90 protein-coding genes and 2 pseudogenes (1 of these 92 cut by a window edge) are annotated in these 115,343 nt (G+C 48.6%); 39 read left to right on the forward strand and 53 right to left on the reverse strand.

Features of this window, described 5'->3' with window-relative positions; translation table 11 throughout:
- Positions 1-199 precede the first annotated feature (199 nt).
- From EL628_RS22660 to EL628_RS22675, 4 genes are all read right to left on the reverse strand, one after another.
- Positions 200-841: a histidine phosphatase family protein gene (locus EL628_RS22660; protein ID WP_126582291.1), complete on the reverse strand. Its 642-nt coding sequence runs from the start codon at positions 839-841 to the stop codon at positions 200-202.
- Positions 832-1,956, reverse strand: coding sequence for a mannosyl-3-phosphoglycerate synthase (locus EL628_RS22665; RefSeq protein ID WP_161975684.1), 1,125 nt, complete (start codon positions 1,954-1,956; stop codon positions 832-834). Before EL628_RS22665 ends, EL628_RS22660 begins: the two co-directional genes overlap by 10 nt.
- Before the next feature lie 495 nt (positions 1,957-2,451).
- Positions 2,452-3,310 (reverse strand): IS5 family transposase gene (locus EL628_RS31055; RefSeq protein ID WP_371859653.1). Its coding sequence is split into 2 segments (ribosomal slippage): positions 2,452-2,922 and positions 2,924-3,310, totalling 858 coding nucleotides; the frame shifts between segments, so codons are not numbered across the junction.
- Between the two features lie 76 nt (positions 3,311-3,386).
- Positions 3,387-3,701: a hypothetical protein gene (locus EL628_RS22675; RefSeq protein ID WP_126582293.1), complete on the reverse strand. Its 315-nt coding sequence runs from the start codon at positions 3,699-3,701 to the stop codon at positions 3,387-3,389.
- 280 nt (positions 3,702-3,981) lie between these two features.
- Between EL628_RS22675 and EL628_RS22680 the strand changes: the two genes are divergently transcribed.
- The 5 genes from EL628_RS22680 to EL628_RS22700 all read left to right on the forward strand — a co-directional run bounded on the left by EL628_RS22680 (position 3,982) and on the right by EL628_RS22700 (position 10,416).
- Positions 3,982-4,692 carry a response regulator transcription factor gene (locus EL628_RS22680; RefSeq protein ID WP_126582294.1) on the forward strand — a complete coding sequence of 237 codons (711 nt, stop codon included), beginning with the start codon at positions 3,982-3,984 and terminating at the stop codon, positions 4,690-4,692.
- A gap of 2 nt (positions 4,693-4,694) precedes the next feature.
- Positions 4,695-6,362 carry a sensor histidine kinase gene (locus tag EL628_RS22685; RefSeq protein ID WP_126582295.1) on the forward strand — a complete coding sequence of 556 codons (1,668 nt, stop codon included), beginning with the start codon at positions 4,695-4,697 and terminating at the stop codon, positions 6,360-6,362.
- 142 nt (positions 6,363-6,504) lie between these two features.
- Positions 6,505-8,181, forward strand: coding sequence for a hypothetical protein (locus EL628_RS22690; RefSeq protein ID WP_126582296.1), 1,677 nt, complete (start codon positions 6,505-6,507; stop codon positions 8,179-8,181).
- Positions 8,182-8,365: 184 nt separating this feature from the next.
- A complete protein-coding gene (locus EL628_RS22695; protein ID WP_161975685.1) occupies positions 8,366-9,550 on the forward strand; it encodes a TQO small subunit DoxD in 1,185 nt (394 codons plus the stop codon).
- A 44-nt stretch (positions 9,551-9,594) separates the two neighbouring features.
- The gene (locus EL628_RS22700) at positions 9,595-10,416 is read left to right on the forward strand and encodes a PIG-L deacetylase family protein (protein ID WP_126582298.1); all 822 of its coding nucleotides are present in this window, start codon (positions 9,595-9,597) and stop codon (positions 10,414-10,416) included.
- Between the two features lie 88 nt (positions 10,417-10,504).
- On the opposite strand, the gene EL628_RS22705 is transcribed toward EL628_RS22700, so the two are convergent.
- From EL628_RS22705 to EL628_RS22725, 5 genes are all read right to left on the reverse strand, one after another.
- A complete protein-coding gene (locus EL628_RS22705; RefSeq protein ID WP_126582299.1) occupies positions 10,505-11,101 on the reverse strand; it encodes a DJ-1/PfpI family protein in 597 nt (198 codons plus the stop codon).
- A gap of 372 nt (positions 11,102-11,473) precedes the next feature.
- Positions 11,474-13,849: a carbohydrate-binding protein gene (locus tag EL628_RS22710; protein ID WP_126582300.1), complete on the reverse strand. Its 2,376-nt coding sequence runs from the start codon at positions 13,847-13,849 to the stop codon at positions 11,474-11,476.
- Positions 13,850-14,111: 262 nt separating this feature from the next.
- A complete protein-coding gene (locus tag EL628_RS22715; RefSeq protein ID WP_126582301.1) occupies positions 14,112-16,133 on the reverse strand; it encodes a hypothetical protein in 2,022 nt (673 codons plus the stop codon).
- 255 nt (positions 16,134-16,388) lie between these two features.
- Entirely contained in the window at positions 16,389-17,513 is a 1,125-nt protein-coding gene (locus EL628_RS22720) for a GntR family transcriptional regulator (protein ID WP_161975686.1), read from the reverse strand.
- Between the two features lie 152 nt (positions 17,514-17,665).
- Positions 17,666-18,721: an LLM class flavin-dependent oxidoreductase gene (locus tag EL628_RS22725; protein ID WP_126583586.1), complete on the reverse strand. Its 1,056-nt coding sequence runs from the start codon at positions 18,719-18,721 to the stop codon at positions 17,666-17,668.
- A gap of 374 nt (positions 18,722-19,095) precedes the next feature.
- Here EL628_RS22725 and EL628_RS22730 point away from each other — a divergent pair, with 374 nt between their 5' ends.
- From EL628_RS22730 to EL628_RS22750, 5 genes and pseudogenes are all read left to right on the forward strand, one after another.
- Positions 19,096-19,929 (forward strand): CHRD domain-containing protein, encoded by an 834-nt coding sequence (locus tag EL628_RS22730; protein WP_126582303.1) that lies wholly within the window; start codon positions 19,096-19,098, stop codon positions 19,927-19,929.
- A 487-nt stretch (positions 19,930-20,416) separates the two neighbouring features.
- On the forward strand, positions 20,417-21,292 hold the full coding sequence (locus EL628_RS22735; protein WP_126582304.1) for a hypothetical protein: 876 nt from the start codon (positions 20,417-20,419) through the stop codon (positions 21,290-21,292).
- A gap of 469 nt (positions 21,293-21,761) precedes the next feature.
- Positions 21,762-23,624: a reverse transcriptase/maturase family protein gene (locus EL628_RS22740; protein WP_126582305.1), complete on the forward strand. Its 1,863-nt coding sequence runs from the start codon at positions 21,762-21,764 to the stop codon at positions 23,622-23,624.
- A 112-nt stretch (positions 23,625-23,736) separates the two neighbouring features.
- Positions 23,737-24,450 (forward strand): annotated as a pseudogene (locus EL628_RS22745) (zinc ribbon domain-containing protein); the annotation flags it as partial.
- A gap of 40 nt (positions 24,451-24,490) precedes the next feature.
- Positions 24,491-27,586: a glycoside hydrolase family 44 protein gene (locus tag EL628_RS22750; protein WP_126582307.1), complete on the forward strand. Its 3,096-nt coding sequence runs from the start codon at positions 24,491-24,493 to the stop codon at positions 27,584-27,586.
- 74 nt (positions 27,587-27,660) lie between these two features.
- Here EL628_RS22750 and EL628_RS22755 read toward each other — a convergent pair whose 3' ends face one another.
- From EL628_RS22755 to EL628_RS22780, 6 genes are all read right to left on the reverse strand, one after another.
- Complete coding sequence (locus EL628_RS22755; RefSeq protein WP_126582308.1) at positions 27,661-28,077, reverse strand: GNAT family N-acetyltransferase; 417 nt, start codon at positions 28,075-28,077, stop codon at positions 27,661-27,663.
- A gap of 50 nt (positions 28,078-28,127) precedes the next feature.
- The gene (locus EL628_RS22760; protein ID WP_126582309.1) at positions 28,128-28,694 is read right to left on the reverse strand and encodes a TetR/AcrR family transcriptional regulator; all 567 of its coding nucleotides are present in this window, start codon (positions 28,692-28,694) and stop codon (positions 28,128-28,130) included.
- A 1-nt stretch (position 28,695) separates the two neighbouring features.
- Positions 28,696-29,412 (reverse strand): MBL fold metallo-hydrolase, encoded by a 717-nt coding sequence (locus EL628_RS22765; protein ID WP_126582310.1) that lies wholly within the window; start codon positions 29,410-29,412, stop codon positions 28,696-28,698.
- Between the two features lie 108 nt (positions 29,413-29,520).
- Complete coding sequence (locus EL628_RS22770; protein WP_126582311.1) at positions 29,521-30,780, reverse strand: MFS transporter; 1,260 nt, start codon at positions 30,778-30,780, stop codon at positions 29,521-29,523.
- Positions 30,780-31,982 carry an RNA polymerase sigma factor gene (locus EL628_RS22775; protein WP_161975688.1) on the reverse strand — a complete coding sequence of 401 codons (1,203 nt, stop codon included), beginning with the start codon at positions 31,980-31,982 and terminating at the stop codon, positions 30,780-30,782. Before EL628_RS22775 ends, EL628_RS22770 begins: the two co-directional genes overlap by 1 nt.
- Positions 31,983-32,204: 222 nt before the next feature.
- On the reverse strand, positions 32,205-34,763 hold the full coding sequence (locus EL628_RS22780) for an alpha-L-rhamnosidase-related protein (RefSeq protein ID WP_126582313.1): 2,559 nt from the start codon (positions 34,761-34,763) through the stop codon (positions 32,205-32,207).
- A gap of 194 nt (positions 34,764-34,957) precedes the next feature.
- Between EL628_RS22780 and EL628_RS22785 the strand changes: the two genes are divergently transcribed.
- Positions 34,958-35,155 (forward strand): hypothetical protein, encoded by a 198-nt coding sequence (locus EL628_RS22785; protein WP_126582314.1) that lies wholly within the window; start codon positions 34,958-34,960, stop codon positions 35,153-35,155.
- An 80-nt stretch (positions 35,156-35,235) separates the two neighbouring features.
- On the opposite strand, the gene EL628_RS22790 is transcribed toward EL628_RS22785, so the two are convergent.
- Positions 35,236-35,817: a DUF1003 domain-containing protein gene (locus tag EL628_RS22790; RefSeq protein WP_126582315.1), complete on the reverse strand. Its 582-nt coding sequence runs from the start codon at positions 35,815-35,817 to the stop codon at positions 35,236-35,238.
- A gap of 344 nt (positions 35,818-36,161) precedes the next feature.
- Here EL628_RS22790 and EL628_RS22795 point away from each other — a divergent pair, with 344 nt between their 5' ends.
- On the forward strand, positions 36,162-37,016 hold the full coding sequence (locus EL628_RS22795; protein ID WP_126582316.1) for a class I SAM-dependent methyltransferase: 855 nt from the start codon (positions 36,162-36,164) through the stop codon (positions 37,014-37,016).
- A gap of 57 nt (positions 37,017-37,073) precedes the next feature.
- On the opposite strand, the gene EL628_RS22800 is transcribed toward EL628_RS22795, so the two are convergent.
- From EL628_RS22800 to EL628_RS22820, 5 genes are all read right to left on the reverse strand, one after another.
- On the reverse strand, positions 37,074-37,766 hold the full coding sequence (locus tag EL628_RS22800) for a hypothetical protein (protein WP_126582317.1): 693 nt from the start codon (positions 37,764-37,766) through the stop codon (positions 37,074-37,076).
- Positions 37,767-37,798: 32 nt separating this feature from the next.
- Positions 37,799-38,812 (reverse strand): carbohydrate ABC transporter permease, encoded by a 1,014-nt coding sequence (locus EL628_RS22805; RefSeq protein WP_126582318.1) that lies wholly within the window; start codon positions 38,810-38,812, stop codon positions 37,799-37,801.
- A gap of 64 nt (positions 38,813-38,876) precedes the next feature.
- On the reverse strand, positions 38,877-39,797 hold the full coding sequence (locus EL628_RS22810) for a carbohydrate ABC transporter permease (protein ID WP_161975689.1): 921 nt from the start codon (positions 39,795-39,797) through the stop codon (positions 38,877-38,879).
- A gap of 144 nt (positions 39,798-39,941) precedes the next feature.
- Positions 39,942-41,651 carry an ABC transporter substrate-binding protein gene (locus tag EL628_RS22815; RefSeq protein ID WP_126582320.1) on the reverse strand — a complete coding sequence of 570 codons (1,710 nt, stop codon included), beginning with the start codon at positions 41,649-41,651 and terminating at the stop codon, positions 39,942-39,944.
- Positions 41,652-41,852: 201 nt separating this feature from the next.
- On the reverse strand, positions 41,853-43,028 hold the full coding sequence (locus EL628_RS22820; RefSeq protein WP_126582321.1) for a GntR family transcriptional regulator: 1,176 nt from the start codon (positions 43,026-43,028) through the stop codon (positions 41,853-41,855).
- A 701-nt stretch (positions 43,029-43,729) separates the two neighbouring features.
- Here EL628_RS22820 and EL628_RS22825 point away from each other — a divergent pair.
- On the forward strand, positions 43,730-44,494 hold the full coding sequence (locus tag EL628_RS22825) for a ChbG/HpnK family deacetylase (RefSeq protein ID WP_161975690.1): 765 nt from the start codon (positions 43,730-43,732) through the stop codon (positions 44,492-44,494).
- A 27-nt stretch (positions 44,495-44,521) separates the two neighbouring features.
- Here EL628_RS22825 and EL628_RS22830 read toward each other — a convergent pair whose 3' ends face one another.
- The gene (locus EL628_RS22830; RefSeq protein ID WP_161975691.1) at positions 44,522-45,400 is read right to left on the reverse strand and encodes a G1 family glutamic endopeptidase; all 879 of its coding nucleotides are present in this window, start codon (positions 45,398-45,400) and stop codon (positions 44,522-44,524) included.
- A gap of 361 nt (positions 45,401-45,761) precedes the next feature.
- Here EL628_RS22830 and EL628_RS22835 point away from each other — a divergent pair, with 361 nt between their 5' ends.
- Together EL628_RS22835 and EL628_RS22840 are read left to right on the forward strand one after the other, a co-directional pair.
- Positions 45,762-46,190, forward strand: coding sequence for a hypothetical protein (locus tag EL628_RS22835; RefSeq protein WP_126582324.1), 429 nt, complete (start codon positions 45,762-45,764; stop codon positions 46,188-46,190).
- A gap of 84 nt (positions 46,191-46,274) precedes the next feature.
- Positions 46,275-46,709 (forward strand): hypothetical protein, encoded by a 435-nt coding sequence (locus EL628_RS22840; RefSeq protein WP_126582325.1) that lies wholly within the window; start codon positions 46,275-46,277, stop codon positions 46,707-46,709.
- A gap of 130 nt (positions 46,710-46,839) precedes the next feature.
- Here the strand turns inward: EL628_RS22840 and EL628_RS22845 are convergent, their stop codons facing one another.
- A complete protein-coding gene (locus EL628_RS22845) occupies positions 46,840-47,745 on the reverse strand; it encodes an LLM class flavin-dependent oxidoreductase (protein WP_161975692.1) in 906 nt (301 codons plus the stop codon).
- Positions 47,746-48,089: 344 nt separating this feature from the next.
- Here EL628_RS22845 and EL628_RS22850 point away from each other — a divergent pair, with 344 nt between their 5' ends.
- Together EL628_RS22850 and EL628_RS22855 are read left to right on the forward strand one after the other, a co-directional pair.
- Positions 48,090-49,037 (forward strand): ring-cleaving dioxygenase, encoded by a 948-nt coding sequence (locus EL628_RS22850; protein WP_174719974.1) that lies wholly within the window; start codon positions 48,090-48,092, stop codon positions 49,035-49,037.
- A 15-nt stretch (positions 49,038-49,052) separates the two neighbouring features.
- The gene (locus EL628_RS22855; protein ID WP_126582327.1) at positions 49,053-49,973 is read left to right on the forward strand and encodes a DUF5996 family protein; all 921 of its coding nucleotides are present in this window, start codon (positions 49,053-49,055) and stop codon (positions 49,971-49,973) included.
- Between the two features lie 71 nt (positions 49,974-50,044).
- On the opposite strand, the gene EL628_RS22860 is transcribed toward EL628_RS22855, so the two are convergent.
- The 3 genes from EL628_RS22860 to EL628_RS22870 all read right to left on the reverse strand — a co-directional run bounded on the left by EL628_RS22860 (position 50,045) and on the right by EL628_RS22870 (position 53,233).
- Positions 50,045-51,505 carry a hypothetical protein gene (locus EL628_RS22860; RefSeq protein WP_126582328.1) on the reverse strand — a complete coding sequence of 487 codons (1,461 nt, stop codon included), beginning with the start codon at positions 51,503-51,505 and terminating at the stop codon, positions 50,045-50,047.
- Between the two features lie 177 nt (positions 51,506-51,682).
- Positions 51,683-52,267 carry an LOG family protein gene (locus tag EL628_RS22865; RefSeq protein WP_126582329.1) on the reverse strand — a complete coding sequence of 195 codons (585 nt, stop codon included), beginning with the start codon at positions 52,265-52,267 and terminating at the stop codon, positions 51,683-51,685.
- Between the two features lie 132 nt (positions 52,268-52,399).
- Positions 52,400-53,233, reverse strand: a complete 834-nt coding sequence (locus EL628_RS22870; RefSeq protein ID WP_126582330.1) for an alpha/beta fold hydrolase — start codon at positions 53,231-53,233, stop codon at positions 52,400-52,402.
- 191 nt (positions 53,234-53,424) lie between these two features.
- On the opposite strand from EL628_RS22870, the gene EL628_RS22875 reads away from it, so the two are divergent.
- A complete protein-coding gene (locus EL628_RS22875; RefSeq protein WP_126582331.1) occupies positions 53,425-54,345 on the forward strand; it encodes an MBL fold metallo-hydrolase in 921 nt (306 codons plus the stop codon).
- A 1,079-nt stretch (positions 54,346-55,424) separates the two neighbouring features.
- Complete coding sequence (locus EL628_RS22880) at positions 55,425-56,627, forward strand: cytochrome P450 family protein (RefSeq protein WP_245994381.1); 1,203 nt, start codon at positions 55,425-55,427, stop codon at positions 56,625-56,627.
- 276 nt (positions 56,628-56,903) lie between these two features.
- On the opposite strand, the gene EL628_RS22885 is transcribed toward EL628_RS22880, so the two are convergent.
- The 3 genes from EL628_RS22885 to EL628_RS22895 all read right to left on the reverse strand — a co-directional run bounded on the left by EL628_RS22885 (position 56,904) and on the right by EL628_RS22895 (position 59,093).
- Complete coding sequence (locus tag EL628_RS22885; RefSeq protein ID WP_126582333.1) at positions 56,904-57,407, reverse strand: acyl-CoA thioesterase; 504 nt, start codon at positions 57,405-57,407, stop codon at positions 56,904-56,906.
- Between the two features lie 25 nt (positions 57,408-57,432).
- Complete coding sequence (locus tag EL628_RS22890; protein WP_371859701.1) at positions 57,433-58,176, reverse strand: COG4705 family protein; 744 nt, start codon at positions 58,174-58,176, stop codon at positions 57,433-57,435.
- A 257-nt stretch (positions 58,177-58,433) separates the two neighbouring features.
- On the reverse strand, positions 58,434-59,093 hold the full coding sequence (locus EL628_RS22895; RefSeq protein WP_126582335.1) for a TrmH family RNA methyltransferase: 660 nt from the start codon (positions 59,091-59,093) through the stop codon (positions 58,434-58,436).
- A gap of 155 nt (positions 59,094-59,248) precedes the next feature.
- Here EL628_RS22895 and EL628_RS22900 point away from each other — a divergent pair, with 155 nt between their 5' ends.
- Positions 59,249-60,058 carry an alpha/beta hydrolase gene (locus tag EL628_RS22900; RefSeq protein WP_126582336.1) on the forward strand — a complete coding sequence of 270 codons (810 nt, stop codon included), beginning with the start codon at positions 59,249-59,251 and terminating at the stop codon, positions 60,056-60,058.
- A 173-nt stretch (positions 60,059-60,231) separates the two neighbouring features.
- Positions 60,232-61,059 carry an alpha/beta hydrolase family protein gene (locus EL628_RS22905; RefSeq protein WP_126582337.1) on the forward strand — a complete coding sequence of 276 codons (828 nt, stop codon included), beginning with the start codon at positions 60,232-60,234 and terminating at the stop codon, positions 61,057-61,059.
- A 197-nt stretch (positions 61,060-61,256) separates the two neighbouring features.
- Here the strand turns inward: EL628_RS22905 and EL628_RS22910 are convergent, their stop codons facing one another.
- The gene (locus EL628_RS22910) at positions 61,257-61,637 is read right to left on the reverse strand and encodes a hypothetical protein (protein ID WP_126582338.1); all 381 of its coding nucleotides are present in this window, start codon (positions 61,635-61,637) and stop codon (positions 61,257-61,259) included.
- Positions 61,638-62,514: 877 nt separating this feature from the next.
- Between EL628_RS22910 and EL628_RS22915 the strand changes: the two genes are divergently transcribed.
- The gene (locus EL628_RS22915; protein WP_161975693.1) at positions 62,515-63,747 is read left to right on the forward strand and encodes a leucine-rich repeat domain-containing protein; all 1,233 of its coding nucleotides are present in this window, start codon (positions 62,515-62,517) and stop codon (positions 63,745-63,747) included.
- A 168-nt stretch (positions 63,748-63,915) separates the two neighbouring features.
- Positions 63,916-64,815, forward strand: coding sequence for a DMT family transporter (locus EL628_RS22920; RefSeq protein WP_161975694.1), 900 nt, complete (start codon positions 63,916-63,918; stop codon positions 64,813-64,815).
- An 82-nt stretch (positions 64,816-64,897) separates the two neighbouring features.
- Here the strand turns inward: EL628_RS22920 and EL628_RS22925 are convergent, their stop codons facing one another.
- Complete coding sequence (locus EL628_RS22925) at positions 64,898-65,500, reverse strand: P-loop NTPase family protein (protein ID WP_126582341.1); 603 nt, start codon at positions 65,498-65,500, stop codon at positions 64,898-64,900.
- A gap of 607 nt (positions 65,501-66,107) precedes the next feature.
- Here EL628_RS22925 and EL628_RS22930 point away from each other — a divergent pair.
- Positions 66,108-67,022 (forward strand): alpha/beta hydrolase family protein, encoded by a 915-nt coding sequence (locus EL628_RS22930; protein ID WP_126582342.1) that lies wholly within the window; start codon positions 66,108-66,110, stop codon positions 67,020-67,022.
- Between the two features lie 183 nt (positions 67,023-67,205).
- Here the strand turns inward: EL628_RS22930 and EL628_RS22935 are convergent, their stop codons facing one another.
- On the reverse strand, positions 67,206-68,045 hold the full coding sequence (locus tag EL628_RS22935; RefSeq protein WP_126582343.1) for an acyl-CoA desaturase: 840 nt from the start codon (positions 68,043-68,045) through the stop codon (positions 67,206-67,208).
- A 297-nt stretch (positions 68,046-68,342) separates the two neighbouring features.
- On the opposite strand from EL628_RS22935, the gene EL628_RS22940 reads away from it, so the two are divergent.
- Complete coding sequence (locus tag EL628_RS22940) at positions 68,343-69,188, forward strand: MBL fold metallo-hydrolase (protein ID WP_126582344.1); 846 nt, start codon at positions 68,343-68,345, stop codon at positions 69,186-69,188.
- 6 nt (positions 69,189-69,194) lie between these two features.
- Here the strand turns inward: EL628_RS22940 and EL628_RS22945 are convergent, their stop codons facing one another.
- Both EL628_RS22945 and EL628_RS22950 read right to left on the reverse strand, forming a co-directional pair.
- The gene (locus EL628_RS22945; protein ID WP_126582345.1) at positions 69,195-70,865 is read right to left on the reverse strand and encodes an NADP-dependent oxidoreductase; all 1,671 of its coding nucleotides are present in this window, start codon (positions 70,863-70,865) and stop codon (positions 69,195-69,197) included.
- Positions 70,866-70,882: 17 nt separating this feature from the next.
- The gene (locus EL628_RS22950; RefSeq protein WP_126582346.1) at positions 70,883-71,524 is read right to left on the reverse strand and encodes an NAD(P)-dependent oxidoreductase; all 642 of its coding nucleotides are present in this window, start codon (positions 71,522-71,524) and stop codon (positions 70,883-70,885) included.
- Between the two features lie 138 nt (positions 71,525-71,662).
- Here EL628_RS22950 and EL628_RS22955 point away from each other — a divergent pair, with 138 nt between their 5' ends.
- Entirely contained in the window at positions 71,663-72,265 is a 603-nt protein-coding gene (locus EL628_RS22955) for a TetR/AcrR family transcriptional regulator (RefSeq protein WP_126582347.1), read from the forward strand.
- Between the two features lie 54 nt (positions 72,266-72,319).
- Here EL628_RS22955 and EL628_RS22960 read toward each other — a convergent pair whose 3' ends face one another.
- Positions 72,320-72,589 (reverse strand): hypothetical protein, encoded by a 270-nt coding sequence (locus tag EL628_RS22960; RefSeq protein ID WP_126582348.1) that lies wholly within the window; start codon positions 72,587-72,589, stop codon positions 72,320-72,322.
- Between the two features lie 1,087 nt (positions 72,590-73,676).
- Here EL628_RS22960 and EL628_RS22965 point away from each other — a divergent pair.
- Positions 73,677-74,081, forward strand: coding sequence for a pentapeptide repeat-containing protein (locus EL628_RS22965; RefSeq protein ID WP_126582349.1), 405 nt, complete (start codon positions 73,677-73,679; stop codon positions 74,079-74,081).
- A 115-nt stretch (positions 74,082-74,196) separates the two neighbouring features.
- Here the strand turns inward: EL628_RS22965 and EL628_RS22970 are convergent, their stop codons facing one another.
- From EL628_RS22970 to EL628_RS22980, 3 genes are all read right to left on the reverse strand, one after another.
- Positions 74,197-75,027 (reverse strand): LLM class flavin-dependent oxidoreductase, encoded by an 831-nt coding sequence (locus EL628_RS22970; RefSeq protein WP_126582350.1) that lies wholly within the window; start codon positions 75,025-75,027, stop codon positions 74,197-74,199.
- Between the two features lie 117 nt (positions 75,028-75,144).
- Entirely contained in the window at positions 75,145-75,510 is a 366-nt protein-coding gene (locus EL628_RS22975; RefSeq protein ID WP_126582351.1) for a VOC family protein, read from the reverse strand.
- Between the two features lie 93 nt (positions 75,511-75,603).
- Entirely contained in the window at positions 75,604-76,533 is a 930-nt protein-coding gene (locus tag EL628_RS22980) for a helix-turn-helix transcriptional regulator (RefSeq protein ID WP_126582352.1), read from the reverse strand.
- Between the two features lie 182 nt (positions 76,534-76,715).
- Here EL628_RS22980 and EL628_RS22985 point away from each other — a divergent pair, with 182 nt between their 5' ends.
- Entirely contained in the window at positions 76,716-78,776 is a 2,061-nt protein-coding gene (locus tag EL628_RS22985; RefSeq protein WP_126582353.1) for a serine/threonine-protein kinase, read from the forward strand.
- A gap of 426 nt (positions 78,777-79,202) precedes the next feature.
- Positions 79,203-79,901 (forward strand): DUF2306 domain-containing protein, encoded by a 699-nt coding sequence (locus EL628_RS22990; protein WP_126582354.1) that lies wholly within the window; start codon positions 79,203-79,205, stop codon positions 79,899-79,901.
- A 197-nt stretch (positions 79,902-80,098) separates the two neighbouring features.
- On the opposite strand, the gene EL628_RS22995 is transcribed toward EL628_RS22990, so the two are convergent.
- The 4 genes from EL628_RS22995 to EL628_RS23010 form a co-directional block, all read right to left on the reverse strand.
- Positions 80,099-80,911, reverse strand: coding sequence for a glycosyltransferase family 2 protein (locus tag EL628_RS22995; RefSeq protein WP_126582355.1), 813 nt, complete (start codon positions 80,909-80,911; stop codon positions 80,099-80,101).
- Between the two features lie 4 nt (positions 80,912-80,915).
- The gene (locus EL628_RS23000; RefSeq protein ID WP_126582356.1) at positions 80,916-84,416 is read right to left on the reverse strand and encodes a glycosyltransferase family 2 protein; all 3,501 of its coding nucleotides are present in this window, start codon (positions 84,414-84,416) and stop codon (positions 80,916-80,918) included.
- A 388-nt stretch (positions 84,417-84,804) separates the two neighbouring features.
- Positions 84,805-85,596 (reverse strand): Nif3-like dinuclear metal center hexameric protein, encoded by a 792-nt coding sequence (locus EL628_RS23005; protein ID WP_126582357.1) that lies wholly within the window; start codon positions 85,594-85,596, stop codon positions 84,805-84,807.
- Positions 85,597-85,769: 173 nt separating this feature from the next.
- A complete protein-coding gene (locus EL628_RS23010; protein WP_245994383.1) occupies positions 85,770-86,816 on the reverse strand; it encodes an LLM class flavin-dependent oxidoreductase in 1,047 nt (348 codons plus the stop codon).
- 304 nt (positions 86,817-87,120) lie between these two features.
- On the opposite strand from EL628_RS23010, the gene EL628_RS23015 reads away from it, so the two are divergent.
- Both EL628_RS23015 and EL628_RS23020 read left to right on the forward strand, forming a co-directional pair.
- Complete coding sequence (locus EL628_RS23015) at positions 87,121-87,546, forward strand: DUF6640 family protein (protein ID WP_126582358.1); 426 nt, start codon at positions 87,121-87,123, stop codon at positions 87,544-87,546.
- A 495-nt stretch (positions 87,547-88,041) separates the two neighbouring features.
- Complete coding sequence (locus tag EL628_RS23020; protein WP_161975695.1) at positions 88,042-89,340, forward strand: cyanophycinase; 1,299 nt, start codon at positions 88,042-88,044, stop codon at positions 89,338-89,340.
- Positions 89,341-89,454: 114 nt separating this feature from the next.
- Here EL628_RS23020 and EL628_RS23025 read toward each other — a convergent pair whose 3' ends face one another.
- Both EL628_RS23025 and EL628_RS23030 read right to left on the reverse strand, forming a co-directional pair.
- Positions 89,455-90,525, reverse strand: a complete 1,071-nt coding sequence (locus EL628_RS23025) for a hypothetical protein (RefSeq protein WP_126582360.1) — start codon at positions 90,523-90,525, stop codon at positions 89,455-89,457.
- 177 nt (positions 90,526-90,702) lie between these two features.
- Positions 90,703-91,503: a class I SAM-dependent methyltransferase gene (locus EL628_RS23030; RefSeq protein WP_126582361.1), complete on the reverse strand. Its 801-nt coding sequence runs from the start codon at positions 91,501-91,503 to the stop codon at positions 90,703-90,705.
- 789 nt (positions 91,504-92,292) lie between these two features.
- On the opposite strand from EL628_RS23030, the gene EL628_RS23035 reads away from it, so the two are divergent.
- From EL628_RS23035 to EL628_RS23050, 4 genes are all read left to right on the forward strand, one after another.
- A complete protein-coding gene (locus EL628_RS23035; RefSeq protein WP_126582362.1) occupies positions 92,293-94,044 on the forward strand; it encodes an ABC transporter ATP-binding protein in 1,752 nt (583 codons plus the stop codon).
- Positions 94,041-95,834 carry an ABC transporter transmembrane domain-containing protein gene (locus EL628_RS23040; RefSeq protein ID WP_126582363.1) on the forward strand — a complete coding sequence of 598 codons (1,794 nt, stop codon included), beginning with the start codon at positions 94,041-94,043 and terminating at the stop codon, positions 95,832-95,834. The genes EL628_RS23035 and EL628_RS23040 overlap by 4 nt, the downstream gene beginning before the upstream one ends.
- Positions 95,835-96,141: 307 nt before the next feature.
- Positions 96,142-96,792 (forward strand): TetR/AcrR family transcriptional regulator, encoded by a 651-nt coding sequence (locus tag EL628_RS23045; protein WP_126582364.1) that lies wholly within the window; start codon positions 96,142-96,144, stop codon positions 96,790-96,792.
- Between the two features lie 2 nt (positions 96,793-96,794).
- Positions 96,795-98,405, forward strand: a complete 1,611-nt coding sequence (locus EL628_RS23050; RefSeq protein ID WP_126582365.1) for an FAD-dependent monooxygenase — start codon at positions 96,795-96,797, stop codon at positions 98,403-98,405.
- Positions 98,406-98,505: 100 nt separating this feature from the next.
- Here the strand turns inward: EL628_RS23050 and EL628_RS23055 are convergent, their stop codons facing one another.
- Positions 98,506-99,012 (reverse strand): nitroreductase family protein, encoded by a 507-nt coding sequence (locus EL628_RS23055; protein WP_126582366.1) that lies wholly within the window; start codon positions 99,010-99,012, stop codon positions 98,506-98,508.
- Positions 99,013-99,378: 366 nt separating this feature from the next.
- Here EL628_RS23055 and EL628_RS23060 point away from each other — a divergent pair, with 366 nt between their 5' ends.
- Positions 99,379-100,431, forward strand: a complete 1,053-nt coding sequence (locus EL628_RS23060) for an NAD(P)-dependent alcohol dehydrogenase (protein ID WP_126582367.1) — start codon at positions 99,379-99,381, stop codon at positions 100,429-100,431.
- A gap of 59 nt (positions 100,432-100,490) precedes the next feature.
- On the opposite strand, the gene EL628_RS23065 is transcribed toward EL628_RS23060, so the two are convergent.
- From EL628_RS23065 to EL628_RS23080, 4 genes are all read right to left on the reverse strand, one after another.
- Positions 100,491-101,426 (reverse strand): universal stress protein, encoded by a 936-nt coding sequence (locus tag EL628_RS23065; protein ID WP_126582368.1) that lies wholly within the window; start codon positions 101,424-101,426, stop codon positions 100,491-100,493.
- Between the two features lie 38 nt (positions 101,427-101,464).
- Complete coding sequence (locus EL628_RS23070; RefSeq protein WP_161975696.1) at positions 101,465-102,409, reverse strand: universal stress protein; 945 nt, start codon at positions 102,407-102,409, stop codon at positions 101,465-101,467.
- A 228-nt stretch (positions 102,410-102,637) separates the two neighbouring features.
- On the reverse strand, positions 102,638-103,336 hold the full coding sequence (locus EL628_RS30160) for a DUF5679 domain-containing protein (protein WP_126582370.1): 699 nt from the start codon (positions 103,334-103,336) through the stop codon (positions 102,638-102,640).
- 17 nt (positions 103,337-103,353) lie between these two features.
- The gene (locus EL628_RS23080; protein ID WP_126582371.1) at positions 103,354-103,992 is read right to left on the reverse strand and encodes a hypothetical protein; all 639 of its coding nucleotides are present in this window, start codon (positions 103,990-103,992) and stop codon (positions 103,354-103,356) included.
- A gap of 373 nt (positions 103,993-104,365) precedes the next feature.
- Here EL628_RS23080 and EL628_RS23085 point away from each other — a divergent pair, with 373 nt between their 5' ends.
- The 3 genes from EL628_RS23085 to EL628_RS23095 all read left to right on the forward strand — a co-directional run bounded on the left by EL628_RS23085 (position 104,366) and on the right by EL628_RS23095 (position 107,324).
- Positions 104,366-105,562, forward strand: coding sequence for a type IV pili methyl-accepting chemotaxis transducer N-terminal domain-containing protein (locus EL628_RS23085; RefSeq protein ID WP_161975697.1), 1,197 nt, complete (start codon positions 104,366-104,368; stop codon positions 105,560-105,562).
- Between the two features lie 270 nt (positions 105,563-105,832).
- Complete coding sequence (locus tag EL628_RS23090) at positions 105,833-106,468, forward strand: TetR/AcrR family transcriptional regulator (RefSeq protein WP_126582373.1); 636 nt, start codon at positions 105,833-105,835, stop codon at positions 106,466-106,468.
- Positions 106,469-106,484: 16 nt separating this feature from the next.
- Positions 106,485-107,324, forward strand: a complete 840-nt coding sequence (locus EL628_RS23095) for an alpha/beta fold hydrolase (RefSeq protein ID WP_161975698.1) — start codon at positions 106,485-106,487, stop codon at positions 107,322-107,324.
- A 701-nt stretch (positions 107,325-108,025) separates the two neighbouring features.
- Here EL628_RS23095 and EL628_RS31060 read toward each other — a convergent pair.
- The 4 genes and pseudogenes from EL628_RS31060 to EL628_RS23115 all read right to left on the reverse strand — a co-directional run.
- Positions 108,026-108,910, reverse strand: a pseudogene (locus tag EL628_RS31060) (alkaline phosphatase family protein); the annotation flags it as partial.
- A 298-nt stretch (positions 108,911-109,208) separates the two neighbouring features.
- The gene (locus EL628_RS23105; protein ID WP_126582376.1) at positions 109,209-111,638 is read right to left on the reverse strand and encodes a glycoside hydrolase family 9 protein; all 2,430 of its coding nucleotides are present in this window, start codon (positions 111,636-111,638) and stop codon (positions 109,209-109,211) included.
- A gap of 69 nt (positions 111,639-111,707) precedes the next feature.
- Entirely contained in the window at positions 111,708-114,614 is a 2,907-nt protein-coding gene (locus EL628_RS23110; protein WP_126582377.1) for a glycoside hydrolase family 48 protein, read from the reverse strand.
- Between the two features lie 298 nt (positions 114,615-114,912).
- Positions 114,913-115,343 carry the 3' portion of a helix-turn-helix domain-containing protein gene (locus EL628_RS23115; protein ID WP_126582378.1) on the reverse strand. 955 nt of this gene lie beyond the right edge of the window, so only the last 431 of its 1,386 coding nucleotides appear in the window; its start codon lies beyond the right edge, outside the window — the gene reads right to left on this strand; its stop codon occupies positions 114,913-114,915.

The raw sequence follows: 115,343 nt of genomic DNA on the forward strand, positions 1-115,343 counted from the left end.
TTGTTTCCTCACCATCTTGACACCCCTTAACACGTTGAAGATTGCATGACAGTCTCACTTATTTTTAGGCTTTAGATAAAGAAGATATGTGTGGGACGTTTTCGACGCAGCTTCGCAGATCGCCTTGTAGCTCAGATGGATACGTTATTGCGAGCGCCCGATGCGGATCTGAGCACCCATTTCTATGGGTGCTCAACTATTAGAGCAACTCTTTGTATTGGAGCTGAATATTGATATTCTCTTTGAGAAAGGCCGTCTCATTGAGGCGAACCAGGCTATAGCGAGGAGGGAGAATGCGGAGCTCGGTAAGTGAGGCATTATCATGATGAAATTGGCCGCGCCGATTGAGATCAATCGCCAGGATATGACAGATCAAAACGCCAATTAAGCCAGCGTGGGCGACCCAGATAACGGTTCCTTCAGGATAGCGAGCATACCACTCATCGAGAGACGCAACAACGCGATCACGAAATTGGAGCAGAGTCTCGCCCCCCATCGGAGCATTGGTGGACGGATCTTCGCGCCAGAGCTGGTATTGCTCAGGTTCCTCCCTCTGCACATCATGAAAAGTGCTCCCTTCCCAGCGTCCAAGAGAGAGTTCGCGGAGCCGCGGATCGACCTCGACCGGTAATTCATGATAACGAGCGATAGCCGCAGCCGTTAAGCGAGCGCGTTGTAGATCGGATGAGACAATGGCATCTGGTTGGTCGTTTGCTAAATAGGCCCCTACCGTGAGAGCTTGCTGCTCGCCCAGAGGGGTCAGCGGAATATCCCGCTGGCCCGTCAAGCGTTCAGTAGCATTATAGATCGTCTCACCATGGCGAATGATAATCAGCCGCACAGTTCCTCCTGTTCATTGCCGGCGTAGAAAGCAATTGGTTCACGTAAGCGATAGTGTTGAGCAGAGAGCTCGTGTGCATTGATACAGAGCGTCTGCAATGCTGGATACACGATTGGCTCACGAGGTGTGAGCTCCATCTCAGTATACAGCGTCTCAAGCTGCTGCTCAAGAGTTGGCGTGAGCAATTGCGGAAAAAGGGCGAAGCAGCCGAGGCTCTCGGCAATCATGCGGCGGATATGCTCTTCGTCGCCTTTTTCATGAAAATGAGGACTCTGGGCCTGATACTGCTGGAAAACCACGCGTCCGCTCTGGTAATTGTGAGCAGAGAGCGCATGTGAGAACAGATCCAATTGTTGAAAGGTTTCGACCGAGTAACCAGAAGAGAACTGAAGTCGTTGAATTGTCTCCATCGTAAAGCCCTGTTCGCCAGCATTCGAAGAGATAATGGGCTGATGATGCGAACCAAACCACGTCTGCACCAGACTATCCATCAGAGGCGAGACCATGCGTGTGCAGCGCCCGACCAGGCCAGCCGTAAGTTCTTTACTGCCAAGAGAGGGTTTAGAGGACCAGCAGATGCGAACATTGTGCAGATACAAAGAGTCAGCCCGCTCTGGCAAGCGTGAGGACTGTTCCTGTAAGAACAACTTACTCATCGCCAGCGTATACTCGAGTAGGGCATTGGGGACAAAGTTATCAGCATCATAAAAGACCAGCCAGCGGGGAGTTGTCAGCAGCGCTGCAAACAGAGCTCCGATATACATTCCTTCGCCTTTGCCATTCCGTACTTTTCCATCACAGCCAAGGATAGCCTGGACTCCCTGACGATCGAAGAAACGAGCAACCAGCTCATCTTTTTGATGAATAAGATAGACCTGGCGATGAGTCAAGCGTAGCGTAAGTTCACGGGTAAGCGCCTCTTTCTCAATCTCTGAGCAGTTGGTCACGATGAGGATGGGGCTATTGATGGGGAGATACCAGATGACTCCCAGAAGTGTCTCTAAGCGCTCGCTCTTATGAGAGATCACAAACGCTGTATGGGCAAAGAAATCGTTGAGATCATACAGCTGATCGGCTTCGAGAATGTGGGAGAAACGTACAGTGTCGATATTCACGCGGCATCCTTTACGCAAACTAATTTGAACATACCATCATTGGGCAAGGTGCGGTTCCTGAAGCGCCAGAAAGGCTGTGGAGGGGCATTCAGGCCTTAATGTGATTGAGAGTGCAGGACCTCCTCCGACCGAAGAGGCTGTGTGTGGAACCATCATGGTTGGTAACACAGATAATCGTTTAGGGGTGAATGAATGGTACTTACCGCAATGTAAATAAGCGCTCTGGATCAGGCACCGACATTGTAGCTCTAGTAGAAGGCTGTACTGGCAAAGTGCGCACAGAGAAGGGGGGCCAGTTCGCCTATTCATGAAGCTTACGTCTACGTTAACGTTTTGTCGAAGCACAAGCCAAGTATAACGCATCAGTTGTTAAATTGTCAATTGCTGTATCATTGTGTTTTTTCTGTTGGCAATGCAGCTATGGTTGTTTTAACTATGTATCTGTCTATAATTCGCTATTCCTTAGAGAGTGTGTCTTAAGATAAACGCAAAGGCCTAGAAAGGAGCCAAACGCGTCAAAAAGAGACGGATCGCAGCGATCTGGATAAGAGCCTCACTGCTCGAAGGGAGACCCTCATAATCGCGCGCCAAGCGACGAAACCGCGTGAGCCAGGCAAAGGTGCGTTCAACAACCCATCGTTTTCGTTGAACCTGAAAACCGCCTTTTGGTTTGGCAATCTTGACCGGTTCCCCATTGACGAGCACCCAATCGCTCTGGGAGTCGTTGTGTTCATGAGGGACAATCTCCGGTTCCCAGCCAAGGTGCTCTTTGATCCAATCAAGAAGCGGCCCAGTGTATCCCCGATCAGCGAACAGATACGAAACTCGTGGGAAGTATTCTTTTTGCCCGGCCAACAGCAGAGGAGCGCTCTTGCGGTCGGTCAAGCCCGCGGTATGCACTTTGACCGCCAGAACGAAGCCTTGCGTGTCAACGAGAAGATGTCGTTTACGACCCCAGATTTTTTTTTCCCGCATCGAACCCACGCTCGATGCCTCGGACGGGACTGGTTTTGATCGATTGGCTGTCGATGATGACCGCACTGGGTTCCTCTTCTCGGCCAATGGCCTGACGGGTTTGTTTGCGTAAGCTGGTCATGGCGGTCTCCCAAACCCCGCTGTGTTTCCACTGACGCAAATAATGGTGCAGCGTCTTGCCGTTGGGCAAATCGTGGGGTGTCAGTCTCCACGAACAGCCTGTTCGCAACACGTAGAGGATGCCGTTGACGATCTCGCGCCTGGGAATGGTCTCTTGGGTCGCATTGGGCGAGACATCTGGGATGAAGGGAGCCAGCAACTCCCATTGGGCATCCGTCAGATCGGTGGCGTACGGCTTTCGCGTGATGCTTCTTTCCATTGGCTGTGATCCTTTCTGATCGCTTGTTTGACTCCTTTCTTTTTTCTATCGGCCACTTACTGGTTTTAGGACACACTCAGAGATAGCGGCATAGCAAACAGGAGAGAAGCAGCCCAACCAGAACTGCGATCAGGAGAACTGGCAGAGGCGCGAGTGCAGGAAAGAGACCATAGGTGCAGAGCCCGTAATACAGGAGCAGGCATGAGAGAATTTCGAGCCCAAAAAGGTGTATCCAACGTACGATAAGCGCATGGACCAGAGCGGATTGATCCTCTCCATTGTCAACGCGGCCAACAAGGCGAGGGGCAAACAGAAGCAGAAACATTCCACAAATACATGCAACCATGGCCAAAATGGTGACGATAATTGATGGAAGATGCAGGTGCAACATAGGTCTTCTCCTCTGGCTTTTTGCTACTATCTGCACAATAGGTAAATGCACTATTTATAGGCAACTCATTGTGATGAATGTATGTGATCGTTTCTGACTGGTGTAGCGTATTCTGTGTTGTACTCTCTTTTCAATGGATACTATAAGGGTATTTTGTCACGCTCTTATCGTAGAAATGTCGCAATCTTGTCTCAGTGGTTGCGAACGGTTTTCTTCTCTAGTAGGAAGAGGTTATAATAGCGTTAATGAAAGAGTATGAAATAAGGATTGATGAGAGAGAATGGCAACTATTTTACTGGTTGAAGATGAATATGATCTGGCGCAGGTGGTGCTTCGAGAGTTGACCGCAGCCGGGTATGAGACGTTGCATACAGGCGATGGGATGAGTGCGTTGACGCTGCATACGCATGGTCAGGTAGATCTTGTGATTCTGGATTGGATGTTGCCGCGTCTGAACGGTCTGGATGTGTTACGCCAGCTACGACAGAAGTCATCAACTCCGGTGTTGATGCTGACGGCACGCAGTGAGGAGGCGGATCGTGTGCTCGGTCTGGAGATAGGGGCAGATGATTATCTGACCAAGCCGTTTAGTACACGTGAACTGGTGGCTCGTGTTCGGGCGCTCCTGCGCCGGGCTGAGTTGATCCGGCAGACGCTTACCGCCGATCGTAGTGATGCCGTTGAGCTTTTGTGTCGTGGTCCTCTACAATTAAACCCCCAGACTCATCAAGCGACCCTTCATGGCGTTGAGTTAGATCTGAGCCCAACGGAGTTTACGTTGCTTCAACTCCTCTTGCGTAGTCCTGGCCGCGCGTTCAGTCGTGCCTATCTCATTGAGACTATCTGGAGCGAGACCTATATTGGCGGTGATCGTTCGGTTGATAACGTTGTCCTGCGGTTGCGTAAGAAGCTTGGCTCGTTAGGTGAGACGATTGAGACGGTCTGGGGGGTGGGATATCGTTTGCGGTCAGAAGCCTGGAACGGAGTATAAGCGTGATAAGACAGAGAATCGTTCAGTCTCTTCCATTATTTCGTGCTGATGCCAGACGAGCTTTATTAGAGGTAAGTAGCTTACAATGTGGAGCTCTGGCGACCTGGCCGTTGATCGATCACATGTTGCGCCCTTTGTTCCTGAACAGTACACCTCTCTTTTTTCTCTGCTTGACGTTCGGGAGTGTGCTCTTTCTGGCCTTTCGGTGGCGCTTACGCCCAGTAGGACGAACGCGCTGGCAACAGCTCCTTATCGAGCTTGCGGTTGGCGGAGTACTTCTCTGTGAGTCGATTATCATTTCTACAGTGACTCTCTTCTTATCCATCTATTGTGCGCCGTATGCATTTATTCAGTTCCATTCTTTGAAGGAAACAGGGAGTCCAACGTTTTATAGCATCGTTTTCAACTCGATCTTTTATGCATTATCCATTAGCTCAGTTGCGTTCTTTTTCCTGCTGAGGGTGCTTATTCTGGTCTGGCGCTCCTGGGACCGTTTGAGGCGAGAACATCTTCATTGGGCGTTGACGCATGCACATTTGCTGGTTGTCGTAATGGTAGCTGCTATCATCAGCTGTCTGTTGATGACGCTTGCTATCTGGAGTGGCTCAGGAGAAAACAGGCATGAGCTGATTCCATTGCTCATTTTGCCTGGAATGATCTTCTTAACAGTCATCAGCCTCGCTTTTGTGCTTCCCCCCTCTGCATTATTCTCCTATCTCTTTGCTCGTCATACTACCAGACGCATTGAGAAACTGGCGGCTGCGACCAGTGCTTTGAGGAGTGGTAACTACGAGGTGCGTGTTCGTGTAGAGGGAGAAGATGAGATTGCGCGCCTTCAGGCAGATTTCAATGCTATGGCGATTGAGCTTGAACGTGCTCGTCATGAGCTGAGAACTGAGCGCGATGCTGTCTCTACGCTGCTCAACGCGAGGCGTGAACTGATTGCCAGCGTCTCACATGAACTGCGTACACCAGTCGCTACTGTGCGTAGCTATCTAGAATCGACGCTGAATAACTGGCAGGAAGTACCTCCGGCTACGCTACAGCAAGATCTCTCAATTATGGAGCAGCAGACTATTCGTTTGCAGGTCTTGATTAATGATCTCTTTACCCTGTCGCGAGTAGAGGTAAAGCATCTGGAACTGCGTTGTGCGCCCACCAATATTGAGCTATTAATTCGACGTGTTGCAGAGACCACTGCGCCTATCGCCTGGCGTGGAAGCCGTGTCGAGATTGTCGCGGATATTGAAGCCGCGACTCAGGAAGCATTTCCCGAGGCAATGGTGGATGAGCATCGTTTGGAGCAGGTCTTGCAGAACCTTTTACACAATGGGATTCGCCATACTCCACCAGGAGGGATTATTGTGCTCAGCGCTTCCGCGACTGCTCAGGAGATCCTTCTTCAGGTTAAGGATACTGGCGAGGGGATTGCAGCCGATGAACTTCCACGCATCTGGGAGCGTTTCTATCGGACTCAGCAGGCGAGACAACAGCCAGCCAGTGGTTCAGGGTTAGGTCTTGCTCTCGTCAAAGAGCTTACTGAAGCCATGGGGGGATCGGTCTCAGTCTCCAGTATCCAGGGACAGGGGACCTGTTTCTCCATCCGTGTCCCACAGGCCCTCATCACCAATCAACCAACCAGACCATTGATGCCATATCATCTGCCGTGAAGCGTGAGGCATGGAGATTGAGCGTGATCAGATTCTCTCTTCGGGTTAAGGAGAGCCTGATCAGCGGACGAGAATATGTGCAACGCTATCCTGGCTTCTCGCAACATTTGTCACTATTTTATGAGATAGGCGTTTTTTAAGTATGAATAGAATTTTTAAGAAGAGACCATATGCATTCTGTGCTTGTCTTATGATTGTGTGTGGAGTTGCTCTGCGCATCTTTTTGAGTCTGCACAACTGGCCTCAGACCAATAGCGATGAGGCGACGATTGGTCTGATGGCTCGACACATTGTGAACCTGGGAGAGCATCCCATTTTTTTTTATGGTCAGCAGTATATGGGGGCTTTAGAAGCCTACCTGGCTGCACCTTTTTTTGTGGTTTTGGGGTCATCTCTCTTTAGTCTGCGGTTGAGCCTTATTTTCCTCTTTGCGGGCTTCTTAATCTGTCTGTATCTTTTCAGTAGTCTCGTCTATTCGAAGGGCTGGGCTCTGGTCTCGCTCAGTTTTTTAAGTTTTGGTTCCAGCTTTGTCATTGCTCGCCAGCTAAGTGCGATTGGTGGATATCCAGAACTATTATTTTTCGGTTCTCTTCTGTTTTTGCTTGCGAGTTACTTAGCTTTAACACAGAGGAAGCCACAAGCATCTGGAAAACACTATGTGCGGTATTGTCTCTATGGAGCCTGGGGGCTGGCGGCGGGATTAGGGCTCTGGAGTGATCTCTTACTGCTGCCTTTCGTCCTCTGTTCCGGGCTTATCGTGGTTTTATTCTGCTGGGCTGACCTGCGCAGAATTGGCTCTGCTGGCTGTCTGGTGATAGGTAGTCTGATTGGGATGTGGCCTCTTATCTATTATAATCTCCATGCCGCACCGGGGAAAGACTCTTTAACGACTTTGTTGCAGTTGCGGCAAGGTGGATCTTCAGAAAGTCTGAATGTGTTCCAGGCGATGTGGGGGACGGTCTCGATTAGCGTTCCAATGATCACTGGGGAGCCTCTGTGTCCAATTGTTGAAAAACCTGCCTGGAGCCCTGCAAGTGCAATGAGCCTCAATTGTACGATTATCCGTGGAGGTTGGGGCCTTGGCCTGCTGCTGCTCTTCTTTCTCTCGTTCTCTCTCGCGCTCTTCAGGCTCTGGTCGTTACGTGTGTATTTCGACGTGAAGAAACATGGTGCCTTTGACAACGGTGAAGGTCGTCAGCAATTGATTCGTTTAGCTATTCATATGTTGATACTGATAAGTGCAGCCTGTACGCTGATGGCTTATATGTTTAGTCCTTCACCTATTGATTGGCCGGGGAGTCGGGCTCGTTATTTAACGGGTCTGTTAATTGCATTGCCTGCATTGGGATGGCCATTGTGGGTAGGTCTCCAGAAGACAGTGTATCAGAAAACAGGGCAAGGTTTCATGGTGCGCTCCATCTGCCTTGGCCTCCTGGGTGTAATCTGCCTCAGTTCTCTGCTTGGAAGTTTTCTCATTTTTTGGGAGATACCAGCGGCACAACAGAATCAGGATCGCCAGCAAGGATTAATTGCGTATCTCAATCAACGAGGAATCACTCATATCTATACTGATTATTGGACCTGTAATCGATTAGCATTTCTCAGCGAAGAGCACATTATTTGCGGTGTTGTTGATCAACATCTGCAAGAGTCGCTCGATTTTAATCGTTACGCTCCCTATTATGAGCGCGTGAAAGCCGATCGGAGAAGTGCTTATCTCTTTCCTCATGGGTTTCATGTTGCATTACCGGAAAAGGATAAATTAAAGGATATTTTTGAATATAACGGTTATATCCTCTATCAATTGAGAGAGCCCTGATAAAAATGTGAGATTTTTTCATCCGCTTCTCATTTTGCTCTTCTATAATAGACAAGCATCTCAATATTTGAGATACTTGTCTTTGTTTATTTCCCGACAATGCGAACTATTAGTGGGTTGATTTTCTCGCCTCATATTAGAAAGTTCCATTTTTGGCCCCAATATGGAGGACAATAGATCATTTATGAAACCATATACGTCCCAACAGACGACAACTCAGACGGCTGATGCAGGTGGCACATCTGCACTTAATACTTCACAAAGATTTCCAGGCTGGATTTTATTACCTTTGCGGCTCTTCCTGGGGGTAACGTTTGTCTATGCGGGGCTGCAAAAGTTAACTGATCCACATTTTTTCCATCCCGGCTCGCCAGACTATATTGGTAATCAGCTTATTGCCTTTGCCCATGGATCGCCGTTGAAGGATCTTCTTCTCCACTATGCTGTCTCCCATGCCGTCTTACTGGGGCTTCTGGTGGCCTTTGGTGAGATTGCAATTGGTCTGGGGACCTTATCTGGTCTTTTGTTTCGTCCGGCTGCCTTCTTTGGGCTGTGCATAAGCTTTGTTTTTTTTCTGACTGCAAGCTGGAGTGTCTATCCCTATTTTTATGGTGCAGATATCGTGTTTGTCTTTGCCTGGCTGACATTGCTGCTTGGAGGCCCTCTGGCAACTGGCCTGTTTACACTGGATGGCTGGCTGGTGAAGCACTTTTTGTCTGGTTCTCTGAAGCAAGCGCCAGGGCCACTGGCAAGAATCTGTGCAGCGGTGCTGGTTGGTCTGCCTGATATGCCTCTGGCTAATCGTGTTGAGCAGCCGACGATATATAAGGGACGGGGACAGTTTCAGAATGCGCTCAAGCGTGAGCGGGAGAGCAGGCGGAGTTTTTTTGTCGGCACATTGATTGGTGGTGGTCTGGCAACACTGGGAGTTGTTGCGATTGGCTATACATTTAATCTGCTTGGACGTTTGAACGATAGCGTTACAGGTTCTGGAAATGCTACGGGATCTGGCGATGTATCAACGGCAACTGTGGAGGGTGGAACCCCAACAGGCGGCTCTGGTGCAATTGCTCAGACGAGTGCAGTGGCGAAAAATGCTGCCATTACCTTTACCATTCCATCGACAGGCGATCCGGGTATTCTTATCCATCTTCCTAACGATCAATTTGTGGCTTTTGACGCAACCTGTACGCATGCCGGATGTCCAGTAGATTATGATGCAGTGAGCCATCATTTGATCTGTCCCTGTCATGGAGCTGAATACGATCCAGCGAATAGTGCAAATGTCCTGGGAGGCCCTACATCTCGTGCGTTAGACCCGGTCGCCATCTCTATTGATAGCGCAACGGGAGCGATTACGCTAAAATAAGAGAGTTGCCATTCCTGGCAGCGATCACAACGACTGGGGAGTTTATGGAAAAAAGTCTATTGTTATGTCTGGCACACCCTGATGACGAAGCCGGGTGTGCCCCGCTGGTTGCGCGCTATATTGCCGAGGGAGCGCGTGCTACTTTAATCTGTGCCACCAATGGCGAAGTTGGAACGGTCGACGAAAAATTTTTGACCAATTATTCATCAATTGCGGAGCTGCGTCTGGCCGAGCTGCAATGTGCCACGCAGGTCGCTGGCTATACAGACGTTGTGACGTTTGGTTATCGAGATAGCGGGATGATGGGAGCCAAGGAGAATCTGGAGAGCAGCTGTCTCTGGCAGGCTCCGCTTGAGGAAGTGACCGATCGGATTATTGAGGTTATCCATCGTGTGCGTCCACAGGTGTTGATTACTTTTAACACCTACGGGATGTATGGGCATCCCGATCATATTAAGATCAATCAGGCTACTCATGCTGCATTTGAGCGGCTGCAAGGGGAGCCGGATGCGCCACAAAAGCTCTATTATATCAACATTAGTATCAGCAAGTTCCATATGAAGCTGTTTCTGACAGCCATGAAGATCATGGGAAAAGACCCTCGTAAAGTAGGGGTAAATGCTGATATAGATCTGATTGCCGCCATGGAGTCTTTAACGCCGATCACGACAAAGATTCCAACGGGCTATTATCGTGCCAGAGGCTGGCAGGCTTCGGATTGTTATCCCAGCCAATTCCAGACGTCACGTTTTCAGCGTATCACCCGTCGTCTGTTTGGGCGTTGGACCGAAGCATATAGTGCTCTGTCGCGCATCATTCCCGAACACCAGATAGGTGAGACTATTGAGAAAGATCTTTTTGAGTAAGAGTTGCGGAATGACGAACCCCGTCTGTAAATGGAGCATGAGCTTCCTCGTTTGAGTGCAAGCTCATGCCATCTTGTCCTCAATGAGTTCAGATCCATGGTCCATCCAGGCGTTTTGCAGCGCGCTTGCGAGCTTCTGGTCCAAACCATTGTTGCAGGAAATGGAGAGCCAGATCAATGCCAGAGGAGACTCCACCCGCCGTTACAATGTTTCCCTCATCGATGATTTTCTCCTCTACCAGCTCGATCTGCGGAAAACATTGTCGAAAGAGGTCAAAACGTAGTGGATGGGTGGTCGCGCGGCGCTGATCTAATAGACCAGCGTAGGCAAGGTAAAAAGAGCCGGTGCAGACTGAGGCAATGATTGTTCCCTGGGCCTGATATGTTCGTAAGGTTTGCGCAATTCTCTCATCATTGTAACAATTGCGAGCATTGGGGCCACCAGGTACAATCAGCACATCAAGGCGTGGAGAATCCTCTAAGAGAAAATCGCAAAGCACACGCAATCCGCCACGACAGCGAATTTCATGCGCAGTTCCAATGGTCAAGACCTGGCAATACGCCTGCTCTTGTTCTTCGCCAGCGTTGGCAAAGACTTCATAGGGGCCTGCAAAATCTAATTCCTCAACGGTTGGAAAGAGGAGCAGGCCAATAGAGATAGGGCGATGAGCAAAATGCATAGTCATATGTTATTCCTTCTAGATCGAGAAGTTGTACCTCTGGCAAGATGAGAAAAATGACGCGCCGTGGTACTCGCTGTGTGTGAGTCCTGGACTCAAGTAACGGACTTTTCATAGAAGTAGTATGCTGGATTCTATACCTGGAAACAAGGGTGGTTTTGGGCAAAAAGCGGACAATTTTGGTCAAATTTTGTGACGTATTTTAACTCTTCATGAAAGGCGAGTTGGTACGTATAAGTAGTGCCCCGTTGTAGGCCTGTTCAGGCTGAAGAGATCACCATTGCCCTCATCAGGACTCACATTCAAGCATTAATTCTAAGGAGCGCAGAAAAAAGCGCATCCCTTGTACAAGGGATGCGCGCGAAACTAAGCAAACGACTATTGATAATCGCAGTGCTTCACGACGTTAGGAAGCGGATCGCCACCGAATGCGTCGTTGCTACAGAAGATGCTATCGGTGACGGTTTGGGTGGTATAGGTGCCATTGGCTCCATAGCGCACCTGGGCCGTCCCGTTAACAGTACACACACCACCCTCATCAGCGCACTTCGTCCAGCCATCCGAGGACGGCGTAGGCGTTGGAGTGGATGCCGTAGGTGTTGGCGTGGGATTGGAGACCGTACCACCAGGAGCGATCAAGATGCTATTGACATGGCCTGCTGAGGGCTGCGTTGCGACAACCAGCACCGCGTGAAGGCCGGCTGTGAGCGAGACTGAGCCCGCCGTAACCGTCTGGTAGCTTGACATGCTTCCGGTGTTGGGGACATCGATCGCTGAGAGCAGATTGCCATCCACAAAGACGGCCAGCTTTTTCCCATCGCTGGTGTTCCCGACCGAGACGGCGACCGTATAGGTGCCTTCGTTGCTGACGCGCAAGAGATAGCCCGCGCTGCGTCCAACGTTATCCGTCAGAGGCGCTCCGGACTGATAGGCATCAACGCGTATATCGTAGCTGCTACCGTTGATAGTCGTTGTGTCAGAACCGCTGACCTGCGTTCCCTGAGTCACGGACGAAGGCGTGAATGTGCCATTGTTGATATCATGAGCGGCCTGGACCAGGGGATCGTTGTTGGCCTCATACAGGTTTTTCCACTGGGCGTATGTTCCCGTGGTGTAGAGGTCGCCACCGGCCTGTGCAAAGACATTGAAGGAATCCAGCATGCTCTGCCTGGCGCGTGGGTCCCAACGCGCAGCGGTATCAACATCGCTTGGACCATCGCCGCCGACCGCGAAGCCACCCTCATAGGCGACAAAGTGCAGACCATAAGCGTGTGCCCAGGCGGCCTCAATATTGAGGGCCTGCTGATAGGTATGATCGCCATCATAGTGCGAGACAGGGAGTCCAGAGGCGTAGATCGCGTCTACGCTTGTGGCGGCATCGTTGTTGCTGCCATAATAAACCGCTCCGCCAGCGCCCCAGATGTAGTACGTGATGGGATGTGGATCAGAGACATGCTGGCCATCAACATTATTGTAGTAATTATTGACGAAATCCAGCATTGCTGCCGCTGTGCCATTCAGATTGTTATACTGCCACTCCAGCACCGGACGGATGCGCGAAATCATCTCATCGCCGAAGACGTTGCGGAACAACTGGCTGATCTGCACTGTGCGGCGCGCCGCGTAGCGCATTGCCAGGCCGATGCTATTAGTTTCACCATCATAGTTCAGGTTTGATCCGCCTGCATTGACCTCGGCTGCAGCTGCATCGGCAACATCGTGGGCCTGCTGGAAGCCGAAGTTCCAGACCTCATTGCTATACTCGATATAAGCTTTGAGATCGGAGCGCAAAGGAGCAAAGGCTGGATTGCTCTGGGGCGATGTGTATGGATTTATGCCATCACTGCCATATTTGATCAACTGGGCCAGCTTTGTCACATAGTCGTCATTAGCCCGGCCAGGAATGTTGATGTAACAATCCTTGCCTGTCTCATTACACAGGTCGACCTCGTACTCAAAGGCTATCAGGTTCCCCTCAAAGCCGGACTCTCCCGGGAGCACCTTTTTCTGGCTCGCGTCAGTTGGCCTGGTGCGATCAGACCAGTTGACAGAGGTGTTCCAGTTGGTTCCCGCCATAAAGCGGATGTAGGCATAATTTGAGAGCGCGTCTTTGAGCTCAGTTGTGAAGATGACCGAGGGATCATAGGACGTGCTGGAGCCAGGAGAGGTAGGGCGCATCAGGCGTACATTGGTTACTCCAGTATTCGTTGCCGCCCCTGACGTGCGAATTGTGTTTGCAAAATTGAGCTGGAAGTTCTCCGCGCCGGTATCCGTCACCACCAGCCTGGCCGTGGTGGTATTGGAGCCAGCATCATAGGTTTTGTCGTTGATGGTTGCGTAGTTCAGGCTGACTGTGACATCTGCCTGTCCATTGAAGGTCAAAGTATATGTGCCCTGGTTGTTGTCGCGACCCTCCCAGACCATGATCGAGGCATCGGTTGTTGGCCAGCCATTTGCATCAGACGGTGCTGAGCCATCAAGGGTGCCATAGGTATCCCAATGTGCGCGCGACTGCTTCATCGCGTCGGCAAACCCTTCAAGGTTGGTGTAGTTGATACCTGCCACTGGTAGGTGATCGGTTGGGGCAGCATACGTCTTTTTCGTCCCCAGGCCAAAGGAAAAGGCGAAACTGGCGCAGACGAGAGCCACTAAGATAATGAGTGAGCTCAGACCACTCATAATCGCGGGTTTACGTACACGCACTTTTGCCGTCTGCTCTACAGCTCTTGGAAGCTCATTCTTCCTTAAAGACATCGTGTCCTCCTTAATCCAGGCAAAATCATTGAGCCTGGATTGTCTAGTTCAAGAGTGTAAGACCTGATATCGATTCGGTGTCCGGCTCTCGCTTTCCCGCTCCTTCAGGTTCACGAGAAGTTGGTGAGGGTGTGTAGCTAGCACTTCGTTACAGCTCATTTGAAAAGCAAGAGCATCCTTGCTCCCCTGCCGCCGCAGGCAGCAGATATGGTTTTCAAATGAAGATGAACAGAGTATTTGCTACACGAGTGATAGAAACATACTATTGATAGTCGCAGTGCTTCACGACGTTGGGAAGCGGATCGCTACCGAAGGCGTCGTTGCTACAGAAGATGCTATCGGTGACGGTTTTGGTGATATAGGTGCCATTGGCTCCATAGCGCACCTGAGCCGTCCCGTTGACAGTACATACACCACCCTCATCAGCGCACTTCGTCCAATCGCTCGCGGGTGGTGTCGAAGTTGGCGTAGAAGTTGCAGTGTTTGTTGGTGTAGGAGTTGAAGTGTTCGTTGGTGTAGGAGGGGGAGTACTGCCCATGATCTGGTCGACGCCCTTCCATTTGCCGGTTGACTGATCGGTTACGTCGTCAGAAAGTCCCCACATGCCATAGGTGCTATAGTGACCTACATGCCCAAACTGCATATAGAGCTCGCCGCCGCTACCATACCAGTTATCGACGATATCGTGGAGCTCGACATCCTGCATGCGCGCGTCGCGTGTTGCCCCAAACTGATTGCTCAGTGTTGGGTCAAGGGGACCTGGAACCTTGGTGCCCTCCTCGTCCTCGCCGCCTTCATAGACGAGCGAGTGAATGCCATACGTATCTGCCAGCGAGCGGCTGGTCTGATAGCCTTGCTTATTGGTATCGCTAGACGCCTTTTCGCCGTTGATAATGGCATCCACCGACGATTTATCGGCACTGCTGTAGTAGCCGGTTGTGGAGATGGCGTAGAGCGAGTTGCTGACATCACCATAATTATCCTTAAGATACTTCAGCATACCATCGTCATAGCCAACGTTGGCATTGTTGACGACTGGACGGATGCGCGTCCCGTTGTCGCTGAAGACACTCTTGAACTGATTGCCGATCTCGCGTGTGCGCTTGCCGATGCGGCGAATCAGCAGATTGTAATCGTTGGTGGAACCGTCATAGTTGAGATTTGATCCCCCGGCTGCGATCTCGTCCTTCTCGGCCTGGTTATTCCAGGGTCCCTGGTGGAAGCCGAAGTGCCACATCTCATTGCTGTACTCAACATAAATGTGGGTATCATCCGGTACGCCTTGATTCCCAGTGAAGGCGTTGCCATTTTTGAAGAGGTTCGCGAGCTGGGTTACATAGTCATCTGATGCATTGACTGGAATGTTGATCCAGATGTCTTTGTGTGTGATCTGGGCGATAAGCACGACATATTCCCAGGGCAGACCGTGTACACCTGGATGTTGTTGCCCATAGAGCGGACCGACGTTGGGCATGATACGATCAGTGTTCCACTGAAGGCGATAGGGATAGAGCTCATTATTGGGCTGCTTATCCGTCGCCGGGTCGCCGTATCCATTGGTGCCGGTAAAGCCCATGAAGCGGAAGGCGGCCCAGTTATGATTGGTCAAAGAGCTCAGCCAGCTATCGGTAAAGACCTGGCTGGTGCCGGGAGTGTAGCCTGGGCGCCACAGGTGCAGATTGGTAATGCCGCTGCCGGTAGCGGCGTTTGCATCGCGCTGGGTGTTGGTGAACTTTAAGATCATAAGGACACCACCTGAAGGGTTCCCCAGCGTTATATCAGCCGTGGTTGTGTTGCTCGCGGCATCATACGTTTGATTGGCAATCGTAGTGCCACAATGTGCTGGATCGTCGCAGGCGTCCGTGAGGGTGGCTTTGCCGTTGAAGACCAGTTTGTATGTGCCACTGATGTCAGTTGATTTTTTGAGGGGATCGATGTTGACCGCGTCGGAGACCCAGCCATAGGTGTAGCGATTGTCAATGATGAAATTAAAGTCGCTGCTGGGCCAGCCATTGGTGTCTTCCGTCAGTGTGACGCCACCGATGGCGTCGATGCGTGCATTGTTACCGCCCAGATCAACGAGCGCCTGTTCGTTGGCATCTACGTTCAATCCTAGCTGTCCGCTCGCTGCATGGGCAGTGGTATGTGGCAAGATGAAGGCCACCCCGCCAATGACGAAAGATAAGGTGCAGAACAACACAGCTCCTAATCGCAGCCCACGTTGCCACATTCCTGGCCGGCGCGTGTTTGATAGTTGTGTTGATGTGTTACTCCCTTGTAACATTGATGAATCCTTTCTACGTTGTGTGTTGTGCCGCGTTCAATCGCAGCACAGGACAAAAGGACAAGCGGAGGTTAGTATGACAGAAGGGCTACTTTGCCTTCTGTATGTATCTGTGTGTTGTGAGGCCTCCTTTCTTCGGTCAAATTATTCTTGTGAATCTGCTTGTGAATCTGCTTGTGAATCTATATACACATCCGTATGAGAGGATGGGTATAGCACATGACATCAGTGTTTCGAATAAAGAAACTGTATGCATCAGGAATGATTTCGTGGTAGGATTTGAAAATGTAGTGTTTCAGGACGCTCAGGCTGAAGTAAAATATCAAGCATTGCAAACATCTCGTGTACCAGTTCAGCAGGATCGAATTCTACACGACTAAGCTCATCTTCATAGCCAAACAGGATCGGCGAGCCGGTATTAGTCTGGGTAACGATACAGAGCTCTTCTCCCGGGTGAATGCCCAGGCGCTGAAATGCCGCTAAAGCTCCCGAAGTGATCATATCATTATCGATAAAAAGACCGTCTGGTTGCGGATGGTTTTTGTTACCAAAAATTTCCATGACGTATTGATAGCCCTGTTGCTGATAGGTTGGTACTGGTCCCTGGAGTGTTGCTCTCCTCATCGTCTTATAATGGATCAGCTCAGGGTAGAGCGGTAGGGAATACTCCTTGAGTGCCTGGATAAAGGATTGTTCTATGAGACGGTCGGATGATAGTTCTCGCTCTGTCTCGTAATAGGTTGATTCGGTCCAGAATCCTATACGCTGGCAACCCTTACTTGCAAGCAGCGTGACGGCCTGGCGAACGAGCGTATCGAGATCCTGGGTCACAGTGTATGGTCCATATCCAGCGTAGACGACGCAGGGTACTCCCTGCTGCTCTATCCACGCGGTTGTGATATTGTTCATCCCAACAGTCAAAATGCCATCGACCCGTCCCGACTCTATCATCTCAACCACGCTTTGTGGCAGTGCCAATTTATCACGGTCGGATTGTAGCACGAAATGTAGTTCACACTGATAGGCGTTATTGAGGGTCCGGCGTTCCATCTCCTCGGCAAGCAGCCCTGAAAACATGCCCCAGAATGGAGACTTGTTTTCCCCCAGAAATAAGTAAGCGTAGAGAAGGACATAGATGCACTTTGTATGCAGGCGCGTTGATACATAAATACCACTGCCACGACGACGAGAAAGAATACCCTGGTCTTCCAGGATATCAAGCGCATCATTGAGTGTGGCGCGGCTGGTTTGAAACCGTTCACACAATTCTATCGCCGTCGGAAACTTTTCACCTGCTCCCAATTCATACGCGAGCGCGCGAAGGTCCCTACACAGCGTCTGCGTTTTCGATGCTGGGGCCAGCCTACGCGCTGTTGACACTATGAACACCTCCTGCGGATACCAATGATTGCTCTCTTGCCGAGAACACCTTGCTGTTGTAAGTATACTAGTACGCTTAAGTATACTAGTATACTTTTGATCTGTCAAGGGGGGAGAGGAAGAAACGCTCATATGAGCCATGGTAGATATATTTACAAAGAGCTTGTTTGTGGGGCACTCTGCGTTTCACGACGTACAACGGGTGCCACCTTTGTGCCAAGCAGCTCGATAGCATGCATGATCTTATGATGAGGGATCGAGCCAACCGTCATCTGGAGCAAGAAGCGCTGATGATGAAAAATATTGTATTGATAGAGAAGCTTCTCAATGACCTCATCTGGATTCCCTGACACGAGAGCCCCCTTGAGAGAGCGTGAGGCATCGAAGTCACGTCGGGTCATAGGAGGCCAGCCTCGCTCCTTGCCAATCTTATTCATCATTGTGGCAAAAGCGGGGAAGATATCATCGCTGGCTTCCTGGGGCGTATCGGCGACATAGCCATGCGAGTTAATACTTACAGGGAGGGTATCGGGATCGTGCCCTGCTCGTCGGGCTGCATCCCGATAGAGCCTCACCAGACCGGCAAAGCGAGCTGGTTCACCACCGATGATAGCCAGTGCCAATGGAAGCCCGAGAGCCCCGGCCCGTACAACTGATGCTGGCGTCCCTCCAACGGCAATCCAGACCGGGAGCGGATTCTGCACAGGGCGAGGATAGATCCCCAGATTATTCAGAGGAGGTCGATGTTTCCCTGACCATGTCACACGTTCGTTTTCTCGAAGTGTGAGCAGAAGATCTAGTTTTTCTGTAAATAATTCATCATAATCGTGCAGATCATAACCAAAGAGTGGAAATGACTCAATAAAAGAGCCGCGACCAGCCATAATCTCTGCCCGGCCTTGCGAGAGGAGGTCTAGTGTCGCGAAATTCTGAAAGACGCGCACAGGATCATCTGAGCTTAGAACCGTCACAGCGCTCGTCAGGCGAATATTTTTTGTGCGTGCAGCAGCGGCAGCCAGCACAACGGCTGGTGATGAGACCACAAATTCTGGACGGTGATGTTCACCAATCCCAAAGACATCCAATCCTACCTGGTCAGCCAATTCGATCTCTTCAAGCAGATCACGCAAGCGCTGGGCAGGACTGATCGTCTCCCCTGTCTGTAAATCAGGCGTCAACTCGGCAAATGTGTAGAGGCCAATCTCCATCATTCGATCCTTTTTCAATTTCTTTATAGAAGAGCAAATAGAGTCATCTCTCAGTGTCTATACAACACATATTGGGAATTCTTATAGTTATAAACATAAAAGAGTCCCTTTCTATTCCAGTTGAGCTTATAGATCATCTTTATAGACGCTTGCTAGTCAAACGTTTCTTGTCAGCCTTTTTCCTGTAAAGCCTGTCAGGACGAACCTTCTTCATTGAAGTGAGAGAGATCCTCAGGTAAACTATGAGATAGTAGCCTATCCTTCCAGGGATGATGCAGATGCGAGAAGTTTTTCGTTTCTATAGGAGGGAAGACGTTCCTGAATCGCTTATAGAAAATCATATAGTATCAGGAACGAAGGAGCAACATTTTTACATGAAAAAAATATATAGTCTGTTTTTATTTGTCCTCTTATTATTACTCACTGCCTGTGATAGTGGCACCTCTAATGGAGATCAAACAAGTACTCCAACGCCCAGAAGTGGCGCAATTGCCCACGCATTGCTTCAACATGAGCCCTCAGGGGATGCGACCCTCAATTGGGACGCGACAAAGCGTGCCCTAAAAGTACAGATCAATCTTTCAGGGTTAGGGGAGGGGAGTACGCATCCACTCCATATTCATGGTGGAAACTGCAATAGCCAGGGCGTAGATCTGTACACTTTGAAGGATATCGTGGCCGACGCCCATGGGAGCGCGACGTCAACAGCAACAATCTCTGATGTAATGGGTGGAATTCCTGATACGGGCTGGTACATTGAGGTTCAAAAAGGATCAGGAGATCAGGCTACCAGTATGATTGCCTGTGGAAATATTACCAACGCTCAGCCATCCGTACAGGACAATCAGACTGCCCATGTCCAGATAGCCGAGGTTCCACAACCCGATCAGTCCAGTAGCGGGCTGGTACAGCTTTCCGTAGCTCACGGTTCGCTTACGGTTGTGATTACCATGAACGGCTTGAGTCCCCAGAGCGCGCATGCCGCTCAGATCGCAACAGGAAGCTGTCGGCAGCAAGGGAAACAATTGAACGTGCTTCAGCCAGTTGTGGCCGACGATACGGGTAATGGGAGCTCCACAACGACGCTGCCAAATGTCACAGCCATTCCTGGTAGTGGCTGGCATGTAACCATTGCGCTGTCCTCAGATGGTGGAGCTGACACAGATATTATTGCGTGTGGTGATATTGTCGCTGGAGCGCTTGGCTAAAAGCCACAATACAATCGAGGAACCTGCTCAGGAGCACCTTCAGGAGTGCTGTCCCTCACGTCGATAGGGAACATACAAGTAATGAGAGTTTGTTAAGGGCTTTGTTGTCTTTCATCCTCATGCATTTTTTATCATGGAGATAATTTTTTGCATCCCTGAGGATTTTTAACACCTGCTTTTTTGAACTAGTCCAGAGGCCAAAAAAGCCTTGACATGAACCGAAACCCGCCGCAAGCCGCCGTCCTTTCAAGGCGTGCGGTAAGGCGGGTTTTCTCTTGGCTTTAGCCCTTGCTTTTTTGTATAAAATGTGATATAAATACCGCATGGAAAAACCAGAGTACACCAGTACCCGCATTTGGATACGAACCGTAAGAGCTGCAAAGCTCATCGGAGCATATACCAATGAAAGCATTGTGAAAGTGCTTGATCGACTTGTTCAACAGGAATTAACAAGAGTTCTTGCGAAACAAAAGGAAGAGGAGAAGTGATGGGGAAGGCGACCAAAACGATCAAACAGGCATTGTGCTATCAACCGCAGCATGCGCTCTGGTTTGAAGCTCACCATGCCCTGTTCAACCGGGTGGCCGCCTTCTACTTTGATGTGATCAACGCCCATGTGAAACTGCTTGATCTGCCGACAAAAGAAGCACTCACCGCTCTGGAGAAATGTACTCATCGCACCGCTGATAATCCTGATCCCATCATGCCACTCTCCGAGATTGAGCCCAACATTCCCGCCCTGTTTCGACGCGCTGCCATTAACACCGCACTGGGTTCCGCTCGCTCTTTCTTTTCGCATCTCGCCAGATGGAAAGCGAAAAAGGCGAAAGCGGAGGCCACAGGCAAAACCTGTGGCGATCGCCCACCCGTCCCGCCTCGCACGTGGCGCACATCTCCTTCTTTTTACGCTGGGATGTACAAAGGGCGCACCACGACAAGCATCCTGCTCAAGATCTGGACGGGAACCTGCTGGTCCTGGGTCAAGGTGCGCACGCTGGGAGGGGATGTGGAAGATGGCTACCAATTGGGCAGCCCCTCATTGATTCGCAAAGGCGACCACTGGGCGCTGCATACGCCTCTTGAAAAAACATTCACCAGTCCTGCCAACGTCGTGAAACAGATCGCTCATCCTGAGACACGCATCTGTTCCGTCGATCTCAATCTTGGCGACCACATCGCCGTCTGCACGGTGCAAACTGCCGCAGGTACGATCCTTGCCACCCGCTTTCTCAAGGGTGGCAAACGGATATCCGGCTTTAGGAAAAGTGCGCCGTTTCGACGTATGAAAGATAGCTTCATAGGAGCAGGAGGTCGAGAGTTAATACCTCTTAGAGCAACTGACCTACCTAGAGAGGAAACTTGAAGGGGAAAATAGCATGTCTGTAAAGCAGAGGCAACCGAAGATGTGTAGGATGATGCTCTGCAAGCTCTGAGTGCATGGTGAAGCCTACACTGGTTAAATCCTAGTTTCCAATGGTGCAAAAAGCCACCCGTCGCACCACATCTGAGGCGGCGACATCACAATACTACATCTCCGTCTTCCGATGTAGAAAAGCTCTCTGTGATGAATACCCAATAATGAATGGGGTAAGGAAACGAACGGGGCACCTACACACTCTAAACGTCTTTCATACGTAAATACGGGATCGCCTACGGGTGGCGACACCTACGGCGACGGAACCCTCATAGTAGAGAGGATAAGAAAAAAAAAAAAAAAAAAAAAAAAAATATCTGAACGAAGGAGCAATCTCCGAAAGGAGATGAGAGCCTATCCTTGATAAAGATAGGCAGGGTAGGTATCAGTGAGAAGCAAAGAAGGGGAGGTACGTGTGATGCGTGAAGCCGAAACCATCCTAGCTCTCATCCGCGAGCGAGGAAAGAAAAAACTTAACCTGGAACGGGTCTACAAATTGCTGTATAACCCTAACCTCTACCTCATGGCCTATGGGAAAATCTACAGAAACAACGGTGTAATGACACACGGAGTGACCCAAGAGACGCCCGACGGAATGTCACTGGAAAAAATTGACACCATCATTGAACTAGTACGCAACGAGAAGTGGCAATGGCTTCCAGCACGCAGAACGTACATCCCAAAGAAAAATGGGAAAAAGAGGCCGTTAGGAATGCCGGTCTGGTCAGATAAACTGGTACAAGAGGTTCTACGTCTCATCCTAGAGGCGTACTATGAACCCCAATTCAGTGATCACTCACACGGATTTCGGCCTGGACGCAGTTGTGCAACAGCGCTACGAGAAATCCACAAAAAATGGTCAGGCGTTACATGGTTCATAGAGGGCGATATCTCGCAGTGCTTTGACAAACTCGATCATGGACTTATTCTCAATACCATTAGTGAGAAAGTTCACGATGGAAGATTGTTGCGGCTTCTGCGAGGGCTATTAGACGCAGGATATATGGAAAATTGGACGTACAATACTGCCTCAAGTGGAGTCCCACAAGGGGGTATCATCAGCCCACTGCTCGCAAATATCTTGCTGAACAAATTGGACACATATGTAGAAAACGTTCTTGTCCCACGATACAACAGTGGGGTCAAAAGAGGGATGAGTGGAGAGTATAAAAAACTCGTCGCGGCATCCATTCAAGCAAGACGCATGGGAAACATCAAGATGGCAAAAGAGTTGAGGAAGCAATTTCAAAAACTACCGAGCCTTAATGCGAATGACCCCAATTTCCGACGGCTCAAATACGTGCGCTATGCCGACGACTTTCTTCTGGGTTTTATTGGATCAAAGGCAGAAGCGGAAGAAATCAAACAGCACATCGGGACATTTCTAAGAGAAGAACTCAAACTAGAACTGTCCGATACCAAAACGCTCATCACCCATGCACGAACGGAAGCTGCGCGATTTCTAGGCTACGAAGTCACAACACGCCAAGAAGATACAAAACACCGTTCCAAAAGTGCAATTCACGGTACAAAGGGAAATGGAAGAAGTATCAATGGGAGAATAGGGCTGCGGATGCCGAAAGACGTACTAAGAGAGAAGTGCAAGCGATATATGCGGAATGGAAAAGCAAGACAACGATCAGAGCTGATAAACGAAAGCGATTATGCTATCGTCTCAAAGTATCAACTGGAATATCGAGGCATTGTCAACTATTACCGCCTCGCCTTTAATCTCCATACAGCCAGCAGGCTACGATGGATAATGCAAACCTCACTTCTCAAAACACTTGCTGACAAACACAAAACGACGGTAAATGAGATAGTGAAAAAGCATGAGGTAACGTTAATGGTAGATGGAGTTCAATACAAAGGGCTCCAAGTAAAAATACCACGATACGAGAGAGAGCCGCTTGTAGCGACGTGGGGAGGTGTATCACTGAAATGGGATATCAAGGCACCTATTGAAGAACGGCCACCGAAGATATGGAATACACGAACAGAACTCGTGAAAAGGCTATTAGCTCAGTTCTGCGAACTCTGTGGTGACACGGAGAATCTGGAAGTGCATCATATCCGCGCAATGAAAAAACTCTACGAACGCCCAGGAAGGGAAAAGCCAGCATGGGTGAGACGAATGATTGAATTACGCCGAAAAACGTTGGTCCTTTGCAAAAGATGCCACGTAGATGTAGAACACGGACTTCCGCTCAAAAAGCCTGGTATCAGTCTCGCGGAAATCAAAAGTAGACGACAACACGCAGATGTCGTACGAAAAGAATGATTATGGTACTGGAGAGCCACGTGCATTGAAAGATGCATGCGTGGTTCGGAGGAGGGATGTCGGAAAAGTACTGAGCCTCTCAGCAACTCGTTGGCATCCTATCCTACGGCAGCTTGGCATCATTGCACGCAATCGGAACCAGACCGGGGTCATTGCCACAGGGGAACAGGATAATGCGGCCCTATGGCAACAGATCGCCCATCACGATGAACATGTTTCCCATCAGATCAGCGCTCGCATTGTCCAGTTTGCCAAACAGCACAGGGCAAGCATCCTGGTGTTTGAGCATCTGGGGAACCTGAAACCCGAACAGGGAAAATACAGTCGGCGCGGCAACAGCAAGCGGGCGTTCTGGATGAAGGGACGCATCTTCCGGTATTGCAAGTACAAAGCCTGGAATGAAGGCATCATCACCAGCCGGGTCAATCCGCGCAACACGAGCCGAGAATGTGCCTGCTGTCATGCGAACGTGATTCGCTATGCCCAGGGCACTCCACAGCAAGGCTATACCATGGGGGCTCCACTGGTGATCTGTCCTGCGTGTGGCATGCGTGGCAACGCGGATCGCAATGCATCCATCGTGATTGGTCAACGTCTGGTCTCCCGATACCAAGAAAAGCCTCGCACTCCGCTTGCCCGTCAAACGGAGGACCCGAGAGGGTCAGGTGTGGTCATCTGCCAGGACGCCAAAGAGGACGGGGAACCATCTCTTCCCCCAACCGGGCAAGCAGATCGCCAGGGGCATGGCACCGCCCATGGGAAAAAGCGCAGGATGGGTGCGCCTTCTCCCCGTATTGCTACCCAACTACGCTTGTTCACCGAGTAGCTTCTAGCAAGCACAGACTCAGAAGAGCGACTACGGAGCAGTGCAAGAAGCCGCCGCGTTTCTAACGCGTGCGGAGTGTCACTTCTATTTTAATGGTGGGAATGGAACCAGTAATCCGGTGCCTGGAGCAGGTGCTGATGCTATGATTACTCAGGATGAAACCACCAATGCATCGACAGTTCTGACCATTCCTTTAATTGGCTATGTTAATAAAACCTCCGAATGGAATTGTTCCTATCCTGAGTCGCTCTATCCTAATCAGCAGGCATATAATCCCTATATTCACCCCAATGGCGATAATTGTGGAAATGGTAAAGATGCGAGCGGCAATAACCTTACCGATACCAATATCGGGCTGAACTATACCACCGTCGATTCTACCTGGATGAAAGCCTGGATTCAGCATCTGGTACAGGCTCATGGGACAGCGGCGGCAGGTGGGGTTCCTATCTACCAGATGGACAATGAGCCAGAGAGCTGGAGTAATGTCCATTATGACGTGCATCCATCTGGAACTGGTTTTGATGAGTACCTCAACAAGACCATTGATTACGCCTCGATGATTAAGTCCGTTGATCCAACGGCTCAGATTCTCGGCCCTTCTAGCTGGGGTGTACCGGCCTATTTTGATATGGGCCTGGCAGGTGATAACGAAGCCAGCCATAATCAGGCCTGGATTCCTTATTATCTTCAGCAACTCTATCAGTATCAGCAGCAGCATAATCAGCGTCTGTTAAACTATCTGGATGTGCATTTTTATGCTGTTCAGGCGAACAATGCGAACGAAGATCCAGCCTCCGATGCGCAGCGTCTGCGTTCCACACGTTCGCTCTGGGACCCAACCTATACTGAGGAGAGCTGGATTGGCCAATACTTTACCCCAGCCGAGCAGGTTCAATTGATTCCACGCCTGCGCACCTGGGTTAAGCAGTATTATCCTGGAACCAAAACGGCCTTGACGGAATATAACTTCGGTGACGTCAACGGCATCAATGGTGCCTTAGCTCAAGCCGATGCTCTGGGAATCTTTGGGCGCGAGGGATTGGATCTGGCAACCATGTGGGGCGCTCCCAACGCTACCGATGCTGCGGCTAACTCTTTCCGTTTCTATCGGAACTTTGATGGTAACGGAGGACAGTATGGCGATACCTGGGTGCAATCGACCAGTACCGATCAGGGCCAGTTATCTATCTATGGAGCACAGCGTAGCCTGGATCATGCGTTGACTTTTGTGGTCATCAATAAGACAGGGAACGATCTGACCAGCAATCTGTCGCTGGCCAACTTCACTCCCGATGCTAACGCACATGTTTACCAATATACTGGCAGCAATCTGAGCAGTATCGTCCAGCAGCCAGATCAGGCGGTCAGTGCAAGCGGCTTCTCATACACCTATCCGGCCAACTCAATTACTGAATTTGTGCTGCCTCAGCAAGGAACACCATATGTTGGGGGAGCCAATAGCAATCCAGCGCCATCCTTAAAGAACTCCTTACAGCCAGATGTTCCTGCTTATTCTCTGTATGTTGGTCAGACCTATCCTACGACGGTAACCTGTATCGATGGTAATGGCGTCGGAACCCCTGTGGTAAACGGCGTTAGCTTTGCCTCTGATAATCCAACGGTGGCAACGGTCGATAGCAATGGTGTAGTAACGGGCAAGGCGATTGGAACTGCTCATATCACCGGAACCTCTAATGGAGAAGCGTTTACTGTGACAGTTACGATCATCGGCGTGCAGTCAATCACACTGGCTCCGGCGGCGGTTACCTTGCCCGTGGGGGCTCAGAATCTCGATGCGGTAACGGCGAACTATTCTGATAGCACCACGCAGCCTATTGCGGCCAGTAGTGTTACCTATGCGTCAGATAATCAAGCAGTCGCAACAGTGGATGCGAATGGTATTGTTACGGCAAAGAGGAGTGGAATTGCTCATATCAGTGCCGCTGTGAATGGTCTCTCGGCAACTCAGACGGTCACTGTTCCTGCAACGTATCACCTGCCTGGAGGCTGGAAACAGCAAGATATTGGAGCCGTTGCCACCGCAGGGAATGTGGCCTATAGCAATGGCGTCTATGATGTGACTGGTGCGGGAACTGATGTCTATGGGGATCAGGATCAGGGCCATTTTGTGTATCGTGAACTTCCTCATAATGGGACATTGATTGCTCGTATAACGGCGGTGAAGAATGTCCAGGGGTATGCAGGCGGCGGCTTAATGGTGCGAGATGGTCTGAGCACAGGGGCCAATCTTGTGTATCTGGCAATGTTCCCGAACGGGTCTGTGCAGGTGAAGGCTGGAAGCGCGACTGCCAAGAATATTGGGGGCGTCTGGGGCGGGAATGCCAATAATTCATTCCCCTATTGGGTAAAACTCGATCGGACTGGCGATGTCATCACTGCCTCAATCTCCCCCGATGGCCAGGTCTGGACTCAAGTTGCGCAGGTTCCATTCTCCGCAGCGAAGAGCTATATTGGCCTGTTTGTGACCGCTCACGGTGCGCCCATTATGAATACCTCAACGTTTGATAATGTGTCGTTTACCAACGGTAAATCTACGGTTCCTGGCGTTTCTGGTCATCTTCCTTCTGGTTGGCAGAAAGCTGATGTTGGAGCAGTGGCAGCGCCCGCAAACGCTGGATATCATAACGGAACTTTTACTTTGCAAGCGGCAGGTGCCGATGTGTATGGTACGACCGATCAGTCTGGCTTTATCTATCGGACCTTGCCTGGAGATGGGACCATTACAGCTCATGTTGCCACGCAAGGAAATACAAATGATTATGCCAAGTCTGGTCTGATGCTACGAGATAGTTTACAATCAGGCGCAAATACGGCATTGCTAGCCATCACCCCATTGGGAGCGGCACAACTCACAACCGGAAGTAGTACTGCTTCCAGTGGCTTAACCAATGTCTGGACGAGTAGTGCGAATACCTTTGCCGCGCCTTACTGGCTGCGTCTGCAACGTAGTGGTGGAACCGTCACAGCCTTTACCTCGCCTGATGGGCAGGTCTGGACGCAACAGGCTCAGATTAGTTTTCCAACGGGCTCCGTGTATATTGGCCTGGAGGTCGATTCACATGCTAGCTTCCTGTTTGGAACCTCGACATTTGATCATGTTGCTCTAAGCTAAACGATACTAACTCCAGTTGTAGAAAGAAGGAGCCTGCTAGCATAAGGGATGCTAGCAGGCTCCTTCACAAAGATTTACTTCCAGAATAAGATCATACCTGGTCCATAGTCTGGAGTGGGGCGTTCTATAAAGCCATATTTCAGGTAAAAGCCAGCAGCTCCTCTGGCGGCCATGAGACCGACAAAACCACCTTGATGAGCGTTCTCCTGTAAATAGTGCATAATCTTGTCCATAATGCGCCTACCAAGTCCTTGACCCTGATATTCGGGCAAGACAATGATATCTTGCACATAAAAACAAAGACTCCCATCTCCAATGACTCGGCCACATCCAATCACGCTCTGCTGCTTGAGAACGCAGATCCAATATAAACTGTTCTGCACACTTTTCTGGATTGCATCTGCATCCGCCTCGCCCCAGCCAACGGCAGATCGTAATGCCTGATATTCCTCTACTGTGGGATTGCGTTCGACAAGATAATAATCGTCCATGAAAATGTTTCCCCTGCTTCTCTATTGCCACTTCTCATCATCCCACCTGCTCAGGAGATCCTTTCCAGCGTTGAGGTAAACGTAGTAAGCAGCCAGTGGAAACTGGCATCCAGATTTATAGGCATACCAAAGCCCCCGGCAGCCTCTAAAGAGACAAAGCCATGAACGATACTGCGGAGGCTACGAATGGCATGAATCGTCTCCTCTTCCTCGAGCTTATAGGGAGCAAGTAAGGCGCGAGCAACATCGACGGTCTGGGTAGAGATCTCCACTAATTCCTGGTCTGTTGGATCGGGCGCTTGTAGCGTCAGAGCATAGCGCCCGGGATGTTCGCGTGCATAGGAGCGATAAGCATCGGCAAAAGCAATAATGGCATCAGCACCGGATTTTCCAATGGCAGCGCGTGAGAAGCGTGCCAGCACCTCACGCAAGCAATAGACAGCAAGATTTCGTTTCAAGCCTGGAAGACCAGCTACATGATTATATAAAGAAGGCTTTTTGATGCCCAGGCGTTCAGCCAATCGACCAAGTGAGAGCTGTTCAATGCCTTCCTCATCCACAAGAAGGGCTGCTGACTCAATGACAGCAGTCTGATCTAATCCGGCTCTAGGCGACATATTACACTTCCTGTTTGATTTTCAAATTTTTTTCTGCTTCACGAATAGCCTTTTCCAGGGCCGCTTGTGGCTGAGCAATCATACGGCCATGACCGATCGCCAGGATCGAAGGCTGACGTGCAGCCAATTTACGTGCACTTTCGAGCGCCAGCCCCTTATGCCACGTTGCCAGAGCAGGCAGAGGAAAGAGTGGTTTTATTGTACCAGAGACAGCAACGCCTCCAAGTGTCTGAAGAGCATCACCAGCGATCAGTGCGCGATCCCTGGTATCAAGAAACGCTATATGCCCTGGTGTATGTCCAGGCGTGGCGATAACTTCAAGCGAGCCAACACGATCTCCCTCATGAAGAAGTAGGGTTGGTACAGTAGTGCAGAGGGGATAACCGCCGCGTAAAGGCACCTGTGGTTCGGACGCATCGAGACTTTTATCGCCAGTGAGAAAACGGGCATCCCGTTCGCTAATGCCAACCTGCGCATCCGGAAGGGCTGCGTGTAAAGCATCAAGGGAACCAACATGGTCTATATGAGCATGCGTCAAAAGAATACGGACAATAGGTAATCTCAATTTTTTTGCAGCTTCAATGATCGGTTGAGCCTGTCCACTATCGGCTGTATCAATCAATGTGAATCCATCGTCTTCACGTAGAAGATAGCAATTAACAAATCCTAAATGAGAAAGCTGAAACAGATTATTGCCAGAGGTAGAAGTAATCTTCATACTAATTTTCTCCATCGTGTATAGGTGCCATAGAATTTCATTGAAAACTAATGATGTTAGTATTTTAAACTAACAGAGTTAGTTTGTCAAGGTCAAGAGAGAGGCATATCAACTCTGTGATGATGAGAGTGATATGGATCGGTTCATGCCTTTCAAGGCTGGATTGATGAGAAGGCTGCCTGTGACGAGCAGGTAGATGAGCCCCATCGTGAAGAGCGTAGGAATGAGCCCGATCCAGGTGATCACATATCCACAAAGGAGCCCGCCAATTGGGATACCGCCTAAATAACCAGCGCCAGCTACTCCCAGGACACGGGCTCGTAATTTGGGTGGGATGATCTCTTGTTCAATGGTCATGGCTATGGGGTTCAGCGGGCCTACAACCAGTCCACTAAAAGCGTAAATAACGAACAGGATTGGCAGCGGAACCTGGAGACCGAGAGCCCAGAAGCGCAGACCAATCGCCATAAAGCAGAGGCCATAGGTTAGTCTGCGTGGCAGGCGGTGGCCGAAGAAGCCAAAGAGAAGAGTGCTAACGAAGGCGCAACCGCCAAATGTTGCGCTCAGCAGACCAATGGGGAGTATGTTCTGCCAGATCTGATTGGCATAGACTGGCAGCGCAACCGAGAACAGTGCAGCATCTAATAGGTTCGTGGTCAGTGAGACAGGAATCATTGAACGTAAAACTGGATTGTGAAGCAAGAAGCTCAGGCCCTGTTTAAGAGAGCCAGTGTTGTCTCCCGACTCTGCATGGGTAGGAACGGCCATCGTTGCTGGCACCGCTATGCCGATCAGTAGCGCAGACAGGAAGAAGCTAATGGCATCCAGCCAGAGGAGATTGTTTGCTCCAATCGCGACAATGAGAAGAGCTGCCAGCGGCGCTCCTAAGAGACCTGATACGCGGACCAGTCCATCTCCAACAGCGTTTACCCGTTCCATACGCATCTGTGAGGCCTGGCCCAACTCTGGGAGTAATGATGAACGTGCCGTCTCGCCGGGGGCTTTGAGGAGCCCACCCAGGAAGGCCAGAATAAGTAGCTGCCAGAAAGCCAGCCCCAGTGTATGGAAGAGCAGTGGAATGAGGAGCGTACAGACTCCACTGGCACAATCTCCAATTACGCTTGTTCGTTTGTAGCCAAGTCGATCCACAATCAGGCCACTGAGAAACGCCGAGATAATTGTGGGCAGGGTCGTAAAGAAGGCCGTAATGCCTGTCTTTGTAATGCTACCAGTCGTCTGGAGCACAAACCAGGGAATCGCCAGTAAGGTCAGGCGATCGCCAACAAATGAAATGAGATTGGCTGCAAAAAAGGCCAGCAATGGCAAACGTCTGGGAGGGAGTACTGATGGGATCGTCTGAGTTTCCATTAGTAAGCCTCCTGTTCGATGCGCAGGAGACGATAGGTCTCTGCATCAGAAATAATATTGAGGGCTGCAGAGCTGTTGATACTTTCCAGACGCGTGAGGAGGGCCGGGCGGCCATCGACCTCTAAGCGCCGATCTGGCAAGGTACGAATTTTTTCTTGTTCCTGTATAAAAGTGTGGACTTCTGGTAACGATAAGACCAATCCTGATAACGTTGTGTTGCAGGAGGCCTCGCAGTGTTCACAGAACGTACTGATGATCCTCTCTCCACCTGCCCATTGCCAATCCTGCAATGCTATCTGTAGCCATGAAGGGAGCTCTGTCACCCTCCCTAGCTGGATGATTCCAGGTTTTCCGCACAGCTCGCACAATAACTTCTCTCCATTGAAGTAAGCTGAGAGTGCTGTGCGATAATAGCTATGACACCATCGCCTCAGCTTTGCCATCATTGGCTTATAACTTTTGAGATGGATTAATGCCGATAATTCATTCTTGCTTAATAATTGGTTTTGTTCTGGATTGCAACCTGGACATTTTAGGAAGAATTTTCCTTTGTCAGAGCCGCGCTGCCCCAGGAGTCGATGTTTGCCACAGCGATAGCACCACAGGGGCGTGATCTCCCAATTTTCGGTAGCTGTTCGATGAAGGGAGAACTCCTGTTGCATATCTTGTGTTAACAGGCGGCGCATCGTGACTCTGCCGCGCTGGAGACGTACAGCGAGTGCATTGGGATTGGTTCCGAGTTTTTGCGCAATTTCAGTCAATGGAGCATCGTCAATATAGTGCTGGATAAGAGCCATGCGCGTCTCAGATGGAAGCAAGTCTAATGCGCGCTCTAATAGTTCCAGGAGTTCTTTTCGTTCAAGATCTCGTTCAATAGTGTCATCGGTCGCAAACAGGCCTTCAATCGTCGCTTCATTTTCTGTCTCTGGTTGATAGGCTCTCTGTTGATAGCGATGAGTCTCTTCATTCATCTGTTTGCGTTGCCAGCGTAGATAGACATTGCGGGCAATACCACGTAGCCACTGTGGTTGACGCGATGGATCGCGCAGCGCCTGTTCGTGTTGCCATGCTTCCAGCAATGTCTCTTGGACAAGATCTTCAGCTATCTCATAGTGTCCGCATAGTGATGCACAGAAACGAACAAGGTGTGAGCGTTCTTCTGATGAGAGAAAGAGTGGGGCAAAATTATTCTGTTGTTCCATGACAGGATTCTCCAAAACATGATTCTTTTTATCATACTGCATCTGGAGAATAGTCGCTGAATTCCTCTAAAATATTACGGAAATTTTTGTGAAATTTTTGAAGTTGCTTTGAAGCTGCTACGAAGCACATGCATCCTACTCCCAACCGGTTGATTTCTGTTTTTGTTTTCATCAGAGAGAGCATGATGCCCTCTCTGATGAGACACTGTTTGGGTTGGCCTGCTAGTCATTTTTGCCCGAAGAGGCAGGTAGCCAGAAGCTATGAGTCTGCTCGGGTGAAAGGCGCCAATAGTGCAGGTTCTGGCTCAGATCCTCTCGCAGGAGTGGAAGGTCAACCTCTGCTCCTTTTGGCGTAATCAGCTCAGCCTCTCCACCGGCTGGAAGCTGTAGTGTGATGCGATGTCCACCGGCTTCTGAATGAGCTGTAAAGTGGACAGGTCCATGTGCAATAAAAAGAGTGAGCTCAAGCTGTTCAAGATCGCCCAATTGAGGACGGACCTGATACTGTGCAAAGCCAGGAGTTTTAGCTCGTATGCCTGCAATATCCATATAGAGTACATAGAGAGGAACCACACCGCAGTGGCTCCACTGGCTGATGGAATCGCTTTCAACGTCCCATGCTTCCTGCAATGTATTGTTGAGAAGGACTGAATCCAGCGTTGCCCAGCGGTTGCGAAACTCTTGAAGCACAATGTCTATTCGACCAACTCGCGCCAGAGCCCAATAGCGCCAGCCCCCATTGGCGGGGAATGATAAGCCCAATTCGGGTGGACAGTCTGCTAACACCCTGGCGGCTCGTGCAATGTTGTTGTCAGGACACTGCTGATAGAGAATACTGGTTGCCAGAGAGCGATCGCACAGATGTATCTCTCCCTCTTCCTGTAGCCAGGGGAGATTATTCACAAAACAGCCCTGCTCTTTACTCCAGTAGCGCTGAACCGTTGCATGAAGCAGCCTGGCCCCTTCTTCCTGAAAGTAGGCTGCATGTTCGGTATCTCCAAGGGCATGTGCCATGGGGCTAAGAGCATGTTGGAGCATAGCAGCGGCATAGAGATTGAACGCGCATTGTTTATGCTTCTGCTGTACATACGCCTCATGATCGACCCAGACGACTGGTACACCAAGATTCTCTACTGGGAGGAGTTTATCGGCCTGGCGTAAAGAGAGCAGGTAATGAGCAAAGCGCACCAGGCGAGCATAGGGAATATGCAGAGCTTCGAGATCTCCTGACTCGAGATAATAGTGCCAGCAATCAAACGTAAAGCCGATGCTATGATCCAGCAGCGGGCCCCACGGAGTGAGATCGAGCGTGCGTTGGGCAATACGAACAAGTCGATCGGTGCCGGGCCAGCAATCGAGAAAGTAACCTTCGTAGGTCAGACCTTCACTGTAGGTGCGCAGAAAGCGCCGAGAGATCTCCCGATCACCAGAGCTATAGCGGATCGCATATAATTGATGCCCACCATCTCCACTATATTGTTGGCGTTCACGTCCCATGCCATCAACAATGGTCTCCTGAGCACTATTATACATAGTATTAAGATTCGCCTCAAATAAACGCTGGAGGGCTGGCTCATTACAGGAGATACCAGCATGGTCAGGCCAGGGATAGAGCCGTCTTCGCACACCAACCTGATAAAGAGTAACAGGACGAGAGGCATGATGTATATGCAGCTGAAGCCAGCGCAGCGATTCAAAATCAAAAGGGGAGAACGTATTGAGCCCCTCAATGCACGTAAAGCGTGACCAGGAGAAAAAATGATTATCCAGCCAGGTAGTCTTCTCAGGATCATGAGACTCCTGCGTCATCAGCTCAATCACGGTCCCCTCTGGAGCCTCAATCGTGAAGACAGGCCAGCCTACAATCTGCTCAGAAAACTCAAAGGTCGCAAAGATGCCCTGATCTGAATCAGGGGTGGCTGGAAAAGTCCAATGCGTAGGAGGCTCAGCATCTTCCGTAAGGGTAAATGAATTGGGGGTGCGGAACTCAAACCAATCGTTTGGATTGCGCCGCCACTGGACCTGACCGCTGCCCTGTAGACGAAGAGCGGGCACAAATTTCTCTCGGGTTAGAGGAATCTGGCGTGCCAGCATCCCTGCTGAAGAACTTTGAGCACGCATATCCGTAAGATAATCGCGATAGCCATTGGTAGCTGGAGGCAGAGTTGCTGAGCCATCTAATAGCATAGCAGGAAGCCACGATGCATCAGGAGTAAAATCGCGAGTTGCCCAGCCTTGAGGATGGAGACGAGCATCGAACTCCTCTTGAAGAGCCCGGAGATACCATCGTTTATACTGACCTGGTCGATGGGCACGATCCAGAAAGCTGAGCCAGGAATCGTCCGAGATCAGCTCTTCTTGTGTCCCATCCGTGTATTCAATCTCTAACTTACAGAGCAAACCAGGTTTGCCCGTTGCCCAGGTGCCATCGCCATGTCCATAGTAGAGCACCTCTACCCCCAGCACATTGAGACCGGCACCTAGATAATGCGTCAGATCAACAGGATCAGCTTCGAGCCAGCGTGGATCAGAGGGCGCAGGCCCCCATTGAACACGCTCACCATTCACCGTCAACAGATAACGGCTATCAGCAGTCAGCCAGCCTGTTACTCTACGAGGACGAACAGCAAGATTCAATTCACGGCGAAATAAAATAAACGTATTTGGTAACGTACGGGCTGATGGAAACCAGATCCAGCGTGCAGGGGTGAGATCCAGCTTTATTCTTTCATAGCTCTGACCCTGTAAAGCCAGCGCATCAAACGACTCAGTTGATGACATTGAGAGATCCTTCCTTCTTCAAGCGCTAATAGCTCCCAGTATAAGCCCTCATAGGGATTTTTGCTATGGATAGAATCAATTCTCTTCTGGATAAACTCTTTCATGAATGTCTCATGTCTCTAAATGTCACAGAAAATCGTGTCAATGATAGACAAACGAAGGAGTTAATAGAGGGCTGAAAAAGGAGGACTACTATGGCCGATAAAGAGAAAAACCAGGAGCGAGAAAGCCAGAAAGTCGCACAAGAGAATCGAAAGAGTGAAGACCAGAAGCAGAAAGGGCCAGTTCTGGCGAAACCAGTTCATCCAGCGGGACAGGACAGGCCTGGCAACAAGCCTGGCGTCAATAGTGATAATGATGGGCCACTACACAATGGTGATACAGCCGGCTAGTTTCTAAGCAGATGAACAAAGAGAGGGGAGGCTTCCCTGCATAGGAGAGCCTCCCCTCTTTGTGGTATAGCAATGAGATCCTATGCCTGAGAAGACGCCTTCTCCCCGGTCGTGTTCGTGACTGATAACTGATTTTGTGGCAGAAACTGTTCTGGTGGAATGCCATTCGCCTGTAAAAGATGCATAATCATATGTGTCTGATTAAGAATAGCCTCATCTTGAGAGCCCAGATGCGTCATAATCTGCTCAATATCATGATAGGTATTCATCGTTGTTTTGTATTGCTCTTCAGATTGAAGTTCTTGTTTGCGTCCTAACAGGCCCTGACCAACCATAATCACAATCATCAGAGGCAATTGAGGGACAGAGGCCAGACAGAGGAGAAGCGGCCAGGGCAAAGGATCGAAGTGAGCAATTGTCGCATTAGAAACAATCCATAAGATAATCCAGGTCACAATGAGCCAGAACGTCGGCATAGCAGAGAAAAGATTCGTCATACTCACCGCGACTTTTTGATTGAAATTTCCAGCGGCCTTCTCCATCTCAAACACGCGATTAACATTACTGGGGGTATGTCCACCGGGAGCGGAATGAAACAGAGATTTGCGAAGCTGCTCCAAATGATTTACTAATTTGTCTGAAGGCACACGTGCATTTTCCATTGAACGCCTCTCCTTTATATAAGCTATTTAAAAAAGACGAGGAACTTTCCCTCTAGTGATTCTCTACCTATATCAACGTGGGAGAAGGCAAGTATCAACATAGGAGAAGGCAAGAAATGCCTGTGTGTTTTTGCGCTATAACCGACTCATTCACCATCACAAGAGAGAAGTTTCTCCCAAAACTCTTGCAGAATACTTAATAGATGGAATATAATTGATAGTGGTAAAATTTGAGCTATTATGACATAGGTGAGAGCAATGAGCCTGAATAGAGAGGCGGGCGTATTTTATTTCCGCTATGATAAATACGCTCAATAAGATTAATTAGAGAAAGGGTACATTGTATGGAGCTACATGATCCCATCCCCCAAAAGTATCTCATCGATCTTGATCAAGCGGCAGAGAAAACTCGTTTAACGGAGCAAGAAAAGCTCATAACGAAGGCAATGGGTGGACTTTTTCCAGAGGGGCAAGATCTTTCACAGGCGAGAAAACTGTTGGACATGGCCTGTGGTCCTGGGAGCTGGGTCACAGAGGTTGCTCGAAAATACCCTGAGCTTGAAGTCATAGGTGGAGACATCAATCCAACCTTCGTAAACAATGGAAATCTGCAGGCCGAGATTGACGGGCTAAAAAACCTCTCCTTCCAGATTATGGATATTCGTAAGCCATTGCCATTTGACGATAATACATTCGACCTCGTCAATGCGCGTTTAATCCTTGGGTTTATGGATAGAGAGGCCTGGCCAATCCTGATTGCAGAGGTCAAACGCATTCTACGCCCTGGTGGCGTCATCCGGCTCAGCGAATGTGAATACGCCTCCACCAGTAGTCCAGCACTCCAGCGTATAAATGGATATTTATCGCAGGCGCTGGCTGCGCAAGGGCGAACCTTTTCGCCTGATGGTCGCTCTTTTGGATTAACGCACCGCATAGGGAAACTTCTCCAGGAGGCAGGCTTTAGCAGCATCTCCAAGCGAGCCTTTCATATCGACTCTTCCTATGGCAGCGACCTGCATGAAAGCACCTTACATGATAGTGATGTCGTCTTTGTCCTGCTCAGACCCTATCTTATACAATCGGGAGCGTTGAATGAGAAGGAATACGACGAACTGTATGAGGCCATTTATAAAGAGAGCCGCAGTACCGATTACACGGGCATTACATTTGGCTTAACAACCTGGGGAAGAAAAGCGTAGGACAGAAAGAGCTCAGATAGGAGACCTACTGAGCTCTTTCTAATTTTTCTCAAGTGCTTAATGGTTGTGAGTCATACGAAGAGATTGATAGCGGCGCGTCTGGTAGATAGCAATGAGGACAGGCACAATTAAGAACAGGCCAGCCAGAGAGACAACACCAAAGAGGCCAACGATAGCTGCAAAGAGCAGAGATAGCAACGTCAGTCCTGGATAACGAGAAACAAAGTAGAACGAGCGGCGTAGCATATGCCAGCTCGAGCTTTCTGGTTTCTCAGCAAACAGAGGACCCCAATACATAGAACAGAGAAGGAGGCAAAGAAGGAGCGCACCAGACAGAGCTTGTAAAACAAACAGATGAAGCGTATTTGCCAGAGTAAGCCCCAACAGAGCCACTCCGAGCGTGCCAAACAGTGGGGCCAACCGTTGCATCCCTGCAATAGCCAGCTGTTCCCACATTGACCGTACGACCTCTAACGAGAGAGGTTCACGATGGTTCAGATACTCTACCAGGCCATAGAGAACCCCAGTTGCGCCAGCGGATGCAATCAGGCCAATCACCAATAAGATCCCACGCACCCACAATGGCCAGATAGTCATCCCAACGGCGAGAAACAGCGGAATGAGCGTCACAGACCAGAGCAGATTCACAGCCACCAGCCCCTCAATATTCTCCTTAGCCAATGTAAACGTTCCCCAGAAAGGGCTACGATAGGCATCTTCATCCACACTAATAGGATCATATGCTGGCATGAGTTATATCCTTCCTTCGCAAAGACCAGGGCTTACTTCAGACCACGAACGCGAATACCACTGAGCAAGTAGCGGAAACTGATAAGAAAGACCAGAAAGACAGGAATAGATTGTAAGATACTCAGCACCATAATACCATTCCAGGTATAGCCTTCCTGTGCTAAGCGAGCCGCCTCATGAGCCTGACTAAGGGCAGCAGACGAACTGGTTGCACCAGCCTGCGTAAATGCATTGATCAACCGATAAATAGCAACCGTCATCGTTAGCTTATCATAGCTTTGCAAAGTAAGCGAGGGAAAGAGATAGGAATCCCAGATAGCATTAAACTGCATTGACATTACCACAGCAAAGACCGGGATACTCATCGGCAGAACAATGCGTCGGAAGATATTGAACTCCGACCCGCCATCGACACGAGCCGCATTGATAACCGAGTCGGGCAATGTATCGAAGAACGATTTAAAGTACAGAAAGCCAATCGCGTTAAAGACGGCAGGGAGAATAATTGACCAGGGCGTATCAAAGAGCGAGATGTATGGGTATTGATCGCCACTCGGGAGTTCAGGGACATAGGTAACAGGGTAAGGGAAATGATTGACCAGTAGAAAGGTTGGCACAAGAGTTGCGACCGCTGGAATCATCATCGTGCCGATAAAAAACAGAAACAGCCAGCGACCAACTGGCCCACGGAGCAACTTGCTACAGGCATAGGCAGCAAACGCAGTCACAGGAGTTGAGATGAGCAGAGTCATCCCCGCAATAAAAATGGAGTTCCAGAAATAAACAGCAAAATTTTGATCTGGAGACTGATACAGACCAGTAGAGACAAAATTCACCATGAGCTTCCAGGCACTGAGCGTAGGATGCTGAGGCCAGAGCGTCGGAGGAGTTGAGACCGTCTCAAAGCCATCTTTGAGCGAGGTAATAATCATAAAGTAGAAAGGGACAAGATGCAAGAAAATGCCGAGGCACAGCACTCCAACGATTGCCCACCATGCAATGCGTAGATGTGGTTGTTTGCGTCCAACAACAGGAAAGAGAGCCATAGATATTTCTTCCTTCTTTGATGCCGTACCTATTCAAGGTACCCTTGCCGATAGTAGTCTCTGCTTAAGCGTCAGGATCTTCCTTCACGAGTGCTCGGAACAGGAAAATCATCGCCAGTGTCAATGCAAACACAATGCAAGAAAGTGCCGTAGCATCGCCGTAGCGTGTTGAATCGATCAACTTATAGACATACATCATCACCACGCGACTTGCGCCAGCGGGTTCTCCTTGTGTGAGAAACTGAGGGAGATCATAGATCTGCAGAGAGCCAGCAATAGCGAGAAAGAGACTAAGAAAAACGATGGGACGGAGTCGTGGGAGTGTAATGGTCCAGATCTTGCGGAACATGCCAGCCCCTTCAACCTCAGCCGCCTCAAAGTAAGAAGAAGGAATGCCTTGAATTGTTGCCATATACAGCAGGCCAGGGCCAAAAAACAGAATATTTGGGAAGACCAGCCAGAACAACACCTGATTGGCATCAGACAGGAACGCCTGGTGAGGCAGATGCAGAATGCCAGTAGCAATATACTCAAAGAGGCCATACGATGGATCATAGAAATAGCGCCAGAGCATAATCGTCGTGATGCTGCTTAAGGGCAAGAACCACAGAAACATCATCGCGTACGTCACCCTTTTGGGCATCTCCATGATAAAGATACCGGCAATAATTGGCAGCGCAAACGTCAACAGGATATTCAGGCCAGAATAGAGATAGGTGACCTGAAATGAGCGGAACACTTCTTGATCTGTCCAGAGATGTTGATAGTTATCCAGTCCAACAAAACTGGGTGTCTGTAGAATATCGCCGCTGGTAAAGCTAAGAACAAAGCTCATAACCAGAGGAAGCCAGCCCCAGGACAACTGAAACAAGATCGCAGGAATTAAAAAGAGCCAGATCTCAAAACGATTTCTGCGCCGTAGGGTTGGGGCGGGAGCCGAGATTGCACCAACCGCTGTGGTCTCCCCGACAAGATTTTTGGACATCATCATCCATCCTTTTTCACAAAGTAGTAGACGATCGTAGACGATCCGATGATAGAAGGTCTGGAGAAAAAACGGAGAACGCAGGAAACGCTCATTACTGAAATATTTCTGCGTTCATCCGATCTTATCTATCTTAACAGATTACTAAGAGAGAGCAGGCAATGCATACTTCGTGTAGTACTTCGTCCAATCGCCTTCATAGAAGTCAGGCTGGTTGGCTTTGAAGTAGGTATCGAGAGCAGCCAGATACTTTTTGGCTGAAGCCGTAAACTCTTCTGGAGAGAGATCCGACTGCAAAGTAGAAGCTTGCTGATTATAGACCTGCTGGAAGTTGTGCAGAATGTCAGAGACATTATCCTTTGACTGACTGAGCTTTGCCAGAAGATCATCATGAGCGGCAGAGGTTGGGCCAGTCTGCTTATCGGGTGCGAAGAACGTCTCGATCTGAGGCAGAGGAGCCAGGTTTTTGATGGGATCCATATACGATTTCACCCAACGGACGCCATAGGCATTCTCAACCGTCACATCGGCAGGGACTTTGGGGTTCTTCTGATAGATATTAGCAGGAGCAATAAACTTGTAGGCATCCTGTGGCTGTTTCGTGAGCTCATATTTCTTTGCATATTTGTTGATATAGCCATCGCCATAGACGCGATAGATATAGAGATCAACAGCCTTTTGGAGCACCTCAGATTTCACATAGCTGGGGAACATCACCTGACCACTAATAGAGCCATAGATACCTGAGTTATAGCTACCATTCTGACCTTTAGGATAAGAGATAAAGCCAACCAGATCATCAAAAGGTTTGCCATACTTTGCAGGCATATCGACAGGAGTTACTGGAGCATACCCACTAATTGTCCCCTGGAAGGCATACCCTGGAGAGAATGGATACTGTCCAGAGGCAAATTTACCCATGGCAGGTCCTTCCCATGGATAAGCAACCGTATTCTGCTCGATCAGGTTGTCATCCAGGGCAGCTTTACGATAGTCCTGAGCCAACTTTGTCCATGTCTCAACCCAGGGATCGATATTGATCTGCCAGTGCCAGGGAGTTTTAGGTGAAGGCACAGAGCCAAGAATGCCGTTGGGCTGGCGATCCAATTGATTCGAGTTGAAGATCCAGGCAAACATCCAGGATGGTGCTCCCATGACCGGTTTCCCATCGGTCTGGAACTGGCGCAAGAGGGCATAGAACTGATTCCAGGACCAGCCGAACTGGGGCTCATCGATGCCTCGCTCTTTCAGCAGATCGCGGCGATAATAGAGACCGGCACCAGCACCGACGCCATCTCCTGGCAGGGCATAATACTTCCCATCAAGATTATAGCCATTCTTGAACAAAGGTTTGGCATAATCAGCCAGTTTATTGTCAAGATCATACTGATGATACAGATCAGTGACATCGGCAGCGAATTTCACCTTTGAAGCACTGCGTGTGAGGGCAAGATTTGAAAAAACAGCCATGAGCGAGGGAGCTGTGCGAGCAGCAATCGCAGCCTGAGCCTGCTGGTCGGTGTTGGCTAGATTATAAGAACTGGCCTTGATGGTGACATTCTTATTTTTGTTGAGCCAGTCCTGAATAACCTCTTTTTCAGAAATATCATCGGGATCGGTCAGAGGTTTTTTGCTTGTGAGAACAGAAGCCTTGACCGGCCAATCAGCTAACGTCAATGTAACCTGAGCACCCGCGCCTGAATCGCCGCAGGCAGTGAGAAGCGCACCGCCAATAAATGAGGCGCTACCGAGGACCAGACCGGTCTGTGCGGATGTACGCAACATCTGACGACGCGTCATTCTATTAGGGGTAGATGAGAGAAGAGCGTCCTGTGTCATTGTCTCTTTGTTCATTCGTGGTCTCCTTTAACCAGCAATATCGATGAAAGTAACAGTACATACCATCTGAGAGCGAAGGAAGAGAATGCCAATTATACCTGAGTAAGAAAGAAGCTCAAGAAAAGAATCTTTCACCTCCAATCCGACGCATCTAATGAGAGCACGAGATATGTTAAAAAATCTTCTAAAAAAGCATGGTTATGGCCTTATAGACTATTATGCGGAAGGTGGACGTAATCGAGGTCGAATGAAATATTCCACATCGTCCGGTTTATAGTCACTAGCCATAGCAGTATCTAGAAGAGAGAATAAAGCTCGAACAATATCAATTGGTTCTATCTCAATGGTTGCCATTGCTCTTGTTTTTCCAAAGAGGATAGGCGAACCAGGCGTCACATGGGAGATAATCTTTATATCTCCTCCAGGTCGCAAGCCAAGCTCTTCCCAGGCTACAAGGGCTCCCGAAGCCATCATGTCATCCGCAATATACATACCATCGGGGCGATGTTCTCGAAAAGAGGTAAACAACTCTTTCGTGACCATATAGCCCTGTTCCTGATAAGTAAGCTCTCGCCCATAGGGAGAGGGAAGGATTGATGCCTGGCGAAATAGTTCTGGATAGACCGAAAGACCCAGACCCGGTAACAAACGCTGAAATAGTTTCTGGCAGGACTCACTGGATTGAGTCCTGTAGATTGGCTCAATGCAGGCAATTTTTTTACAGCCTTGTTGAACCAGCCAGTGCAATGCCTGTTGGTCTGATTCCTGAAATGCCACTTGCACCGTAATATCGCCTCCGCCAGCAAACGTTACATGTGGAATCTGTAAAGCAGATGTATGATCCTGATAGCGAGCATTGGCTCCAATCAGGATGCACGCGTCGGCTTGAGAGATCTTAAGCAGATTGATATATTCAGCGGACAGCGTCTGTCCATGGGGTTGCCAGAGAAAATGAAAGTGATACTGTTCATTTTTAAAGTTGGCGTGCTGCTCACTTTCTTTCAGCAGGTTTGCTAACAGTATTGACCAGAAAGGTGACTGACCTACATTAGATAAGCTAGAGGCATTAAAAAGCACATGGATATTCTTCCGGTTGATGGACGTTGCGACAAATATCCCCTGACGTTCTTTCCGATGAATAATATTTTCGGTCTCTAACAGATCCAGAGCGGCAGTCAACGTTGCGCTTGATGTGTTAAACAGAGTGCACAATTCGCGGATTGTTGGGAGTTGGCGTCCAGGTCCCTTTTCCAATGCAAGAGCACGAAGAAGTCCACGGATCTCCTCCACTTTCCTATTCGAGCGTCTGGTACTGGCGTGGCGGAGTTGTTTGGGTGTCACCAGATAAGTGGCATCGATTGCTGCTTCGACCTTTGTCTTCTGCTCTGACATTGAGATTTATCCCACCTTTTCTTCTCGTGAACCACTCTGTTCTAAGACAATAATACTGAGCAAAAGCCTAACTGTCAAGTATGCAGGCAGGGAATTATGGCACGTGTTTGAAATTTGTTCTTTTTTGCTTCTGCGAAAGGGCTGTAACGCGGTAAAAATGGTCCTATACGTGCCAGATTGATGAAGAAGGGCCCAGAAAAAGATATGGAAAGCCAGACATACACCTGGATTCTTGCAAAATATCCTTGTTGCTCTTGACATTTAGGCTCTTCCATTTTATTCTTGTACTAGAACACAGATATGTAATAGGGGATGCCTTGAGTTTTTTTGTTGTCCTGTTTTTTACCTCTTTTCCATTCTGAACTATGAGCAAGAAAGCCTCTTGTGGAGAGGTTAGAGAGCTATGCTATCAGTGTAGTGAAACAGTGATGCTTGCATTGCAAATTCGTAGAGAGAGTTATCTGGATTGAAGAGAGCATGGTGCAATGAAGCGGATATGCCAATAGCATAGCTGGTGTTCATATTAATGGCAGAGAAGCTATTAATGCAAATGTAGTAGTGTGTAGATTATACTATGAGGATAGTATTTTTTTTACTACGTTCCATTACTCTCAACGCCAGGGGCGATAAATGTGAAGGTAGCCCATTCCTCTGTCTGGTTTCTATAATGGATGGTTGGTGAGACAGGAGTGTTTTTTTGTATGTCCGAGCACGCGAGTATTCGCCTGGTGATCCGTGGAGATGATCTAGGCACATTCCAGGCTTCGAATGAGGCTATTTTTGCAGCTTTTACCAATGGTGTTCTACGTAATACGTCGCTGATGATGCCAGCGCCCTATGTTGAACAGGCTGCTCAACAGGCTAAACTGCATCCAGAGCTTTGTCTGGGGCTCCATGTGACACTGACCTCAGAATGGGATCAGCCGCGCTGGGGACCAGTCTCGCCCGTGGAGAGCGTCCCATCACTGGTTGATGAGCAGGGCTATTTTTTTCGTACCCCAATGGACCTCTTTCAGCATGGATTTAAAATGGAAGAGGTTGTACGAGAGGTTCGTGCTCAATTGGAGCTCTCACGCAAGCTTGGTCTTCAGCTACGCTATATTGATGAACATATGGGGGTCGGGTGGATATTTCAGCAGACAAAAGAGTATCGCATCACAGATGCACTGCGTGTCCTAGCACAAGAAGAAAAGTTAGTCTTAGACAGTGACCTGCATCTTCCAGGCTTTTATTATTCAACAGTTGAGGATCTCCCAGGTTATTTACAGAGTCTGAGCGCAGGAACTTACCTATGGGTAACACATCCTATGGTAGATAATGAAGAAGCGAGACAGATCACCGGTGATGGTTTACGTGCAGGTGAGGTGGCTCGCCAGCGCTTCTGGGATTATCAGGCTTTATGTGATCCACGTGTTGCTCAATTGCTTCGTGAGCATGAGGTTGTGCTGGTCCATTATAACGATTAAGGGCAAGGGTCAGCGGCCCTGAGACGGTCAGGCAAGATTCTGTTTCCAGGTGATGGTGATGTTTCCACCACTGCCTACTTCAGTTGCATCTGCCAGCAGTGTGCCAGTCAGGCCCCGCATTTGAATACGCTCATGTGGTTGCTTAGTGAGTGGTGTGAGAAGTTGCGTAGAGATAGAGCGCACCTGGCAATTGTGAAAGACCACAGGCTGTAACGTGGGCAAAGGAGTATTATAGCCACGCTCGAGGATGAAGTCAGCGCTACGTGTATCGGCGGCCGGTCCAAATGTCTGTGTGGCATACGTGCCAGTGGTCAGGTCTTCAATAAACATCGTTGCATTGGCTGTGACACTGGCCACCATCTGATCAGTACAATTGACAGAAAAAACAAAGCGTGCAAAGGGATTAGATGGATCGGCGAGGTTCTCAACCCAGGCTTTATAGGTAACGGTTGGCTTGCCTGTCAAGATACTATAGTCCTGTTCTGTGCCAGTCTGAACAAGATTGGTATTATTCAAGCCGCCCAGGCCCACCCAGGTGGATGAACTTCCAGGGAGGCCAGTCTGTGTCAGACAGGGGACGCGCCAGCTGGCCGTTGCAAAAGAATATCCTTGACTTCCAACTGCTAAGCCACCTGCCCAGTTAATCGAAGAAGTAAGAGGCATTGCCATATGTTTAGTGTTACCAGGGATGGATTGGCAGGAGCGTGTATGGGCGCTGCGCAGGATAAAGACCCATTGTGCATAATTTTCGCCGGGTCTGTAGGGTGGTAGACCATATTGAGAAAGTTGTTGCGGCGAGAAGTGGCTGGGATCACTCCCCTCTGGTACTTGAAGGCATGGCTCGGTGAATGAGCGAGCATGGCTCTGTGGAAAAAAGAGCAGCATACTCAGTATGACCATAAACATACCCAGTCTCCATAAAGGCGTTAAACATGGCTGAAAGACGAGCCCCCGCATAGAGAAATTATCCTTTCTGTGAGTAAAGAGCAACAAAGAGAGACATTTCTTACAACGCCTCTTTCCTAAGAAATGTGACCCATGCATTCTTTTTCAGCAAATTTCATCATCCGATAAATCCGTAACTAATCCTTCACAAAAATAGGAGTTTGACGCTTCGTGCACTCTTTGTTATGCTAGAGTTCAGAGATAAGGAGGTGCCACCATCGATAGTCAAGAATGTGAGCTGTATTTTACGGCTTTAAATGAAGAGCTGGCCCAGCGCCATATCGGAAAACCTGTCCGTCTTCTCCTCATTGGAGGCGTTTATATGATGTATTTCTTTGGTAATCGTCCCTCGACCAAAGACGTCGATATTGTGCCATTGACCTTTCCAGATACCATGAATGCAGATAAAGAGACCAAAGCCTTTCGTTCAGCTGTCAATGCGGTTGCTAAAACGTATCACCTGCATCGGGATTGGATGAATGATGTGGCCGCTTCATTTACACCAGAGATTAAAGAGGTTGTGATCTGGCGTGAATATTCGAACCTTCATATCTTTGTACCCGAGGCCCAATGTGTCCTGGCTCTCAAGTTATTAGCCGGGCGAAGCAAAGACGCTGATGATATAGCGACGCTTTGTAAACATCTCCATATCGAGACGCGTGAGCAGGCTCAGGCCCTGGTAGATAAATATGCGGATAAGGCCTGGCAGCAAGAATGTGTACTGGAAGAGACCCTGGATGCTTTATTTTAGAGGCCCTCGTTCTTTTTTAGTCTACAGGTTGCATCTTCTTTTCGGTAGCCATGTTATAATGAGCAAGAGAGAGGAGGAACAGCTATGTGGGCTGAATTACAAACTATGCGCATGACCTATCAGGAGATTGTTCAGGAGATCCGACCCTGGAATGCATTAGGCGATTTTATGAATTACTTTTTTGGCTATACTCCTGACCGTCGCGATGAATTGGTGCGAGAGCCATTGGAGGTCCCCGTCAATGGTTCGACAGAGGCACAGCGTTGGGCTGTTTTTTGTGCGGCTGCCGTTGAATATCTTTGCCATACTTACAATCTTATCTGCCCAGATTGGGTCGCTGCTTATCAGGGACTGGCAGAGCCCTGGTTCGAAGGATTAGGGGCCGATAAACCCCATGTACAAGAGCGCTTACGTCGTGATACACCTGAAGCCTTTGCCAAACGCAATATCTTTTGCGGCACACGTGTCTTTTCCAATAAATATGAAGCAGCCAAGCTGCGTCCCCGCCTATCAGCCTGACTTATCTGTCTTCTATTTTTCACACCTTTAAGGCTCTCTTCACGAGACCAGGAGCCAGAAGATCGATGCATATCAATCTTCTGGCTCTAACCGTTGTTATACGCTCATGGGGCCTGTGCCAGATTGAGTGTTAGCCAAGTTGTGGAATGAGTGTACCAAGCTGTTCCATAAAGCGAAGCTGCTCATCAATGGGGGTATCGAGCTGACCTGGATCAAAAATAACCTGATCAACACCTAATTTTTGAACGCGGAAGAGATCTTCGGTGATGCTCTCAAATGAACCCGTAAGAGGGAGCTGCTGGCCTGGAATATCCACGACTCTGATGATAATCTGCAATTTTGATGCATCACGGCCAGCCTGTTGTGCAATGCCACGGAAGCCATAAACGATCTGCTCAAAAACTTCCCAGGGCATATTTCCGGGCATAATACCATCGGCGATTAAGGCTGCACGCTGTAATGCCGCAGGGACGAAGGCACCTAAAATAATGGGAATCCCGGTAGGATTGAAAGGCTTCGGACCAATCTCTGCTTCAGGAATGGTGTAGAAGCGACCATCAAACTTCACCGGATTTGAGCCCCAGACCGCGCGCAGGGCGTGGATATATTCTTCAAAGCCAGCTCCACGGCGCTTCATTGGTACGCCAGTGGTCACAAATTCATCTGGCATCCAACCCTGGCCAAAGCCAGCAATTGCTCGTCCGCCACTTAATTGATCAATGGTTGCAAAGCGCTTTCCCAGCACAACGGGAGGGTGAAATAATGCGTTGACCACGCCGGTCCCTAGCTTGACGCGCTCGGTTTTTGCAGCTACATAGGCCAATGTTTCCAGGGGATCATAACAGGAACCGTAAAGATGTGATTGCACCATTGGCTCACCGCCCAGGACACCAGGAATAGGACGGGTAGGACGCAAGAGGTGCTCATATGTCCAGACCGAATCAAAGCCCAATCTCTCTGCCTCTTGTGCAATTTGAACGATGGTCTGGGGTGAGACAGTGTTACCGCCGTGAGGTAATCCAAATCCTAGTTTCAAGTACAGAATCCTTCCATAATACAGGGATAACCATTTAATAGGGAACTAAATTTCCAAGAAAGTTCTCTGGAGCAAAATAATATATTCCACTCTGCTCATAGTATATCAGCATATTGATTGATATATCTAGTCTCTTGCCATCTCTACCCTGGTAGAGAGGCTCAACCTTCTTTTCTCTCTTTACTGGTATCTGGTTATATAGTTTGATGCGAATGGTTTCCATAGTTTTTTTGACGAGATAATTGAGTTTCTTGTTGCATAGTGGAAACGTATCTAAGAGTAGGATAGAAAAACTTCTTTCACTTGTGAGAGAGATGAGACTGAAAGCGATAAAGAATATGGCGATGGAGACAGAAATTTTAGGGCTGCATCATATTTCAGCCATTACAGGGAACCTGTCAGCGAATATTGATTTTTATACACGGGTGCTTGGCTTACGATTGGTCAAGGTCACAGTAAATTTTGATGACCCCAGTTCTTATCATCTCTATTATGGCGATGGGGTAGGACATCCTGGCACAATTCTTACGTTCTTTGTCTGGCCGGGTGCAGATCGAGGACGTTTAGGGGTGGGGCAGGCTGCATTAATCTCCTTTGCAATTCCGCAGTCGGCATTTGGGTATTGGGTGAATCGCTTCCATGAGCTCAATATCACCTATCAGGGTCCAACGCGCCGCTTTGGCGAACAGACGCTGGTTGTACGAGATCCAGATGGGATCTCGATTGAGCTTGTGGCCTATGCTGGTCCGTTAGCACAGACCAGTTGGGAGGGAAGTATTATACCAGCAGAGTCAGCTATTCATGGGTATGCTGGTGCCACTCTCTGGGAGGATGACGCCGATGCAACCGGCCACTTTCTTACTGAGGTCATGCGTTTTCATAAAGTAGCTGAAGAGCAGCAGACGCTTCGCTATGAGATTGGCCTGGGTGGAGCGGGGAGCAGGCTTGATGTGCGCCGGGCCTCTGGTTTTTGGGGAGGAACGATGGGGACAGGGCAGATCCACCATCTCGCCTGGCGGGTAGCAACCGACGATGTTCAGAAACAGTGGCGCGAACACTTACTGAAAAGTGAGGCGGAAGTTACTCCCATTCTTGATCGAAAGTATTTTCATTCTATTTATTTTCCAGAGCCTGGAGGGGTCCTGTTTGAGATTGCCACTGATCCTCCTGGTTTTACCGTCGATGAACCCGTTGAGCAGCTTGGTACCCGTTTGCAACTTCCCTCATGGTTGGAGCATGAGCGTGAAGAGATTGTTCAAGAGCTGCCACCGTTACCTGGACGCGTACAATAGAATCAGGAGGCCAATATGCAACAGAATAATGGACAATCGCAGCATCAGGAATTATGGCCAGCTTTGCCATTTGCGGACTGGAAAGAGACGTGTGAGACGCTGCATATGTGGACGCAGATTGTGGGGAAGCTTCGTCTTACGTTATGTTCACCGATGAATCACTGGTGGCAGGTTCCTCTTTACCTTACTACACGGGGGTTAACAACTTCTCTGATCCCTTATGAGAAGGGGGCATTTGAAGTCGAGTTTGATTTTTTACAGCATCTTTTGCGTATACAGACCAGTACTGGACAGAGTCAGACGCTTCCTCTGTCATCGCGCTCGGTGGCTGCTTTTTATCGGGATGTCATGCAGGCCTTGCATACATTGGGAATTGATGTACGGATCAATACTTTGCCGCAAGAAGTGAAGGAACCCATCCGATTTGAGCAAGATGAAGTTCATAAGACATATGATCCCGTCTTTGCCCATCGTTTCTGGAGGATCTTGATTCAGACACAGAATGTGTTAGAACGCTATCGATCTCCCTTTATTGGCAAGAGTAGCCCTATTCATTTCTTTTGGGGCAGCTTTGATCTTGCGCTTACCTTCTTCTCAGGACGGCGAGCCCCCGCACGAGAAAATGCTGATCCCGTGACTCGTGAAGCCTATTCGCATGAAGTCATAAGTGCAGGTTTCTGGCCTGGTAACGCCAGTTTTCCACATCCTTCATTCTATTCGTATACTGCTCCAGTTCCGACGGGATTGGCCACAGCCAAAATTCAGCCAGCAGCGGCCCACTACAATACCGATCTAGGAGAGTTTCTTCTGAGCTACGATGATGTTCGCCAGTCGGCCTCCCCTGAACAGATGATCCTTGAATTTTTCCAGAGCGGCTATGAGGCAGGAGCGCATCTGGCAAAATGGGATCGTAAAGAGTTAGAAAAGGTTATGTAGCGCTGTCTCACGTATTCCATTCTCTCTAAGGCCAACAAGGCCAGAATATTCTGGCCTTGTTTTCACGGTTGCTATTGATCAGCGTCCAGTTGAAACTCCTGAGTGGATTGTTTACTCACCTGTATCTTGTGTAATTTCCTGTGCCAGAGGCGATATGCTGCCAGCATGAGTACTAACAGGATAAGGAGGCAGGCTATGAGGAGCTCGATATTGAGAGTGCCGGATACAGAGGGCTGAACAAGTGACTTGCGATGAGTCGTCGTTATCTGACCGGAAGCAATCTCAACCTGGCCTCTTGTAGCCGTTGCTAGAGCTATCGGTGTAGAGGTTGGTGGAGGAGTAGAGAGAATATTCTGGCCTTGAAAGAGCACCTGTGCAAAGCCCTCCCAATGATAGGTATGACCATCAAGCATGATACTCCCAGAATAGTAATTTCCATTCGGACCAGATTGATAAGATTGCGACACCGCTGTTTTGAGTGCATTCTCTTGATCCGCAGAGAGCCCATGGAAATCGAAATTTAAGGTATTAATCATATGGGCAGTAGGAGAAGCAAAGTCGCCATTGAAGCCGCCAACCATCGGACCAAGAATAACTGGAAGATAGACAGTCGTATCTACCGTTGTACTGATTAGATTGACCGTTACACCATTTGTATCCAGCATAATTGCATCCATTGTATTATATGGTCCAGTTGTACGAGGCAGTTCACTTCCGCGTTGTAGGGCACTAATCTCTCCATTATAAACCTGCGAACCATCAAAATTTTTTACCCCTGGAACTGCCTGGCCGCCATAGTCGTTAATAGCATAATTTTTACCATCGGCCAGAATACCATAGTCCTGCCCTAGCATATAGCCATAATTATTGACGGTATTATATGCATGGATGCAGGCAAAGCCAGCAACCCCATTACTCAGGCTGGCATTGGCATAGTTGTTCACAACATAGCCTGTGAGCGCTCCATCATTGTTTCCTACAATTTTGCCATAATTGTTAAGCGTTCCTGTTCCTTTGGTAAAGACCGCGTTATTGCCAGTGATGACTCCTGTCTGGTTGTTCGTAATTGTCCCATCATACAGAACAATGCCATCATCATTTTCTTGTGAATAGCTATAGAACGGGTTATTTTTATCGCTAATAATCGGGAAATCGCCGATGGTGCCGTTATTTGTGACCTGACTGGGATGACCTTTGGGGTTATTGATGAATACAATCGAGGGTGCTTTATGATAATTATTGGCTGCATTGTGGAGGGGTTGGGGATACGCATTCAGTGTACCATTATTTACAAAGGTACCATAGGACATATAGACGACCTCATGATAGGGTGTCCCGTCGCTAGTAAGCAAAGGAGGCTCGCCACTTGGATCTGGCCCCATATTATAGAGATTTGCATTACTGGTAATGGTGACAGTGTAACCAACGTTCTCTTGTCCATAGAAATAGTCAATCTGTCCGTTAGCTGTGCTACCAGAACCTGTAACGGTAGTTCCATTTATAGTAAAATGGGGGCTATTCTGATTCCTCATGACTGGCTCTCCTGGGGGGCTATAATCGTGTAGATGGATTTTTCACCTATTCCTGCACTCTAGACAGGGGCAAGAATAGGTGAAAATGTGGATCTTATCAATCATTCTTACCAGATTATATGTGCTATTCTCTTTTAATAGCAGCAATTTGCGCCAGATGTAGGAGAAATGGCTTCATCATCTGATAGAAGGATCGGTCCATTTCGCTTTTTCTGGTGGTGGGACATAAGAGGCGAGGTCATTTAAAAGGTCGTCAGGGCTCGCTTGTGACTGGATAAGTTGCGCATGATGGGGCGAAATGAAGCCTTCTTGAGTGGTATGTGCTATTAGAGCAAGCAATGGATTGAAGTAGCCGGAGACGTTTAACAGGCCAATCGGTTTTTGATGAATTCCGATCTGTGCCCATGTAATAATCTCAAACAATTCATCATAGGTGCCAAAGCCGCCAGGTAAAGCAACAAATCCATTGGAAAGATCTGCCATCGTTGCCTTTCGTTCGTGCATATTTGCCACTTCATACAGGGTCGTGACACCTGTATGTGCCACCTCTTGAGGAAATAAAGCCTGTGGCATGACTCCAATCACCTCACCACCTTCAGCTAATACTGTATCTGCAATGACACCCATGAGCCCGACTCGCCCACCTCCATAGACGAGCCCCCAGCCACGAGTTACAAGGGCTTTCCCCAACGCTTGTGCCGCTTCTTGATACTCTGGTCTGACCCCTTTATTTGAGCCAGCATAGACGCAGATTCGATGCATTGGTTTTTCCTTTCCTACAGGAACGTATTCTCTATGTAGAAACATACTCTATTATAAGCAGTAAAACAAAAGAGAGGCGGCCTGGCTCTTCAGGCCGTCTGATCTTTGCTCATGTGAGAATGAAATGGTTGCTCAATGAGTCCGTAAGAAAGAGACGACTGCATCCAGGTAATGAGAGTACTGATCACGGCGGATATTATGGCTCGCGTCTGGAATCTGTACAATCTGACTGTCCTGCCAGGATCGAGCTGCTTCATAAGCGATCTCAGGAGATGTAATTGCACCAAGTTTGAGGTCGCCAAGTAAGAGCAAGACCGGACAGGTGATTCGAGGGGCAAGTTCTTGCCAGGAAGGGAAAGGGTTCTCCGGGCCCAGATGGGGGAGCAGAGATGAATTAAACTGAATTTTTGCGTCCAGCCAGGCAATAAGCTCTTCCTCTGACCAGGTGGGATGTTCCCGGCGCACAGTGCTCAGGCGCTCTTCGGGCGAAAGCTTTTTCAGCTCAAAGCTCTGGCGCACTCCTGGCAGCTCACGCGATGGTGGCTTCTCCCCTCTCTCTGTGGCTGCGGTTGCGAGAATCCAGGGAGGATCTTCGAGGACGAGGCTTCGTACTTGTTCAGGAATCGTGGCGGCCACCGTCGCTGCAATATAGGCTCCGAGCGAGTGACCAAGAAGGATCGGGCGCTCGAGTTCAAGCTGTTTTATTAATTCAATTATTGATGAAGAGAGGACCGAGGCTGAAAAAGAGCTCCCTAAATCACGAGATCGGCCATGGCCAGGGAGATCAATTAAAATCAGATCATAGTCCTGCTGAAGATCTCGTGCGAAACGCAGCCAGGTCGTGCTATTATTAGTCAAGCCATGCAGGAGGATCACTGGTGGTTTAGCGGATTGTCCTGTGCGCGAGTAAAAAAGCGTCAGCCCTTCGGTCTGAATAGACGCATGAACGATATGTTGTTGTGTCATACCTAAGTTCTATCTTTCTCTTTATTTTACAGATAGTGTACGATGAAATAAAACATCATGGCAAGGCCGCGTACATAACACTATGAGCTCGAATCGATCGGAATAACTCTATGCTGGTTGCAAGTAATAGTGAAGCGACCTTAGTACCCATGTGAAGAATAAAATAATAGTCTGAAAGGATTCTAAGAATTATGCACGTGCATTCGATTCATTCTCCCTATTTTCGGATTGAGCAGGTGGCCGAAGGCGTTTATGCAGCGATTGTCGTTGAGGGGATGGGAGCCTGGGGGAATGCTGGTATCATCAACCTTGGCCAGCAGACGCTTGTCTTTGATACCTTCTTTACCCCTGTGGCGGCGCAAGATCTACGTCAGGCCGCAGAGCTTTTGACTGGACGAGCTCCACGTTATGTTGTGAATAGTCATTTTCATGCCGACCATACCTTTGGTAATCAGGTATTTCAGGATGCGCTACTCATCTCATCGCAGCAGGTCTCTACCTTGATGAAGACCTTTCTTCCCCGTGAATTGGAAGAGTTGAATGAGAGTCGCCACTATTTTGAGCAAGGACTGGCAAAATCTCATGATCCACGTTTGCGCAAAGACTGGGCTCTCTTAGCGCGTGAATATCAGGCTCTGGCCGCCGCTGCCCCAACGCTACAGATTCGTTATCCAGATCTCACCTTTAAAGAGAGCCTGACGATTCATGGCACCGCCTATACAGCCGAACTCATCAGTTTTGTCGGTGGGCATACCCCTGGCGACACGGTCCTCTACCTTCCTGAGTGCAAGACCCTCTTTGCAGGCGATCTGGTTCAGGTGGCCTTCCATCCTTCAAGCAATCGAGCAAATATCTCTGCCTGGTATAGACACCTTGATCACCTGGCTACATTGACGATTAAGCAGCTTGTCCCGGGTCATGGGAATGTTGGTAGTGCGGAGCACATTCAGATACAGAGCCAGTACTGGCATGATATTCAAGCAATCGCACAGAAGCTAAAGCAGTCATCTGGATTGACGGAGCCAGTGATTCAGGAACCAGAACCGTATCAAAGCTGGTCGTCCCCTACCCTTTTTCAGCAAAATGTGCGCAATGCCATGAACTGGTCGTAATTGCCATCCTCAATCGTGAAGCTCTGATGCCAGCCTCTCCATAGCATCGTTTCCAGATGAGCCCCACCATAGCATCATTGCCCGTTGTCCAGTTTCCCATTGAGCGATGGAGGGGCTCACATCGTGGAGTGGGAGCAGAGGAAAGAGACAAGCGACTTTCCCTACTTTACAGTGTTATATCTGTTAAATGAGCAATATATGATAAGACAAGTAGGGCAGGTCGCTTGTCTCCTGCCTAAACATCCCTTTCCGCCATGTGAGCTCCACCATAGCACCATTGCCCGTTGTCCAGTTTCCCATTAGGCCATGGAGGGGCTCACCGAGCGGAGTGGGAGCAGAGGAAAGAGACAAGCGACTTTCCCTACTTTACAGTGTTATATCTGTTAAATGAGCAATATATGATAAGACAAGTAGGACAGGTCGCTTGTCTCCTGCCTAAACATCCCTTTCCGCCATGTGAGCTCCACCATAGCACCATTGCCCGTTGTCCAGTTTCCCATTGAGCGATGGAGGGGCTCACAGAGCGGAGTGGGAGCAGAGGAAAGAGACAAGCGACTTTCCCTACTTGGAAGTGCGATAAATGTTTCATGATTTATTTCGATTGTGAGCGGTAAAAGTAGGGAAGGTCGCTTGTCTCCTTCCAAAACGTGAAGATCCGCCATGCCAGCCCCACCATAACCTCTGTTCCCATTGAGCGATGGAGGGGCTCACCGAGCGGAGTGGGACGATCAGGAAAGAGACAAGCGACTTTACCTACTTGAAAATGTATGGTATGTTTTTTATGTATGATATCACAAGAAAAGCGCGGCACCTCCTTCCTAAACGTCCCATTCCACGATGGTAGCCCCTTCATAGTGCGGTTTCGCGTTGAGGAACTGTGTGAGCTTCTGTGGCGTTTTATCTCTCATTAGTGAACACTCGTTAAGAGGTAACGCACCATATTGGATTGCACCCAAATATCTTTAACTGCTTGATTTTCGCGTAGAAGCGTTGCATACTATAGATAACTTATGTATGAAGCTGAGATGATAAACACTTTATCAGGAAGGTATTTTACAATGCAGGGGCAAGAGACAGAGATGGAACCATTCTCTCCCGCCTTTCAGGCCAATCCCTATCCTTTTTATGAGCAGATACGTGCCACTGATCCTATTTATCAAGTTACGCTGCCGCATGGAGGGCGTGCGTGGTGGATCACTGGGTATGCTGATTCTGAGGCAGCGTTAAAAGATTCGCGACTGACAAAAAATCCGCAGGTGTCTTTACCACCAGACTTGGTTGAAAAATATGGTTCGGGACTGCTTGAGTTCTTTGAATTGATTACCAGCCATATGCTCTATACTGATCCTCCATCGCATACGCGCTTGCGGACCCTCATTGGTAAAGCATTCACGCCTGCTTTAATTGAACAATGGAGAGAGCGGGTGCAGGTCTATGCGGATGAGCTTCTGGATGCAGTACAGGACCAGGGCGAGATGGAGTTGATTACTGATTTTGCTTCTCCCATCCCGATGATGGTTATCTCCGAGATGCTGGGCATTCCCACCAGGGATCAAGAGCAGTTCCGTGATTGGACAACCATGCTTGTCGGCAATACTGCTGATCTGCGTACGCTCTTGCCGCTCTTACCCCAGGCTCAGGCCTTTGTTGATTACCTGTATGCATTAATTGGGCAGCGCCGTCTTCAGCCACAGACCGATGACCTTGTCAGTAAATTGGTTCAGGCGGAAGCAGAGGGCGAGAAGCTGTCTGAGCGAGAACTGATCTCAATGATCTTTCTCTTGATTATTGCAGGGTATGAGACCACCGTGAACTTGATCAGCAATGGCCTCCTGTCCCTGTTGCAGCATCCTGAGCAGTTAGCATTATTAAAAAGCGATCCATCGCTTCTGAAACCAGCAATTGAAGAGCTCTTGCGTTATAACGGTCCTGGCTTTGCGGCAACGAACCGGTGGGCGAATGAAGACTTTGAACTGGGTGGTAAACTGATTCGCCGTGGAGAACTTGTCGTTGTTGTGCTAGCTTCTGCAAATCGAGATGAGCAGCAATTCAGTCATGCCAACGAACTGGATATTACCCGCCGTGAGAATCGGCATCTGGCATTTGGAAAAGGAATCCACTATTGTATCGGTGCCCCATTAGCTCGTCTGGAGGGCCAGATCGCATTAGGAACATTGCTTCGTCGTTTTCCGAATATTCAACTGGATGGTGATGCTCAAGCATTGCGCTGGCGGAGCGGTGTGCTTATTCACGGCCTGGAGGCACTGCCGGTGCGTTTTTAACACGCTGTTCTTCTTTTCGTACGAGGGAGTGAACGGAGTCCTCTGCACGCGTTTGTCAAAGGGGCGTTCAAGATCAGCTAGTTTGATTTTGTCACCCTTCCCTCGTCTCTTTTTATGAAGAACATGGATTTCGAGCCTTCCCATCACAGAGGATAATGCATCGGAAACGAACCGTTCCCTACAATAGCGATGGTACCAGCTAATGTTCAATCCCGGACACAAAGTGCGGATGCGCGACTGAATTTTTGGATGTACCGCGCAGGTAATCTGGCCCCGCTAGCTATTTTTGGGTGGAAAGGATTGTTGTTCCAACTGTTCAATAGCTGAGCGAAGGACGAGCGGGACAGGATGCGGACGGCCTGTAAGATAATTGCACCAGACCATCACGGAGCGTCCAGTGGCAAAGAGCCGTTCAGGTTGGTGTCGATCACGAATGATATGGTCCATAAGAAAGCTCGTATTGCCTATCTGGCTCACCTTGATCCCTACCTCTGCGCGATCGCCACGTGTGAGGGGGAAAAGATATGTACAGGTAACCTCTTTCACCAGCATGCCATAGCGCGGACCATATGGGCCAGTCTGGATTCTTGGATTAGGTGGTATCGGGTCTTCATCATCGGGAGGCCATGGCGAAAGCCATGGCTTCAACTGATCAAAATAAAACCCCCGTGCCTCTTCGAAATAGATAAAATGGACCGTATTATTCACATGAGCAAGCGGATCCAGGTCGCGGATACGGATCTCCACTGGATACCAGCACTGGTAGCTATCTACTGCCATTGTCCCATTGTCCCTTCATCAGCGTTTACTCGCTCCTGGTATCTTTGTGCGTTATTGTCAGGTAGCCAACGAAGCCAATAATCAAAATCGTTAAGATTAGACTGACCACGCCGGTCCCTACTCCGGCCCCTCCCAGATCTTGTGGTTTTCCAACCCAGTCTGCAAATGAGGCACCCAGAGGCCGTGTTAAGATGTAAGCAAGCCAGAAGGCGACAATTTCATTGAGGCCAAAGAGCCAGTAAGCGAGAGCCGGGATCGCAATCAGGACGGCAAATAGGACGCCCGAAGCAAAATATCCAAGATTCCCAGTCGTAGCAGTGAGATCACCCGCTGCAGTTCCAAGTGCAAACGTTGCCATCACGGCGGCCCAATAAAAGACCTCGCGGCGACGGGTAAAGATACTATGAATAGATAGCGTCTTTTCGCTGAGATACCAGATGAGAAAGATTGCAATCAATGCAACTGAAAAGAGCGCTGTGGATACTATATAAGGGACCTTCAGACCGACGTGTAAGACATCGGCTGCCATGGTTCCAAAGACCGCGACCATCGCAATCGCCAGCCAGTAGATCCATGCCACATATCTGCGCACGATAAACTGAAGGAGAAGTGCAACAACAAAAGCTGTTCCAGCGAGTGCTACTGCAATCAGTGGATCGAGTTGATGAGCCAGATAGTCGGAGGTAACCTCACCCATCGCCGTGGTCAATAGCTTGATGATCCAGAAATAGACCGTAATTTCCGGAACCTTTCTCAATACTTGCACCATACGAGGTGGCCTTTGACTACTGGATGATGGATTGCTTGCGTTCGCAAGCGGTGATGCGGCCAAATTGGCCTCCCTATCGGGTTGATGAGAGGGTGTGGTCTTACTCAAGTACGTATTCTCCTGGTGATAAGAACAAAATAATAGCTCACTTTTAGAATGCCTTTTTAGCATAGAGAAACAGTCTTAGTCTGTCTTAGCATCTGGAGAGAGTGGATGTCAATAAAACCACGTAGTATGAGAAGAGAAGGCTACTCCAGTTAGATAAAGGGAGATTTCTGGCTGCCCACGCCTTTTGTCTCAGTTTGAAATACCGCAAGGCCAGCAAAGTCTCTGGTAAGTGGATGCGTAGTCATCAGTTGGTAGCCCTGCCTTTGGAGCAGATCCAGGGCCTCACGAGCTGAGTAACAGCGCTTAAGACGCGAACCAAAGACCGCGCCAGCGGAAGAAGTCACAATATTTCTGAAGAAGAGATCGATCTCATGATCGGTGGAGATGAGATCGCGAAGCCCTGATATCCTTGCCTCGCGAATAAGCTTTCCCAGTGTGGCATGGTTCTGTGTGTTATCAATGACCATAACAGTGCTATCCATGGTTGTGCCGATCTCTTCGGGAAGAGCTGCCACACCCACATAGGGGACCAGATAGTTTGTATGCGTGACCTTTTTGAGGATGCCATCGGAGAGCCCATAGCAAGCTATCCCTTGCCGCATGAGCTGTGTGAGAAAGCGATCATCTCGTGCTGCAAGATGGTAAAAAATATGCTCAAGATGCATATCAGCAGCCAGAGCTCGCTCAATATTTTCGATCCCTTCAATGAGGCACTTCTTCAGGCGCGCTCGTCCAACTGCCGAGGTGAGTGTTCTGGCCTCGACAATACGTGGATCTTTAATCGTCGTGATATCCTCAAAATAAATCATTGCCTCTTATTCTAATTGACTCGGCAGAAAAATACAACTCTTCCTGGAGCAATGGGGCACTGAGAAAGATGGGACGCTCTTCTGAGCAGAGGGAGACGTGTTGTAGAATAAAGAAGAGTTTTTTGTAGAGCCTTAAGAAGAAAGTGAGTCTATATATGCAACCCTCACAGATAGTGCCAACAACAGATCAGCTTGATGTCCTTTTCAAGACAGTAGATGGTATTGATCTCTTTATGGATATCATTCGCCCACAGGAGCTTCCAGCAGAGCCCTTACCCGTAGTCATATATATTCATGGTGGAGGTTGGGAGTCTGGCGATCGGAAGGGACGCAATGGAGAATCTTTTGCCCGGCAAGGATTTTTTACGGCCAGCATTCAATACCGGCTCTCGCATCAGGCAACCTTTCCAGCACAGATTGAAGATGTAAAGGATGCTGTGCGCTGGCTACGTTCGCATGCTGAGGAGTACCATATTGATCCTGCACGTATTGGCGTTATAGGGCATTCTGCTGGCGGTCATCTGGCAGCCTTATTGGGTACCTCTACGGCAGGAGAGCCGACAGACGACCCGAAAAGTGCCAGCGTGCAGGCGGTCGTTGATCTAAGTGGGCTAACCGACCTGCAAAAGTTGGGTGATTGGTATGATGCTCCAACCTCGTTTGTATCCAGGTTTCTGGGAGGATCGGCGCAAGAGATGGTACAGCTGGCGCGTCAGGCAAATCCCATTAGCTATGTGAACTGGGATGTACCCCCGTTTCTGATTATCCATGGCGATCAGGATGAGGCTGTTCCCTATACTCAGGCAGAGCTTCTGGCGGCAGCGCTAAAAGAAGTGGGTGGAGACGTCACGCTCAAGCTTTTACCGGGCGAGAATCATACGTTTAGCGCTCAGAGTCAGGATGGCTTTGATAAAGTGTATCAGGATGCTTTGATCTTCTTTCAACACCACCTTGCAAAGAAGTAATCTTCCTTGTAAAGCAACGCAGGGCAAGAAAACAACTTTGAACGCTGACCTTCAGTACTGCACTATTGACGTATGAGATCGGCTTGAGCCGTGTGTTGTTGATATTCCCTGCAAAAATAAGCTAAAATGGTTCTCATTATAGCGGCCAGACCAGATGTGGAGAGAGATGATTTATGACAAATATTCATCGTAATGATGAGCCAGGCTTCCAAAAATTTACATCGGCCTATGGGAATAAGCGGCAACAATTTGGCGAATTTTATCTTCCGGAACAGAGTGGTGTCCATCCAGTGGTCATATTAATTCATGGAGGTTTCTGGCGAGCCCCACATGGGCTATCATTGATGTCTGGTCTGGCTGAAGATCTGGTTCAGAGGGGCATTGCAGTCTGGAATATTGAGTATCGTCGTGTTGGCGATCCTGGTGGAGGCTGGCCTGGAACGCTACAGGACGTAGCGCGGGCGGCAGATTATCTGAAGCGTCTGGCGAAGACATTCCCGATCGACCTGCAACGTGTTGTAGCTGTTGGTCATTCCGCTGGCGGACATCTGGCGCTCTGGCTTGCCGCACGTCGCCAATTCAAGCCTGGAAGTATTCTAACCAGAACGACTCCACCTCTGGAACTGGTAGGGATTATCAGCCAGGCGGGCGTTTCTGACCTGACGATTGCCTGGCACGAGCACCTGGGCGGTGATGCAGTCGTTGAATTTCTGGGTGGTGAGCTGGATGAAGTCCCTGAACGCTATACCGAGGCCTCGCCCACATCATTTTTGCCGCTTGGTCTGCCACAGGTGCTCATTCATGGAACGGACGATACAAGAGTCCCCCTCTCAATGAGTCAGAGCTATCTCGCCCATGCAATAGAGGCAGGTGATGATGTCCATTTAATCACGCTTGAGGGGGCTGACCATTTTGTCGTTATTGATGCAGCATCATTGGCATGGAAACAGACAGTCAGTGAGATTGAGAGCCTGTTAGAGCCTGCTAGCGAGCATCTATAGGTAGATAGGTATATTTAAGAAAAGTTGTAAAATCCTGCATCTCCTGTTGATAGATTTCTAGCTTTTCAGCAACCTGTGCCATCGTACGTTGTGCTTGATAGTCTATCCCGTGGGATTGTAAACGACTGTAGCCAAAGCTGTCGCTATGAAGGTAAAGTTGCTGGTCGTAGGGAACCTGACGAGTCGCATAAAAAGCCTCAAGCGCCTGATGAACTAACCATGCCCCTCGATAGTATAGCTTTCTGCTCTTCATGGGCCAGGCGAAAGATTGTTTCTGTGAGCGTGTGCAAAATCTCTCTTGATGCATGCTGCTCCTCTGCATCCTGCAATTGTTTATTTGCTATATTGGCCTGATGCCGAATCTCCTCCGTCCCTACCGCGTGAAAATCCACCCATGGAGCAGGGGTGCCATGGTCAAGATGGCCCTCACAAGAAGAGGTTGTCTCAACTCCAAGCAGATTTAATGCGATAACCGTCTCCAGTATCCCTGGATCAATTGACTTGCCAGTCAGATCGGTCACAGATGCCAATTGAGAAGCTTGTTTATTCCAACCGGTGGGCTGTTGATCGTATGCCATCAAGGGGTCTTCTTTCTGTATATAATCAGAAACATATAGTAGAGCATAGTCACTATTTGGGCAAGTTGAGTGTGTACCGTCAAGAAGCAAGTGATTATGGAGAGGAGCTCTGGAAAAAGGCAATAAAAAAGACGCCCATCTCGGCGCCCTCATCAGACTATACATATAATTATACCTGCTATTTTCCAAAAAATCAAGCCTTTTTTGGGCGAATTGGCGAATTGGCGAATGGATGCGATTCACATCTTTGCTCCTTCCTCAGTTCCCATTCTGCTCTGTGAGCCCCTCTATGGCTCAATTGGCAAATGGAAAACGGGGAAAAGATGCTATGGTGGGGCTGGCATGGCGGAAAGGGAAATGTAGGAAGGAGACAAGCGACCTTCCATACTTGTTTTATCGCACATCGCATGAAAAAGTATATAATAAGCTGTGAAGTAGGGAAAGTCGCTTGTCTCTTTCCTCAGTTCCCACTCCGCTCTGTGAGCCCCTCTATGGCTCAATTGGCAAATGGAAAACGGGGAAAAGATGTTATGGAGGGGCTGGCATGGCGGAATGTCGAGATTTGGAAGGAGACAAGCGACCTTCCCTACTTGTTTTATTGAACATTGCATGAAAAAGTATATAATAAGCTGTGAAGTAGGGAAAGTCGCTTGTCTCTTTCCTCAGTTCCCACTCCGCTCTGTGAGCCCCTCTATGGCTCAATTGGCAAATGGAAAATGGGGAAAAGATGTTATAGTGGGGCTACCATGGCGGAGCTTGACGATTGTGGAAGGAGACGCCCTACTTGTATTGTGATATCTTGCTCATTTTAATCATGAAATATAGTAAAGTAGGGAAAGCGCTTGTCTCTTTCCTCAAAGAATGTAAGGAAGATGAAATGGTGCATAATTATAGAGATCTTCATCAGGCTGAGAGAGGCGTGCTGGAAGAGCTAGAGGCGCTCCTTCAGGCACAGGGCTTTCTTAATGAGGAGGAACTCCTTCCCAGAATATCTCAAGATCAGATTATCTCTCATGATCTGGGCGTCGTTGTCGAAAACCATACAGTTGTGGCTTTATCTCTACGCCATTGTAAGCTGAAGGCACTACCAGACTCTATCGATCGCCTTTCCAATCTTCGCGATTTAGATTTGACTGGAAATCAATTAGAGCTATTACCAGACTCTATAGGAGATCTTCGCAGTCTACAGCAATGTTATCTTGATGATAACCAGTTGAAATCGCTTCCTGAGACTATCTGTCAGCTCTCGCATCTAAGCGTTTTGCGCTGCTATAAAAATCGCTTGCATACTCTACCTGCATGTATTCATCAGCTAACCAACCTGACAGATATCAGTGTTGGTAATAATTGTCTGAGCACATTGCCTGACTCGCTCTGGCAATTAACAGGGCTGAAAGTGCTTAATTTAGCTGAAAATCAGCTTACAGAGCTCTCTGAAGAGATTGGGAAGCTCTCAGCAGTTCATACATTGGATCTTGGACATAATAAGTTGACCGAACTTCCCGAGTCTCTGCGTCAACTGACCAAGCTCACGCATTTCCTTTATCTCAGCAATAATCGTATCGCTTCTTTATCCCCAAAACTATTTGAACAGATGCAGACACTACGGTATCTCAACCTCTCCGATAATAGACTGACGGAGTTGCCAGCGAGTATTGGTCATCTCACCCATCTGGTTGAGCTACGTCTCTACAATAATCAATTGCAAAGTCTTCCCGACGAACTGGGGATGTTGACGCGATTGAGAGAGCTCCATGTGATGAATAACCAGCTTATTGACCTGCCCGTTGCGATTGGACGTCTAACACAATTGCGAGAGTTGCGTCTGGCTGGTAATCGGCTGGCGAAGCTTCCAGATTCGATAGGAACTATGACCCATCTCACTCTGCTTGATCTTCGTAATAATCGAGTATCCAGTCTGCCAGAACAGATCGGGGACCTGACCCATCTCACATGGCTCGATCTGCGTGCGAATGGTTTCGCATCTCTTCCTGCAAGCCTTGGAACGCTGTCTCATCTGGAAAAGTTGGATCTACGCTGGAATAGAATCCCTCCTGATCTGGAAGCGCTTCATCAACTTGAGCTGAACGGATGTGTGATTTACCTGTAACTATCTCTCTAAGTCGCATCAAAAATATTTCAAAAAGCGTGCAACGTATCATTAGCAGTAGTCGACTGCTCAGTTCAATTTTCAAGAGACGGGTAGCAGGCTTAATGTACACGTATCATTCACCGTATGAGTGGTCGACTGGCCTGTTGCAAAAACAAGGAGGTGGCGATGGAGATTTTTTTCGGCTTGCTAGCAGCTATTTGTTTTGGGCTGGCAGATTTTTTTGCCAGGGTAACCACTCATAAAGTAGGGGTATATCGTACGCTTTTCTATATGCATCTGGTTGGTTTTGGTGGTTTAACGCTGTTACTGCTCTTAAGTGGTGGTCTAGCACAACTTCATTTGCTTGAACGTCAGGCCTGGTTCTGGGAGACAGTAGCTGCTTTGATAAGTGTCTTTGGCTATATAGCGCTCTATCGAGCCTTTGAACTGGGTCAGTTGGCCATTGTCTCCCCCATCTCTTCAGCTTATGCTGCTGTAACCGTAGTCCTGTCAGCCTTTGCAGGAGAGCGCTTTACACTCATACAACTGTCAGGTATAGGGGCCATTCTGATTGGTGTCATTTTAACAACAATCAATATAGCGCCACATGAGCACATAAAGCCAGCCAGAACTCTTCATAAAGTAGTTCAAGCAAGTCGAAAGGGGCTGCCCCCAGGAGTGGGCTGGGCAATCGCTGCGGCTTTAGCGCTGGGAACCACTTTCTGGCTGCTAGGTTTTGCAGTCATCCCCAGACTGGGAAGTATTACGCCTCTCTGGTTTTTTCGCCTCGTTGCGATTGCTGTGATGGTACCGTTTATTAAACTGAGGAGAGAAAGCTTACAACCTCCTCCAAGAAAAATTGGAGGACTTCTGATCGTGATGGGTTTGCTTGACACAGGGGCCTTTATTGCAGGCAATCTAGGCATGGCGCTTGGAGCAGTAGCAGTTGTGAGCACCATTACTTCGCTCTATAGTACAGTGACGATTCTCCTGGCCTGGCTCTTTTTGCACGAGCGCCTACAATGGCAGCAATGGGGAGGCATTCTACTGATTATCCTGGGCATTTCCTTTACCCAGGCTCGCTAAGCAGAGCATTGCTTTTTTTCGGCTTGCGAAGCAGAGCCGAGTTTTTTTCAGGTAGAAGCTCCCCTTTGATTCTGCTCTCAGATTATTTGTTCAGGTAGTGGGCTTCAAAGCGTTTGAGATCGGTGCGGTTATTGATGAAAATTACTTTCTCCTTGTATCGTGCAAGATATTCGGTGACAAATTGGCTGGTTGGTGGCGCAACAAGGTTTCCATAGGCCTCAACGTACATCTTTACAAACTCTCTTGAGGGCACAGTACCCTGGTGAGCTTCAATATACTCAAGAAGATGTTGTATTGATGGTATCTCCTGCTCATACTGATTAAGGCAGTAGCGGCGAGTGTCTTTTATAAGCTTGATAAGTGCCTTGATTCCGTTAAGCCCTGGATAAGCCTGAGTGCCACGCAGGCTATTGAGGAGGTGCCGACGTATTATGCGTTGTGCAAGCACAGGCCAGGGTGCCGACAAAACAATAATGTGGTCTGCATGATAGAGCATTGCCTCTGTAAAAATGAGATAGATGCCTTCTGTAATCCAATCTGGCTGTTCGGCAATGTCAACCTCATTCTCTTGTTTCCAATTCACTTTATCCAGATCATAATGGGGGATCTGTAATGTAGAAGAGAGCCTCTGCGCGAGCGTTGTTTTTCCACTGCCAGATCCCCCAATAATATGTATTTTTACCACGATGAATCCTTCCCTTTGCTGAGCAAAATGAGTATCAGGTTGTTATAGATCGTGGCATGGAGAACAGAAGGAGAAGCAACCCTGTTTGGTAGCAGAAAACGTCTATTGCTGTGACTGATGGATGTAAGGCGAAATGAAAAGAAATTCTACTAGAGCAATCTATCCCAATGCTTCCTCTGTCTCAATGCCTCAGGTACGACAAGATTATTCTCATCTGCTCTGATTGAGCGTGATAGAGAAGAAATCCTGTCGCTTATGACGAGAAAAGGCTTTGATTCATTGTTAGCAATTTGGCATAGGTTACTATTCCTTTAGATTTTTATAGAAAATGGTACTAGTAATGTACAATATCTATCTATTTATCGTCAAGCAATAATATGGAATGAGTAAAATTTGCGCTCTATGATCTACCATGATACGTGGAGATCTAATGAAGGGGATGCAGGCATTACCTTTCCTTTTGTTCTCCATAGTTGTTATTTTTTACTGAGAAATGCGACATATAGATAATGGGATAGATGTGAAAATTCCCCTTTGGTATGTGCAATAGAAACAGAGCTTCTCATAGATCGATGCTGTGACCAGGAGATGACAGAAAAGAGGGAACATGATGCTAAATGGCACGTTTAATTACACTTTTAAAGAAGAGGATGTTCGCTATTCGAGTGGAGATCTGTCGTTAGCAGGCACCCTATTGTTGCCAGAGACCGATCGATCATGTCCAGCCGTGGTCTGTGTTCATGGATCAGGACCCGAGACGCGGAGTAGCACACGCCACATTGGTGAACTCTTTGCGGAAAAAGGAATCGCAGCGCTCATCTATGATAAGCGTGGTACTGGTTCATCCATGGGCAACTGGTTCAAAGATTATTGGTCGTATCGTGAACTGGCAAATGATGCTCTGGCAGGCGTGCAATTTTTAAAGAGCCGCCCGGAGATTGATGCCAGTCAGATTGGATTATGGGGCTTAAGTGAGGGCGGTTGGGTCGCTCCTCTGGCTGCTGCCTCTTCGCTTGACGTGGCTTTTCTCATTACAGCCTCCGCAGCGGGCATGAGCCCTTTACAGCAGGAGAGCTATCGACGTGGCCTGATAGATCGAGCGTCCCCTTCTGCCTGGAAGCGGCTATGGAGGAGGAGCATGACGCGCCTTTTGTTTGCTCTAGTTGCTTTCCCACCCTTAAAACTCCTGCCTGGCATTACAGGATTTAGTGCTCGCACCTTCGATTATGATCCTGTACCTGTCTGGAAGAACATCAAACAGCCAGTTTTAGCATTGTGGAGCGATGAGGATACGTGTGTTCCTCCACGTGAGAGTGCAGCAATTATAGAGAAGGCTCTTCAAGAAGGTGGAAATCGTGCTTACACGCTCTATACATTTCCTCATGGGGACCATTGTTTTTATTATAGTCAGGAAAATGCAGCAGGCCAGATGGTCTGGGATCTGGTGCCCGGATACAGCGAAATGATGACAAACTGGGTCAATTACCGTGGAGAACGAAATATCGCACTAAGTGTTCTTTAAAAAGACAATACTAGAGATAAGGCAACGAATCCAGACCGTGTGCACTTTCATCCTCTTGCGCGTATGTGATCGTCGCAATCAGATGAGCGTGCACACAGTGGATAGGGGGAGAATGGAGGAAAGAGACCTGATGGAGAAGGTTGTGCCTTTTCATTCGACTTTTCTTTATCAGAAAGAAAAGTCTTATGCAGATCGTTTCCCGGTACGATTTGCCATCATCACTGGTGTGACGCGATAGACATTTTTGACTAATTTCAAGCGTTCAAGTGTCCAGATGATATAGCTAGAGAAATCTACCTGCCACCAGTGTAGACCATGAAAGGCCGAGCGAGGGAAGGCGTGATGATTATTATGCCAGCCCTCTCCAAAGGCCAGCAGGCCAATCAGCCATTCGTTGCGGCTACGATCAGGGGTCTCGAATTCGCGCTTGCCAAAGGTATGGCAGATCGAATTGACGCTCCATGTTACATGATGTGTCAGGAAGATACGCACCAGTCCCCCCCATAAGAGACCATTCCAGCCACCAATAAGGAAAGGAATCAGAAGTGAGAGAGTTCCCCAGATGAAGAATGTTCGGCTCACAAACATGACCATGCGATCATTGAGAAGATGGCGGGCGTAGATCTGGGGATCAGCTTCTAGATCTTTAAACATCCAGCCGATATGGGCATGGAAAAAGCCTTCAGCAGGACTATGTGGATCACCTTCGCGATCAGCCTGGGCGTGATGTTTGGTGTGTGTCGCGGCCCATTGAACAGGTGGGCCCTCAATAGCCATTGATCCAAGGACCAGGAAAAGAAATTTGACGATAGGATGTGGCTGAAAACTGCGATGCGTCAACATACGATGAAAACCAACCGTTACACCCATCGCTGTCAGAGCATACATAATTAACATCAGTATAACATCAGTAGGCTGGACGGCTCGTTGCCACAACAGCGTAATTGCTAGAACGGTAGCCAGCAAAGGAAGAACAACAACGGCAAGGACTAAAGCCTTGTACTGAGGACTCGCGTAATTCACTGAAACCTCCAGAATGCGACTCCACCTTGATGTGGAATGCTACTGCTCCACCTTCAAAGTAGAACACAATTAAGAGCAAAGGAAGCGCCATTTTGTTTCATTTCGCAGAGGAATTGTGATTTCTGGCTATTTTGTGTCGACGAAAATCGGTTCAAGAAAAATTATGCCCTGTTGGCCAGTAACATTTATCGGAAGAAGGACGTGGTGAAATTGACGAGAAGGGAGCCTTCACAGCCAGAAGTCTCGCTCTCCATCTGACGTTATCATCTGAGACACTGCCTCAAAGGAGCTATCTGTATGGAGATATTATCATCACATGCTCATCCACTCACTATTCATATTCATACTTCAACGCCAGAGACATTCTTTGTAAACTCATATCTTGTTGAAACGGCTGCCGGAATCGTTGTGATCGATACGCAGTTTGTCCTTTCGCAGGCGAGGGCTGTCAAGGCGCAGCTTGATGCTCTGGGACGACCTTTAGCAGCAATTATTATTACTCATCCCCATCCCGATCATTTCAATGGCACAGCCCTCTTACTGGAAGGCCGGAGCAACGTCCCCGTCTACGCTACACCACTGACTGTACAGGGCATTCAAGCTATCGAAGCAGCGAAACGAACTGAGTGGAAAGGAAAATATGGAGATGATTATCCTGATCAGACCTACATACCAACACACCTGATCCCCTCGGGCAAGACGGTCGCAATTGGTGGCCTGACATGGCGCTTTGAGGATCTGGGTCCAGGTGAAGCAGCCAATGAGACCGTGATTGTTGTCGATGAAGTCAATATCCTGTTCTGCGGTGATGTTATGTATCATCACGTCCATTCATGGCTGGTGGAAGGACGCTCATCTGCCTGGTTAGCGCAGTTGGGAACTGTCTTGCAGCACTATAAAGGGATTGAGCGCATCTACCCCGGACATGGTCGCCCTACAACCTTGCGAGCGCTGAACGATGAAGTCGACTATATCAATACCTATCAGTCACTCGTGCGCGCAGAGCTGGAGCGTAGCGGGAGCATATCGCCAGAGAGCAAAGCTGGAATCAAAGCACAGATTCTCCAGCGCTATCCAGCAACATGGCCGCTCGCCAGTCTCATTGATTATAATATTGACGGAATCAGTAAAGAATTGGGTTAAGACCCTTTACTTCACTGCTAAAACGATGCGACCGGAAACCTTCCCCTGAGCGAACAGAGTATGTGCCTGTTGTGCTTCTTGAAGGGGTAAGACACGGCCAACCTCAGGCAGGCGAAGCTGACCTGTTTCGATCATCTGCGTTACCTGGCTGAGAAAATTACTTTCATTGCTTGCATTCTGATTCATCACAGCACGTACAGCGTGTGAAGCTGCCAGCGTCTGATCTGGGAGTGGGGGAACAAGTGTAATCAGGGTCGCGCCCTGTTTGAGTACTCCCCAGGAGCGTGCTCGTGTCTCGCCTCCAATGGTATCGAGCACGACATCTATATCAGAGACAAGCTCCTCAAACATCTGTGTCTGATAATCAATGACCTCATCAGCGCCCAGGCCGAGGACATAGTCGCATTTTGCAGTTGATGCAGTCCCGATTACATAGGCTCCAGCCTGTTTGGCAAGTTGAACTGCGAAACTCCCGACACTTCCTGATGCACCATGAATAAGCACTCGTTGCTGTGCTTGTAAGTTTGCCATCGTAAACAGAGCATTATGGGCGGTATGAACGGCGCTGGGGACGGCGGCAGCTTGTATAAAACTAACCTGTCTGGGCATTGGCTTAAAGGCGCTTGCAGGTACAACTGCATAATCGGCATAGGCGCGGCGCATAAATGGAGAGCTTGATCCATAGACCTTTTCGCCAATTGTACGATCCGTAAGATCTGTAACACCGGGCCCGATAGCCTCGATTACGCCTGCAAGATCGAAGCCCAGGATATCTGTAGGCCAGGTTGGATGGATTGTTTTTACATCACCAGAGCGCATTTTTACATCGAGCGGGTTGATTCCAGCCGCATGGACACGGAGCAGAAGTTGGCCAGGGCCAGGAACCGGACGGTCAATCTCCTCATAGTGCAATACTTCTGGACCACCATATCCGCGCATCACGACTGCATGCATCTTTGGCAAGATGCGAGGTGAGGGTTGCTGAAAGCGTCCTACAATGCGATATAGTCCCAGATAGCTTTTGACAGGTGGTGGTCCGCCCTGGGGTTTTGCTGGACCAGGACCGCCCATACGCCCCTGGACGGGGAATTTTCGATCGAATTCGGCAATCGTGCTGGCATAGGCCGATGCATTCTGCCACTCGGCGCGATTGAAGGCAGAGATACGAGCATTGGGTCGAATATGGCGATGGAGCAGTGCCGAAAAGAAACCTTCTTGCTGCGATTGATATTCTGCACGTGTGGGCCAGCCCAGAACAAAGCCCTGTTCAACCGCAGGATTAACTTCAAAACAATTCCAGAAGATGGTTTCCGGCTCTCCAGCCAGATCAGGCTTGATAAAAGGATGGGCAATGGTGAAAAGCTCATCAACGATCGCATACTGTGCAGAGATCTCCGCTGGAAGGAGAGGCAGCTCTGCTGGATCTTGATCAGGCCAGAGGATTGCATAATCAATGAAAGCATAAGGGTTAGCGTTTTGAATCTCCGCAACAATCTGTGTATTCCACTCCGGAACCTGCTGGCAGAGCTCGCGATAGATAAGTCCTGCTGGCTGAGAACCTTGTTCCACAGTTGTGCGCCAGACGGCAATAAATTGCTCTTCGGAGATACCTGGTCGAGGCTTATACCCAATGAAACGAATGATCGTATTGGCATGGGCAAACTGACTTGCACGCATGATAGTGAACCTTTCTGCTAATTCCAGATACCAACGATCCGTTGTGGAAATCGTTGTGCATCGACCTCTTTCACCAGAAAATCAGCCACCTGTTGCGGTGAGATTACTCTGAAGCCACCTGGAAAATAGTCTGGCTTGAGCGTATACTTTGACGTATGTTCTCCATCACGCCTGGAATCACGAATGTATGGGCAACCTGCCAGCGTCCAATTGACAGCCGACGCCTTGACGAGCGCAAAGGCATGATCATGATCATGAACTGCATGACGAATGGGTGACCGGCGTAGCAACGCCATGGTAATCGCTCCACCAATGCCTTGAGCTTGCATCTCAGCGACACCCGTGATCCCTAGATATCGTGAGACATTAAGAGCCTTCATAATCGTCAGGGCAGCCTGTACACTATCCGCGACAACCGTTGACGGCTTAAACACATCACCTCCAACGACATTTATGACAACATCGATAGAGTGCGGTAGCGCATGAATCAGGGCCTCAAGCTTATACAGATCGCCCTCAACAATTGTCAGGTTGGGGGATGTCACCGCTATTTTTGTAGGGTTACGTGCGACCGCTATCACATGGTGATTGGCCGCTAATGCATCCTCAATTACATAGCGACCGACCCGGCCAGTCGCTCCCAGGAGAAGTATATTCATCTTTTTGCTCCATTGGACAGGAACGCTCTGCAAGCCTACAGAGTTTTTTTTGAACGGTATTGCAAAATGTCGTATACTACTATATTATCAGTCTAAAATTTATACGTCAAGTCTAAATATAATACGGAGAGTATAAAATTGCCAAAAACGATGCGTGAGAAACAACGCGAGCTGCGTGAGAAAGAGATTTTGGATACCGCGTGTCAGCTATTGCTCGAGCAAGGTTTTCAGAAGATGAATATGGATGAACTGGCGGCGCGCGTAGGAATTGCCAAAATGACCATCTATCAACATTTCTCCTCCAAAGAAGAGCTGGCCGTGAGGATTATTGTGCGAGAGATGCGCATGATTGAGGAAGAGTTCGCATCGGTATTCGCCTTAGAATGTCCAGCATTGGAGCGATTGGAGCAACTCCTCTTAAAAAGTTTTGCCTTCCGCTCAATCAATCGACGCGTCAATATGGAGCTTTCGCCGGTAGTTATTATCCAGAATCCGGAGTATCAGGCTCAGAGGGATCGTCTCGCTGCACAATGGGCGCAGCTTATTGAGCAGGCGAAGCGTGAAGGAGCGGTTGATCCATCGCTGTCGACGCCAGTGCTGGTACGAACCCTCTTCCACGCCTTCCAGGCCGATTACGATGATCTTATCAAGAGTGGCCTGGCCTCTTCAGAAGAGCTTACACATACATTTGTTACGGTCGTCTTGAAGGGCATGAGCCTGTCTCCTGGTTCCCGTGTCTGACGAGTGTAGCAATGATGCTGCATTGTATCATGATACGAATCTATGACATGGCGATCAGTTTCTCCCTCTCTCGACCGCGCGGCTTTCTGGTCTGGCTTTATTCCGTAGAGGAACTGCTGCAAGCTGCTCATGCGATTGTTGAGCCAGCTCTTCGGCTAATGCCTTGATCTGAGCTTCGATGCTTTCCAATGCCTGTTCATCAAGTCTTCCTGCTTGATGAAAGGCAGAAGTATCTTGAACCATCTCCATCACACCTTCAAGATGATTCATGAGATATTCTCCACTTGCCTGTAAGGCAATCTGTCGGTGTTGCGGATTTACCATTGGTCTCTTTCCTCTCTAAGAACTGCATATGGAATGAATGCTATTTGCGGCTGCATGCTTGCTACATGAACATTTACATGGCTGTCTACATTTGCATTTGAGCGAGATACCTCTGATAGCGACACAGTGGCTGTAAATAGCCAGTCTGGGAGGTAAGAGGGGGTAATCCGTCACAAAATAGCACGAAGTAGGAGGATAAAGCTCATAAAAAGGTCTATAAGCCACTTTGAGTATACACTATGTTGGAGAAAATGAGAATACGATGGATGGACATGGGTGCGATGCACCTGTTTACGCCACCGCTTGCTACATGATAGCACGTTCCCATTCTCTGACCCGAAGTCTGGCGATGGAGGCGTTGATAGTGTGCCAGAGGAGGTTGAGGAAGGAGAGGCCCTACTTGTCTTGTCATACCATACACCATTTCACATATAAAACGATGTAAAGTAGGGAAAGTTGCTTGTCTCTTTCCTGTGTTTGGAGCGTAAAAGCTTTTGCATGTGAAAGATCAGCCCCCCTCCGATCTATTGGTAAGGGGATTTTACAAAAATAATTTACTTGTATGCTTGCTATATAGTAGAGATAAATCATTGTATTTATAGGAAAAATAGTGTATAATTTAAAGGACTCATAGATTTACTATGGGCTATCCCTCTCTCAACATAATCCTTGTATTAGAAGGGGATGTAGAGCGCATAATGTTCCACATCGCTGCAAGGAAATGCATGATCACTGGTTGATCATGTAAAGGTCTCTCACTTGTGTGCCTCTTTCATATTTCTTCTTTTCTACCCACGCATTGGCATTGCACACGGAAATAATAAGTAATTTGTCTGAGTATAGGTATCTTATGTAGGGGAGAAGTTGGAATAGTGCCGTAAAGGAGAACCATATGCAACAGTTTATTCTTCTGTTTCTTGTCATCGCAATCTTTGTGTGCGCTTTTGCATACATGACATATCGTAATAATGTCGCTCGACGGGCCCGAGAAAAAAGACGTAACCAATTTCTCGATCGTGTATAGTGAGTATCTGGTGACGCCGCCCTGTCCTCGGCTTAAACTCCAGAGAATGAGAAAGTGAATAGTATGGCAATTCAAAGTCCTCGTGATCTTCTGTCCTCCGGGAAAATACCATGGGATAAGTGGAGGCTGGCTTATGCCGATGTACAGGCATTTGAGCCAGACCTGCACGCCGCTCAATTGCGTGGAGCCGATCTAAGTGGTGCAGATCTTCATAATGCAGATCTGACAGAGGCTAATCTCCAGGAAGCAGATCTACGTGGAGCCAATCTGCTTGGTGCCGACCTGCGCCACGCAGATTTAAGGAAAGCCAACCTGAGCGATGCCAATCTCCAGAAGGCTAATCTGCATGGCGCCGATGTCCGGGGAGCGAATTTCTGCCGCGTCAACTTGCATGGAGCCGATCTGAGTCATGTCGATTTAAGTGAGACAGATCTGACTGGAGCCGATTTGAGCAAGGCTAAAATGTAAGCGGGTCGTTTGATGCTGCTCTAACTGCGCCGATAGACCAGGACAGATCTCTCTGTAGATGTTTGCAGGCCTGCATAGTATAGTTTGATGCATTCTGAAATGGCTTTTTACAGACTCACAGCTCCGGTGGCCCCAGGTGGATACGTTGGCGCACTTGCTCCAGCGAATAACTTCTATCAAAACCTTCTTGCCACCAGGTTACGCCAGCTTCAGCAAATGGTTGTACAGTTGCTCTGTCCTTTGTTCTGTCCGTTCCTGTAGTCTGTCCCACTGTTAACACATCGAAAGGTGTGTTAGTGGAGCGATGGAGCTCTATATAGGCAAGCATATCGCGAAAATCCTGGGGCGTCAGTTCATGATCACGTCCAATTGGACAGATGCCATCCCAACGGGCGGCGCGACGGAATGGCTTTTTATTTGGCCAGGTGCCCGCAAGCCAGATTGGTATACGAGGTTGTTGTATCGGTGTGGGAAGAAAGCAAGCATTGGAAAGCTGATAGTGCTTGCCTTCATAACTAAATCTCTCGCCGCTCCAGAGTCTGGTTAGCACCTCCAATCCTTCATCCAGCATGTCACCGTGTAGTCTGTCATCGGCTTCCTCTCCAAAACAACTGAACTCTCTGCCCTGATCGCTCCCAATGCCAACCCCCAGAACCAGACGCCCATGAGACAGGTGATCGAGCGTGACCGCTTCTCGGGCCACTTTCCAGGGACGGCGACGAGGTAACGGCGTAACAAGTGGACCCAACGTAATACGTTTTGTCACCATTGCCATCGCAGCGAGCGCTATCCAGGGATCTGCAATGGCCATTTGCCAGTCTCCACCTATATGATCCCAAAGAAAAAAGCCATCCCAACCAGCTTCTTCAGCCTCATGGACCAGTTCAGTCAACAGATGCACATCACTATAGATATCGAAATTGGGAATATTGAGAGCGAACTTCACTGGTTATCTTCTCCTCTATTTTCTATACAGCATAGAGCAAATGATACGTGATTATCAGAACTCTATGCAAGAAGGGCTTATTATTTATCATGATATATTGTAAGTCGTTTGCTGCTGCTACTGATCGCGTTTTGAGACAAAGAGTCCGAAGTGGTTTCCAAAGGGATCAGCAAAGACAGCCCATGTCCCCACATGTGGAATCTCTGTCTTTCCAAGGATAGTTTTTCCACCGTGTGCCTCAACAGTCGCCAGGGTAGCATCAATGTTATCGGTTGCAAGATAGACAAGTAATCTGTCAGGCTTGTACGTGGGCTCAGATGGTCCGGCGAATCCTCCACGCAGTCCGTTCTCCGACTGGAACGTCACATAGTTATGTTCCTGATTAACGGCAATCTGCCAACCAAAGACATCGTGATAGAACTGACTGGCTGCATCTGGATTGATCGTAGGGATCTCAATATGTGCAATAGTATGAATCGTCATGATAGTTTTTCCTTTCCTGGTTATGCTTTGATCATTTGACCTGAGGATTTGGATACCAGGAAAGTGTAACAAAGAAATGGCGACAGCCTTATGTCACATTTCAGTGTAGTGGGAGGCAATTTCCAGAGCCGCTTGTTGCACACGCAAACGCAGTGCTTCTGGTGCATGTACCGTTGCATCAGTGCCCAGGCTCAGTAAGATGCGTACAAGCCAATCGTACTCATCTGGTCGTAAGTGCAACTTGAGCCATCCTTCTCCTTTGCCTGTCTGTTGGAGACGAGATGCCAGATGAGGTTGATGTTCTAACCTCAAGACGCCACGAGACGTCAAATGAATACAGATCTCTGGAAATGAAGGGTGGACATGGGTGATAGTTGACTCAGGTTGCTCAAGCTGTGGTGGCAATGGAGCCGCTTTCACATCGAGAAAGCGATCAACACGATAGACACGCATAGCCTTTCGCTCCAGAGAATAGGCATCACAGTACCAGAGGCCAACTTCCGTACGCAGGCGTTTTGGCAGGAGCGTCTGCTGCGAGATACCTTTCTCCGAGCGATAGTTCACTGCGATCCATTGTTCTTCGCGAGCATTTTTCAGCAGGAGATCGAGGAATGGAGTCGGATAAGGTTGTGTAGGGACATCAAGGGAAAGCGTTTGTGCAAACTGATCCAGACTTTCGCGCTCGCGGCGAGGCAAGAGCGTCTGGACCTTCGCCAACAATGACTCACGTTCTTGCTTAAAGGGCGTCTCGCTTAGTTTTGAGACGCTGCTCACTGCCAGTCGTAATAACAGAGCTTCATGCAACGTCAATGCCAGCGGCGGCAAAGAATAGTCTGCTGGCAGGCTATACCCCCCTGAAACACCCAGACCTGACATAATGGGAAGGCCCATCTCGCACAGGGCATCGATGTCACGCTGAATCGTGCGTCTGGAGACCTCAAAATGTTGAGCCATCTCTCCCGCAGTGCGTCTCTTTGTCTGTAAGAGTAAAAGGATAGCTGTCAAGCGATCAACACGATTCATATTGTTAGATTGTTTTAGTTCTATTTGTTGACATAATTACATTATGCCAGAATGTGTCGTTCTTTTCAAGTTTTCTCCCTGATTTGAGATTTACCAGGAGAGTAATACCAGTGGTAAAATAGAGAAAATCCGAAGAGAGAAGGTTTACCTTAGTTATAAAGTATGAAGAGAGAAATATAGCGATGTCTATTTCAGCCTCACGGCTCTGTCCTGTCTGTCAGACAAGTAATCCTCCCCAGGCTGCTTTTTGTTTTGGTTGTGGCAAACCCCTTGGCCAGAGCCCGATTCCCTCTGATCTTTTGCACCAGCGCTATCATCTGCTCCACAAATTAGGGACGGGCGGGTTTGGAGCAGTGTATCAGGCAGAGGATAGACAATTAGGGAAGCGTCTCGTGGCAATTAAAGAGATGAGTCCCGTGGCAACCCTTAGTCCGCAGGAGAATGCAGAGAGTGCTGAAGCATTTCGGAAAGAAGCTCTCTTATTAGCTGAACTGATGCATCCATCGCTGCCGCGTATTTATGATCATTTTCTGGAAAATGGGCAATGGTATCTCGTCATGGATTATATTGAGGGTGAAACGTTAGAAGATTATTTAGCACAGACCGTGGATGGCTCTCTTCCCTTAGATGAGGTGCTCGATATGGGATTGCAACTGTGCGATGTGCTGGATTATCTTCATACTCGCCAGCCACCAATTATTTTTCGCGATCTAAAGCCACTTAATATTATGCGTACGGCCACAGGCCATCTCTATCTGATTGATTTTGGGATTGCTCGCCACTTAAAGCCTGGCCAGGCCAAGGATACCATTGCATTTGGCTCACCTGGTTATGCAGCGCCGGAGCAGTATGGCAAGAGTCAGACGACTCCTCGTTCGGATATCTATAGCCTGGGCGTGACACTGTATCAACTTCTGACAGGATTTGATCCTTCCCTAAAGCCATTTTATTTTGCACCACTGGTTCTGCCCCATAATCAGGCTACACCTCAGATCCTGGTGGATCTGCTGGCCCAGATGCTTCAGATGGATGAGGAGAAAAGGCCTGCAAGTATTCATGAAGTAAGAACGGAGCTACAGAAAATTGCTGGTGTCGTGACGAAAACATGGAAAAAAGCACAACCAGCGCCTTCCACAAATGCTGTTGCTGCCATACCAACTCTATCTAATCCAGGCCAGACCGTTCCTTCGCCCGCTCTGACTGTTCCACTGACGACTGCTACATCGTGGGGCACACCGGTGCCAGCCCTATCGAAGCTACCTCCAGCATCCCCATCGATTGGAAGCCTTCGCTGTAGCTATCAAGGAGCATTGACTGATCAGTACTCTACCGTCTGGTCGCCAGATAGTTTGCAACTGGCCTCGTCGGGGCCGTCTAATCTCATTGATATATGGAATGCAGCGAATGGGAAGTCCGTCCGGCCTATGCTCATCTCTAAAGGGAATAGTACTGCCATTGCCTGGTCTCCAGATAAAGCCTACCTGGCCGCTGCCCTGGCGAATAGAATTGTGCAGGTCTGGGATACTGCGACTGGCAAGACGGTGCAGATATATACGAAGCATATGCATTCCGTAACCGCGCTCTCCTGGTCGCCAGATAGTCGTTCGCTTGTTTCTTCCAGTCTGGATAAAAGTGTCCAGATCTGGGATCTCAAGACGGGTGCAACGCTTGTGAACTATCAGCAGCATCATGATGTTGTCTACTGTGCAGCCTGGTCCCCGGATGGCCGCTATATTGCTTCAGTAGGGTATGGTGCCGCTATCCACATCTGGGATGCGCGCAATGGGAGGCTTCTCCTCACATATTCTCGTCATTCGGCTCCAGTCTTGATAGTTCGTTGGTCGCCTGATAGTCAGAGTCTGGCATCAGGAAGCGATGATAAGAATATCCATATCTGGTCAGTTGTCGATGGACGCTGCCTGGCCATCTGTCATAATGATGAGATTGGCCAGATCCAGAGCATAAGCTGGTCTCCAGATGGAACGCGCCTGGTCTCCTGCGGAGGTACTTCCATCGTTTCGATCTGGGATGCTAGCAGTGGTCAAGAAATTTTTGCCTATAGAGGACATGTTGTGGCGACGGAACTTAAACCTTTGAGCTCAATCCACTATCTAACAACAACGTCTGAGAGCCAATTGGCACAGCGTGCACATATTGTGAGCATGGCAGTCTGGTCTCCTGACGGCGAATGGATTGCGTCAGGAGGAGGCTCAAATCGGATTCATATCTGGCGGGCGAACTAGCAGAAAAAGCTGTTCATCGTTTATGTTTGTCCTGTTCTGAAGCGAGATCGAAAAGGTTTCGTTGCTGCTTATAAAAATCCTTATCATGCCACTGTTGGGCGTATAGAAGGAGCTCAAAAAAAACGGACCAATCGAACGATACATTTTTTGCAGTATGTTTCGTGAACGTACCTGTAGGAGTTGGAAGAGGTTAGCAGGCAAGAAGACTATTTGGTATTTCGCTATTTCACTCATTTTAGAAGTAAAATAGTCATATAAATTTATTTATTATTTGTAGAGTATGAAGGGAAATGAATTACGAAAAGAGCGAATTTCGCCCTCCGACACACTTTCGTGACATTTCTGACATCTGTACGTGACATGAAGAGGTTATTCTTGAGATGGAAACTGACACGCATCTTAATCCTGTAAATAAAGGAGAATATCATGAGTACTACGCAGATGCCGCTCAAGAGTCACAAAAGAAATGCCCACCTTTCTGAGCAGTTGCGCAAACCTTTAAACATCATCGTAGGGCTTCTCTGTCTCATTGGAGTCGGCGCTGTTCTCTCCCTTCTGTTCGTACCTCCAATCAGTCCAGTGTTTCATATACTGCCTCTGATTACCTTTTTACATGTGCTACCAGCCGGTCTTTGGATGGTGCTGGCTCCCTTTCAGTTTGTGAAACGCATTCGATCACGCTGGTTAAACTACCATCGTTGGACTGGACGACTCCTTATCATCCTTGGTCTGCTAGTCGGTCTCTCTGCGGTGTTCATGGCTTTGATCACTCCGATCGCAGGATGGGGAGAACGGCTCATCATGGCAATCTATGGGCCGCTGTTTGTAGTATCGCTGGTGAAAAGCTTCTATCACATTCGCAACCATCAGGTAAATCAGCATCGCGAGTGGATGATTCGCGCATTTGCGCTCACCCTCGCCGTCTCCACGGTGCGGCTGATCGAGATTCCCATCCTGGTGGTTGCTGGGCTGGCATGGCTTCAAGTCGCCTATATCGTCAGTAACTTTACAGCATTCACGTTACACCTGCTTGTCGCAGAAATCTGGATTCGCATCACGCGCAGAAAGCGGGTAGTCCAGCAGAATGCACAGAGCATGCCTACGTTGTCAAGTGCTGTACACTAAAAGAGGCTTGAGAACGGGCAGAAGCCAGGCTAGACGCTGAAGATCTGCCCGCACTTCAGCCCAGTTGACCACTACCTGATGCAGATACCGATCTGGAATTGACACTTTCTACTGCGGGCTGGCCGCTTCTAAGGCGGATTCTCTGTCAGGCAGTGGCCTACTGCTTATATTGGCGGCAAACTAGCAGAAAAAGTTCTTCATCGTTTATGTTTGCCCTGTTCTGAAGCGAGATCGAAAAGGTTTCGCTGCTGCTTATAAAAATCCTTATCATGCCACTTTTGGGTATATAGAAGGAGCTCAAAAAAAACGGACCAATCAAATGATATATTTGTTGCAGTATGTTTTGTGAACGTACCTGTAGGAGTTGGAAGAGCGATTTCAGTGTAAAGACAGCCCTGACGGATCAGTTTATAGAGAAGTTCTGTGTAAGCCAGGGAGCTATGGGCCTCTAATGAAAGGGTCTTCACAGATGCAGTTCGGTAAAGTTGTGGAGCACAATTGAGATTATGAACGTGCATCTGCACTGAGAATTCCTGTAGTCTATTGAACATCCAGATGGGGAGCCGATAATGCCATGGATAGCTCTGATCTACGGCATATCCAAAGACAGCATCATAGGTAACGATCAAAGGAAGCATCTGGTCGAGCGCATAGACGGCAGAGTGACAGTTTTCAGGCAGGATAAAGCTATACTCCTTCTGAGCAGCCTGAAATCCGCTCATCAGGATAGGCCCATATCCCAACGAGATGTTAGGGTGGAGCATATGCAGGTTGGGATACCCTGCCAGGGCTCCATCCGTCATTGGCCTATCGCAAATGACGATCATCTCAAAATCTTGTACTGATTGTGCGACAACTGGTAAAACCTCTTGAAGCGTCGCTGCCACTCCCGCTCTCCCAGTAGAATGAAGAGGGAGTATAACCGAGACACTGGAGGTTCTGCCTCTCTGTTCAAGAGAGGCAGGCTGCGTGAGATTGAGACTCTTTGAGGCCTTTTTTATGTTTGCCATCTTGTTATTTTAACCTTTCCTGGGCAGTGGCACAGAGAGATTTCAGGTCTAAGAGCTCAGTTGGAATCGGGTTCTGGGGGAGCGAAGACGTTGCAATATCACGTCTGAGATAGAGGCTTAACCCATCACTCTGCTTTACAATCAGCTTGAAGTATGCCTGAAAGGCTGGATCATTGATATTGGTTCGGCGCGCCAGGGCATCGGTCACGTTATCAGGATTGAGAATGACCCAATCAACATGATGCTCCGGATTCACCACCACTTTTTTCCATAAATCTCCATTGGCTTCTGTGATCAGATCACGGAGATAGCCATTGTAATCCTGTGCATTGATCTGAGAGGTAAACTGATTCACCAGGATTTTCCCTCCATTGTAATGACTCACAAGATACAGATTAACCGGATCAGAAGACCGTTCACAGGAGGCATTTGCAAGTCCATCCGTGAGTGGCGGATTATGAACGAAGAGCGTATGGGCAATAACAACACCCAGGAAGCAGACGCGGAGAAGCAGACCACGTTTTTGTTTTAGCAGCCCGGACTGTGTAAAGCGCGTCAGACCACAGGCCAGCGCAAGCGCTAATGATGCAACCATCTGGACGCCATAACGAACGTTATACCAGACAGGCGTAGAAGGAAGACCAGCCTGTGGAAGATAGATCGTTGATTGTCCAAAGAATTGGGTCGTCACATAGAAAAGGAACGGCGTCATGAGGACTGCAACGACCACCAATGCGGAGAAGCGCCTGACATAGATGAGAAACCCGATCAGGAGCACAAACCCGATGACTCCAAACCAGTCTCCTGATGTCTCCAGAACATCAAGCGTATAGTAACGTACTGCCTGCCAGAGATTATGATAGGCATAGAGCCGATGTGAAAGTACCAATGACAGTTGTTGAGCCTGAGCGGAGTATTCGCTATGCTGGAAGTAGAGCATATCGCCCCATATCATCTGGTTCCAGATCAGCCATAAGATAATCCCCCACGATCCCAGGACAAGAAAGAGCAGTAATTGCCCCTCAATATATTGCCAGGCTTGACGTTTCCACAGGCAGGTTGCCAGAATACACACACATAAGACACACAACAAAGCCCAACCATCGTAGCGAATCAACGTTGCCAGGCTGGTGCTCAAGGCTGCCAGGACCAGATATTTCGTGCGTTCTGTCTGGAACCACTGGAGAAAATAGTACAGTGCAGCCAGGAATGCCGCGCTACAAGGGATCTCGCCCAGCGCGATAGACTGTAGATATAAGACACTGGGATTCCAGAGAAACACGATTGTGACAAGAAAACTGATGCTGCTATTGAATGTGAGTTGACGTGCAATGAGAAAAAGATAGATGCCAGCAACGACATAGCAGACCATAGCCGGAATACTTCCCGCAATACCAGTTTTCCAGAGATAATCATTCCAGACAAAAGGAAGCATGAGGATATGAGGTAGCGGCAACCAGATGCTACCTAATTGGGTAATACCAGGTGTTGCACTATCGAAGACGCTTCGTGCAATCCGCATATGAGCATAGGCGTCCCCATAAATTAATATCTCATGATGCAGGTAAAAGTAGAGATAGGCCAGAATACTTGAAAGGCTGGCGGTAATAACGGTAATCAGGAACCAGAGATCTCTACTTCCAACCTCAGGGCGATTCAGCGTCTGACGTTCCTCGCGAGAGAACGCTGCTTGATGGTGTGAATGAATGGTAGGGAGCACCGGGCTACGAGATGATGTTGCCCCAATCTGTGTCTGCATGGCAAGTGTATTGGGAGCAAGCAACTGTTTAATGGTGAGGGTTGTACTTGTTTGCGCAGAATAGCTTTCTTGAGGAATGGTCACACCCGCGGTTGTTCTTCTGTCCCTGGCTAACAGGTGCAGACCATGTTGCGTTTTTTCCCAATAGGAAGGCTTTACAATAAGTTGGTAGAGTGCTTTAAATCCCGAGACGCTCATGAAAAGCCAGTATACTGGGAGGAAGAGACACCATTTAACCAGATGATTGTAGGCTCGCTGCCCACATCCTAGCAAGTGGATATAGACAAAGAAGAAATTTCCAAAGAACAGACAACACATCCCCATATAGAGGACAGGGAGAGGAAAGACCTGATGATAGTATGTCTCGACTTGCGGGCGAAAGAGAAAATAGACCAGCGTCAGTATCCAGAGGAGAGGATTGAGAAAAAAAGCAATCATCTTTCCTCCGATAAGAAATTGTAGAGCGAGCAATTCGTAGAACTGGCCCTTGCGCACTAACGAGGAGAAATGACGCATGTGAACGAGATAGGTCTGCATGTAGCCTTTAATCCAGCGTGAGCGTTGCCGGGACCAATTTTTGAGCTGCGAGGTCGCTTCTTCAAAAGTGGTAGAATCGATGATGATAGTCTTCTTCTTATGAAGTGAGAGCCGTATCCCCAGGTCACAATCCTCGGTAACATTAAATGCGTCCCACCCTCCGAGCGTCCGTAAGACCTCTGTTGAAAAATGGTTGGAAGTTCCGCCAAGGGGAAGTGGAAACCCCAGACGTTGTAACCCCGGCATCACCAGATTGAACCAGGAAAGATATTCAATCGTGAACCAGCGCGTCAGCCAGTTCTGTCTGACATTATAAAAATTGAGTTTTGCCTGTACGCAAGCGACCTCTGGTCCGTTATTGGCAAAAGCCAGAACGGCTTTTTTCAGTTGAAGTGGATCAGCAACATCCTCTGCATCATAAATGACAATATAGTCACCTGTTGCATGCAAGAGACCAAAGTTGCAGGCACGTGGTTTGGTGCGTAACTCACCTGGTGGAACGGTGAGTATCGTAAAATGAGCAGGCAGCTCCATGCTCGCTAACTGCTTATAGGTTTCATGGTCATGCTGCTCTGTTAAAAGCAAGATCTGCAATTTACTGGTGGGATAATCGAGCTGTTGCATTGCTTTCATAAGCTGAGGAATGATGAGTGCTTCTTGATAAAGAGGACAGAGCACCGTATACTTTGGCCACAACTCATCTGGAAGGCGCTCTATCACTCGTAAATCAACGCGTTCTTCGTTTTGTAAAAGTGCCTGATAGGATACAAACAGGTTTAGTAGCAGGTCACCAACATAGAGAACAGTGATGACCGATGCTGTGATTGTCAACGTAATCTGGTACGAAAGGACAAGCCCTAAGCTCCAGACGAAGAACAGCAAAACGACAACCGCAAGTTGTTTTATACTGAGATTAGTACATGCTGAATAAGCTGTATGCAAAGGAGCAAAGGGTTTAATGCGTTTTCCGCGAATAATAGTCTCTTGCAAAGCCTGGCTAAGATACTGTTCTTTCTCTTGCTCTATTTCCTGTTGGCGAGAAGTCCGGTCAGCCTTACTTGTTTGCAGCCAGTTTGTATAGCCATCTACCTGACGAGTGATATCTTGCTCTGTAAGCGCTTTGTGGACATTGTCCTGCTCTGCCTCTCCGATTACTGTGGATAGAAAATCGATAGATGAGGCAGAGACCTGTCCTTCTTTCTTTTTCAAAGAATCCCCCTCTCTTTCCCATAAAAACCTTTCCTATGTTTTCCAGTGAGATAGTATAAAAATATTCCTGGAAATTCCAGAAGTATTTTATAAAGGTGGAAAGCATTCAGGTTGGTTTCGTACGAATATGCTATTTTGCACATCTATTTGATAGTATAATGTTCCATTTGAAAAAGAGAATTGATTGTATAAATTTACTTATCAATGCAAAGACCTCTTTTCACTGTTAGCAGGCACAGCGTGCAACGAGCAATCTTGTGATGCATAATACATGTCAGATAGCAGAAGGATCGCCCTCTGCTATCTGCTTGATTGTTCTCGAGTGAGAAAGAGGTCAGGTCATCAATAGTAAGAACAGGTGTATGTCCGCGCGGGTATCTGTGCTCCTCTACAGCGTTGTCACTGGATCACCAACGGCAAGATAGGTGAGTGGAATATTGGGCAGCTGTGGTTGAAGCCATTCGACCAGATAATGCATCCCTTCCTCTTCGCTTTTGGCATGCCCTACGATTACTAGAGACTTATTCTCTCCCAGTGCAATCGCATCCCGAACGTATTCACAGGTGGCCCACTCAACCGTCTCGCCACAGATAACAGCATCTACCTTCCAATCAATAAATGCCTGGAACTGTTTCTCCTTGCCCCATGCCCCCATCAAGAGGGCGATGCGTTCGCACGATTGTTCAGGCGAACCTACGACTCTGAGAGTGGGAAGGGCCAGTCTCTCTTTGACGGTTGCAACCACTTGAGCTACCGTCATACCAGGAATGATCAGGAGGGCTGAAGGTTCGGGTTGTCGATAGGCCTCCCAGCCGAGAGCCTTTACCATCCCGGTAATGATGCCATCGGGCTGATACATATGCCAATAATCGTGGAAGCGCCAGAGCGCTAAGTTATGGCGAGCAATAAAATCACGTTTGGCCTGATAGACTGAATCGTTCTGTAACCAGTCTGTGCAATCGTGATGGTCATAGAAGGTAGGCTCGTGGGTGATGATAAGATTGGCATTGAGCTCAACTGCTCTGCGCAAGACCCCCATTGTCGCTGTGAACGTCGTGACAATACCAGTCACTTCCTGTTGTGGATCGCCAGACTTTAACGTATCGACTGAGTCTTCTTGTGGAGCTCCAGGGACCGCAGAAATAATCCGATCAATGACGTCTTGAATTGTTCTTCCCATGCTATTTCCTCAATATCTATAATTTGTGGTTTTTATTCTACGCTATTCAAGAGAAGTTTGCTTATAGAGATGATCGTGATCACATTTTCTGTGTGCTGGCTTCTCTACACAAAGGGATACCAGCTATGGAGAGGCCCATGCTGGTATCAGGATAGAAGTCTTGCTTGCTAAGATTATGTTGTGGCAGGTACATTTTTGAAGGCGGGAAAGATGTATCTGGCGACGCGTTCAAGATGAGCCATGACGGCATCGTGAGGAATGCCTGGCACATGTGACCAGAAGCAGATCTCGGTGAGTGGAACGCTTTTCTGAAGCTCTTGAATCTGCTTGATGACGCTATCAGGTGTGCCGATTAAAAGTCCCTGGCGGGGAAATTTGCGAGGATCGGTAGGTGTCGGCCTGGGTTGACCAGCATCAGTTCCCATACGAGCGTACACATCCGCCTGATAGGCCAGTGCTGGAGCGAGCATAGTGGTCCAGTCCCGCTCAGGATCATCGCTGATCCAGAGGTGGGTACTGGCAACAATCGGAAAAGAGTCAGTTGTCCGACCATACTGTTCCAGTCGTGGTCGGAGTATGGCCCACTGTTTCGCGAGCTCTTCGCCAGGATTGGAATTGACCGCAGCCAGAAAGCCATCGGCCAGGCGTGCAATCCGATCTAGAGCAACTTCTGAACTTCCGCCCATGTAGATAGGGAAGCGTTCGCCGTACATGGGTCGTGGCGTCACAGGCAGGCCAGCCCCTTCATGCCCATCAGGGAGCGTCTCACCCTTAAAAGCTGCCCGCAGATACTGCATGCCCTTCTCAATTCGTTCTTTTCGCTGCTTTCGATCAACTCCAAAGGCCGCGAACTCATGTTGGACATAGCCCAATCCTACCCCGAGCGTAAAGCGGCCTCCACTCAAGACATCCAGGACCGCCGCCTCCTCAGCAAGTAAGCGAATAGGCCAGAGTGGTAAGAGCACAATATTTGTTCCTAGCCGCATCTTCTGTGTTCTCGCGGCCAGATAGGCTAAGAAGGTAAAAGGGGCTGGCAGATAGCCATCAGCAAAGCCATGGTGTTCGGTATCCCACACACCATCAAACCCAAGCTGTTCGGCAAAGGTCACTTCTTCGATCAGCTCTCTATAGGTTGTTGCTGTAACTGGCAGGCCCTGTGTCGTGCGCCCATCAATCCAGAGGGAGAAGCGTAAAGAATGTTGTCCATCCTGTATTCCCATCGATGTTCTCTCCATATATCTGTTCTACCACTCAGAAACAGGGGCAAGTAGCTAAATTAATTTCCATATCCTCTATGAATCCTACATATAGTATATCTCTTGAAGCTATCTCTCTGTGACACGTTTGTCTTTTGGTCGCGGTAACAAGCATTGGGGAACCTTTCCTTAGCAAAAAGCTGTTCAAAAGGACAGTTTTTTATGAGAAGTGCTTTGATAACATTGTTTCCAAACATTGTCTTTTGCACCGTACCAGGCTCTCACTCTTATTTTTATGCAGAGGACCAGATGTAGAAAGAAAACAATTATGGATAGTTGGATGAATCTTGCCAGGGTTCTTGTCAGTCTGGCAGCTCTTTTCACGCTCGTAGGGGCTGTCCTGGCTGATCTCGTTATTCCTGCAACGGCAAAGCAGCATATTTATAATCCGAACTGGCCACCACATGCAAAATTTCACAATGGACAGACGATCTTTTTGGGTGTTTTTCTCGGCCTGATGGCTTTATGGCTCTTGTGGTATCCGGGGAGCAATCTCCAGATGCAGTTTCATCTGGCGGTGGTTGTTGCAGCTCTCTACTGGCTTTCTATGCTTGGAGCAATGCTATTGCCTGGGACAAAGTGGTCAGATCCAGAATTTCATCAAAAACCGTTATTTGGGATGCCACCACAACTCTTTATTGGCTGTGTGCTGTTAGCCTGTCTGATCCTGAGCGAAATACTGTACCATCTCTAAAAAGGAGAGAAGACGCGGATCTTTCCAGTTTTTCAGGGAAAGGTCCGCGTCTTCTTTTGTGTCCTTTTCGCGGTTATTGGCAACGAATGTATAAAAAGCTGGGCATTCATCAGGGCTCTTTTTTGCTGAAAAACTATCAAATCAGCAATATTGTGTATATCTTATCTATGTACTAAATGGACACTTTATGGATAGAGGTCAATGGTAAAGTGTACAATTTCTCTCTATTTTTTATAATAAATTTCCTTATAGCTTTTCCTACAGAGAAAGAACGATAGACTATTTCTCTTTTCCTGAAAATAAACTATACTGCATGTGTTTAATTTGAATATCTTGATTTTTCTGTAATACTCAGTATACTACATAAGTAGGACTCACTCTCTATAGTCATACGATGATGATTTTAAATCTAGTATGATTATACTACCTTTTTTAAGTGTGCATGACTTAAGAAAGGTTCATCCTTTATTTGTTTTAAAGAAAGGACTCTCTCACATGAGCAAACGTCTGTTGTTCCTTCGCTTGTTGGTGCTCTCCCTGATTAGTAGTAGTTTTGCGTTTTTCTTTTTACCTGCTTTGCATCAGGCACATGCGTCAACAAGTCGAAGTCTTGTTCTGGTAGGTGGAAATCTCCAGGACAATGATGCTGCGGTGTACAACAAAATTATTTCGCTTGCAGGAGGAACCTCCTCTGCGCGGATCGGGATCATCACAGCTGCCTCTATTCCTCGGAGTCAGGACCCCAACGCTGGTACCTCGTCGGCAAGTAATTCTTATGATAACGCACAGTATTATATCAATCTGTTTAAGAATACCTATCATGCGTATGATGCGCAATGGATTCCCATTGATCTGGATTCGATCAGCAACAATTCGTCACAGACAGTCGTCAATCAGATCAACAGCATGACTGGTTTCTTCTTTGGTGGTGGCGATCAGAGCCGCTTGATTACCTGTTTCTATTCGTCTGGTCGAACAGATTCTCCTGCCCTGGCTGCCATTCGTGCCAAGTATAACAATGGAGCGGTCATTTCAGGAAGCAGTGCTGGAACCGAGGTTCAAAGTACGCCGATGGTGACTGGTGGCGAAAGTTATGATGGTTTAGCCTATGGTTCACACACCTATGTGAGCACAACCTATCCAGACGACTTGTCGTATGACCCTCAGGGTGGGTTTAACTTTTTCCAGTATGGTCTTGTGGACGCACACTATAGCCAGCGTGGTCGGCAGGGTCGCATGATTCGTCTCTTGAGCGATACCTCTACAACCATGGGCTATGGAGTTGATGAAGATACTGCATTAGTGGTGGTTAATGCTGACACCTCCTCTGCACAACTTCAGGTTCTTGGTACTGGTGGTGTGACAATTGTGGATCTATCGCATGCCACAGTAGGGAGTGGCAGTGACTTTACGCTAACTGGTGCTCGTCTCTCTTATCTTACTCCTGGCGATACCTATAATTTCTCGACGAAGACTGCCAGCATTGCCAGTTGGAAATCTTCTCTGGCTGGTCATGAGCAGTACAGCACGCCAATGAGCCCTACGGATGACATCTTTAGTAGCCCCAACAACACTGCTTCTGGTGGAGGTCGTGCGAATCCACTTGAGTTCGTGATTGTCGCCAATGATCTCTTTAATAGCCGTTCGTCCAGCACCTATGGGCTGACATATGAGTCAGGTCCAACATTTAAGGTGACGTTGACAAAGAGCTCTTCGAGTGGCTACAAAGGGACACAGAGTGGAACGACTTATGCCTCTTACGTTAATCTAAAGGTAGATATCTCTATCTATTAGTAGATGCTCTCCTGGTTTGCGTAGAGTGTAAAGTAAATCTACCAGAGAACAATCAGGCTACGGTGCTTTGTAAAAAGTAACGTAGCCTGGTTGTTCTTTAGTTATGCGTTGTTACTATGGTTTTTGGTAGCCAAAGAGCGTGCTGACGACATAGTGATCTGCATTCGCAAAATTGTAGAAAACAGTATTCTCGATGACATCAAAGCGGTGCAGAGGAACGAATAATCCATCTGCATTGATGGTGAAATCGCGATAGAATTGATGATCTAATTTTCTTTCTCCCCATTTGTTGCCGGTGGTCGCATCGAGCGCATCGATGGCTGTATTGACAATGGTTCCAGCAAACTTCATGATCGGATGTTCTTTTTCCAGAAATTCTTGCTGAATACTATGAGGCAGGTTGGCGGTGACATTAATCTCGGCGGTTGCTTCCATCACATTTTCGCCCAGGCCTTTTTTGAGAGCTTCGACACGATCCATTTGCCATCGTGTTCCGATGCCTCCACGTGTATTCCCATCCCCACTAAAGACAACGAGCCCTTGAAGATGTTGTGGTGGCGGTGGTGGATTGTGTGGATCACTCCCAGGATACTGAAGATCTTGTTGGATCAATTGCTCTACGCCCAGACGCGTCTCAACGGCCTGGAGACGACTGATTCTGGTGCTATTGGCCGTCAATCCCAGATCATAGTGAAACCCGGTGGTAACAACATAGCCAGTCTCTCCGTTTGGCAGAGGGAGGTCAAAGCTTGTGTTGAGGGCTACACGCTGATTTCTCCGCATGAGCTTGCGATCAACCATCGGCAGATGGATGCTGTTTCGTGCTCGTATCTGCAGTTGTCTGGAGGAGACGAGGTATTGATCAAGTCCATCGCGTACCTGTCCATCTGTCTCAGCCGATCCATAGCGAAAAATGACGACTTCATCCCCAAACACATCTTCAAGCAACCTGGTCATCCCGACACTTTTCTTATTCATGGCACCAGCTTCCTGCAAATGGATGGTGAAAGGGACGCCATTACGGATTGTTCGTTGTCTCATGGCTTTTAGAACATGAAGTGTCGGTTGATCTCCTCGTAGTAGCTGCCCCGCATTCCCTGAAAATACCATTAGCGCAGGTGTGCTCTCAGTTGGATGTTCGATTGTTAAGATACGCCCTTTATTCTCTGTCTGAGATATCTGCATATAATTGTTACTATTCCTTCTATCTCTCTATCTCTCTATAATGGATCAGCTTGATACAAAGATACATGAGCTATAATGTTATAGTATGTCGCGAACACACAGAAAAAAGCAAGGCTGACAGTTCTGAAAACTGTTGTCGGCCTTGCTTTTTTTGGGTTGTTTGTCAGAGCTTATCTGCTATCTTTTGCGTGTTTTGAAGAGGGTAAAGTCGATTGAGAAATCTTTGAGGTGTCCATCTTCTGTTGTGTGCACTTCCAGATAGTTCTGGATCTCTGTCGGGAGTGTTAAGATATATTCTTCCAGCGCTGCCTTCTCCTCGTTTGTCATCTGTGAGCGAGCCGACCAGTCGTCATAGTGCATAATGCGGCGAAACGGCTCTTCCAATTCTACCTGAAGGCCAGCCTCGCGAAAGAAGGTTTTCCATTCGGTTGGTGTATGTGAGCGGCCATGCGAATGATCGCGCCACTTTTCAATCTTGTTCACGATGGGGTCCAGCTCTGCATCTTCTGGAACAGTGCTGTCAATGAGAATGAAGATTCCCTCAGGCTTGAGGACACGCGCTGCCTCTTGTACGGATTGAGCTGCATTGGGAAAGTGATGCGAAGCGATGCGATTGGTAACGCGATCAAAGCTGGCATCTGCAAAGGGTAAGGCTTCCGCATCAGCGATCTGAAACTGTGCATTTTTGATGCCTTGAGCGAGCAGATATGTCTGGGCGCTCTGTAACATAGTTGGTGTGAGATCAGTGACCATGACCTGTCCTACATAGGGCGCAATTGTAAAAGCTGTATGACCACCACCAGTTGCGACATCTAGAGCATGTTGGCGAGCATCCCACTCTCCGACGGCAACGAGGCGCTCAAGGTCACTTCCAGTCTTGTGTGTGATACTGGTGACATAGCTTTCAGCTGTTCGAGCAAACTGAGCCTGTACTTGCGCTTTCTGCGTCTCTGCATTGTGTTCTGGTGGATTCGCCATGATCGTCAATTCTCCCTATTCTCTTCGGCTTCAAGACTATCAACCTGTATTTTGCTAACCAATGATGGGACTCTGAGAAGGAGAGGAGTATGTCTCCCGTGGGAGTTCCTCTCCTCTTCAGATCTGTCAGGTATACATGCTTTTTCCGCTGCAAGCAGCTAGCTACTAAAAAAGACATGCAGTGAAAAAACCATGCTCTTCATCGTGTTCTCGTCTGACAGCCCTCCCAAGTTGCCAGCCGAGGAGTCACTCCCAAATTTCTTCGGGGTGATACAGATAGTATAGAAGAGGGAGTGCTGATCTGTCCAACATCTATTTGAGATGAAATTGATGCTGTCATGAGATCAATAGGGCCCGTTTACCTTTTCAAGCTGCACTATCAATGCCTTATAGAGTGTGAGTAAACTTACACATTACAAATTGTATTTTGCATGTAATTAGATAAAACAATTTTCGCAAATTTTGTGTTTAGGATAGAGTATAGCATTTGCCAAAACGATAATCTGGCGCAAACTCTACACAGCATGCCATAGAATGGAGCATATTTTGTTGTGCATCAGGAACTAGAATTGCCTATCATGGGGCTCATGTTACTCAATGTGTGGTAGATACTCGCCGAAAAACTCCCTCCTCAAAAAGTTGATTTCAGATGGCTCACGCAATTTCAATGATTCGCTACATAACAACTAGAATCTTTCAGTCGGTAACTATTCTCTTGTAGTGCGTGAAGATGGCTTAAGAGGAGCTTCTACAATCATTCTATAATTCTGTAATAGGAGGAACTCGTTTGTGACGTTGCATTTTGCTCAGTATCGTGATCTACTCCTTCGCTATCTACGGCCACAATGGCCCAAATTTGTTTTGATGACAATAACATTGCTGGGAAGTATTGCCCTCGAGCTCTATAATCCGCAGATCTTGAAAACGTTCATCGACACGGTGAAGGCTCAAGGGAACCTGAATACATTGGTGGGAAGTGCCATTCTTTTTCTGATCGTAGCGCTGGGGGCCCAGATTGTCTCATCGGCAGCTACATACATGAGCTCCGATGTTGGGTGGACAGCAACGAATAGTATGCGCGAAGAAGTTGCGTTGCACTGCATCGAGTTGGATATGGCTTTTCATAAAGCCCACATGCCAGGAGAGCTGTTAGAGCGCATTGATGGTGATGTTGGAACGCTCTCGAGCTTTTTTTCAACGTTTATCATCCAGATCGTTGGTCATGGACTACTCATGCTCGGGATTTTACTGATTGTCGCTTTTATTAATATCTGGATTGGCCTGGCATTAATTCTTTATTCAGTTGGTGCGTTTCTTGCCCTGCGTCGTTTGCAGTCTCTTGGTGTGCCCATTTTTGTGCAGCAACGTCAGCTCGCTGCTGATCTGGTGGGATTCTACGAAGAGCATATGAATGGTATCCTGGATGTCATCACCAGTGGTGGTAGCGCCTATGTAATCCGGCGTTATATCGACCTCCAGCGCCGCGTCAATAGCAATAGTTACCGCAGTGGATTTGTAGAGCAGGGGATGCGCATCGCTGTCACCATGTTTTTAGTACTGGGCAATATCATTGTTGTGGTCGGCGGAACATATCTTTTACTGGACAGACAGATCACCCTGGGGGCAATCATTATGCTCTCCAACTATGTGATGATATTTACAAATCAGCTTGTCAATCTCTCATTCACGTTTAACACCTGGCAACTCGCGGCAGCCAGTATGAAACGGATCGCTGAGCTGTATTATACGCCCAGCCGTGTACAAGATGGCCCGGGTATTGGTCTCTCCGCTGGTGAAGCCGCATCCATTACATTCGATCATGTTTCCTTTGGCTATGACGAAGGCCAGACGATCCTCCACGATGTGACGTTTGAACTCGCCGCCGGTGAAATTCTCGGCATTATTGGGCGCAGTGGTAGTGGAAAAACGTCCCTCACGCGTCTGCTCTTCCGTTTTTACGATCCAACCTCAGGAACAATTAAGCTCAATGGTGAAGATATTCGCCAGGCAAATATTGCAGAATTACGACACAACATTGGCATTGTGACACAAGAGGTTCAGCTCTTTAATGCCAGCCTGCGCGATAATTTGACGTTTTTTGATGATCGTATTCCTGATGAGCAATTGCTGACATTCATTGAGGAACTTGGTTTAGGCGATTGGTATCGTGATCAACCTGCTGGCCTGGATACTGAACTGACGGCTGGCGGCGGCGGCTTATCAGCTGGAGAAGCTCAGTTGCTGGCACTGATACGCGTCTTCTTGAAAAATCCTTGCCTGGTAATCCTGGATGAGGCATCATCACGCCTGGATATGGCGACCGAGCGCCTCTGTATGAACGCCACGACACGCTTGCTTGCCAAACGAACCGGACTCATTATTGCTCATCGTCTGGCAACGGTTGAACAGGTCGATAAAATCCTGGTCCTTGAAGCCGGGCATATTGTTGAATATGGCCCTCGTGTCGCACTGGCAAAAGATCCTATGTCCCGCTATAGCAAACTTTTGCGCACAATGAACTCAGAGGAGACATTCGCATGAAAGGTGTTGTTGGTCTATGGAGCAGGTTGTTGCGTCGGTCATCAGGACTCTATCTGCTCTCATTACTCGTCCAATTTTCGCGATTAGCCATCGCACTCTTCCCGGCCATTTTCCTGGCCCAGATGATTGATTTAATCAGCAATCACGCAACAGTAGGATGGGATCTCTGGCGCCTGGCATTGGCCTATCTGGGTGTTACTCTGGTTCAACTCCTCGCATGGATGTTGGTCTACTTTGTCGAGCTGTTCCCTTTTTATCAAAGTATGGCACTGCTCCGCAAAAGCCTGTTGAACAACATTCTGAAACAGCCTGCTGCGCAGGCCTTGCCCTACGCGCCTGGTGATATGATCAGCCGTCTGAATGAAGACGTGGGGACGCTGGCGCTCTTTCTGCTCATCATGATATCATACGTTTTCTTTTTCTTACAAGCAGTTGCAATGCTGGTGATCATGTTCGTCATCAATTGGCGTATCACACTGGTAGCTTTGTTACCCTTGCTGCTTTGTATGGTGATCACCTTCCTGGTACGATCGCGCATCGAAATTTATCGTCGCAATAATCGAGCGATCACAGGACAGACGCGTGGCTTTATGGGTGAGATGCTGGGCTCTATCCAGGCGATCCAGGTTGCAGGAGCAGAGCACTCTATTATTCGCCATTTTACCAACCTGAATCGCAAACGACGGAAGGCGGCTCTGATCGAACAATTATTCAGCGATGGTGTGCTGTCGATATTCTATGCGAGCGCAATCAATCTGGCCACTGGCGCAATCCTGCTCGTTGCAGCCCAACAGCTCAAAGATGGCATATTCACGATTGGCCAGCTCACGCTATTTATCGCCTATATGAGCGAGGTCAATATCATTTTCAGCAGTATTACGAATCAGCTTGGACTCTTTCAGCATAGCAAGGTGGCCTTTGAGCGCCTCAAACCATTGCTGTATGGAGAAGACGAACGTGCGTTTATAGCTCCTGGCCCAACTCATCTGTTCGGCACATTGCCGGATGTTCCACAAATCAGCAAAGAGCTGCACCATCAGCTTACGCTCCTGGAAGCATGCGATCTGACCTATCACTATCCGAACACCCATCGTGGGATTGATCACATCTCACTCACGATACAGCGTGGCCAATTTGTGGTCGTGACGGGCCGTGTGGGCTCTGGCAAAAGCACACTCTTGCGAGCCTTGATTGGCATGGTCCCACTTGAACATGGAGAGCTGCGCTGGAATGGCGAGGTCGTTGCTCATCCGACGGCGTTTCTCGTTCCGCCACGCACCGCTTATACGGCTCAAGCACCAGTGCTCTTCAGTGATACAATCAAAAACAATATTTTGCTTGGTCAATCCGCTGACCAGATCGATCTGGATGCTGCTATTCGGCAAGCAGTCCTGGAGCAGGACATTGCAACGTTTGAGGAGGGGACTGAGACGTTCATCGGTCCACGTGGAATGAAGCTTTCCGGTGGACAGTTGCAACGAGCGGCTGCTGCTCGTATGTTTGCACGTCAGTCTGAGCTGCTTGTTTGCGATGATCTCTCCAGTGCGCTGGATGTTGAGACCGAGAATACGCTCTGGGATCGTCTGCTCCAGATGACACAAGTCCAGGAAGATGGTTTCTATCCTACGTGCGTTGTGGTTTCGCACCGTCATAATGTGCTGAGCCGCGCAGATCATATTATTGTGGTCAAAGATGGTCACGTCGAGGCAGAGGGCAAGCTTGATCATTTACTTGCGACCTGTCCAGAAATGCAGTATCTCTGGTCCGGCGAATTACAATCCGATGGATGAATGGTAATATCGTTGGGACTACCTGTGGGATACTAGATCAGCGAAAGTGGCATGGGGTAGGATAGCGAGAACGGTGATAAAGACGCGAACTTCGCGCTTTATCACCGTAAATTTTGCTGAGCTTGTAAGCTGATTTCAGAGCTTCCCAACGATAGCAAATCTGAGATGACTTATCTAGAGCCGCATCAATAGAGGTGCATTCACAACTTTCACAAGCCCTTGACAAAAGCCTGCTTCTGTTTTATCGTATGAATGTGAGGTACGGTACGGTTTAGTTTACTTTGAAAGGTGAGGAGTGAAGGAACGCATGGAAGAGGCAGGGGCACGTGAGAAGGCAAAACGAGAGCAGGTACTTGAGGGGGCTCGTCGTGTGTTTTTACGAGATGGGTTTGCGGCGGTGAGTACTGATCTGCTCGCGCGAGAGGCCAGGGTCTCCAAGCGAACCCTCTATGCTTATTATCCGAGTAAGGAAGAGCTGTTTGTGGATGTTCTGCGCGGACTTACAATAGATGATCCCAGGACGAAAGTCCTTGATTTTCTACAGACTGTCTCGCCAGGAAGCCTGGAAGAGCTTCGTCAGGTATTGATTGAGCTGGCGGAAAAGATGCTGACATCGATGATGAATCCAGACTATCTGAGGCTGCTACGGATTATTATTGCGGACTCTCATCGTTTTCCACAACTTGCGGAGCTGGTTCGTTCTACGATTCCGCAACAAGGTTTGAAAGAGGTGGGTTGCATGCTTCAGCGTGCACGTGCGAAGGGCGTCCCTCTTGAGGTAGATACAGAGAGCCTGACGCGCCTCTTTCTTGGCCCTCTTCTCACCTATGTTCTCATCGATGGTCTGTTACAACCAGATCGTCAGCCACAGTTGCCTGCACATGACAAGCTCCTCACCATAGTCCATCTTTATTTGAAGGCGATTGTTGTTCACGAACAGTCCAGAAAGGACGAATAACTATGACCACAACGACCGATGTGCTTGTGATTGGTGCCGGGCCGACGGGTCTTACCATGGCGAATATTTTGCTTCGTTATGGCATCCGGGTCAGGATTCTTGATAAGAAGGCTGGTATAACTGAAGAGTCTCGAGCACTGGTGGTCCATGCTAAGACCCTGGAATTGCTGGGGAAGCTCGGTCTGGCTCAACAAGCAATTGAAGAAGGCTATACGTTGGATACAATCGGTCTGTTAAGAAATGGCAAGAATGCAGGCGCTTTCACTTTTCTGACCGATAATAAAGCGGGACGTACCCCTTATCCTTTTGCTTTAATGTATGGCCAGAATCAGACGGAACAACTTTTAGAGCAGAGCCTTGTTGAGTCTGGTGGGGAGATAGAATGGGGAGCTGTGCTGCTTGATCTGACCCAGACTGACAGTGGGGTGCGGGCAACAATTCAGCGATCTGATGGGACAGAAGAGATTATTGAGGCTGGCTGGATCGTAGGCGCAGATGGTGCTCACAGTCCAGTGAGACATGCCCTCTCGCTGGGTTTTGAAGGGGAGACCTACGATCAGACCTTATTCCTGGCCGATGTGGATCTTGAGTGGAACTTGCGCTATGGACAGGCGTATATGGATCTGACACCGACTGGTTTTTTTGCCTTCTTTCCTATGGATGGTCATCAGCGTTATCGTCTGGTTGGGGACCTGCCATCTGCATTGGCGCAGAAGGAAGTGCTTACCCATGATGATGTGCAGTCTGTGCTTGATGCCGCAAGTGGCTTGCAGATGAAGATCGTCAAGACCCGCTGGGCCTCGGTGTATCGTACTCATCATCGGATGACGGAACATTTTCGTGTTGGACGGGTCTTCCTTGTCGGGGATGCTGCCCATATTCATAGCCCCGCTGGTGGCCAGGGAATGAATACAGGGATTGGTGATGCCTATAACCTGGCCTGGAAACTGGCGCTTGTGGTGCGAGGGGCGGCGCACGATACTTTGCTTGACTCCTATGAAGCAGAACGGATCCCTTTTGCCCGTTCGATCCTGCATGGCTCTGATTGGGGATTTCAGTTTCAATCGACAAAGAACCTTGTGGCTCAGCAGTTCAAGCTTCGTGCTATACCCTTAATCTTCAGTCTGCTTTCTCATCAACCTGTTCTGAAGAGGCGCGCCTTCTGGCTTCTATCTCAACTCTGGACAACCTATCGTGGAAGTCCGGCTGTAGCAGAGTCTGGTTCTCAGAAGAAGGGTCCACACGCAGGAGATCGAGCTCCCTATGGCTTCTTTGAAGCCGGTCCTGATGCAGGGACCAGTCTTTTTAGTAAGCTCGAGAATCTCGATCATCATCTTCTCCTCTTCTGGGGGCGGGGACCTCAGTCTGAGCAGCAAGAAATGCAGGTGCAATCGTTGTTACATGCGTATAAACTGCCTATTCACCTGCATACGATCGCTTCAGAGAATAAAAGTCTTCATGAAATCTATGACGTAAATGAGCCAGGCCTGTTTCTTATCCGACCAGATGGACATATTGCTTATCGGTCTTCACTGGAGAATATCGCTGGCCTCCGTTCCTATCTGGATAGCTTGTTTGAGAGCCAGCCCTCGGAAATGCGATTGAGCAAATAAGCGGGCGATATGGGGCCAGACGATAATGCTCATCATATCGTGGCCCCTGGGCCCGTACCTTTCGGTGATCGTCTAAAATCTCTGCATAGCTGGCTGTACTTTATTCGAACGATTGGTTCCAGCGCTCTCGGTGAGCGATCTGCCCTAGAGGTTTGCGTTGTTTATTGCCCTTGCCAAGCGTTTTGGCGGGATAACCAAAGGGGAGAACGGCCAGCACCTCAATATCATCAGGAATACCAAGGAGAGGATGAATCTGTTTCAGATTCTGAAAGCCAACCCAGTTTGAGCCAATGCCTTGCTCCCATGCAGTCAGGATCATAGATTGAATTGCGCGACTTGCATCGGAGACCGCAAAAGGGCTTTTCTCCATACCCACCACAATTGCCATTGGTGCTTCAGCGATATATGGGCCAGTTTTTGCCAGAGGTGCAAGCTCGCGGAGCGTCTCCTTATTTTCAATGACAAGAAAATGCCATGGTTGTCCGTTCATGCTACTGGCAGAGACATGACCAGCTTCGACAATTTGACGTACAATTGCGTCAGGAATAGGCTTATCTTGAAATTGGCGGACAGCCAGAACCGTTTTAACCGCATCAAATACTTCCATTCAGATCCTCTTTCTCAGCACCATAAATGCAACGAACATTACACAATTGATCTTCCCACAAGGCTTCCCTCTTCATAATAGATGGGGAAGGTAGCTTAGCCACCTTTATAGCATATCATTTTTATACATTTTTCGAAAATGACAGATCAGATCCTTTTATGCATTATTATGCAGAATACAGTATGGATGAGCTATGTGCGCAGATAAGTCTGTGATTAGTTTGTGATGATAGAGGGCCTGCGCGAGATTGGCTAGTAGGGTGAAGCGTCTATACTCGATCTGAGCAAGCAAGTATGGAGCCACCCTATTAAGTTGATAATCTGTTGAATAGCTGAGGGGTTTCTATACAAAGAAGAGGGAAGAGATATGAAAGCTTTTGTGATGAAAGGCATTGGAGAGGTTGGATGGGTGGAGAAGCCTATTCCCCGCCCAGGCGTAAATGATGCCATTATTAAGACCACCAGGGCTTTGATCTGTACTTCGGATTCGCATACAGTGCATGGTGCAATTGGGCCCAGGGAAGACTTAACGCTTGGTCACGAAGCAGTTGGTATTGTCTATGAAGTAGGGAGCAACGTCAAACTGTTTCATCCCGGTGATCGTGTGCTTGTCGGAGCCATTACACCTGACTGGTTTGATCTTGCATCACAGGCAGGTCATTCATCTCAATCGGGAGCGCCTCTGGGTGGTTGGAAGTTCTCCAATACCAAGGATGGCGTTTTTGCTGAGTACTTCCATGTGAATGATGCGGATGCCAATATGGCGCGTATCCCGGACGGTATTCCTGATGAGATGGCAGTCTATTGTGCAGATATGCTCTCCACCGGGCTTATGGGGGCAGAGAACGGTCAGATTCCCAGTGGTGGAACGGTTGCTATCTTTGCACAGGGGCCAGTCGGCTTGATGGCGACCGTGGGTGCGTACCTGCATGGAGCGGGTCTGATTATCGCGGTTGAATCGGTGAAGAAACGCCAGGAATTGGCATTGCAGTATGGTGCCGATGTTATTGTTGATTTTACCAGAGAGGATGCGGTGAAAAAGATCCTTGCCTTAACTGATGGGCAGGGAGTGGATACCGCGATTGAAGCATTGGGATCTGATAGCACATTTCGTAGCTGTCTGGAGGTTACAAAGCCAGGTGGCTTCATCTCGAATATCGGCTATCATGGTCATGGAGATATCGTCTCTATTCCGCGCATTGCCTGGGGTGTAGGGATGGCCGAGAAGACCATTACGACTGGACTCTGTCCTGGAGGTCGCTTACGTATGGAGCGACTGTTACGCCTTCTCGAGATGCGCCGTGTTAATCCAATCTGGATGACGACCCATACCTTCCCTTTTAGCCAGATAGAGCGAGCGTTTGAGATTATGGATAACAAGCTTGAAGGTGTGATCAAACCTCTGATCGACTTTACATAGGAACGTTCGTGAGCCTTTTCTCATATATCCATGACCATGAAGAGCGTTGCGCTCTCTGGTCATGGTGTGATAATGAGCAATGATCTGCGTGCTCGAGATAAGATGCATTCGGTCACGCTCCCTGTTACCAGGCGTTGCAGGCCGCTTCTCCCATGAGTTGTTAGGGCAATCAATTGGCAACAATTAGTGCCGTCTTGTTTTTCGCCTCGTTCAGCAATTTTGAGCAACTGATTCGCGACATCCAGATCATGGGTAATAACGGTGGTGATCTTTAGCTGTAGTGAGCTAATTTCATGTTCCTGAAGCCGACGTTTGACTGCTTCTAAATACTCCTGTGCGACTGGAAGTTCCTTTCTCAGTGCCCTGGATACACTGTCATCTTGCCCATATTCAAAACAAGATGGCAGATGCAGTACCAATGTAAGTTGGAGCGTTCCCTGAGCTGGCGTGGAGAGGGCTGAGCAGAGATATGCCGTTGGTACGAGTGATTTCTCAGCCATTGGCGATCCATCCAATGCAACCATGATGCGTACAGGCATGGCCTCCTGATCACCTGTCTGATGCAGGAGCTGATCATCTTCTTGAAGCACAAGCACAGGGACCGGGCTGGAGCGAGAGACCCTTTGAGCAACACTTCCCATTGCCCAGCGTTTCAGACCGGTACGTCCGTGGCTACACATCACTATCAGGTCTGTATGCTGCTGGGCCGCCGCCAGCAGAATTTGTTCAGCCGGTATCCCTGCTGCAACCTGTGTCTTTACCTCAATACCCTCTAAATCTGGTCTGTAAGCAGTATGCTGCAAGTATGTCGTTGCCATCTGTGGGTTTGCAGGCTCCTGAGAGGATAACGATGGGAGGCCTATCTCATAAATAGGATCGATTATTTCCAGGAGGAGCAGCGTACTTTGTTGTGCTCGAGCAATACGTGCGGCTATTAGTAAGGCCTGTGCAGCCCTCATTGAGCCATCAAGTGGCACCAGAATATGTTTAAACATCTGTTTTCTCGCCTTTTCATTCTGACCTGCGAACCCTGCTATGCAGGCCGTACGATAAGCAATGGTAGTCTGGTCCGATTGAGGATGCGTTCCGCAGTGCTTCCAAACACCCAGCGATCCAGGGGACTATGACCATGGGTGGTCATGGCGAGCAACTGGAATGAGGGCCAATGACTACTTTTTTCGGCGTATTGGATGATCTCCTGCGCAACATCCGTACTGCTTCTCAGGCTGCTCATCAGTTTGATACCAGCATATGACTTTACCATTGGTTCCAGATATTTCACAACCGTACGCAGATAGGCCTGTGCCTGTTCGTGAATGGTAGCCTGGAGATCAAGGTGGTAGATCTCTTTAAAGAGATCTTCATCGGACTGATTGAGAGGCGGCAGGATGCGTAGGAGATGTATCTCTGCACACTGCGCTGGAGCACAGGCCACCGCAATTGAGATCGCAGGTTCTATGACTGCTTCAGCCTCTGGTGATCCGTCAAGCGCAATGCAGACGCGAAGTTGGTGTTCTCCCTCTGGCTCACCACCAAATGGTAAGGGATATTCATCGCGCTGGATCAATACCGGCACCGGGCAGGAGCGTGCGATTTTGTGGGCCACACTCCCCAATACCCATTGTTTCAAACCAGTATACCCATGACTGCACAGGACCACCAGATCAATAGCGTGATGGCTGACAGCGTCCAGGATAGCCGAAGACGCATTTCCCTGATAGACCTGTGTCGTTACTGGAATCTGGTCTAATAACGGTGATTTCTCTAAATTGTGGAGATATTTCTCTGCTCCCTGTTCTTCAAGCTGCTGAATATGTTCCATCATTCCAACAGTTTCCATACTATAAATGCTCAAAATTTCAATACTTTGTAATAGCAAAATACTGCTATGGTGGACTCGTGCAATATGTGCAGCCAGTGCAAGGGCTTGTTCTGAACGTTGTGAGCCATCCAGCGGAACCAGAATGTGTTGAAACATAACCTTATTCTCCTTGGGAAGGTCTAACGTTGCTTGAGGGCGCATTCAAAATTTACACGCTGATCATAGAGTGGCTATCTCTCAATCTCCTCTCATCCTGTTTCATTGTCTCTCATTACCATCACCATTCAGGGGATACCTGATGGCTCGCGACAGTCTTTTTTTTAGCAGAATGAAGAAGGCACCTGGCTCGAGATCGAACCAGGTGCCTTCTCAATTCTGACTTTCCTAGAGATCTTGTTTTTCAATATGCCAGGATTTTTCTTGTTGTAGACTAATAATGCGAAACAGACCATTGTTACAGACGGGACAGGTGGCCCGCAACGCAGGATGCCCGCTTTTCAGTTCGACAAGGCGTGGCTTATACATTGGCTGCTTCTGGTGACATTTGACACAGTAGGCTTCAATCTCAGGAATCTCGGCGGGAGTGACCCCCTGAAGAACAACAGCTGGGAGCGTATGAGCCGATGCTTCAAAGTGTTCCTCTAGATGTTCAGGTTCATGTTCGGGCTCAGATTGTTCTTGAGGCGGCGTTTGTATCTCTTCCAATGGTGGGGCTTCTTGTATTGGTGTGGTTGCCACAGCTGGAAGAGTTGAGATGGGTTCAGCCGGAGCCACGGCTGGAAGAGTTGGGATAGGTTCAGCCGGAGCCACAGCTGGAAGAGTTGAGATGGGTTCAGCCGGAGCCACAGCCGTAGATGATAGCGTAGCTGGCTGGTTTTTGTGGCCTGCCTGAGCATAAAGATACCAGTAAAACCAGGCTGCCGTAAAACAGAGTCCCGCGAGCCCACCAGTAAAATAAGCGACAAATACTCCAGCTCCAATAACGAGCCAGAAGAGAAAAAGAGTTATAAAGACAAAGCCAAAGATAAAAAACTCCCAGAAACGCTGTCGATACGTCTGAGAGATCAGTGGTCTTGAGATCATCGCAATCCCCCTTTGTTTCAGGCAATAGTAATAAGAAAGGCTCCTGAATTATCGCCTGTATAGTCATCACAGACACCAAAGGTCAAGAACCCTCCAGGTGCATTGATTGTCACAGTATAGGTATGGGTTGTAGCGTAGGTGGGAATCGTTTGTGCCAGAGCGCTGGCTGGATGACCATTGATGCAGAGCGTGGCATAGGCAGGCTCAAGCAGAGGGGTTGTGGGCTGTCCGTCTTGATCGGTATAAATATAGAAGGCATCAGAAAACGCTCGCCCAGAAGCCTGTCCTTCACCCGTAATTGTGAGCGTAACCGATCCTGAGTAGGAATATTGAGTTCTGGCCGCATTCCCGCCTGCTGTAAATGCGACCACCACCTTCTCTTTTGGCATGGGGGTTGGCGTAGGCGTTGGTGAGACTCTCGCCGTGGCCTGGACTGAGGTCGCTACCGATGTCGCGGTCGCGTTACAGGTGAGCTGATGAGTATTCTGTGTTTCCGCTGGAGATGTAGAAGGAAAAGAGAGCCATTGACCTGTCCTTTGGAATGTTGAAGGTCGAAGGAATGCCAGCAGGCAGGCAATTAAGATAAGCACAATAAGAGCGAGACCAATAAACGAGAGCCAGGTAAAACGACGAGACCCACTATTGGGCATGTCCATAACAGTAAAGCTCCTGTTGCATACATTTTTTATCAATCAATAGCCATAGGAAAAATGAGTATGGATGCATAGGCATACATCTAAACTCAACAATAGCATAAGCTCAGAAAAATGAAAAATATTTGTCAAAGAGCAAGGACTTTTATCTTGGGGGGCGATATTGTGATAAAAAAGATAATCAGACGAATGATGAGATGGGAAGCTGATTTGGGATAAAAGAATGGTACAGTCTAAAAAAATATTGAGCCCAAAAAATATTTAACCTTATTGTTTTCTAGCGTCTTTCTAATAGAAGAGCCAGAATATGTGTAAAAATTTGTAAAGCCCCTTGACCAGATTAACACTTTTTTGAGCTACCTGGGGAGGTGGGATTGTGCTTCATCCAAAGTTGTTTCGCACTTTTGCTAGATTTACAAAAATTCTTCTTCTCCTGCTGCTTATAGGTTTTGAGTGGATACCAAATCTCTCGGGTGGTGATGCTCATTATATTAACGAAGCTGGTCTGCAAAGAGCGCGGAGTCAGATGCTAGCCAGTGCCACCTATATATTGGCATATCGTCCATTACCTGAACATGCACAGGCAATGCATGATTTACAAACAATCTTATCTGTGTTTGAGCATGAACAGTCTACGCTACAAGGTAATCCAGCCTCTGATGTACAGGACCAATTGCTCCAGGCAAATAGTGATTATCTCCCACTGGTGACAGCACTTCAGGATATTGTTGCGCATCCACAACGTGCGATCAATCTGCTGGAGGTTAATATTATCGCCTTACATGAACGCGGTTATCTTGTCTCCATGAATGCTCTTGTACTCATTCTGCCACGACATCTAGAGGAGCGTAACATTCAGTTGTTTGTAATCCAGATCATCCTGGAGATTCTCTTTCTCTTCATGTTTTTTCTCGCCATGACAACATTTTTCTGGGAGATAGGAAGATATGGAGAGGGGAGGATAGCAGGTAGATTAATGAATGCATTGCCAATAGCATTTTTTGCGAGAAGACTTATGATAGTTATATTGATATTGGTACTGGTCGGATTGGAAATTATCCCTCTTGGCGTTGGCAACGAAATGGCCTCGTTTAACCAGGCGGCTCTACAGCGAACACGCTGTGAGGTACTGGCTAAATCGGCATTAATTCTGGCCTATCGTCCTCAATCTGAAAGAACAGCGGCACTTAGTGATATTCAGACGATTCTTCCAATTTTTGTGCAAGAGCAAACAACCCTGTTGAGAGATGGTGATAATGAAGTACGGCGCGCTGCACAGCAAGCAACTAAAGAATATCAGATCATGAGCGCAGCCTCACAGTCTCTTATCAGAGAGTCAGACGGACCAATTGATGGAGCAATTGTGACTACTCTCGTGTCTCATCAATCACAGTGCTTTATCCAGATGGATGCAATTGTGACTGCCCTTCAAAATAAGATAGATTATCAGGCCAACCAGATCTTTTTAGTGGAGATACTCATCGAAGGAACACTGATCATCTTTTTTATCGTACTACTCTTTTTCTCTCGTGACCCATTTGTGCCCGATGAGCTTCGTAAAGAGCGAAAATAGTGTTTTTTTACAGATAATTAGTAGCGACTCAAAGGAGTAAAAAAACCTACAATGCTAATCTTGCTTTGCTGAGCCTTGCGAGATGCTTCCAGAGGCATCTTCCTTTCAATGCGACTGAGCAGAATATGCCAGGCACAGCGATCATTGGTTGAATGGATGGATTGTACAACAATGTAAACCCATCGATAAAAGGGCCTCTTGACAACCTTCATTCTCTGATCTAAACTTACATTGTAAGCTTACAGTGTAAGTTTAGAGAGGATAAGGATCATGGCGAAATCTAGTGAGCCGCTCACACGGCAAAGAGTGTTGGAAGCGGCCTTGTTCTTACTTGATCAAGAGGGGCTGGAAGGTTTCAGTATGCGCAAGCTTGGAGCTTCGCTTGGGGTCGAGGCGATGTCGCTGTACAACCATGTGGAGAGTAAGCAAGCCTTATTTGATGGGGTAATCGAACTGCTCATCATTCAGGCACCGTTGCCTCTGCACCCCCATGCCACGCCACGCGAGGAATTGTGGGCCATTGCCCATGCCTTTCGGGATGTGCTCCGCGCTCATCCACGAGTGCTTCCGCTCGTGGCCACCAGTCCGCTGCGCACACCAGCCTCTCTCGTTCTGTTGAATCATCTTCTTGAAACCCTCCATCAGGCACAGATCACTGGCGTCCAATCCATCTATGCGCTCCAGTGCCTGGTCGGTTTTATTGTTGGGCATACCCTGCTAGGCACGAGAACGCAAGCCGTCGCGGGCCTGGAGCCAGGGCCGAACGGCCCAATGGTCTGGCAACAGTTTCCGGCAGACCACTACCCCAGGCTTCACATGCTCTTGCCAGAGCTTGCCCAGTGGAATGCCGACCAGGAGTTTGACTTTGGATTGCAGGCTCTGTTCCAGGGCTTCTTTGAGCAATAGAAAGAAGAGAGACAGCATGTCGAGAACAAAGGTAAAGCACTACAAGGTCGCCAATGGAGATGTGCAACTCGCCGTCAGCGAGACTGGGCAGGGACAGACGCTCCTGTTCTTCAATGGTGGTGGAGCAACACAAGTCTCCTGGAAGCGAATCATTGGCGAACTCCAGGGGCACTATCGGCTTGTCACCTTCGATTTTCGCAACCATGGGAAAACCAGCACCTCACACAATACCTCCCTGGAGAGCTTCCTGACGGATGCAGAGGTCATCATGGACAAGGTTGCTGGTCCTCGGCCTCTTATCATTGGCTGGTCTCTGGGAGCTGACCTGGCCGTCTGGTATACGGCACGCCATCCGGGAAGAGTGGCAGGGTTGTTTCTTATTGATGGAGCAGTGCCAGTCAACCTGGTGATTGATCCCGAGGACACCAGAAGGCGACTCAACACACCAGCGATGAAATTCGGACCTTTGCTTTTGTATCTAGTTGGCATGGGCTATCGTCTCACGCCTGACGAGTATGCGGCGCTCACCATCGAGCTCAATAAACGCCGCGAGCAGCTTCTTTCAGCCTATGAGCAACTGAATTGTCCCGTGGAACTGGTTCTGGCAACGAAAGTTGCCGGGGAAAAGGGGGATCGTGCTGAGCGAAACAATGCTCTGTGGCGATCTGGAGGAGAACAACTGGGGCTCTTGTATCCTGCATTTTCTATCCAGTGGTTGGACGTCAGCCATCAACTCCCATTTAAAGAGCCACTCAGCCTCGCGCACTCCCTTGACACGTTTGTCCAACGTATGCAGGGTGGCTCGCCAATCCCAACGGTTCCCGCATTGGAAACATCGCAGATGGAAGGGAAATGAGCAAGGCATACAGCTTCCAACACACAGCGGATGCGATAAAATCACCTCAGCAATCTGATAGTGGAGCAGGTAATGGATGAAGTGTTTCTCATCTTCTTCCCTGCTCCACTCTACCAGCCGTAGCGTAATTACATCTAGATATACTACTGATTGCCGCTTTAGCTTAAGGAAGCATCATCGAATAATGTATAGGTGGGATACGTGGCGCGATTATTGTCATGGCTGGTCAAGGTCAGTGTATAGGAATGACCTGCCGTCACGCTGGTCGTCACCTGCACCCACGTTGCGTTATTATTACAGGTTTTTGCCAGAGGAGTTACCGTAGTGCCGCTCGTATTATCTTTCAGCGTAGCCGTTGCCCAGTCATGTCGCAATGTATCTGGACAGTGAACCTGATACCAGAAGCTCAAAGTGCTGGCACCACTGGGAACGGTGAAGGTCTGACTGATGCTGCTATCACCATTGGTTGGCGAGGTCGATCCTGCCCGTGCTGAGAACGAGCCTGCATGAGCAGTCGTGCTGATTGAGGTCGTCCCAACTGTCGTCCAGCCAGAAAAGTCGCCTGTCTCAAAACCACCATTCGTAATACCACCAGGAGTAGGCGTCGGAGTGGGAGTGGGAGTTGAAGTAGGCGTAGGCGTTGAAGTGGGAGTTGATGTAGGGGTACTGGTTGGTGATGGTGTTGGTGTTCCTGTTGACTGCCAGCAATCTGTAATCGCGGAGACGGTTGAGCTATTGTTGGCAGCTGGAAGTCCATACATATCTTCCATCGTGCGCAAGACATTATAATGATTAATGGTCTCGCTATACTGCCCCGTTTTGACCATTGGGCCCACAAAGAGCGTTGCAATCTGATTGCTCTGTGAGCTGTCGTCCTCATCCCAGGTGACGATCAGGAGACTATTGTTGGTCTTTGCCCATTGGACATAGGAATCGAGATTTTGTTTCAGCCAGGTATCACCCTGCTGAATGGTCCCATCATGCATATCATCTTGTAGATTAGGGACGACAAAGGAGATAGTTGGCAGGGAACTAAAGTTAGCAGAACTGGGGAAACTGGTAAAGGGCAGATTAGCACTTGTTGGGACATCAGTAAAGTTTACCCAGGGATTATGTTTGCGTGCATAACTGCCTGAAGTACAGACCGTCGAGCCGATTGAGGGAAGGCCCTCGGAATAGCCACCAAAGGTCAGGCCTGCATTGATTAATTCACCACCGAGATCAGGAGCCGAGAAGGTATGTGGGCAAGAGTCGTCGGTAATTCCCTGAGTCGAGCCAGAATAGAAAGCTAAATAATTAGGCTCGCTGGGATGCGCGACGGCAAAGGATCTGGTGAAGAGAGCTCCACTAGTGGCGAGTGAGTTAATATAGGGAGCACTACTGGAACCAATGATTTCGTTGTACGAATGATTCTCTTCCATGACAACGACAACATGGTTAGGAGTAGGCAGCGTCGTCTGCGCATAGGTGTGGGAAACATTCAGAAAACTGCTAAGAGCCACTGTAGCAATCAGCAGAAGTATGCAAACAAATGCGACTATGACGGAAGCAAAGCGTCGCGTAGCTAATTGAAAAACGGTCTTCATGATGTACACTCCTCAGGTCTTCTAAGGTCAATAAATTTTCCATAGAATGAGTGAAAATGAAAGTAAGATCGGACGGTTCACCAGATAAAGGGTAATATGTTTATATCGCTACTATCATTAATAATGAGTTAAATTTTGGTAAAAATACTGATGAGAAAGATTAACCCACCACCCAAAAAAGATCACCATGGTCAATTTGACGCTCACGTTTCATTAAAAAAATGGGTCAAGCGATGCCTTCAGTTGAAGACACCGCTTGACCTGCTTTAAAATCACCAGGACGGAAGGCTTCCAGCTATCAGGACATACTACAGGTTGTGCCATTAAGGGTAAACGACGTAGGTGCGGAATTACTCGTGGTCCAGGAGCCATTGAAGCCAGGATTGACCGTTCCTCCAGGAGCAATCACGTTATTATAGCTGAGATTCTGGATCGCCACCTGACTTCCCTGCTGATTCAATGCACCATTCCAGATCTGAGTGATCTGCTGTCCATTGGGGAACGTAAAGGCCAGCGTCCAACCATTGATCGTACTTGAGCCTGTATTCGTAATCGTCATATTGGCCGTAAAGCCTCCAGGCCACTGATTTTGGATCACATAGCTAACGCTACAAGCGCTACCCGTAATAGGCGTAGGAGTAGGTGTTGGTGTGGCTGTCGGCGTAGGCGTAGGAGTCGTTACAGGAGTGGGAGTAGGAGTCGTCACGGGCGTCGGAGTAGGCGTCGTTACAGGAGTGGGAGTCGGAGTTGGTAGACCACTTCCATCAGGCAACTGGCCCCACACCTGTGTATTGCCATCAAACACAGGCAGATTGGTCACTTTGACAGGATTTGATCCATTGGGCGCAACACCTTGAAACGACCAGTCATTACTGGGGTCCCAGGCTCCCGAGCTCGTAATGCGGAATTGCACTTGCTTCTGAAATGCGCTCTGTCCACCGGGATAGATAGGCGTTCCAGCACAGCTTGCCGTAACATAATAAATGTTGCCAGCGTACTGTGTTGGACCTGACAGAAAATTACTGCCGCATTCTGAATAATTTGTATTCAATGTCAGCATATTGGGTGTCACACCAGCATCCAGAGTGAAGTAATAGCGCAACGACAGATTGCTGGTAATGCGTGCGGGCCAGCCAGACTTGTTAATAAACTCAGCCTTGATCTCCGTGAAATTGCTTCCGGATGCATTGATTGCAGCCTCAGAATAGATCTCATCATCATCCTTGGCTTTATCGGGCATCGAAGCAACCGGACTACCACCATACTCTTTATAGAGACGAGCCAGGGCACCGGTAAGCGCGGCATTATAATCATCGGCAGGCTCATTGGTGGCATAATCCTGTCGATTATCAGTAAAGGAATCGTTGGCCGATGAAGGCCCACCCACTAAGGCTCCATACAGAATATGGCGTTGATAGGTAGGATTGCCGATATTATTTGTCCACGAATCGTGCGATTCTCGATGGTGTGGTGTTTGAGGATAGCACGAGCCGAAGCCTACCATATAGCTACAATTGCGAGGATTGGCTCCAAGAATGTAGTTGATCTGGCCGACAGCAAAATCGTGGTAGCGAGAATACAGTGCATTACCAGCTCCCAGATAATCAGCATAAATGAGCGCCACAAAGGCAGTATCTGCGGCATAGCGGAGCGAGCCCCATTGATCAAGGAACGCCTCGCCGCCCGGTGAATATGTAATCTTCTGTCCATTCACCCCAACAGTCCAGTAATCGAGCCAGCGCTGTGCATCATCTTTGTATTGCTGCTGCCCTGTAATCTGAGCGAGCAGAACATACGTCCCGTAGGAGACATCATCCCAACCAATGGTCCATTTATAGGAATGGGTTGTCGATTGAGGCTCCGTCCCAAGGTTTGCATAGTAGTTTTCAGCCTTGGTCAGATAGGAAGGATCGTTGGTCGCCTGATAGAGCCAGATTGCACCCCAGACCAGCTCATCATTGTAGCCACTATAAGAGGTATAATAGCCACTGGCAGCCGTAATACAGGAGTCGTATTTTCCGCGATAGTTATCCGCAAACGAGTAGAGTTGTTTGGCGTGATCCAGCAACGTACTTGCGTATGTTGCGTCCGTCGAACTAAAAACGATAGAGGAGGCAGCCATCGCAGCAGCCGTCTCACCAGCGAGATCTGATCCAGGACAGCTCGCATCAATTTTATAAGCAGGCCTGTTCATCTGCATCACTTCAGCAGGGCCCCAGAAGGCATGGTCATCACTTCCATTTCCCACCTGTCCATAGAGGACATTGGGAGCTGGATGGGCCTTAATAAAGTAGTCATTCACAAAATGAAGGTTATTCATGATGTTTGTCAACTGACCATCACTGGTATAGGCATCGCGGTTCGCGATCACCCCCCATGCCAGCATGGTAGCGGAATAGGCCATAGGCAAGCCAAACTTCACATGATCACCCGCATCATACCAGCCGCCAGTAAGATTCAGACCAACGTCAGAGCCATCATTAAGCGCAGAATCGCCAACCCAGGGCACGCGGTTCCAATCAGGTTTATGGCCAGACGATTGTTCTTCATAAAAGTAGATAGACTTCTGAAGGGCCTCTCCATAATTGAAGGCTGGAGCAGCCTTGACATGGGTCAGGTAGGAGGGGGCAAATGAGAAGGCGAGAGCGGAAAGCATCAGGCCCGTCGCCAATAGGCTAGAGAGTACGCGCCTGTGCCACGTTGTGCCAAAAAGAGAGCGGAGCGACATTGCTGAGTCATCCTTTCTGAGAAGAGCCTGTCATAACTCTATGACAGGCTCTGACTATAACTGGCCTGACTACGAATTCGGGAAGAGCAAACCATAATCAGCATTGGCAAGAGCGATATCCGCCTGTGCCCAGAAGCGGTGATAGGTGAAGGTTGGAGCGGCTCCACCATTCAAGTAGGCATTCACTTTTGGCCATGCAGGATCGTTGACGTAATTGGGGCGCTCAGTCAGGAAGGTCGTTGACGAATTCAAGGTCGCCCCCTGTCCGTTTTTCCCGGTCCAGCCAGCAGGAATCGAGACCGAATCATTAAACTGGCTATAGTCGGTACGAACTTCAGGATTGGAGACACCGATACTATCGCGATAATTCGTCCACATTCGATCAAGCAGAGCCTTTGCAGTCGTTTGCGAGGCAGAATCGCCAGACTTAGCTGCATAGTACATAAAGGTTTTTGCCAGAGCGGCTGTCACGCCAACATCTGTCGTATAGTCAACCACAGAGACATGTAAACCAGCATTTGCGCCAGGATTGCTGGCATTCCAGGTATCGGGCTGTCCTGTCCAGTTTAACGTTGAGGGGATTGCATAGGTGCCATCGGAATTGAGCTTTGTATTGGCAAGGGCCCAGGCGATCCATTTATCGAGAATCGTTTTTGCAGAGGCATCGCCCGTCTCGTGATAATACTCAGCAACGCGCTCCATTGACCATGCCTGGTAGCCGAACCAGTTATTGCTTGGAGGATCATGGTATTCAGGCTGCCAGTCGTACGAGAGACCATAGAATGTTGGATCGCCAGCAGGAGGGATGCCATAGTGCCCTTCCCAGCTATTGGTTGCGCCACCAGCGATACCACCTTCAGAGGATTGCAGCCAGCGATAGAACTCCAACTGTCGGCTTAAGCTTTTTGACCAATCGCTGGCGGCAGTTGGAGAAAGAGGCTTAAGTGCAGACACTGTACTGAGAGCCCAGGCTGCGAGCGGGTTTTGATAGCCCTGGTGAGAGGCGCTTGACCCAATGCGCCATGCCCAGGTACCAGATGCAGGTAGCGCCCCACCCCAGGCATAATACCAGGACAGCAGGTAGTTTGAGCTACTCTTTCCAGTTCCAGCCGGGCAACTTGAGCTCTGACAGCCAGGGTTTTTGAAGTACTTATCAAAGAAGGAGTAGCGCAGGTAATCGCCCATTTTTGCCGCCTTAGCTACCGTACCAGCGATATCCGCACTCTTTCCCTGGGCAGCAGCCGACATATAGGCCCAGTAAGCAGCCTGGACGACGCGTGCATCGGCATCGGGCGCATCGGTGTATTTCCACTGCTGAGAGTAAGCACCATTATTGACATTCTTTGTAAAAAGATCCAGGAAACCGTTTGGCCCGCCATATTTGAACGTATCACAATCTGGCTGCACAACTGTCTTCCAGACCGATTCGGAGGCTCCGCGCTGATAGGAGTTGATATAAGATGGTTTCGTCGTGCCATCGCCACAGTGTCCATTGCCATACCAGTTATCGGTGTCAAGCAGCCAGTGCATCCCATACACATCTGGCGTGCCATAGGCCTGTTGGAGTTCAGCAGCAAGAGGGTCTTGCCCAACACTCACGCTGCTATCCAGTTGAGCTGGATAATCTGTAATATTGACGGACTCTGGAGCGTACTGAGCCGGACTATTGGCATTATAGCCTGCATTGGTTGGCTGATCCGCATGGGAAGGGATCATATAGGTTTCCATGGTGGTCCAGGCATCATTGAATGGTTTCCAACTGCCTGTGATTTCGCCATAAGTGGCTTCCAACCAGAGCCAGTAGCTAAACGTTTCAGAGGTTGTTTCATGGCCGTAATCTGGGGCCTCAACGATTAAGGTCTCAACCGAATGATAGGGAATACCTTGTGAACTAAAGTAGCCGTTGGCAGGATTCTTGATATCATTGTAGAGATCAAGGAAACGCTGCGTGTACTGACCACCACTACCCCCACCACTTACCACTGTAGCAGTCACCGTAACATCTGCATATCCGGATGCAGATGCGGTAATGGTTGCCTTACTGCCAATCGTTGAGGTATTATCAGCCCCAATGATCACCGTCTGCTGCGTGTTCCAGTTGGCAGGAGTAAATGTTAAGCTCGATCCAGCGCTGATTTTGACGCCGGTTGCGCCACTTGCGGCAACTGAGACGACGACATTGCTTGCAGGCTGTTTGGACAGAGAGATTCCCAGCGAGGCAGTATTTCCCTGTACCACGTTCAAGCTGGCGGTACTGGTTAGAATCTGCGGAGTAACCGGTTGCGTCACCGTGATAGTAACCGGGGCCGATGTTGCGCTTAAGCCGTCGCTCGAGTAGGCTACGGCAGTCAGAGAATAGCTGCCAGCTGCAACATTATTCCAGGAATAGGTATACGGTGAGGACGTGACTGCTCCAAAGAGAGAGCTGCCATTGTAGAACTCAACCCGTGTAATGGTCCCATTGCTATCGCTAGCTGTGGCCTGGAGCGGAATATTCGCAGGTGCCTGGAATGAACTTCCCGAGGTTGGGCTCGTAAGGGCGACTGTGGGTGGGATCCCGTTGCAGGCTGCACCATTGATGGTGAAGGCCGTAGGAGAGGTATTGTCGTTGGTAAAGACACCATTAAAACCAATGGTTGTTGAGCCATTGGGGGCAATCGTGCTGTTCCACGACAGGCTCTGGGCCGTCACATTTTTTCCACTCTGCGACCAGTTTGCGCTCCAGCCCTGGCCAACACTTTGATCGCCTGGAAAGGTAAATCCAAGCGTCCAACCATTGAGTGGAGTGGAGCTAAGATTGGTAATGGTAAGATTGGCGGTAAAGCCACCAGGCCAGATATTGGGCAGTGAATAGTCTACCTTACAGGTTGCCCCTGCTGCATGGGTTGTGGCCGGTGATTGGCCAATAAGCAGCCCGCTGACCAGAGCCAGGATTGTCGTGATCATCAGCAATGATCGGACTATCCCTTTACGCATGTTCAACCTCCTTGTCATAGAGATTCATTAGTGTACTCGGTTGACTACCCGTCCATACGACAGGACGGATGGATGTCACTTTGTCTGAGACAGCTACAATGAACAGCGATCGGAATGGATTGGCATGCATTTTGCAGCCAGGCATCACCTCCTTTCTCTGGGCTGGGCGACGAACCCCAGCTGAGAACAGTTCTGTTTCGGGCTGACCCTGAAAAGAAGACAAAAAGTTCTAGCTGCTCCCCTGAACGTGAAGCATAAGGAAGGGGTCTTTTATTGATCAATTGATAGGTAACGCTATTTAAAGAGATGCAAAGGCGCTGCTAATAAATTCTCGAACACAGCGATCACCTGGAAATTCGTTTTTTAAAATGAAGAGATATTCAGAAAAGCGTTTTTGGAGGAGAGAAGATGCCACTGCATGAATAACGCTGGCGGCCTCTCTGGCAATGGTGATGCTCGCGTCACGTTCCTGTTGATGAGCATAGGCCTTGGCAAGAGGAATCAGCGTAAGAATCCTCCGTTCAAGCCATTTTGGTGGTAGCTGAGTTAATGCCTGCTCTAAATGGTGGATGGCCTGTGCATACTGGTGATTAATCAACATACATTCGCCCGCCATCTGGTGCCAGCGTACGAGATCAAACTCTTCATTTGGCTCGAGGTGTTCAAGGAAAGCAACCGAAGCTTCAAGTTTATGTTGCATTGTGCCTTGATCGCCCATGATAGAGGCAT

The sequence above is a fragment of the Tengunoibacter tsumagoiensis genome, from assembly GCF_003967535.1.
GTDB classification, from domain to species: Bacteria; Chloroflexota; Ktedonobacteria; order Ktedonobacterales; family Ktedonobacteraceae; genus Tengunoibacter; species Tengunoibacter tsumagoiensis.

Coding starts and splice junctions, on each gene's coding strand:
- EL628_RS22785 (WP_126582314.1), top strand. CDS start 34,958: ATGGCCGATAAAGAGAAAAACCAGGAGCGAGAAAGCCAGAAAGTCGCA.
- EL628_RS22835 (WP_126582324.1), top strand. CDS start 45,762: ATGATGTATTTCTTTGGTAATCGTCCCTCGACCAAAGACGTCGATATT.
- EL628_RS22880 (WP_245994381.1), top strand. CDS start 55,425: ATGGAACCATTCTCTCCCGCCTTTCAGGCCAATCCCTATCCTTTTTAT.
- EL628_RS22920 (WP_161975694.1), top strand. CDS start 63,916: ATGGAGATTTTTTTCGGCTTGCTAGCAGCTATTTGTTTTGGGCTGGCA.
- EL628_RS22805 (WP_126582318.1), bottom strand. CDS start 38,812: ATGGCTCTCTTTCCTGTTGTTGGACGCAAACAACCACATCTACGCATT.
- EL628_RS23020 (WP_161975695.1), top strand. CDS start 88,042: ATGAGCAAACGTCTGTTGTTCCTTCGCTTGTTGGTGCTCTCCCTGATT.
- EL628_RS22910 (WP_126582338.1), bottom strand. CDS start 61,637: ATGGCATACGATCAACAGCCCACCGGTTGGAATAAACAAGCTTCTCAA.
- EL628_RS23070 (WP_161975696.1), bottom strand. CDS start 102,409: ATGTTTCAACACATTCTGGTTCCGCTGGATGGCTCACAACGTTCAGAA.
- EL628_RS22975 (WP_126582351.1), bottom strand. CDS start 75,510: ATGACGATTCATACTATTGCACATATTGAGATCCCTACGATCAATCCA.
- EL628_RS22780 (WP_126582313.1), bottom strand. CDS start 34,763: ATGTCATCAACTGAGTCGTTTGATGCGCTGGCTTTACAGGGTCAGAGC.
- EL628_RS22765 (WP_126582310.1), bottom strand. CDS start 29,412: ATGAAGATTACTTCTACCTCTGGCAATAATCTGTTTCAGCTTTCTCAT.
- EL628_RS22905 (WP_126582337.1), top strand. CDS start 60,232: ATGACAAATATTCATCGTAATGATGAGCCAGGCTTCCAAAAATTTACA.
- EL628_RS30160 (WP_126582370.1), bottom strand. CDS start 103,336: ATGATCTCAAGACCACTGATCTCTCAGACGTATCGACAGCGTTTCTGG.
- EL628_RS23025 (WP_126582360.1), bottom strand. CDS start 90,525: ATGCAGATATCTCAGACAGAGAATAAAGGGCGTATCTTAACAATCGAA.
- EL628_RS23080 (WP_126582371.1), bottom strand. CDS start 103,992: ATGGACATGCCCAATAGTGGGTCTCGTCGTTTTACCTGGCTCTCGTTT.
- EL628_RS22725 (WP_126583586.1), bottom strand. CDS start 18,721: ATGGAGATTGGCCTCTACACATTTGCCGAGTTGACGCCTGATTTACAG.
- EL628_RS22860 (WP_126582328.1), bottom strand. CDS start 51,505: ATGAGGAATCAGAATAGCCCCCATTTTACTATAAATGGAACTACCGTT.
- EL628_RS23110 (WP_126582377.1), bottom strand. CDS start 114,614: ATGCGTAAAGGGATAGTCCGATCATTGCTGATGATCACGACAATCCTG.
- EL628_RS23105 (WP_126582376.1), bottom strand. CDS start 111,638: ATGTCGCTCCGCTCTCTTTTTGGCACAACGTGGCACAGGCGCGTACTC.
- EL628_RS23055 (WP_126582366.1), bottom strand. CDS start 99,012: ATGGAAGTATTTGATGCGGTTAAAACGGTTCTGGCTGTCCGCCAATTT.
- EL628_RS22885 (WP_126582333.1), bottom strand. CDS start 57,407: ATGGCAGTAGATAGCTACCAGTGCTGGTATCCAGTGGAGATCCGTATC.
- EL628_RS23010 (WP_245994383.1), bottom strand. CDS start 86,816: ATGGGAATACAGGATGGACAACATTCTTTACGCTTCTCCCTCTGGATT.
- EL628_RS22740 (WP_126582305.1), top strand. CDS start 21,762: ATGCGTGAAGCCGAAACCATCCTAGCTCTCATCCGCGAGCGAGGAAAG.
- EL628_RS22730 (WP_126582303.1), top strand. CDS start 19,096: ATGAAAAAAATATATAGTCTGTTTTTATTTGTCCTCTTATTATTACTC.
- EL628_RS22950 (WP_126582346.1), bottom strand. CDS start 71,524: ATGAATATACTTCTCCTGGGAGCGACTGGCCGGGTCGGTCGCTATGTA.
- EL628_RS23065 (WP_126582368.1), bottom strand. CDS start 101,426: ATGTTTAAACATATTCTGGTGCCACTTGATGGCTCAATGAGGGCTGCA.
- EL628_RS22850 (WP_174719974.1), top strand. CDS start 48,090: ATGGAGACAGAAATTTTAGGGCTGCATCATATTTCAGCCATTACAGGG.
- EL628_RS22770 (WP_126582311.1), bottom strand. CDS start 30,780: ATGGAAACTCAGACGATCCCATCAGTACTCCCTCCCAGACGTTTGCCA.
- EL628_RS22990 (WP_126582354.1), top strand. CDS start 79,203: ATGAGTACTACGCAGATGCCGCTCAAGAGTCACAAAAGAAATGCCCAC.
- EL628_RS23015 (WP_126582358.1), top strand. CDS start 87,121: ATGGATAGTTGGATGAATCTTGCCAGGGTTCTTGTCAGTCTGGCAGCT.
- EL628_RS22900 (WP_126582336.1), top strand. CDS start 59,249: ATGCAACCCTCACAGATAGTGCCAACAACAGATCAGCTTGATGTCCTT.
- EL628_RS22945 (WP_126582345.1), bottom strand. CDS start 70,865: ATGCGTGCAAGTCAGTTTGCCCATGCCAATACGATCATTCGTTTCATT.
- EL628_RS22960 (WP_126582348.1), bottom strand. CDS start 72,589: ATGGTAAATCCGCAACACCGACAGATTGCCTTACAGGCAAGTGGAGAA.
- EL628_RS22710 (WP_126582300.1), bottom strand. CDS start 13,849: ATGTCTTTAAGGAAGAATGAGCTTCCAAGAGCTGTAGAGCAGACGGCA.
- EL628_RS22675 (WP_126582293.1), bottom strand. CDS start 3,701: ATGTTGCACCTGCATCTTCCATCAATTATCGTCACCATTTTGGCCATG.
- EL628_RS22755 (WP_126582308.1), bottom strand. CDS start 28,077: ATGGACGATTATTATCTTGTCGAACGCAATCCCACAGTAGAGGAATAT.
- EL628_RS22775 (WP_161975688.1), bottom strand. CDS start 31,982: ATGGAACAACAGAATAATTTTGCCCCACTCTTTCTCTCATCAGAAGAA.
- EL628_RS23050 (WP_126582365.1), top strand. CDS start 96,795: ATGACCACAACGACCGATGTGCTTGTGATTGGTGCCGGGCCGACGGGT.
- EL628_RS22810 (WP_161975689.1), bottom strand. CDS start 39,797: ATGTCCAAAAATCTTGTCGGGGAGACCACAGCGGTTGGTGCAATCTCG.
- EL628_RS22715 (WP_126582301.1), bottom strand. CDS start 16,133: ATGTTACAAGGGAGTAACACATCAACACAACTATCAAACACGCGCCGG.
- EL628_RS22875 (WP_126582331.1), top strand. CDS start 53,425: ATGCACGTGCATTCGATTCATTCTCCCTATTTTCGGATTGAGCAGGTG.
- EL628_RS22895 (WP_126582335.1), bottom strand. CDS start 59,093: ATGATTTATTTTGAGGATATCACGACGATTAAAGATCCACGTATTGTC.
- EL628_RS22995 (WP_126582355.1), bottom strand. CDS start 80,911: ATGGCAAACATAAAAAAGGCCTCAAAGAGTCTCAATCTCACGCAGCCT.
- EL628_RS22790 (WP_126582315.1), bottom strand. CDS start 35,817: ATGGAAAATGCACGTGTGCCTTCAGACAAATTAGTAAATCATTTGGAG.
- EL628_RS22825 (WP_161975690.1), top strand. CDS start 43,730: ATGTCCGAGCACGCGAGTATTCGCCTGGTGATCCGTGGAGATGATCTA.
- EL628_RS22700 (WP_126582298.1), top strand. CDS start 9,595: ATGGAAAAAAGTCTATTGTTATGTCTGGCACACCCTGATGACGAAGCC.
- EL628_RS22930 (WP_126582342.1), top strand. CDS start 66,108: ATGATGCTAAATGGCACGTTTAATTACACTTTTAAAGAAGAGGATGTT.
- EL628_RS22965 (WP_126582349.1), top strand. CDS start 73,677: ATGGCAATTCAAAGTCCTCGTGATCTTCTGTCCTCCGGGAAAATACCA.
- EL628_RS23090 (WP_126582373.1), top strand. CDS start 105,833: ATGGCGAAATCTAGTGAGCCGCTCACACGGCAAAGAGTGTTGGAAGCG.
- EL628_RS22815 (WP_126582320.1), bottom strand. CDS start 41,651: ATGAACAAAGAGACAATGACACAGGACGCTCTTCTCTCATCTACCCCT.
- EL628_RS23040 (WP_126582363.1), top strand. CDS start 94,041: ATGAAAGGTGTTGTTGGTCTATGGAGCAGGTTGTTGCGTCGGTCATCA.
- EL628_RS22865 (WP_126582329.1), bottom strand. CDS start 52,267: ATGCATCGAATCTGCGTCTATGCTGGCTCAAATAAAGGGGTCAGACCA.
- EL628_RS22870 (WP_126582330.1), bottom strand. CDS start 53,233: ATGACACAACAACATATCGTTCATGCGTCTATTCAGACCGAAGGGCTG.
- EL628_RS22695 (WP_161975685.1), top strand. CDS start 8,366: ATGAAACCATATACGTCCCAACAGACGACAACTCAGACGGCTGATGCA.
- EL628_RS23095 (WP_161975698.1), top strand. CDS start 106,485: ATGTCGAGAACAAAGGTAAAGCACTACAAGGTCGCCAATGGAGATGTG.
- EL628_RS22705 (WP_126582299.1), bottom strand. CDS start 11,101: ATGACTATGCATTTTGCTCATCGCCCTATCTCTATTGGCCTGCTCCTC.
- EL628_RS22760 (WP_126582309.1), bottom strand. CDS start 28,694: ATGTCGCCTAGAGCCGGATTAGATCAGACTGCTGTCATTGAGTCAGCA.
- EL628_RS22830 (WP_161975691.1), bottom strand. CDS start 45,400: ATGTTTATGGTCATACTGAGTATGCTGCTCTTTTTTCCACAGAGCCAT.
- EL628_RS22940 (WP_126582344.1), top strand. CDS start 68,343: ATGGAGATATTATCATCACATGCTCATCCACTCACTATTCATATTCAT.
- EL628_RS22680 (WP_126582294.1), top strand. CDS start 3,982: ATGGCAACTATTTTACTGGTTGAAGATGAATATGATCTGGCGCAGGTG.
- EL628_RS22690 (WP_126582296.1), top strand. CDS start 6,505: ATGAATAGAATTTTTAAGAAGAGACCATATGCATTCTGTGCTTGTCTT.
- EL628_RS22820 (WP_126582321.1), bottom strand. CDS start 43,028: ATGTCAGAGCAGAAGACAAAGGTCGAAGCAGCAATCGATGCCACTTAT.
- EL628_RS22800 (WP_126582317.1), bottom strand. CDS start 37,766: ATGCCAGCATATGATCCTATTAGTGTGGATGAAGATGCCTATCGTAGC.
- EL628_RS22980 (WP_126582352.1), bottom strand. CDS start 76,533: ATGAATCGTGTTGATCGCTTGACAGCTATCCTTTTACTCTTACAGACA.
- EL628_RS22795 (WP_126582316.1), top strand. CDS start 36,162: ATGGAGCTACATGATCCCATCCCCCAAAAGTATCTCATCGATCTTGAT.
- EL628_RS22855 (WP_126582327.1), top strand. CDS start 49,053: ATGCAACAGAATAATGGACAATCGCAGCATCAGGAATTATGGCCAGCT.
- EL628_RS22985 (WP_126582353.1), top strand. CDS start 76,716: ATGTCTATTTCAGCCTCACGGCTCTGTCCTGTCTGTCAGACAAGTAAT.
- EL628_RS22840 (WP_126582325.1), top strand. CDS start 46,275: ATGTGGGCTGAATTACAAACTATGCGCATGACCTATCAGGAGATTGTT.
- EL628_RS23045 (WP_126582364.1), top strand. CDS start 96,142: ATGGAAGAGGCAGGGGCACGTGAGAAGGCAAAACGAGAGCAGGTACTT.
- EL628_RS23060 (WP_126582367.1), top strand. CDS start 99,379: ATGAAAGCTTTTGTGATGAAAGGCATTGGAGAGGTTGGATGGGTGGAG.
- EL628_RS22890 (WP_371859701.1), bottom strand. CDS start 58,176: ATGGTGCAAGTATTGAGAAAGGTTCCGGAAATTACGGTCTATTTCTGG.
- EL628_RS22915 (WP_161975693.1), top strand. CDS start 62,515: ATGGTGCATAATTATAGAGATCTTCATCAGGCTGAGAGAGGCGTGCTG.
- EL628_RS22735 (WP_126582304.1), top strand. CDS start 20,417: ATGGGGAAGGCGACCAAAACGATCAAACAGGCATTGTGCTATCAACCG.
- EL628_RS23005 (WP_126582357.1), bottom strand. CDS start 85,596: ATGGGAAGAACAATTCAAGACGTCATTGATCGGATTATTTCTGCGGTC.
- EL628_RS23030 (WP_126582361.1), bottom strand. CDS start 91,503: ATGGCGAATCCACCAGAACACAATGCAGAGACGCAGAAAGCGCAAGTA.